The organism is Pseudomonas extremaustralis, assembly GCF_900102035.1.
Taxonomy (GTDB): Bacteria; Pseudomonadota; Gammaproteobacteria; order Pseudomonadales; family Pseudomonadaceae; genus Aquipseudomonas; species Aquipseudomonas extremaustralis.
The window spans coordinates 1,124,525-1,234,744 of record NZ_LT629689.1; the positions used below are offsets into that span (position 1 = coordinate 1,124,525).

The window sequence follows — 110,220 nt, forward strand, 5'->3', positions numbered from 1 at the left end:
AGGTGCTGTTGCTGGACGAACCGCTGGCGGCCCTGGATGCGCAATTGCGCGAGCGCCTGCGCAGTGAGTTGGATCAACTGCTGCGCGGCCTGGGGATCACCGCGGTGTTCGTCACCCACGACCAGGGCGAAGCCATGGCCCTGGGCGATCGCATCCTGGTGATGGAAAAGGGCCGTGTCGCGCAACTGGCCAGCCCCCGGGAAATCTACCAGCAGCCGGCCAATGCGTTTGTCGCTGGGTTCGTCGGCAACCTCAACGCCTTCCCGGTGATCGAACACTCGGTGCAGGGCTTGAAAGTCTGCGGCGGCGAACTGCCGTGGCATCAGGCCAACCGGCCGGACACCGTGTACTGCCGCCCCGAACACTTGCGGGTGATGGACGGCGAAGGGCACCTGCACGGCCATCTGCTGGCGCAGTTTTTCCAGGGCGCGCAAAGCCGTTTGCTGGTGGACGTGGGCGGCTCGCAACCGTTGCTGGTCGACAGCAGCGATAACCCGCTGTACGCCGTCGGCGCACCGATCGCCCTGGCCATCGCGCCGCACATGTTGTTTACCCTGAATGTGTGAGAGTTGCCTTGTGAACCGTCCGTTTCTTGTTGCGCAGATCAGCGATCTGCACCTTAAAGCCGGCCAGCGCCTGACCTACGGCGTGGTCGACACATTGGGCGCGCTGCGCCGTGCGGTGGAGCAGTTGAACGCCAGCCATCCACGCCCCGATATCGTGGTGATCAGCGGCGACCTGGTGGACTTCGGCCGCGCCGATGAATACGCCGTGCTGCGCCCCGAACTCGCGCGCCTGCACATGCCGGTCTACCTGGTGCCGGGCAATCACGACAGGCGTGGGCCGTTGCTCGACGCATTTGGCGATCACGCCTATTTGCCGGGGTCGGCCGACGCCCCGTTGGACTGGGTGGTGGACGAACATCCGCTGCGCTTGATCGGCCTCGACACGACCATCCCCGGCGACCACGGCGGCCAGTTGCTGGACAGCCAACTGCAATGGCTCGATGAGCAATTGGCACTACGCCCGGATGCACCGACCTTGCTGATCCTGCATCACCCGCCGTTCATCAGTGGCATCGGTCATATGGACCGCGAACCCTTCATCAACGCAGCGGCCCTGGAGCGTGTGGTCGCGCGCCACCCGCAAGTCGAGCGCCTGCTGTGCGGCCACCTGCACCGTCCGATGCAGCGGCGTTTCGGTGGCAGCATAAGTTGTGTATGCCCCGGCACCTCTCACCAGATCGTGCTGGACCTGCAAGACGCCGCGCCCGCGCATTTCAACCTGGAGCCGGCGGGTTATCTGTTGCATCGCTGGGATGCGCAACACGGTTTGATCAGCCACAACGGCGTATTCGGAAAATACCCGGGGCCTTACCCGTTCTATGACGCTCAAGGATTGATTGACTGAAGCTTCCCGGAGGTCCACTTCGTCCGACTGACCACCTGAATCACCGTTAACGCCCCGGCCAACATCCCTTGTGGCCGACGGCATCCTACTGCCCTTTTTTTGCGCCCGGAACTTGGATTCCGCGCTGGAGTTCGTCCTGATGAAAGCGACTTTGAATGTATTGAGCGTCGTGACCGGTGGCCTGGGAATCGCCCTGAGCCCCTTGGCGTCGGCCGATTTCTTGAGTGACAGCAAGGCCAACTTGGGCCTGCGTAACTTCTACTTCAACAACGACAACCGCGACGGCAGCGCCGCACCGTCGAAGACCGAAGAGTGGGGCCAGGCATTCATGCTCAACTATCAATCGGGCTTTACCGACAGCACCGTGGGCTTTGGCCTGGACGCGGTGGGCATGCTTGGCATCATCCTCGACAGCAGCGCCGCCCGCCATGTCGGCAGCTCGATGATCCCCACCGACGACGGCAAGGCCTTGGACAACTGGGCGCGCGGCGGCGCCACGGCCAAGGCGCGTTTCGCCAAGAGCGAGGCGCGTTACGGCTACCTGCGTCCGAACCTGCCGATCCTGGTGAGCAACGACGGTCGCCTGTTGCCGCAATCGTTCGAAGGCGGGCAAGTCACCAGCAAAGACATCGACAACCTGACACTCACCGGCGGCCAGCTCCAGCACACCACCGGCCGTGGTTCCAGCGACCGCAGTGGCCTGGCGGCGGCGGGCGGCACCCGGGAAAGCAATAAATTCAACTACGCCGGTGCCGACTACCAGGTGACCAAGGACCTGATGGTCCAGTACTACTACGCCAACCTCGAAGACTATTACCAACAACACTTCGCCGGCCTGATGCACGTATTGCCGCTGGGCGACTTCGGTTCGTTGAAAACCGACCTGCGTTATTTCAAGACCACCTCCGACGGCAAAAACAGCAGTGTCGCTGGCCGCGCCGAAGGCTACAAGATCGGCGGTTACACCAAGAACGGCAGCGGTGAAATCGACAACAACACCTGGAGTGCGGCGTTCATCTACTCCCTGGGGGGCCACGCGATTACCGCCGGATACCAGCAAGTCTCGGACGACAGCAACTTCGCGCAGTTGAACCAAGGTGGCCTGGCGAACAAAGGCGAGGGCGGTTCCAGCCTGTACCTCTACACCGACCGCACCGTACAGACCTTCATCCAGGCCGGCGAACGCACCGCGTTCGCACAGTACGCCTACGACTTCGCGGCGTTGGGTGTACCGGGCCTGAAGGCCTCGGTGATGTACCTCAAGGGCGAGCACATCCTCACCGCCAGCGGCAACGACGCCAGCGAGTGGGAACGGGATATCTCGCTGGACTACGTGGTGCAGAGCGGCACGTTCAAGAACGTCGGGTTTGGCTGGCGTAACGGCGTGTCCCGCAGTGAAGTCGCACGGGACCAGGACCAGAATCGCGTGTTCGTGAGCTACTCAATCCCATTGATGTAAGCCCCCCTTGTAGGAGCGAGCTTGCTCGCGAAGAACGCCAACGATAACGCGGACTGTCTGGAGGAACGCGGTGTTCTCGGGTTCTTCGCGAGCAAGCTCGCTCCTACAGGGGGCTGGTGTGCAGGGGTTTTAACATGAGTAAATCTTGTGATGATCTGGAATAAAATGAGTTTGTCTCACTATCGTCATCTGCCGACAATGGCCGCCATTGATACCTACAGTGGAGTTGTAAGTCATGGCAGTCGCTCATTCCCTTGGATTTCCGCGCATTGGACGCGATCGTGAACTGAAAAAAGCGCAGGAAGCGTTCTGGAAGGGTGAGCTCGACGAAGCCGGCCTGCGCGCTGTGGGCCGTGATCTGCGCAAGAGTCATTGGGACCTGCAGAAACAGGCAGGCATCGAGTTGCTGCCGGTGGGGGATTTCGCCTGGTACGACCAGGTGCTGAGCCACTCGCTGATGTTTGGCGTGATCCCCGAGCGTTTCCGCCCAGCCGATGGCCAGGCCACGCTGCACACGCTGTTTGGCATGGCACGGGGTGTCAGCGACAGTTGCTGCGGCGGCGCCCACGCCCAGGAAATGACCAAGTGGTTCGATACCAACTACCACTACCTGGTGCCTGAATTCAGCGCCGACCAGCACTTCCACCTCGGTTGGGACCAGCTCTTCGAAGAAGTGCAGGAAGCCCTCGACCTGGGGCACACCGTCAAGCCGGTGGTGATCGGCCCGCTGACCTACCTGTGGCTGGGCAAGGCCAAGGGCGGCGACTTCGACAAACTCGAGCTGCTCGAACGCCTGTTGCCGTTGTACGGCCAGATCTTCCAGCGCCTGGCCGATATGGGCGTGGAGTGGGTGCAGATCGACGAGCCGATCCTGGTACTCGACCTGCCCCAAGCCTGGAAAAACGCGTTCGAACGCGCCTACAACCTGATCCAGCGCGACCCACTGAAAAAACTCGTGGCGACCTACTTCGGTGGCCTGGAAGAAAACCTCGGCCTGGCCGCCAACCTGCCGGTGGACGGTCTGCACATCGACCTGGTGCGCGCGCCGGAGCAGTACCCGACCATTCTCGACCGCCTGCCGGCGTATAAAGTGCTGTCCCTGGGCGTGGTCAACGGTCGTAACGTCTGGCGTTGCGACTTGGAAAAAGCCCTGGCCACCTTGCAGCATGCCCATGAAAAGCTCGGCGATCGCCTGTGGGTGGCGCCGTCCTGCTCGCTGCTGCACAGTCCGGTGGACCTTGGGCGTGAAGACCAATTGGATGCCGAGCTGAAAAGCTGGCTGGCGTTCGCCGTGCAGAAGTGCGCCGAAGTCGCGGTGTTGACGCAAGCGGTCAACCAGCCCGACGCGCCACAGGTGCTGGCGGCCCTGGCGCAAAGCCGCGCCGTGCAAGCCGGTCGTGCCGCGTCGCCGCGTATCCACAAGCCGGCGGTGCAAGCGCGTGTCGCGGCCATTACTGCCAAGGACAGCCAGCGCCAATCGCCGTTCACCCAACGCATCGAGACGCAGCGTGCCGGCCTCAACCTGCCGCTGTTCCCGACCACCACCATCGGTTCGTTCCCGCAAACCGCCTCGATCCGCCTGGCGCGCCAGTCCTACAAGGCCGGCAAGTTGAGCGAAGCGGAGTACGTCGAAGCGATGCACAGTGAAATCAAACACGCCGTCGAAGTGCAGGAACACCTGGGCCTGGATGTGCTGGTCCACGGTGAGGCCGAGCGTAACGACATGGTCGAATACTTCGCCGAGCAACTGGACGGCTATGTGTTCACCCGCTTCGGCTGGGTGCAGAGCTATGGTTCGCGCTGCGTGAAACCGGCGGTGATCGTCGGCGACCTCAGCCGTCCGCAGGCGATGACGGTGGAGTGGATTCGCTATGCGCAAAGCCTGACCGGCAAAGTGATGAAGGGCATGCTGACGGGACCGGTAACCATGCTGATGTGGTCGTTCCCCCGCGAAGACGTGAGCCGCGAAGTGCAGGCCCGCCAACTGGCCCTGGCGATCCGTGACGAAGTGGTCGACCTGGAAGCCGCCGGCATCAAGATCGTGCAGATCGACGAAGCGGCGTTCCGTGAAGGCCTGCCGTTGCGCCAGGCGCAGTGGCAGCCCTACCTGGACTGGGCCACCGAAGTGTTCCGCCTGTGCGCCTCGGGCGTGCGCGATGAAACCCAGATCCACACCCACATGTGCTACAGCGAGTTCAACGATGTGATCGAGTCCATCGCGGCGATGGATGCCGACGTGATCACCATCGAGACGTCGCGTTCGGATATGGAATTGCTGGACGCGTTCGAAGCCTTTGCCTACCCCAACGACATCGGCCCTGGCGTCTACGACATCCACTCGCCACGGGTGCCCCAGGCCTCGGAGATGGCCAACCTGCTGCGCAAGGCGGCCAAGCGGATTCCGGCCGAGCGCTTGTGGGTGAACCCCGATTGCGGCTTGAAGACCCGTGGCTGGGCGGAGACGGAAGCGGCGTTGATTCACATGGTGACGGCCGCCCGCCAACTGCGCGCTGAACTGGCTTGATGGTATAAGCCACGCAGGGTGTCCATTGAGCGCAGTCGGGTCACGTCGCAATGGACTATTCCCCCCGGGAATGCCCCCATAAAAACCCTGCATTGTCTTTCTGGCTGAACATCTCGTAGCGTGGGGCTTCACACCCAAGGAGCTCCACCATGCACCAGCCCCCGTTGCGCCTCTATGTTGATTCGGTCTACACCAGCCCTTACGCGATGTCGGTGTTCGTCACCTTGCGGGAAAAGGGCCTGGCCTTCGATACCGTGACCCTGGACCTGGACGCCGGGCAAAACCAGGCGGCTGACTTTGCCCGGCTTTCCGTGACCCGGCGCGTGCCGACCCTGGTGGAAGGCGACTTTGCGCTGTCGGAGTCTTCGGCGATCACCGAATACCTGGAGCAGGTCTATCCCGCCACGCCGGTGTACCCGGCCGATCCCAAGCAGCGGGCGCGGGCGCGACAGGTCCAGGCGTGGCTGCGCAGCGACTTGCTGCCGATCCGTCAGGAGCGCTCGACGCTGGTGGTGTTCTGCGGGCAGAAGCGACCGCCGCTGTCGCCCGAGGCTGAGGCTGCGGCGAATAAGTTGATCAGTGCCGCCGAGGCGCTGCTGGTGGGCAATCCGGCGAACCTGTTCGGCGAGTGGTCGATTGCCGATGTGGACCTGGCGTTGATGCTCAATCGCCTGATCCTCAACGGCGACCGCGTGCCGGCTGCGTTGGTCGACTATGCCCAGCGCCAATGGCAGCGGCCATCGGTGCAGGCATGGGTCAATCTGCCAAGACCCGCGCTTTAGCCGGCCACTCTTGTTCCACGCGGCGGTCCAGTTCTTCCCAATCCGCCATGCCCAGCACTCGCACGGTGTTCAAACCGCGCAGGTAACCGCGTAACTGCTGGGCACTGGCGTAGACCTGTTCCGCGTCTGCCGTTTCGTCCAGCAACACGTTTTCATAGTCGGCCAGGTAATCGGCAACGCGGTCGCGAAACTCCGGTAGTACGGCTTCGCGGATGCGGTCGAAGGTCTTTTGGTGGGGTTTCATGGCGGGTCCTTATAAGTTTTATGTCGACACTGTGGGGTTCATGACTATCGGTTCAGATGATAGTGATCATCACGCAACGCAAGTTCTGTTTTTGCCGAAAAGGCGGAAAATCATCGCATCGAAACAGGGTTCAAGGAAATGCGCGATGAGGACATTGATTCTGCTGGGTTTAATGGTGCTGACACTCGGCACAGTGGCGTTGGACAACGCGGCGATTGCCGACGACTCGACTAATAGCCATTTGCTACCTATCGTCGGTAGCGTAGACTCCTTGCAGCGCGCGCAATCGGTAGGTGTATTACTCAGCGACAACACCCGCGATAACCTCAGCTACCTTGAACGCTACCACGACATGGCCTTGAATGGCGCCAAGGATGCACTCGACGAGCGTATCCGCCGGGCGTTCGTCAACAGTTCCGACCCGGAACTGGCCATTGATTGGTTGATGAGCTCGCTGCAAGGCGCCTTCCTGTCGGTCACTGTCTACGACAACCTGGACGCCCTGTTGCAGGCTCACCCCGATGTGGTGGTGATGCTCGACGCCCATAACCAACTGCTGACCCAGCGCAACGATCAGGTCGAGGCGCAGTTTGTCGCGCGGTTCTATGACGCGAACCTGCAATACATCGCCAAAGCCGAAGGCTCGGTGCACAAGCAGGTACCGTCGGTGTGGGTGCACGACCAGGCAGCACCGCAGATTGCCGCGCAGATCGAGCAGCAGCAGGACGTGCAACTCGATGCCTTGAAGCAGTTCGATGAGTCGCTCAAGGCGCTGATTCGTGCGGGTTGATATGACCCTTTATTTTTAAACTCAGGATTTTTTCATGCGTTCTTTTTTCGTACCGGCCATGGCTTTTGCTTCCTTGTTGCTGACCGGTTGTGCCACCGCGCCCAACGCGCCGACGTTGACCCTGCAAACCGGCAAGGACCCCGAGACCTATCTGAAATGCGTGCTGCCCAAGCTGGAGAAGCACGGAGTCACTTCGACCGTGACCCAGAACTCGCGTCACGCCAAAGTCGTCTTGAGCAGTAAAGTCGCCGCCGATGACGTGCTCGAAGCCTACAAATCCCAGGACGGCGCCAAGGTGTTTTTGTATGAGCGCAAGCCGCTGGCGTCGGCGATCACGCCGTCGCGATTGGAGCTGGCAGCGCAGGAATGCAAATAACCCGCGCTGGAGATGCTCTCAGGGTTTGGCTTCGTTGCTGAAGGCGTTGACGCTCTTGACCAGCCCTTGTGCCGCTAACGCCACCAATTCACCGCCTTTCTCCACCGTCGCCAACGCCGGGTCCGAGCCCATGCGGCCGTCCGGGAAGCGTGCGCGAAAGTCCAAGGCTTCGCGGATCGGCCCGGTGTTGGCGATCTGCGGTGCGTAGTCGGCTGACTTGATCGATTCCGGGTACGCCCACTGCGTCACCGCAATTTCCGACGGCGTGGCATGGCTGCCATGGCCTACCGGGAATTGCCGGTGCGCCAGCTCGGTGACGCCTTCCAGATCCCACCAGTTCACCAATTTCAGCGCGAACCCGGCCGGGCGACGGGCGAAGCTGGCCTCGGCGTACAGCTCGGAAAACGCCGCCTCGATCGTGGCGATATTGCCGCCATGGCCATTGAGGAACAGGATTTTCTCGAAACCGTGCCCGGCCAGGGAACGCACCCAGTCGCCAATCGCGGCAATGAAGGTGGACGGGCGCAGCGAGATGGTGCCGGGAAAGCCCAGGTGATGCTGGGCCATGCCGATATTGAAGGTCGGGCCGATCAGGATGTCGGCGTTTTTCTGTGCGTGGTGGGCGATGATTTCCGGGCACATCCAGTCGGTGCCGAGCAGCCCGGTGGGGCCATGCTGCTCATTGGAGCCGATGGGAATCACCACCGTGCGGCTGTGTTCCAGAAACTGGCCGATCTCGATCCAGGTGGACGTGTGTAGAAGCATGCGACGTTCTCTTTTATCTAGGGAGACAGGCTATCCGCCGCGGATTGTACGGCTACTCGCCACCTGTTGGGGTTTGCAATTGAGGTACGTCGAGGACTTCAGCCAGCGCTGGTCCGGGTACCACGAAAACATGAATTGGCCATCCTTGAGCTTGTCCACCACCTGGCGCGCCACCTGCGGGCGCACGGCCGGGCAACCCTGGCTGCGGCCGATGCGGCCTTCGCGCTTGCTCCACAACGGGTTGACGTAGTCGGCCGCGTGAATCACCAGGGCGCGGTCGCGGGCCTGGTCGTTGAAGCCCGGCTCCAGGCCGTCCATGCGCAGCGAGTAGCCGTGGGTGCCGAGGTAACTTTCCTGGGTACGGAACAGGCCCAGGCTGGATTGGTGGCTGCCTTCGCGGTTGGAGAACTGGGTGGCGAAGTTCTCCCCGGACTTGGCACCATGGGCCACCAGGTCGCGCAGCACCAGGGTCTTTTTGCGCAGATCGAAAATCCACAGCCGACGAGCGGTCGAAGGCTGGGTATAGTCAATCACCGCCAGGCGCTCGGAACGTTCCTCGCCATTATTGACCGCGCACTGCACCGCGTTCAGGGCGCTTTTGAGGACGGTGGGATTGAGTTCTGGAGCCTGGCGCGCCAGGCTGCTATACAAGGAAGGAGATTGGCCGTCGGCGGCGAGCGCAACAGGGCTCAGCGCAGCCAGGCTCACGGCGATCACGCCAAAGCGGCAGATAAAATTCAGCATCTACAGTACATCCCCCACTGTGGATTGGAGCAAAGTCATTGTTCAAAAAACACGCATGTTACTTGAGCATTTGCTTGCTCGTCGCACCACTGGTCGCCACAGCCGCTGCGCTGGCGGATGACGCGTTACCCGTAGCACCGCCCGCGCTGGTCGCCACGGCGCCGATACAGCAGGCCCTGGCGCAACTCTCCAGCGTTTGCCCCCGGCTCGCGCCGCAGATAGACCCCGCCGCCCAATCGCGCCTGCAAGCCTTTTACCAGCAGCAGGGCGATCTGCCGCTGTGGTCGGCCAATGAGCGTCGGCAAGCGTTGCACACGCAGTTGCTGATGCTCGCCGACGACGGCCTGGACCCCGGCCACTATAGCCTGCCGACGGCAGATACCTCGGCCAACGTGCTGTGCAGCGATATCGACACCAGCCGCCAGTACCTGCAAGCCCTGCAGGATCTGCATTACGGGCGCTTGCAGCAATCGCGCTTCGAACCGCTGTGGCACGCCCAGCCGCCGGCCCAAGACCCGAATTCAGAGGTGCTGGCCTTGGCCGCCGCCGGCCTGCAAGACATGGCCAGTGCCTTCGACCAGGCGCGCCCGAGCGCCGATCTCTATCGCAGCTTGCGCAACGCCTATTCCGCGGTGCGCCAGCAACCCTTGCCCCATTGGAACGCCGTCGCTGGCGGCCCGTTGCTGCGCCCCGGCATGGACGACCCGCGCGTACCGGAACTGGCGCGGCGCCTCTACCTCGGTGGCTACCTGGCCAGCGAACCCAAGGGCAGCGGCACGCAATACCGTGCGGAACTGGTGAGTGCGGTGAAGGCCTTCCAGCTCAGCCACTCCTTGCAGTCCGACGGGGTGATCGGTGCGGGGACAGTCGCCGAGCTCAATATCAGCCCGGCCATGCGCCGTGAACAATTGCGCATCAACCTTGAGCGTTTCCGCTGGCTGGCCCAGGACCTGGAGCCCGAAGGCGTGCTGGTCAACGTCGCTGCCGCGCAACTGAGCGTGTACCAGAGCGGTGTCCCGGTGTGGCAAACCCGCTTGCAAGTGGGGCGTGCCGAACGCCAGACGCCGTTGCTCAAGTCGCGCATTACCCGGCTGACCCTCAACCCCACCTGGACCATCCCGCCCACCATCATGCGCGAGGACAAACTCCCCGCCATCCGCCTCAACCCCGAATACCTGCGCCAGCAGAACCTGCAAGTGCTCGACGCCGAGGGGCGCGCGCTGACGCCCGAGCAGGTCGACTGGTCGCACCCCGGCAATATCCTGCTGCGCCAGGAAGCCGGCCCGCGCAACCCCCTGGGCAAGATCGTGCTGCGCTTTCCCAACCCGTATTCGGTGTACCTGCACGACACGCCGAGCCAGCCGCTGTTCACCAAGGGGCCACGGGCGTTCAGCTCGGGATGCGTGAGGGTCGAACAACCGTTGCGGCTGCGCGACCTGCTGGTCAGCCCGGCCGAACGTGCGCGTACCGACGAACTGCTGGCCACCGGCGTGACCCACGAATTCCGCCTGGCCAACCCGGTGCCGCTGTTGCTGGGATATTGGACGGTACAAGTCGATGGCCAGGGCGACCTGGTGTACGCCCCGGATATCTACGGACGCGATCCGATACTGATGAAAGCGATGGGCAGCGTTCTCTAACCGCCGCCCACCTCCCTTTAGGAGCGAGCTTGCTCGCGAAAAACGTCAACGATGACGCGGGCATCCTGAAGGCATGCGGCGCTCTCGGGTTTTTCGCGAGCAAGCTCGCTCCTACAGGTTCGACCACAGGACTGCCCATGCCCTTGCCGTTCGTAAAGATGCATGCCCATGGCGATGACTTCATCATCGTCGACCGCCGTGGCCTGGATGACCCTATTACCGCCGACATCGCCCGACGCCTGGGCAACCGGCATACCGGTATCGGCTTCAACCAGTTGGCCGTCGTGCTGGACTGCGAAGACGCCGCCGCACGGATCAAATTCTGGAACCCCAACGGCACACCGTTGGCCACCTGCGGCAGCGCCACCCGTGGCGTCGCTGATCGCCTGATGCATGAAACCGGCGCCGAGTCGATCGTGCTGCGCACCGATCGCGGTTTACTGACCTGCGTGCGCGAATCGGGGCAGCGGGTGTCGGTGAATATGGGCGAACCGTCCCTGGACTGGGCGGCAGTGCCGTTGGCCGAGGCCATGGATACGCGCACCTTGCCCCTCAACGGCAGCCCGGCGGCGTGCAGCATGGGCAACCCCCATTGCACTTTCTTCGTGGAAGACCTGGCAGTCATCGACGTCGCGGCGCTGGGCCCTGCGTTGGAGCGTCACCCGCTGTTCCCGGCCGGGACCAACGTGCATTTCGTGCAGGTGCTCGATCGCGGACACATCCGCCTGCGCATCTGGGAGCGCGGTGGCGGCGTGCCGCTGGGGTCCGGTTCGTGCTGCTGCGCGGCGGTGGTCAATGGCATCCGCCGCGGCTTGCTGGATGCCACGGTGCAGGTGCAATGCGACGGTGGCACGGTCGGCGTGCACTGGGCGGGCGAGGGCGGCGTGGTGTTGACCGGGAGCGTAGAGCCGGTGATGCAGGGCTGCGCTTACCTGTAGCCCAGCCAACCCCTGCTGCGGTGTCGCGTCACAACGGTTTGGTCAGAAACACACGGCTGCTGCCGGCTGGTGCGCAAGGAATTTCGCCAAACCGCACCCACCCGTGTTTTTGGTAAAACCCCGGCGCCTGGAAGCTGATGGTGTACAGCACCGCATTCAGGCAACCCCGGCGCCGGGCTTCGTCTTCGAAGGCTTGCAGCAACCGGCTGCCAAGGCCCGTGCCGCGCAGGGATTCGGGTAAGTGGAACAAATCGAGGAAGGCCATGCCGAAGGCCGTTCTACCGGTGATGCCGCCAAGGACTTGCTGAGTGTGCGGGTCTCTGACCAACACTGTCAGCGGGCATCGATCATGGTAGCCGGTGGCTTGGGCGTTAAACTCGGCCAGGCCGTTGCCGAGGATGCGCTCGGCTTCGGGGTTGGGTTGGTCGCTGATTTCAATAGGCATCACGGTCATCATCAAGTCCTTTTCGGCTCAGAGCGTCATCACCATCTCATGCCATGCCATGCCGCCATGTTCCGACGGCGAAGGCCGCACATAGGTGTAGCCTATGCGCGTGTACAGCGGCACATGCTGTTCCTTGCACATCAGGTGAAGGGTCTGCTTGCCCATCGCCTGCATGCGCTGCACGAACTCGCTCATCAGTCGCTTGGCATAGCCGTTGCCCTGATGCGCCGGGTCGACCACCACCGACATGATCACTACATTCGGCGCCTCGGGCGAATGGCCAACCAACTCCTTGAACGCCTCGTCCGACATCACCACTTCATGGGCGCAGCCACTGTTGATGAAGCCCACCACCTCGCCATCGGCTTCCAGGATCAGAAAACCTTGGGGGTACAACGCAATGCGCGTGGCGATCTTTTCCAGGGTGGCGGCTTCGTCGCCTTCGTAGGCGCTGATCTCGATCTCGTAGCAACGGGCGGCGTCGGCGGGGAGGGCGTTGCGCAAGGTGAGGGTGGGCATGGTGGGTCCTGGGCGTTGTGCGAAAGGCCACATGATAGAGAAAGATCAGCGTTGCTGACACCGAGCCCGCCTGTAGGAGCGAGCTTGCTCGCGAAAAACGCCAACGATGACGCGTGTCACCTGGATGAGCGCGGCGTTCTCGGGTTTTTCGCGAGCGAGCTCGCTCCTACAGGGGTGTGTGGCGCTTAGGCCTCGCCCATCAATGTTCCTTGCGCCATCCGGCGCTTGTACGCACTGTCCCGGCGCGCCAGCCAGAAATACAGCGGCGACGTCACCACCAGCCCCACCACCCAGGACAGGTCCGCACCGTTGATGTGTGCCGAAATCGGCCCCACGTACAGCGGCGTGTTCATGAACGGAATCTGCACCGCGATGCCCACCGCATAGGCCAGCAAGGCCTGTGGGTTGTAGCGCCCGTAGATACCGCCGTCCACGCGGAAGATCGAGGCAATGTCGTATTTGCCTTTGTGGATTGCATAGAAGTCGATCAGGTTGATCGCGGTCCACGGCACCAACACCACCAGCAGCACCAACACCATGTCGACGAAGTGGCCGATAAAGTCTTTCGAGGCGAATACCGCGGCCACCGAACAGGCTGCGAGCACGATGACCGAGATCACGGCGCGGCTTTTCGCGGTGGGAATCCAGCGGTAGGCGAAGGTCTGCACCAGGGTGATGATCGACAGCACCGCGCCATACAGATTGAGCGCGTTGTGGCTGATCACGCTGAGCAAAAACAGCACCAGCATCAACGGGCCGATGGCGCCGGTGGCGAGCTTGACCGCGTCCATGGTGTCCATGCCCACCGGAGTGGCGAGCACGGCGACGGCGCCGAAGATGAACGACAGGCTCGAACCCAGGGCCGAGCCCAGGTAGGTGGTCCAGAAGGTCGACGCGACGGGCACGTCGGCCGGCAGGTAGCGCGAGTAGTCGGAGACGTAGGGTGCGAACGCGATCTGCCACAGCGCCGCCAGGGACACGGTGGCCAGCCAGCCGGAGAGGTTGAAGCCGCCGCGGGTCAGAAAATCCGTGGTCTGCACGTGGGTGAAGATGTAGCCGAAGCCCAGCACGATCCCGGCGCCCAGCACCCAGGTGCCGATGCGGTTGAGCACATGGATGAAGCGGTAACCGATGATGCCGATGATCCCGGAGCCGATGGCACCGATCACGATGCCCACCGGCACGGGCACCGCATCGACCACGCCGTGCAGGGATTTACCGGCGAGCACGATGTTGGAGGCGAAGAAACCGACGTACATCACGCCGGCAATCACCACCACCAGCAGCGCGCCGAGGGAACCGAACTGCGCGCGGCTCTGGATCATTTGCGGGATGCCCATCTGCGGGCCCTGGGCCGAGTGCAACGCCATCAGCACGCCGCCGACCAGATGGCCGACAAGGATGGCGACGATGCCCCAGATCAGGTTGAGGTGGAACAGTTGCACCCCCAGCGCGCCGGTGACGATCGGCAACGGCGCGATATTGCCGCCGAACCACAGGGTGAACAGGTCTCTGACCTTTCCGTGGCGATCTTCCGGGGGCACGTATCCAATCGTGTGTTTTTCGATAAGCGGGGCGGAGGATGTTGCAGTGGTGACCATGACGAACTCCAAGGCAAGGTGAGTACGTGGACGTACTTCGCTGTGCGCCGCCGGGCGGCGCTTTGTTGTTGGAGCGATCATCGGCAATGGGGGCGGGGAGGTAAATTAGTAAGTTTGTTGCTATAGACCTTAAAAAATATCGCTCGCGCCGGGACGCGCTCCGGTATGTTGCCTACCTGTCTTTTGCGGGCGAAGTCCCACGTTTACGGAGGCCCGATGGCTGCCTACAACCTGCGTCAACTCAGGTATTTCGTCACCACCGCCGAATGCGGCAGCGTCGCCGAGGCGTCGCGCAAGCTGTATATCGCGCAGCCGTCGGTCTCCACCGCGATCAAGCAATTGGAAGACAGTTTTGGCGTGCAACTGTTTATCCGCCACCACGCCCAGGGCGTGTCGCTCACCCCCAGCGGCGCGCGGTTTTATCGCAAGGCGCTGGAGCTGTTGCGGGTGGCCCACGAGTTCGAGCAGAACGCCCTGGCCGACAACGATGTGGTGGCGGGGCAGATCGATATCGGTTGTTTCGAGACGGTGGCGCCGCTGTACCTGCCGCGATTGATCGCCGGCTTCAAGGCGCGCTGGCCGGGGGTGGAAATCCGCATTCGCGATGGCGAGCAACAGGAACTGGTGCAGGCGCTCACGGCGGGCAGTATCGACGTGGCGATGCTGTTCGAGCACGACCTGGGCGCCACCATCGAGACCACGCCGCTGATGCCGCCGCAACAGCCTTACGCGTTGCTGCCGGCGGATCACCGCTTTGCGCAGCAGGCCAAAGTGTCCCTGGCCGATCTGGTGCGGGAGCCGATGATCCTGCTGGATGTACTGCCGAGCCGTACGTACTTCGTGAGCATTTTTGAAGAGCGTGGGTTGACGCCGAATATCGTGTTCAGCTCGCCGTCGATCGAGATGGTGCGCGGGATGGTGGGCAGGGGGTTCGGGTTTTCGATTCTGGTGACCAAGCCGTTCACCGAGTACACCTATGACGGGCAGAAGGTCGTGTGCGTGCCGTTGGCGGAGACTGTCACCGGTTCAGGCTTGTCGGCGGTGTGGCTGCGGCGGGCGCCGTTGACCAAACCGGTGCAGTTGTTTGTCGACTATTGCCGCGAAGAACTCGCACGGTTACTCGCCTGAACCCAAATCGTGTGGAGCCGGCTTGCCGGCGAAAAACGCCCAGGCGCCGTGTTCAGTCTGGCGACGCGGGTCATCGTTAACGACCTTCGCTGGCAAGCCAGCTCCAGGGCTCGCTGTGCGGATTTGCGGCGTTATTTTGTCGGGCTCAGGTTGATGATGTTGGCTTGGCGCATTTTCGTTTCGATGTGCTCACCCGCACGGTTCACTCTTTCCAGCAGCGAGGGGCTGAATGTGTCGTTGGGCAGGTCCGGATAGAAACGCACGCTGACCGTCCATGCATAGCCCGGCGGGGTCGCATAGTCGGCGAAGTGACGATTGCCAAGCTTCACGCTGATGTCATCGATGCCTTGTTCCTCGGCCACCTTCTGGAAGAGTTCTGCCGTGGGAAACAGGTCTTTATCCGCCACGGTGGCGCGGATGGTTTCCCGGTCCGGGACGCCCGCCGCGCGGCGCATATGCGCTTCTTCCACATGCGCCCCGGAAGCCAGTGCGCTGTTCATGAGTGGGTAATGCTGAATGCCTGTCATGTCTGTTACTCATCGCTGATTGAAGTGTTGCGGTCTGTTGACCGCATCACTCAGTGGCCGGGCTGCCGGTGCAGTTCCGTAGGCCCGGTCGGCGATGGAGGCCGGAGATATCGCCAGGCCGGCCACCCAGGCTCAGCGACTGAGCGACAGGTACATCCGCCGCAGCATTTCATCGCAGCCGTCGAGTTGCTCCACGCTCACAAACTCATCCGGCTTGTGTCCCTGGTCCATGCTCCCCGGCCCGCACACCACGGTGGGGATGCCCGCCGCATCAAACAATCCACCTTCGGTGCCAAACGCCACCGTGCCGAATTCCTGCGAGCCGGAAAAGTCCGCGATCAGTTGCGCCGCCTGGCTGCACTCATCGGTGACCAAGCCGGGATACGCCGACAACTCGGTAAAGCGAATCGCACTCTGCGCGCTCACCGCCTGCATGCGCGGCAGCACCTGCTGTTCTGCATACGCCTTCAATTGATCCGCCACTTCGCCAGGGTCCTGGGACGGCAGGGCGCGGATCTCGAAGTCGAAGCGGCAATCGGCGGGGACGATATTCAGCGCCTTGCCGCCGCTCATCACCCCGGTCTGCACGGTACTGAACGGTGGATCGAAACGCGCATCCCGAGTGTCCCGCAAGCGCTGGCCGATGCGCCCCAACTCACCGATCAACTCGGCGGCGTGTTCGATTGCGTTCACCCCATACGGCGCATAGGCCGAATGGCAGGCCTCGCCATGTACATCGCAACGCATCGCCAGCTTGCCCTTGTGACCGAGCACCGGCTTGAGTCCGGTGGGTTCGCCGATGATGCACAGCATCGGTTTGAGCGGGCGCTGTTCCAGCACCTTGAGCAGCGAACGCACGCCCAGGCAGCCGACTTCTTCGTCATAGGACAGTGCAATATGCACCGGCCGGCGTAAGTCTGCCTTGACCAGTTCCGGCACCAGCGCCAGCACGCAGGCGATGTAGCCCTTCATGTCCGCCGTGCCCCGGCCGAACAACTTGCCATCGCGCTCGGTCAGTTCGAACGGCGGTACGCTCCAGGCTTGGCCGTCCACCGGCACCACATCGGTATGCCCGGACAGTACGATGCCCGCAAGCTCCAGCGGGCCGATGCTGGCAAACAGGTTGGCCTTGCTGCGTTCTTCGTTGTAGACCAACTCGCTGGTCACGCCGAACCCGGCCAGGTAATCGCGCACGAACTCGATCAGTTGCAGGTTGGATTCGCGGCTGGTGGTATCGAACCCCACCAGCGTCTGCAGCAATTGGCGACTGCGGCTCATCGGTCGTCTCCGGCCACGCCATAGCCGGGGGAACGGTCCGGGGCGAGGGCGCGGTCGATGTAGTCCTGCACTTGCGGGCGGTAGGCGTCCCAGAGTGTTTGCAGCGCATTGATGGGCGCTTCGTCGGCCCAATCCACCCGCAGGTCGATGATCGGCCAGGTCAGTTCGCCCACCACCACCAACGCGGCGGAATGCACCGGGCCGGCTTCGCCACCGGCAGCGATGGCGGCGTGCATGGCGGCCAGCAGACGATCCGCCAGTTGGCCTTCAGCCTGTTCGAAGGCGCTGACCATTGCCGCGATGACGGCGCGATCGGCGAGCATATTGCCGGCCGCCACGCATTGTTCGCCCGACACCGCGTGATGGGTGCCGAGGGTTTCACTGCCGCTGAAATGCATGCTGCGGCCCAGGTGATCGATGGCCGTGAGCTGCCGGTATTGGCTATAGCCGTTGCGCGTCAGGGCCCTGTCGACGGCGTCGGCCGGGGCGAGGCCTTGCTCCAGCAGATCGAGCACGTCTGGGCCGAGGGCCGGCAGGGTGATGTTCTGGGTCGACACCGCGCCCACGCCGGGGCGCAGCCACGGGCAACGGGCGCCCACGGCGATGCTCGATGAGCTGATGGCGATGCCCAGTTGGCCGGTGTCCGCGCAACGGGCGACGATGGAAAAGGTCATGGGCGGTTCCTTATTCGGGAATAACGGCGATCACGTCGATTTCCATCAACCATTGCGGCTGACCCAGGGCCGACACCACCAGCCCGGTGGAAATCGGGAACACGCCTTTGAGCCACTTGCCGACTTCCTGATACACCGGCTCGCGGTAGCGTGGGTCGATCAGGTAGGTGGTGGTCTTGACGATATGGGACAGGTCGGACCCTGCCTCCTCGAGCAGCTGTTTGACGTTGCGCATGGCCTGCTCGGCCTGGGCGCGTGGGTCGCCGAGGCCGACCAGGTTGCCGTCGAAATCGGTGCCCACCTGGCCGCGCACATACACGGTGTTGCCGGCGCGCACGGCCTGGCACAGGTCGTTGTCCAGGCTCTGGTTGGGGTAGGTTTCCTTGGTGTTGAACATGCGGATGCGAGTGTGGGTAGGCATCTGGAAAACTCCGGAAAAAGGGATCAGGCGTTGGCCGTTTTTTTGTGAGCGACCGGCGCGGCTTCGCGGTACTCAAGGTACTGGCGCTGGATAGCGATATGGTCGGCCACGTACTTGGCGTCGTGCCACACGCCCCAGATAAACGACGAGCCACGGCGCGACTGCCAGGGTAAACCGAGGAAGTAGATCCCGGCTTCGCTGGACACCCCGCGCTGGTGTTGTGGCTTGCCGGCGGCGTCGAACGCATCGACCTGCAGCCAGCTGTAGTCCACGGCAAACCCGGTGGCCCAGATGATCGAGGTGATGCCGGCTTCGGCCAGGTCCAGGGTCAGGATCGGCTGCGTGATGCAGTCTGCGTCGGGGAACACGCGACGGGCTTCGGGTTCCGGCGGCAGGTCCAGGCCGTTGCGTTCGACGTAGGCGTCGGCCGCGTCCAGCAGGGCCAGGTAGTTTTCATCGCCTCGGGCCAGGTTCTCCACCAGGTTGGGTTGGAACGTGGCGACGTGGCCATCGAAGGATTGAGTCAGGCCGACCAGGGTCATGCCTTGCTGGGCCAGCTCGCGGAAGTCGATGGTCTTGCCGCCATGGGCGCCACTGACCGCGATGGTCACATGCTCGCGACCGGGTTTCATCGCGGCCTGGTCCCACTCGCCCAGCACCCCCAGCCACCAGCAGAAATCGCGGTTGCGGTAGGCACGCGGCGGGCGGTCGTGGGCGCCGACCGAGAGGTACACCCGGCGACCGGCGCGCTGCAATTCATCGGCAATCTGCACGCCCGACGACCCGGCGCCTACCACCAGCACGGCGCCGGCCGGCAGTTGGGCCGGGTTGCGATAGTCGGCGGAGTGGATCTGATGCAGCGCGGTGTCCTCTGGCGCAATCGCCGGAATCACCGGGATCTGGAACGCCCCGGTCGCCGCCACCACGCGGTTGGCTTCGATCACGCCTTCGCTGGTGTGCACGGTGAAACCGGGGCGGCCCACATTGCGCACCACCGAGGTCACGTCGACGCCAGTGCGGATCGGTGCGTTGAACCGGCGTGCATAGGTCTCAAAGTAATCCGCCACCCGTTCCTTGGGCGCAAAGCCGTCCGGGTCGACGTCATCGAACGCCAGGCCCGGAAAGCGGTCGTGCCAGGCCGGCCCGTTGGCCACCAGCGAATCCCAACGCCCGGTGCGCCAGCGCTCGGCGATCCGGCTGCGCTCCAGCACCAGGTGCGGCACGCCTTGCAGGCTCAGGTGCTCGCTCATGGCCACGCCAGCTTGACCGGCGCCCACCACCAGGGTGTCTATTGTTGTTGTCGCTACAGTCATGTGTCTGTCCTTCTGTGATGCAGTTGGATTCAGGTCGGGCATGACGTGAAGGCTAGGGGGAGGGTGGTGATTAATAAAATATTATTAAGCTGGGAAGTGAGCATAAATATCGGATGCAGCGCGCGCCGGCCAATGTCCACCGAACGCCGCCGATCAAATGTGCGGGCTTGCTCGCGATTTCAATTGCCCAGGCGATAGCGTCATATCTGACTGGCGGTTATCGCGAACCAGCCCGCTCCCACAAGGTTTTGCACCATGCGCACAATCCGCACCATGACCCCCTGCGACTACGATGCCGTCCTCGCCCTGATGCAGGACACTCCCGGTATTTCCCTGCGCGATGCCGACTCCCGCGAGGCCACCGAACGCTATCTGGCGCGCAACCCCGGCCTGAGTTTTGTGGCTGAAGCCGAAGGCCGGTTGATCGGGTGTGTGATGTGCGGCCACGATGGGCGACGCGGTTATCTGCAACATCTGCTGGTGCTGCCGGAGTATCGCCGCCAGGGCATTGCGCGTGCGTTGACGCAACGCTGTCTCGTCGTGCTGGAGCAACTGGGCATCCACAAATGCCACCTCGATGTGTTCAAGACCAACAGCGGCGCCGCCCGCTATTGGCAGGGCCAGGGGTGGACGTTGCGCACGGATATCGACCGTTATTCATTCACCCGGCCGGGGCATGAAAACGCCTGATCAGGCCACTCCAAGGGTAGGAGCGAGCTTGCTCGCGAAAGTCGTCAACGATGACGCGTGTCTTCCGGATGATCGCGGCGTTATCGGGTTTTTCGCGAGCAAGCTCGCTCCTACAGCGGGGGCAACGCGGTTTTTTCGGGATTGAATCGCGAATTCCCGCAAAACAAAGGGGGGCTTTGTATCGAAGTGGCTACGTAATGGCTACACTCCGCGCCGGGGGCCACCCCCTGCTGGCGCTTAACGCAGCGTAAGTCGTTCAACTTTCACGCTGCCCAAGGCCCAATCCATGATCGACCGTTTCATGCTGTTGCTGGTGCCCGCCTCATTGGCGGTGTGCACCTCCTTCGCCGTGGCCGCTGACAGCGACCCGCTGTCGCCACGCTTTGATATCACCCGCTTTGAAGTACGCGGCAACACGCTGTTGCCCGCCAGTGCGCTGGCGCAGAGTGTGGCGCCGTTCGTGGGGCCCCAGCGCGATTTCAGCGATGTGGCCAAGGCCCAGGAGGCGCTCGAAGACGCCTTCCATCGGCACGGCTATCAATTGGTGCGCGTCGACCTGCCTGAGCAGGAACTGAATGGCGGCGTGGTGGTGCTGGACGTGGTGCAGGTACGGATTGGCCAGGTGGCGATCGTCGGCAACCAGCATTTCAGCGCGGCCAATGTGCGCCAGTCGTTGCCGGGCCTGCAAGAAGGCGCCTCGCCTGACCTGGCGGCAGTGTCCAAGAGCCTGAAGCTGGCCAACGAGAACCCGGCCAAGCAGACCGTGATGAAGCTCAAGAGCGGCACCGCCAGCGATACGGTGGACGCCGACCTGCAGGTGAGCGATGAGTCGCCGTGGAACGCCGCGCTCAACATCGATAACAGCGGGTCGAAGGAAACCGGACGGACCTACGTGGGCGCCGTGCTGCAAAACGCCAATATGTTCGGGCGCGACCAGGTGATGAGCCTGCAATACACCACCACCGTGGAAAAGCCCGAGCGGGTCAGCGTCTACGGCCTGGGCTATCACCTGCCGCTGTATGCCCTGGGAGACTCGCTGGACTTTTTCACCAGCTACTCGGACGTCGACAGCGGCACGGTGACGGCGGGTATCTTCGACGTGGCCGTCAGTGGGCGCGGCACGATCTTCGGCACGCGCTACAACCAGAACCTGGCGACGCTGGGCAACTACCAGTCCAAGCTGATCTATGGCGTCGACTACAAGGCCTACAAAAGCAGCCTGGAACTGTTCGATGTGCAACTGGGCAATGACATCACCGTGCACCCGGTCAGCCTGGGTTACCAGGGCACCTGGGTGCGGGTGGACGGCGATGCGAATATCGGCCTGTCGCTGTTGCACAACATTCCCGGCGGCGCCAAGGGTCAGCAGCGCGATTTCGACCTGGCGCGCACCCATGCCCGGGACGACTACACCGCGTTGCGGTTCGCCGCCAGCATCACCCAGAGCCTGCCGGCCGCCTGGCAGTTGCGCGCCGCCTTGAACGGCCAGTACACCAAGGATGCCCTGGTGCCGGGCGAGCAGTTCGGCGCTGGCGGTGCGGCGTCGGTGCGTGGCTTTCGTGAGCGCGAGGTGAGCAACGACTCAGGGGTGGTCGGCAACCTGGAAGCCTACACGCCGCCGCTGTGCCTGGGCGGCAGTTGGCAGTGCCGCGCCCTGGCGTTCTACGACGCCGGCTACCTGACCCGCAACGACGCGCTGCCCGGCGAGTTCGAGCACATCAGTTTGAGCAGCACCGGCCTGGGGGTGCGCCTGATCTACCGACGCAACCTCAACCTGCAAATGGACTACGGCCATGCCTTGCACGCCGAGGCCAGTGAAACCCAGCGCGGCGATGATCGCCTGCACGTCCGTCTCAGCCTGGCCTTTTGAGGGTGCCATGACAATCAAACCAACCTTGATGGCGCTGTCCCTGGCGATGGCCGCCAGTGCGACGGCGGCCCCGGTCAACCCGGTAATCGTCAACGGCCAGGTGACGTTCGCCAGGGATGGCAACGCCCTGACCGTCACCAACAGCCCCAATGCAATCATCAACTGGTCGAGCTTCTCCATCGCCCAGGGCGAGCTGGTGCGCTTTGTGCAACAGAGCGGCAACAGCAACGTGCTCAACCGCGTCACCGGCCAGGACCCCAGCGTGATTCTCGGCACGTTGCAGTCCAACGGCCGGGTGTTCCTGATCAACCCCAACGGCATCGTGTTCGGCGCCGGTTCCCAGATCAATGTCGGCGGCCTGGTGGCGTCGAGCCTGGCGATTTCCAACGCGGACTTTCTCTCGGGCAACCGGCGTTTCGCCGCTGACGGGCCGGCTGGACAGGTCAGCAACCAGGGGGCGATCACCACGCCGTCGGGGGGCCAGGTGTATCTGATCGCGCCGGATGTGAACAACACCGGCATCATCACCACGCCCCAGGGCGAAACGGTGCTGGCGGCGGGGCACTCGGTGCAGTTGGTGGACTCCAGCAACCCCGGCATGCACGTGGTGGTTTCGGCGCAAAAGGACCAGGCGCTGAACCTCGGTACCGTGATCGCCCAGGGCGGCAACATCGGTATCTACGGCGCGTTGGTCAACCAGCGCGGCACGCTGAACGCCAACAGTGCGGTGGTCGGTGCCAACGGCAAAGTGGTGCTCAAATCCAGCGCCACCACCTTGCTCGAAGCCGGCAGCGTCACCACTGCCACGGGCGTCGACTGTGGCGGCGATATCCAGGTGTTGGGCGAGCAGGTCGGCGTGATGGGCAATGCGCGCATCGATGCCAGCGGTCAGCGCGGCGGCGGTCGGGTGCTGGTGGGCGGTGATTACCAGGGCAAGAACCCGGCAGTGCTGAACGCCAGACAAAGCTATGTGAGCCAGGACGCGCGGATTGCCGCCGATGCCCTGGCCAGTGGCGACGGCGGCAAGATCGTCGTGTGGGGCAATGACACCACGCGGGTCTACGGCACGCTGTCGGCACGCGGCGGGGCGGCCTCGGGCAAGGGCGGCCTGGTCGAAACGTCCGGGCATTTCCTGGATGTGGCCGGCGCACGGGTCGACACGCGCGCGGCCAACGGCACGGCCGGTTTCTGGCAGTTGGACCCGGCGAATATCCTGGTCACCTCGTTCCTGTCCGGCCCTTCGGCCACCTTGGGGGATGTGTCGGCGTTCGCCAATGCACCGGGCACAGACAGTGAAATCGACGCCGACCTGCTGTCCAACGCGACCTCCAATGTGTTGCTGCAAGCGACCCACGACATCACGTTCTACACCGGCGTCAACAACACCCAAGCGGGTGTCGGCCTCACGGCCCAGGCGGGCAATGACATTCACGTCAACTCGCTGATCCAGTTCACTGGCGATATCACCCTGGCCGCCAACCATAACGGCGCGGGCACGGCCAGCGGCAGCGGACGGGTGTTTATCGAGGGCCAGCCCACCGCCGGCGGGCGCTTGACGATCACTGACATCGACCGGCCGCTCGTCGAACCCTTGACGCCGCCGGTGCGGATTGAACTGATCACATCAGTGCAAGTGGCATCGAATCAGATCTTTTCCGTGATAAATAACCGGCCCATCAGCCTCGTTCCGGACATCGCCTTCTTGCCAGGGGGCGTAAACGGCTATTTCAAAGACCTCACAAAAGTCGGTTCCAATACTTCAGTCGGTAAAGAAAATGCATCCGTTAAAAAAGCCTACTGCAACTAACGCGCTGCTGTTGATGACACTGTTGGGTGCGGCGACCTGGGTCCAGGCCGCGCCAGTGGCCGGTACCGTGATTCATCTGAGCGGGCCGTTGTTCGTCAAGAAGCTCGACGGCAGCATGCGCGTGCTGGGCGAGCAGTCGGGGGTGGAAGTCGGCGACACGTTATCGACCCAGGGCAAGGGCTATGCGCAAGTGCGCCTGCGCGACGACAGCCTGTTGACGTTGCAGCCGGGGACCGTGCTGAGCGTGGATACGTTTGCCTACGATGCGGCTTTGCCAGCTGCCGATGCGCTGGTGTTCACCCTGAAGCACGGCGGGTTGCGCTCCGACGGCGGGTTGCTGGGCAAGCGCAGCCAGGATCGCTCGACGTTGATCACGCCCAATGGCCGTATCGGCCTGCAATCGGCCAGCGTAGTGGTGTATTACCAGCCGGCGGCGGTCGTGGCGACGCGCGCGTCATCCCGGCTGAAAAGCCTGGCCGTGGGGTTGGCGTCATCGGCCGGACAGGCTGATGCCTCTTACACTGCATTCGTCGCCGCGGTTTCGGCGCGCTATGTCTATCGCCTGGGCAATGTCCTGGCCTCGGCGGAGTCATGGGCGGCGCAAGGCAGCGCTTCGCTTGTGCAGGTGGCGACGGAGTTTGCGTCGGTTTTGCCCGCTCCGCTCGCTCCGTCAAGTCCGCCGCCAGGTTTATTTGTGCAGGTTCTCGACGGTGTGATCAATTTGACTAACGGGGGCGGTACGCAGAGTTTCATGGCCGGCCAGTTCGGATTCACGCCAAGCAACATGACGCCTCCAGTGTTGGTACCGAAGAACCCCGGCATTTCGTTCACCCTGCCTACTACATTCTTGCTGCCTAGTGGGGCGCCGGACGCTACCAGACAGGTCAGCGTACCGGCCGCCGTCGATTGCCAGGTGCGCTGAGCCAGGCCCCGGCGGGCCTGTCAATGCATCTTGCCGTGGTCCATGCCATCCATTCCACGGGCAGGCGCCTTGACCTCGACGGTCTGCTTCTGGCCCTTGGCATTTTCCACGGTCAGGGTCAGCGGCACCTGGTCGCCTTCCTTGATCTGGCCGGTCAGGCCCATCAGCATCACGTGATAGCCGTTGGGGTCGAGCTTGACGGCCTGGCCTGCGGGCAGGGCCACCGAGTCCACCGGGCCCATGCGCATCACGTCGTCCTTCATGCTCATTTCATGGATCTGCACGTCCTTGGCCACAGGCGACACGACGCTGAGCAACTTGCTGTCGCTGTCGGCGGTCAGGGTCATGAATGCACCGCTGGACGGCTGGCCCGGCACGGTGGCGCGTACCCAGGGGTCGGTCACCAGCACCTGGGCGCTGGCGTGGGCGGCCAGGCCCAGCAGGGTGAGGCCGAAGGTGAGGCGTTTGAGGTGTTGAACGGCAGTCATTAGCAGACCTCCATGACGGTGAGCAGGTCTTCTGCGCACTCTTTAGCGGTAAGGGATGCCTGCAGGCCCAGGCGCAGGTTGCCGCGGGTGTCGAAGACGAAACTGGTGGCGGTGTGGGACAGGGTGTAGGTATCGCCGGCGGGGACCTTTTCATAAAAGATCCCGAACTCCTTGGCGGCCACGGCGATTTCTTCCGGGGTGCCATACAGCGCTTCGAAGCTGGGGTCGAAGGCTTTGACATACCTGTTGAGGATCTCCGGCGTGTCGCGTTCCGGGTCGAGGGTGATGAAGATCACCTGCATGATCTCGCCGTCGCGGCCCATCAGCTTCTTGGCTTGAGCGGCGCGGGCGAGGGTGGTCGGGCACACGGCCGGGCACTGGGTGAAGCCGAAGAACACCACCGGCATCAGGCCACGGTAGGAACTGAGGGTGACGGTGTCGCCCTCGGTGTTCTTGAGCTTGAAGGTACGGCCCATGATCTTGTCGCTCAGGTCCTTGCCGTACTTGAAGTTCAGCCTGGGGCTGTTGTCACAACCGGCCAGCAGGCCCAGACCCAGCAGGCCCATGCCCGTCAGGACCTTGCGGCGGGTGAATAACGTACTCATCGACTGTGCATCCTGTGAAGCGCCTGCCTTGCTCTGGATCTATACGTCAGGCTTTGAAAAGGAGTAAGTGCGGAGGGCGCCAAGTCTACCAACCCTGCCCAGTCGGCGTAATCTGTGACGTTCTGCCACAGGGGGCCTGCCGCATTTCATCGCGTGGCGCCGCTGACGCTGTGAAATCCAACCTTGCTGCCCGTTCGCCGCTCGCCCGCAGCCTGTGCCGCAGCTTGGCTCCCGTGGGGTGTGAGCCTCGGCCAGCGGCTCGATGGGTGGGCCGGCGCGGGCTGTCCGGTGGGCGACAAGCCGGCGCGATTTTCCGACAAAAGGATTGAATGGCCGCTGTTTTGGCAACATCTGGAACTACTTTGCTTGCCCGATGTGCAGCGCGTCGACCGTCGCCGGCGAGTTCCTGATCCAAGGTTCGACGCAGGGTGTCGATGCCCTGGAAACCCCGCGCTAGAGCTGGATTGTTACGTAAATTGAAAAGGTGATTGGCAATTTCGGTGGCTATATCTCGGCCGTCCAACGCTATACCGTGCGCGGTCCCGTCAAATACTGCAGCACCACCCCCGCGACAAATAAAAACTGAGCTGGGCTGTGACGGGATCGCCTCAATCACTTTTTGGAGCCTTCATGAATCACACCACTCGCCTGGCCCTGGCCGTTTCCCTGGGGGCTGCGCAGCAAGCTGTCGCCTCCGGTTTTATCGACGACAGCAAAGCCAGCCTCGACCTGCGAAATTTCTACTACAACCAGGACACCCGTAACGCCAAGGCACCCACCGACAAAGAGTGGGGCCAGGCGTTCATGTTCAACTACCAGTCCGGTTTCACCGAGGGCACGGTGGGCCTGGGCGTGGACGTGCAGCAATGGTACGGCCTGCGCCTGGATGCCTCGGGGCGCTCGGGCAAGAAAGGCGAAGACATTACTCCCGGCAGCGTCTTCCCGCTGGACGACGGCAAAGCCGCCCAGGACTTCAGCAAGACCGGCGTCACCGGCAAGATGCGCATCGCCCAGACCCAACTGAAAGTCGGCAGCATGATGCCCAAGCTGCCGGTGCTGACCACCGAAGACGGGCGCCTGCTGCCCCAGACCTTCCGCGGCTATCAAGTGGATTCCAAGGACTTCAAGGACTTCAACCTGGTCGCCGGCAAAATCGAACAGGTGCTGGATCGTAACTCCAGCAACGGCCAGGGCATGTCGATCGCCGGCGCCAATGACCCGATCAAGGGCAAGGACAGCAACCAGTTCTACTACGGCGGGGTGGATTACACCGTCAGCAAGCAACTGCAACTGCAGTACTACTACGCCAACCTGGAGAACTTCTACCAGCAGCACTTCCTGGGCCTGGTGCACAACTGGCAGTTGCCGGTGGGGCAGCTCAAAAGTGACCTGCGCTATTTCTACAGCACATCTGATGGCAAGAACGGCAGCGCTTCGGGGCGTCAAGAAGGCTATGTGAGCGCGGGCTACTATGCGCCGGGCGTCAACACCGGCAAGGTCGACAACCGCCTGTGGAGCGCCATGTTCACCTACAGCCTGAGCGGGCATTCGCTTGGTCTCGGCTACCAGAAGACCACCGGCGAAAGCGACTTTCCCCATATCAACCAGGGCCAGGGCCGTTCGCTGTACCTGATCACCAACTCCCAATCGCTGAAGTTCGTGAATGCCGGCGAACAGGCCACGGTCGGCACCTATGCCTATGACTTCGCCAGCCTGGGCATACCGGGCCTGCGCTCCAGCGTGACCTATATCCACGGCACCCATATCCAAACCGCAACCCGCGATAACAGCGAATGGGAACGCGACATCCGCCTGGACTACGTGATCCCCACCGGCACCTTAAAAGGCCTGGGCTTTACCTGGCGCGGTGCGGTGATGCGCGGTAACGACACGGCCGACAAGGATGAGACGCGCCTGATCGTCAGCTACAGCGTCCCGCTGATGTAAGTCGCGGGCGGGGCCGCAACGCTTGATCGGTATCAAGGCCACCTCCTGCGCCCACGCGCACACTGGGCGCCCCACGGCCGATCCCCCTGCGAGGCGATCATGCTCTACCTTCTGTTGCTCTTGACCCACCTGTTCGCCGCGCTGATTTTTATCGGCACGGTGTTTTTCGAGGTGCTGATCCTGGGCAGCCTGCACCGGCAATTGCCGGCGCGGGTGATGGTGCTGGTGGAGCAGGGGGTTGGCCTGCGGGCGCGAGCGTTGATGCCGTGGGTGTTGCTGGCGCTGTTCGGCGCCGGCCTCGGCATGGTCTGGCTGCGCTACCTGCCGGTGCTGGCGGCTCCCCTGGCGTCCTCGTTCGGCACATTGCTCAGCCTCAAGCTGGCCCTGGCCGCCAGTGTGCTCCTGCACTTTCTGGTGACCATGGCGCGGATGCGTTGGGGCAGCGTCAGCGCACGCTATATCCGTTGGGTTCACCTGAGCCTGTTCGCGCATATGGTCGCCATCGTGCTGCTGGCCAAGGGCATGTTTTATCTGAGCTGGTAGCAGTACGACCTCTGGGCCTTGATGCATATCAAGGTGAGTGGCCAGGTCGCACCGGACAATGGCGCACAGTCACCCGCTCCGGAGTCCGTCATGCGCAGCCCGATTCACCCCACCCGCTTTCGCCAGGACCAGGGCGTGTTGGACCTGGCCTGCCAGATGGACACCCGTCGCTTCCATGCCGGGGTCGGCAGCCTGGACCTGTTGCGTGCCTTGCGCGACAGTCGCCAGCGTCAACGCCCGCTGGCGTTGAACCTGCACTGGCCGGCGAGCGACCCCGAGGGCGACTACCTGCACAGCGTGACCCAGGAAATCCAACTGATCGGCTGCCAGCTCGGCGCCCGCCAGCCGGTCGATCACTTTCACCTGCGCGGCACGCCACCGGCATTGGCGCAGTTGCAGCCGTTGATGGCGCACCTGCGCGGGCGCTTCAATTTCCTCGACCGTGACCGGGGCGACTACTGCATCGACCTCGACCCTTGGCACATCGATTGGGCCACCATGGGTTCGCTGCGTGATCAGGGCTTCAACCACGCCAGCATCGGCGTTCCGGATACCGGCAGCGACGGTTCGTCGTCCCAGGCCCGCTATCAGGACCCGGCGCCCATCGAATCCCTGGTCGATGCCGCCCGCACTTTCGGGTTTCGCTCGGTGAGCATCGACCTCGGCTATGGCCATGCCTGGCAGACCCCGGCCAGCTTCGAACTGAAACTGGCCAGCCTGATCACCCTGGAACCCGACCGCCTGCACCTGTTCGATTACGCCCAGGCACCGGCCCGCTATCAAGGCCGGTCGTCCCAGGCCTTCAGCGGTGCAGCGGATAAAAACGCCATGCGCCGCTGCGGCTTCGAGTCCCTGACGGCGGCGGGTTACCACTACATCGGCCTCGGCCAGTTCGTGCGCGCCGACGATGACCTCAAACAGGCCCAGGAGCGTGGGCGCCTGAGCCGTAATTGCGAGGGTTTCACTCTGCATGGGCATTGCGACCACATCGGCCTGGGCCTGGGCGCCATCAGCCAGATCGACGCGCTGTGCACCCGCAACACCCAGGATGCGCGCCAGTACCGCGAACAGCTGGCCAGCGGTCAACTCGCCACCCATAGCGGCTGGTTTCGCCAGACCGCCGACCCGGTGCGCCTGCACGTGGCCGAGCGCCTGGCCTGCGATCTGGAGCTGGATATCCCGGCGGTGGAGCGTCGCTACGGCCTGGTGTTCAGGCGCTATTTCGCCAGCCTCTGGCCGCTGCTGGTCGCCTTGCACCGCGACGGTCTGATCGAGTTGTCGCCGAGCTTCATCTGGTTGCTGCCGGCCGGGCTACCGCACGTGGATGGCATCTGTGCGTTGTTCGAACGCGCGGTGCTCGCCACCCCGGTCAGTGCCAATGACGAGGTGATCGACCATGACGGCGTTTGAATTCGACCGCGCCCTGGTGCACAAATACGACCGCCCTGGGCCGCGCTATACCTCGTACCCCACGGCGCCGCAATTCCACAGCGAATTCGCCCTGGATGACTATCACCAGGCGGTCCGCGCCAGCCATCTGGAAACGGCGCCCAAGGCGTTGTCGGTGTACATCCATATCCCGTTTTGCCAGAGCCTTTGCTACTACTGCGGTTGCCACAAGATCATCACGCGCAAGACCCACCGCGCCGTGGAGTACATGGGCTACCTCAAGCGCGAGATCCAGATGCAGGGCGCATTGTTCGAGCGTTCCCGCTGCTTGACCCAGTTGCATCTGGGCGGCGGTACGCCGACCTACCTGGACGACGCGCAACTGGCCGAGCTGATGGCGTGCCTGGCACAGCACTTCACCCTCGACACCAGCGACAACCATGAGTTTTCCATCGAGGTGGACCCGCGCACTATCAGCGTCGAGCGGATCGAGACCCTGCGTCGCCTGGGCTTCAATCGCTTGAGCTTCGGCGTGCAGGACTTCGACCCCGACGTGCAGGCTGCGGTCAATCGCCTGCAAAGCGAAGCGCAGATCCTGCAACTGGTGGCGGCGGCCCGCGAGGCGCGGTTCAAGTCGATCAGTGTCGACCTGATCTACGGCCTGCCGCTGCAAACCGTGGCCAGTTTCGATGTGACCCTGGGCAAACTGATCGCCCTGCGCCCCGACCGGGTGGCAGCCTACAGCTATGCGCACCTGCCGAGCCAGATCCGCGCCCAGCGCATGATCCGTCCCGAAGACATGCCACCGCCGGCGCGCAAGCTGGAGCTGCTGGAACTGACCATCCGCCGTCTCACCGAGGCCGGTTATGTCTATATCGGCATGGACCATTTCGCCTTGCCCGACGATGAACTGGCCCTGGCCCGCGCCAATGGCAGCCTGCAACGTAACTTCCAGGGCTACTCCACCCATGCCGACTGCGACCTGATCGGCCTGGGCGTGTCGGCCATTGGCAAGGTGGGCGACAGCTACAGCCAGAGCGTCAAGGAACTGTCCCAGTACTACGCCCGACTTGACGCGGGGATGCTGCCGGTGCAGCGCGGTTATCGGCTCAATGCCGATGATGTGCTGCGTCGCGAGGTGATCAACGGCCTGATGTGCGAAGGACGGGTTGATTTCGCCCAGGTCGAGGCGGCCCATGGCATTCGCTTCAACGACTATTTCGCCGAGGCCTTGACGCAGTTGGATGAGCATGTGGCGGACGGGTTATTGCAGGTCCAGGACGATGGACTGCAACTGCTGCCCAAGGGGCAGTTGATGGTGCGCAGCGTGGCCATGGCCTTTGATGCCTACCTGGGTGGCGCGCAGAAAGGTCAGTTCTCGCGCACGGTGTGACCTGAGTGCTGTTGGGGTGAGCAGGGCTGCACCGCGTCGGACGGCGCAGCCTGGTGCTTATCTCTTCAAGGTCAGGACCCACTCGGCCAATACCTTGGCTTCGTCTTCTGTCACCTGGTTCGGCGGCATTGGTGTCGGCCCCCAGTTGCCCTGGGTGCCGTTCTTGATGTGGCTGGCCAAGGTGGTAGCGGCGTCTTTCACGCCGGCATTCTTCGCCGCGACGTCTTTCAGGGCCGGGCCCACCAGTTTGCTGTCGAGGGTGTGGCAACCGACGCAAGGCTTGCTGTTGAACAGCGCCGCGCCGTCTTGCGCCAGGGCCGGTTGCAGGGCGAGTGTGGCGCTGCAGGCCAACAGTGCGAGAAGCATATTTTTCATGGGGTACCTCTTAGGGATGGGGCTCGATAGCTGTCGTGCCACGGGTTCTCAGTGCCCGGCAAGCCTATGGTGTCGTGCGGCAATACGCGCTTGACGGCGATCAAGTTCACCGCAAAGCACGCTTGCCAGCCTGTCGCAGGGCGCCTTAGCGTGGGCGCCGAACCCGTTGTGAGGACGCATGATGAGCGAGCCCTTCTACCAACCGCTGGATAACGAACAGCCGCTGTTCGAACACGCCTGGCGCCACCGCATGCCGGTGCTGATCAAGGGCCCGACCGGCTGTGGCAAGACGCGCTTCGTGCAGCACATGGCGCACCGTTTGAACCTGCCGCTGTACACCGTGGCCTGCCACGACGATTTGAGCGCCGCAGACCTGCTTGGCCGGCACCTGATCGGCGCCGAAGGCACCTGGTGGCAGGACGGCCCGTTGACCCGCGCGGTGCGCGAAGGTGGAATCTGCTACCTCGACGAAGTGGTCGAAGCCCGCCAGGACACCGCCGTGGTGCTGCACCCGATTGCCGATGAACGCCGCGAGCTGTTTCTGGAGCGCACCGGCGAAGTGCTCAAGGCGCCGCCGTCGTTCATGCTGGTGGTGTCGTACAACCCCGGCTACCAGAACCTGCTCAAAGGCATGAAGCCCAGCACCCGCCAGCGCTTCGTGGCGATGCGTTTCGGTTACCCGCCGGTGGCCGACGAGGAGCGCATCGTGGCCCGCGAAGCCGGGGTCGACAGTGCCTTGGCCGCGCAGATCGTGCGCCTGGGTCACGCGCTGCGCCGGCTCGATCAGCACGATCTGGAGGAAGTCGCTTCCACGCGCCTGTTGATCTTTACCGCACGCCTGATCGGCGCCGGCATGAGCCCGCGCCAAGCCTGCCTGGCGTGCCTGGCCGAACCGCTGAGCGACGATCCGCACACCGTGTCCGCCTTGATGGACATCGTGGATGTGCACTTTGCCTGAAGCCCGGCGCCTGCCGGGCGACTTGGCGATGTGGTTTTTCATCCTCGCCGAACTGTCCGTGTTCGCCCTCCTGATCCTCGCATTTGCCGTGGCCCAGGTGCTCAAGCCTGAGGTGTTCGCCACGGGGCGCGCGCAACTGGATACCTCGACCGGGTTGGCGATGACCCTGAGCCTGTTGACAGCCGGCTGGCTGGCGGCGTGGGCCGTGCACCAGGTGCGCCAGGGGTTCTCGCGCCGGGGCGCGGTCTTGTTGTATGGCGCGTTGCTGGTGGCGCTGGTGTATGTGGCGATCAAACTCGGCGAGTACGCCCATCTGGCCGGTGCAGGACTTGGGTTGGAGCACGGCACCTTCTTCACCCTGTACTGGATTCTGACCGGGTTTCACTTTTTGCATGTGCTGCTGGGCATGCTGATCCTGGGGTGGGTGGCGGGGCGCTGCTGGCAGCGGGCTTACCGCGTGCCGCACTTGAGCGGGCTGGAATCCGGCGTGCTGTATTGGCACATGATCGACCTGGTGTGGGTGGTGCTGTTTCCGTTGGTCTATGTGATTGGCTGAGGTGGGTATGACGGTTTCCCGAGCGCTGCTGCTGTGTTGGGCGCTGCTGGTGGCGCTGAGCATCGGCACCGTCCTCACCGGCGCGGCCGGCCTTTGGCTGGTGGTGCTGTTGCTGGCGGTGGCCAAGGGCTGGGTGATTGCCGACGGGTTCATGGAACTGCGGCATGCGCCAAAGCTATGGCGTGCCGCGATGCTCGGCTGGACGGTCGTCATCGTCGGCTTGATCGCCATCCTGTAGGAGCTGGCTTGCCAGCGAAAAACCCCCAGGCGCCGCGTTCATCCTGATTTCCCACGTCATCGTTAACGACCTTCGCTGGCAAGCCAGTTCCTACAAATGAATGCGTAGGCCTGGGCGTCCTGTAGGCGGATGGAATACCCGACTAAAACCATCAACATTTCTTGATCGCCATCAAGCGGTTTTCACCCCCCACCTCCCTATCATCACCTGGTCAAGCCACGAGGAAGCGACCATGTCTGAGACCTTCACCAAGGGCATGGCCAGGAATATCTACTTCGGAGGAAGCGTGTTCTTCTTCCTGATTTTCCTGGCCCTGACCTATCACACCGAACAAACCTTTCCCGTCCGCAGCAACGCCGACCAACTCACTGAATCTGTCGTGCGCGGCAAAGGCGTCTGGGAGCGCAATAACTGTGTGGGCTGCCACACGTTGCTGGGCGAGGGGGCTTATTTTGCGCCGGAGCTGGGCAATGTGTTCAAACGCCGGGGCGGTGACGAAGGGTTCAAGCCGTTCCTGCATGCCTGGATGAAGATGCAACCGTTGGGCGTGCCCGGACGACGGGCCATGCCGCAATTCAACCTCAGCGACCAGGAGGTGGACGATATGGCCGAGTTTCTCAAATGGAGCTCGAAGATCGATACCAATAACTGGCCACCGAACAAGGAGGGCTGAGTCATGCGCAGTGCCAACCCCTATTTGAAATTCCAATCCCAGGCCGTGGCCAAACCCTACTTTGTGTTCGCCCTGATCCTGTTTCTCGGTCAGGTGCTGTTCGGGTTGATCATGGGCCTGCAATACGTGGTCGGTGACTTTCTGTTCCCGTTGATCCCCTTCAACGTGGCGCGGATGGTCCATACCAACCTGTTGATCGTCTGGCTGCTGTTCGGCTTTATGGGCGCCGCCTACTACCTGGTGCCCGAGGAGGCCGACCGCGAGCTGCACAGCCCCAAACTGGCGATTGTGCTGTTCTGGGTGTTCGCCGCCGCGGGGGTGTTGACCATCCTCGGCTACCTGCTGGTGCCGTATGCGGCGCTGGCCAGACTGACCCACAACGAATTGCTGCCGACCATGGGCCGCGAGTTCCTGGAGCAACCGACCATCACCAAAATGGGCATCGTCGTGGTGTGCCTGGGCTTTCTCTACAACATCGGCATGACCCTGCTCAAAGGCCGCAAGACCACGGTCAGCATGGTGATGATGACCGGGCTGATCGGTCTGGCGGTGTTCTTCCTGTTCTCCTTCTACAACCCCGGCAACCTCGCGCGCGACAAGTTCTACTGGTGGTGGGTGGTGCATCTTTGGGTGGAAGGCGTGTGGGAACTGATCATGGGGTCGATGCTGGCCTTCGTGCTGATCAAAGTCACCGGCGTCGACCGCGAAGTGGTGGAGAAATGGCTGTACGTGATCATCGCCATGGCATTGATCACCGGGATTATCGGCACCGGTCACCACTTCTTCTGGATCGGTGCGCCGCAGGTATGGCTGTGGGTCGGTTCGATCTTCTCGGCCCTGGAGCCGCTGCCGTTCCTGGCCATGGTGGTATTCGCCTTTACCATGGTCAAACAACGCCGCCGCCAGCACCCCAATCGGGCGGCCACGTTGTGGGCCAAGGGCACCACGGTCACGGCGTTTTTCGGCGCCGGGGTCTGGGGGTTCCTGCACACCCTGGCACCGGTCAACTTCTACACCCACGGCACCCAACTCACCGCGGCCCACGGCCACCTGGCCTTCTTCGGCGCCTACGCGATGATCGTGATGACCTTGATCAGCTACGCCATGCCCCGCTTGCGCGGTCTCGGTGAAGCGCCGGATGAGCGTTCGCAGACCCTGGAAATCTGGGGCTTCTGGATGATGGTGCTGTCCATGGTGATGATCACGCTGTTCCTCACCGCCGCAGGTGCCGTGCAGGTCTGGCTGCAACGCTGGCAGGTGGATGGCGTGGCGCTGCCGTTCATGGCCACGGTGGAGCATTTGCAGGGGCTGTTCTGGGCGCGCCTGGTCAGTGGCGTGGGTTTCCTGCTCGGGTTGCTCTGCTACCTGTACAGCTTCCGGCAACGGCGCGGCCGGGTCGGGGTCGGGGTGCCGATCGTTCACTAACGGTTGTGGGAGGGGTGTACCGGTCAAATACCGAATGTTTGGAGTCTGTCCATGGCCTTTACCCTGGAGCTGGAAGAGTGGGTCGGCAGTGCCTGGCACCGCTTTATCACCCGGCGTGCGAGCGCCGATTTCCCGGCTGCGCGGGTCGAGCTTGTCGACCGCCAGCGCAGCCTGGCCCTGTTGTTTCGCGCCCTGGGCGGGGCCAGCGGGATTTCGCTGGAAGCGGCCAGCGAGCGCGACCTGCTGCTGCGCCGCAACCTCTTGATGCGCATCGCCGGCACCTGCAAGCACGCGCCGCTGGCCTCCTGCGATGGCAACCGCCTGCGCCTGCCGTCGAGCCTGGCGGTGTACCCCACGGCCGCGCTGAACCTGGAGTTGTATCGGTGGCTGACCCTGCTGGCGGCCCACGCCGGCCCCATGACCCACTGGGCCCGCGACAACCAGCGCTGGACCTGGCTGCTGCTGCAACGCTACCCGGTGCTGCTGCCCAGCTACCGGCGCCTGGTGGACGCCCACCTGGCCTTGCGTCCCGACCCGGCCCGCCTCGAGCCCGGCGAAGCCGCCCTGGAAAAAGCCTTGTGCAAGGCCCTGCGCGAACCCGGTAGCGTGCGCCACTTGCCGCGCAGCGAAAGGGCCGCCTGGCCGTTGCCATTGTGGCTGTACCCGGCGCAGCACCTGGACGCGCCCCAGGCCCTGGACCTTGACGACGCGGAGGACGACGACCTGGCCACGCACCCTGGCGAGCAACACGGTGCGCCCAAACGCGCCAGCCGCGTGGACGACCCGACCCGCGACGGCGGCCTGTTGGTGGTGCGCCTGGAAAACCTGTTCAGTTGGACCGAACATGTCGACCTCGATCGCTGGACCGACGACAGCGAAGACCCGGACGCCGCCCGCGTTGCCGAAGACCTGGAGCAGTTGAGCCTGTCGCGCCAGCGCGTGCGCAAGAGCGGCGGCCTCAAGCTGCACCTGGACCTGCCGCCCGCCGACGTCGATGACATCCCCCTCGGCGCCGGTATCAAGTTGCCCGAATGGGATTACCGCCAGCAATGTCTGCAGGAAGGCTTCGTCAACCTGCAACTGATGCAGCCGCGCGCCGATGCGCCGCAACCCTTGCCGGACCGATTGCGCGGCCCGGCCCAGCGTCTGCGTCGGCAGTTCCAGCAGCTGCGCACCGACCGCCAATGGCAGCGCCAGCAACCCCAGGGCGCCGAACTCGACCTGCAAGCCTGGGTGGATTTCCAGGTCCAGCGCCAGGTCGGCGCCTGCACCGAACGCGGCTTGTATCAGGAGCAACGGCACACTCACCGCGACCTGGCGTGCCTGCTGCTGGCGGACGTGTCGATGTCCACCGACGCGCATTTGAACGACAACCAAAAGGTCATCGACGTGATCCGCGACAGCCTGTTGCTGTTCGCTGAAAGCCTGGCTGGGCTGGGGGATGGGTTTGCGTTGTACGGCTTCTCGTCCTTGCGCCGGCATGACGTACGCCTGCAACAGCTCAAGACCTTCGAGCAACCTTATGACGACCGTGCCCGTGGCTGCATCCAGGCGCTCAAACCGGGTTACTACACACGCATGGGCGCCGCGATTCGCCAGGCCACGCGCTTGCTGGGCGCGTGCAAACAGCGGCGCAAGTTGTTGTTGCTACTGACCGATGGCAAGCCCAATGACCTGGATTTGTATGAAGGCCGCTACGGCGTCGAGGACACCCGCCAGGCGGTGGTGGAGGCGCGGCGCCAGGGCCTGATCCCGTTCTGCATCACCATCGACAAACAGGCCGGGGACTACTTGCCGCACATGTTCGGTGCCCATGGCTACACCCTGATCCGCCAGCCGGAACACTTGCCGTTGCGCCTGCCGCAGTTGTATCGGCAGTTGACCGAACGTCAGTAGAAGTCGCGCGGCAACCAGAAGAACAGGGCGATGCAACCCAGCGCCAGGCTCAGGCAGAACCACTGGAAACGCTGCAAGCGCCGCGCTTGCACATTGACGTTGGAGGCGGGCAGGGCCATGCCACAGGCGGTGCACGCCTGGCGCGCATCGGCATGGCGCTGTTGGCAGTACAGGCAGGTCTTCACTCGAACTGCTCCAGGCGCAGGCGATCGAGAATGACAATCTGGCGACCGTCCTGGGTGATGATTTTTTCATCGATCAGGCGCCGGATAATCCGCGAGAACGTCTCCGGCTGGATCGACAAATGCCCGGCGATCAATTGCTTGGCCATGGGCAGCTCGAAACAACTGTCGGTGCTGGACAAGTGCATCAATTGGGTCAGCAGGTAGCGCACCACGCGGTGCGTGGCGTTTTTCAGCGACAGGGTTTCGATCTCGTTGACCCGCTGGTGCAGGCGCACGCACAACTTGCCGAGCAGGGCGAAGGTCAGGCGGCTGTTGCCGCGCAACAGGCGCATGTAGGTGGCGTTGGACACGCGGTACAACTGCGTGGGGCACACCGCTTCGGCGCAGGCCACATAGTTGGGGGTGTCCATCAGCATCATGGCTTCGGCGAAGGTCTGCCGCTCGCTGATCACCTCGAAGACCTTCTCCTGGCCATCGGGGGTCAGCCGGTAGATCTTCACCGCGCCAGCAATCACGAAGTAGAACGCATCGGCAGGTTCGCCCTGGCGGAACAGCGGCTCGCCCTTGTCGATGCTGAGCAACTGACTGCTGGCCATCAACTCGTCGAGTTCCTGCTCGTTCAGCGGCTCGAACAAGTGGTGGCCGCGCAGGATTTGATGGTGCACGCGATGCAAGACCTTGCCTGGTTCCCTGAGTATCAGCGGCGCGTTCACACCAGCACCAGGGACAGGCCGCTGGCGGCTGCCAGCATGGAGCCGAGGATCACAAACCAGGCGAGGGGGACACAGGCGTTTTTCATCATGGCTCCGGGGGACGGTGTGGATACAGGCGCGAGGGTAATCCTTTGGCTTGGATGGCGACTTGATTTAAGACAAGGGCAATCCACACGCATCGGCGCAAGATCGTCGCAGTCCTGAAGGGAGGCCGTGTTATGCAAGTGCTCGATCGACGCAAGGCGATGTCGATTCATCCGTTGTTCCGCCTGGCTTTCCGGCCATTCTTCCTCGGTGCCTGCCTGTTGGCGGCAGTGGCGATCCCCCTGTGGCTGCTGGCCCTTGGCGGTCACGTCGGCGCCTGGCAACCGGCTGGCGGCTGGCTGGCCTGGCACCGCCATGAACTGCTGTTCGGCTTTGGCCTGGCGATCATCGCCGGGTTCCTGCTCACGGCGGTGCAGACCTGGACCGGTCGTCCGGGCATCAGCGGCCACGCCTTGGCGCTGCTCGCCGGACTGTGGCTGGCGGCACGCCTGGGCTGGTTGTTCGACCTGCATTGGCCGCTGCTGGCGGTGCTGGAACTGGCTTTTCCCCTGGCCGTGGCCGGTGTGATGGGCTGGACCTTGTGGCAGGTGCGGCAGAAGCGCAACTACCCGATTGTGCTGGTGCTGGCGTTGCTGGCGGTGGCCGATGCGCTGTCGCTGTATGGCTTGCTGCGCAATGACCTGGGCTTGCAACGCCAGGCGGTGCTGACCGGCCTGTGGCTGGTGGCGGCGATGATGGGCCTGATCGGCGGCCGGGTGATTCCGTTTTTTACCCAGCGTGGTCTGGGCCGGGTCGAGGCGGTCAAGCCCTGGCCGTGGCTGGACCGCCTGTTGCTCGGCGCCTCGATGCTGGTCGCGCTGCTCTATGGGGCGGGGCCGGCGCTTTCGGCCAACCTGTGGATCGGCCTGCTGTTTGCCGGCCTGGGGCTCGGGCACCTGCTGCGCCTGGTGCGCTGGCATGACCTTGGCCTGTGGCGCGTGCCGCTGCTGTGGTCGTTGCACCTGGCGTATGCATGGCTGGCCGTGGCGTGCCTGGGCATGGCGCTGTGGCACTTCGGTGCGCCGCTCAACCCCAGCCTGGCCGTGCATGCGTTGACCATTGGCGCCATGGGCGGCTTGATCCTGGCGATGATCGCCCGCGTCAGCCTGGGTCATACCGGTCGTCCATTGCAGCCGCCGGCGGGGATGACCCTGGCGTTTGTCCTGCTCAACCTCGCGTGTATAAGCCGGGTCGCGCTGGTGCTGTGGTTGCCATTGGCCGCGCTGTGGCTGGCCGGATTGTGCTGGACGCTCGGGCTGGGTCTGTACCTGTGGCGTTATGGCCCGATGCTGTGGCAAGCGCGGGTCGATGGGCATCCGGGTTAGGAGAACGTCATGCTCTATTCATGGCTGTTGATCGTGCATCTGCTGGCGGCGATGGCCTTTATCGGCACGCTGTTTTTCGAAGTAGTGATCTGGCACAGCGCCCGTGAGGAACTGGCCTGGTCGGCGCAATTCACCTCTGACCACGCCATTGCCCGACGCTCGCGCCAAGTGCTGCATGGCGTCGTGGTGCTGCTGTACGGCGCCGGCATCGGCCTGGCCTGGCACTACCGCGCAGTGTTGAGCGTGCCGTGGGGCAGCCGTTTCGCGGCGCTGCTGAGCCTGAAAATCCTGTTGGCGCTGAGCATCATCGGCCACTACCTGTGGCTGGCCTACCTGCTGAGTCACCAGCGCCTGAGCCCCAGGCGAGCGACGTGGATTCGTCGCAGCATCCTGGGGCATATGGTGCTGATCGTGATCCTCGCCAAGTGGATGCTGCGCTGATCAGGCCGCCGGGTTGATCGCGCAGGCAAACAGCAGGTGGTTTTCCAGGTGGATGGGCTCGCGCAGGCCCTGGAGCATTGCACCGGCAACTGGGCTGGGGGTGGATTCGAGCAACCTGCACAAGCTGACGCGACGGTTGGGCCTCAAGTCATGGCGTGCGTCGCCATGCCGCGGGCGAATGTTGATCGTGGTCAAGGGCTAAACGCGTGGCGGTTCCCACACTGTGGCGAACTTTTTCGAGGATCGCGCCATGCCCCTGTCTCTTGCGCAATTGCGCCGTAACTACACCCTTTATGGTTTACGCGATGACGGGGTGCCGGCCGATCCCATGGAGTTATTCGACCAGTGGCTCAACCAGGCGCGCAAGACCGAAGTGCCGCCCGCCGAGGCCAACAGCATGGCCCTGGCCACGGTCGACCGTGACGGACACGCCCACTGCCGCATGCTGCTGCTCAAGGGGTTCAACGCCCAGGGGCTGTTCTTTTTTGGCCATTACCTGAGCGCCAAGGGCCAGGAATTGGCGAGCAATCCCCACGCCGCCATGACGTTTTTCTGGCCGGGCCTGGAGCGTCAGGTGCGCGTTGAAGGGCCGGTGGTGAAAGTCGATGAGCAACTGTCGGACGACTATTTCGACGTGCGCCCGGCCGCCAGCCAGTTGGGCACCTGGGCCTCGCCCCAGAGCCAGGCCCTGAGCCATCGCAGCGAGCTGGACACCCGCTTGCGCGAGGTCACCGAGCATTTCGCCGGCCGGCAACCGCCACGGCCCGAACACTGGGGCGGGTACTGCCTGCAACCGCGCCGCATCGAGTTCTGGCAAGGCCGCCCCAACCGCCTGCACGACCGCCTCGACTATCGCTTGCATGACGCGACCTGGCAGCGCACGCGCCTGGCTCCCTGAACGGGGTACCTCCTTCGAGGAATAGGCCCTGCGCCCGTTGCGGCGCAGGCTGACGATCACTTTCTTCACACCTGGAGCCTTGCTCATGGCCCATTTGAAACAACGCAATTTCGTGCCCCTGAACATCGCGGTCCTGACCATCAGCGACACCCGCACCCTCGACACCGACACCTCCGGCCAGACTCTGGTGGACCGCCTCCAGGGCGCCGGGCATGTGCTGGTCGACCGTGGCCTGGTGATCGACGATATCTACCAGATCCGCGCCCAGGTCTCCCTGTGGATCGCCGATCCCGACGTGCAAGTGGTGCTGATGACCGGCGGCACCGGCTTCACCGTCCGCGACAACACGCCCCAGGCGGTGCTGCCGTTGCTGGACAAACAAGTGGACGGTTTCGGGGAGCTGTTCCGCCAGGTGTCCCTGGCCGAAATCGGTACCTCGACCTTGCAGTCCCGCGCCTTGGCCGGCCTCAGCAATGGCGTGCTGGTGTGCTGCATGCCGGGTTCGCCGGGGGCGTGTCGAACCGCCTGGGATCAGATCCTCGTCGGGCAGTTGGACAGCCGCACCGGCCCGTGCAACTTCGTGCCGCACCTCAAGCCTCAGGTCGAGCAAATCCTGCAGGCCTGCGAGGCGCGGTCATGAGCACCTCGGTGTGTGACAGCGGGCACCTGATGCCGGTGGACGAGGCGATTGCCACGCTGCTGGCCCAGGCACCGCCGCCGCCCGCCACCCAGGTGATCGGGCTGGAGCAGGCGCTGGGGCGGGTCATCGCCGAAGAGCTGTTCTCGCCCCTGGACTTGCCCGGCTTCGACAACAGCGCCATGGACGGCTACGCCCTGCGCGCCGAGGACGTGCCGGCGGAGGGCGGCTACCTGATGCTCGCCGGGCGCATCGCCGCCGGGCAGCACAGCACCGCGAACGTGCAGGCCGGACAGGCGGTGCGCCTCTTCACCGGCGCACCATTGCCGCCCGGCGCGGACACGGTGGTGCCCCAGGAACGCTGTCGCAGCTATGGCCAGCGCATCTGGTGCCCGCCGGTACGTGCCGGCGAGCACGTGCGCAAGCAGGGTGAAGAATTGCGCCGCGGCCAGACCCTGATCGCCGTCGGCAAACGCCTGCGCGCCCAGGACATCGGCCTGCTTGCCTCGGCCGGCATCCCGCGCTTGAAAGTCTATCGCCCGCTGCGGGTGTGCCTGCTCAGCAGTGGCAACGAACTGCGCGAACCGGGCGAGGCGCTGGTGCCGGGGCAGATCTACAACAGCAACCGGCATGCCCTGGCCGCGTTGCTGCGCGGCTGGGGCGTGGAGGTCTATGACTACGGGGTGATGGCCGACGAACTTGCCGCCAGCCGCGATGCGTTGGCCCTGGCCGCGTCCGAATGCGACGTGCTGCTGACCTCCGCCGGTGTGTCGGTAGGGGAGGAGGACCATCTCAAACAAGCCATCGAAGAACTCGGCCGCGTCGACTTCTGGCGCCTGGCGATCCAGCCCGGCAAGCCCCTGGCGTTTGGCAACGTGGCCGGCAAACCGTGGCTGGGGTTGCCGGGCAACCCGTCGGCGGCGCTGATCACGGCGCTGGTGGTGGTGCGCCCGTTCCTGTTGCGTGCCCAGGGGATGGAACGGGTACTGCCGGTGCCAATCCCGGTGCCGGCCGGTTTTGAATGGCTCAAGCCCAACTGTCGTCGCCAGTACCTGCGTGCGCGCCTGGTGCCCGGCGAGGATGGGCAATTGCGCGCGATCCTGCACCCCCAGCAGAGTTCGGCCATGCTCACCGCGGCGTGCTGGGCCGACGGCCTGGTGATCGTCGAACGCGAGCAGTTGGTGGTCAGGGATGCGCCGGTGGCCTTTTTGTCTTTTGCCGACTTTCAGTGAGGAACCCCCATGCAACTGGTCTGCCCCGCAGGCAACCTGCCTGCGCTCAAAGCCGCGGTGCGCCAAGGCGCCGATGCGGTGTATGTCGGCTTTCGCGATGACACCAACGCCCGGCATTTCGCCGGGCTGAACATGGACGACAAACAGTTCGACGGTGCCGTCGCCTTTATTCGCCAGCACCAGCGCAAGCTGTACGTGGCGGTCAACACCTACCCGCAACCGAAGATCTGGGCACGTTGGCAGCGCGCTGTCGACCGCGCGGCGGACCACGGTGTGGACGCGCTGATCGCCGCCGACCCCGGCGTGCTCGACTACGCCGCCCGGCAGCATCCACACATGGCCTTGCACTTGTCGGTGCAGGGCTCGGCCACCCACGCGGCGGCGCTGAAGTTCTATGTCGAGCGCTACGGCATTCGGCGCGCGGTGTTGCCTCGCGTGCTGTCCCTGGCCCAGGTCAAGCAAGTGGCCGCCAGCAGCCCGGTGCCGATCGAAGTCTTCGGCTTCGGTAGCCTGTGCATCATGGCCGAGGGGCGTTGCCACTTGTCGTCCTACATCACTGGCGAGTCGCCCAACCTGTGCGGCGTGTGTTCGCCGGCCAAGGCAGTGCGCTGGAGCGAGGACGCCGCCGGGTTGAGCGCACGCTTGAGCGACGTGTTGATCGACCGCTACACCCCGGACGAGCCCGCCGGCTACCCGACCCTGTGCAAAGGCCGTTTCCTGGTCGGCGGCAAGCGCTTTCATGCGCTGGAGGAGCCCACCAGCCTCGACACCCTCGACCTGCTGCCGGAGCTCAGTGCCATCGGTGTCGCGGCGGTCAAGATCGAAGGTCGGCAACGCAGCCCGGCCTATGTGGAACAAGTCACCCGGGTCTGGCGCGCCGCGCTAGACGCCCACCGCAGCGCGCCGGCCGGTTTTGTAGTCAAGGACCAGTGGCGCCAGGTGCTGGCCGGGTTATCCGAAGGCAGCCAGACCACGCTCGGCGCCTACCATCGTGCGTGGCAGTGAGGAGACACAGATGAAACTCAGCCTGGGACCGGTGCTGTTTTATTGGGATAAGGAACACTTGGGGCGCTTCTATTCGGACATGGCCGGCTTGCCCCTGGACGTGATTTACCTGGGGGAAACCGTGTGCGCCAAACGCCGCGCGCTGTCCCTGGATCAATGGCTGGGGCTGGGCCGCGAATTGCAGGCGTGCAGCCAGGCGCAGATCGTGTTGTCGAGCCTGACCCTGATCGAAGCCGCCTCCGAACTGTCGAGCCTGCGCCGCCTGTGCGACAACGGCGAACTGTTGGTGGAAGCCAACGACATGGGCGCGGTGCAGATGCTGATCGAGCGCAAATTACCCTTCGTCGGCGGCCCGGCGCTCAACCTCTACAACGGCCATGCTCTGGTGCAATTGCTCGACGCGGGCATGGTGCGCTGGGTGCCGCCGGTGGAGTGTTCCCAGGGCTTGATCGCCGATGTCCTGGCGCAAGTGCGCGAACTTGGGCGGACGCTGCCCGAGGTGGAAATCTTCGCCTACGGCCATCTGCCCCTGGCGTATTCGGCGCGCTGCTTCACTGCCCGCGCCGAGAACCGGCCCAAGGACGATTGCCAGTTCTGCTGCCTCAATTACCCCGACGGCATGGCATTGACCAGCCAGGAAGGACAGGCGCTGTTCACCTTGAACGGCATCCAGACAATGTCGGCCGACGTCACCAACCTGCTGGCCGATTACCCTGGATTGGTCAACAGCGGCGCCGACCTGCTGCGCCTGAGCCCACGGGCCGAAGGCATGGTGGAAGTGGTCCAGGCGTTCGACCAGGTCCGCCAGGGCGCCGCGCCGCCGCTGTTCGTCGGCGGCTGCAACGGCTACTGGCATGGCCAGGCCGGCATGCTGCGGGTCGAGGAGGTGGGCCTGTGCTGAGTCGCAAACAATGGCTGCTCAAGGGCGCCGACCGCTTCCTCCCGTTGATCCGCCACGTGCCTTTCGGCGTACAGCGCCTGGCCTTGCAGCAGGCCCTCAACCGCAGCCTGGCGCAGCCGCTGCGCGACGGCGGCTTCGACCTGTTGCGCGGACGCTGGCTGTGCCTGCGCATCCCCGACCTGGGGTTGTGCTGGTACCTGACCCTGGCGCGGGAGGGGCTGCGGATCGCTGAAAAAGCCGAGGCCCAGGTGAGCATCAGCGGCAACTGGCGAGAGTTTTTGTTGCTGGCCAGCCGCCAGGAAGATCCGGATACGTTGTTCTTTCGGCGACGGTTAGTGATCGAGGGGGACACGGAGTTGGGATTGGGCTTGAAAAACCTGATCGACAGCCTCGACCCGGATGTATTGCCGCCCTGGTTGTGGCGCAACCTGGAACGCGCGGGGCGAGGGGTGGCGGTTTAGGTCACCGACGCCGACGGAAAATCCCCAGGCGCCGCGTTCATTCTGGCGACTCGCGTCATCGTGATGACAGGCCTATTGTCAGAAACTTCCTACAGGAGTACAAATGTACTCCATGACGACTCTGACCCCCCGCCGTACCGCCATCCTGACCTTTATCCGCGACCGTATCGCGCAGCAAGGCCAATCCCCCAGCCTCGCCGAGATCGCCGAGGCGTTTGGCTTTGCCTCGCGCAGTGTCGCGCGCAAACACGTGGTGGCGCTGACCGAAGCCGGTTTCATCGAGGTCAACCCCAACCAGGCCCGTGGCATTCGCCTGCTCAACCAGCCCGCGCGCGCCGAATGGCTGGATGTTCCCGTGCTCGGGCGCGTGGCCGCCGGCTTGCCCATCGGCGCCGATGCCGACGTGCACAGCCGCTTGCAACTCGATCCCGCCACCTTCACCAAAACCCCGGATTACCTGCTGCGAGTGCAGGGCGATTCGATGATCGAGGACGGTATTCTCGACGGCGACCTGGTGGGCGTGCGGCGCAGTGCCGAGGCCGTGAATGGGCAGATCGTGGTGGCGCGCCTGGACGGTGAAGTCACCATCAAGCGTTTCGAGCGTCACGGCGAGCAGGTGCGTCTGTTGCCGCGTAACCCTGCGTATCAACCCATCGTGGTCGGCCCCGACCAGGACCTGGCCATCGAAGGGGTGTTCTGCGGCCTGGTGAGGCAAGGCTGATGGGCGCCGTCGTTGCGTTGGATTCGCTGTTCAATGGCGGCCGCGTATGGAAGGGCCGGCCTGTCGCGCCGCCGGCCAGCGTGCACCCCACCGGGCTGGCGGCGTTGGATGCGGTGTTGCCCACGGGCGGTTGGCCGGAGTCGGCCTTGAGCGAAATCCTTGTGGCCAAGGACGGCGTGGGCGAACTGCAATTGGTGCTGCCGACCCTGGCGCGGTTGTCGGCGGCGGGGGAGCGCATTGTATTGGTGGCGCCGCCCTACACGCCGTATCCCCATGCCTGGCAGAACGCCGGGGTGGATTTGCGTCAGCTCTCGGTGGTCCGGGCCGAGGAGCGCGATGCGTTGTGGGCGGTGGAACAATGCCTGCGTTCCGGCAGTTGCGGCGCGGTGCTGTGCTGGCCGCGCAAGGCCGATGACCGCGCGCTGCGGCGTTTGCAGGTGGCGGCGGAAACCGGGCAGACCCTGGCGTTTGCCTGGCGCGCCTTGAGCGAAGCGATCAATGCCTCGCCCGCCGCCCTGCGCCTGGTCGTCGAGGCCAAACCGGCCCGTGTGCGGGTGCTCAAATGCCGGGGCGGCCTGGCCCATCCGACGCCGATTGCCCTGGCGGGGCACTGAGGTTGCCATGCGCTGGGTGTGTATTGTCTTTCCGCAATTGGCGCTGGACGGGGTGCAGCGCCTGCATCCCGACCCGGCCCAACCGCTCGCGCTGCTGGCCGGCACGCCGCAGCGGCGCGTGCTACAAACCGTCAATGACGCGGCCCGCGCCCTGGGCCTGCGTTCCGGCCAATCCCTGACGGCGGCCCATGCTCTGGTCAAAACCTTTACCTGCGCCGAATACGACCCGGTGGAGATCGAGCGCTGGCAGCAGTTTCTCGCCGCCTGGGCCTATCGCTTCAGCTCCCAGGTCAGCGTGTATTACCCGCGCGCGTTGCTGTTCGAGATCGAATCGAGCCTGGGGCTGTTCGGGCCCTGGCCGCAGTTCGAGGCGCGCTTGCGGCAGGAACTGACCGAGCTGGGGTTTCGTCACCGTATCGTCGCCGCGCCGAATCCGGCGGCGGCGCGGGTGTTGGCCAATCTCCACGATGGTCTGGCCGTCGGCGATGAGGCGTTGCCGCACGCCCTGGCGCCGCTGCCCATCGACCGCGCCGGCCTCGACCCGGCGGCCGCCACGGCCTTGTCGCGCATGGGCCTGCGCACCCTGGCCCAGGTGCAGGCGCTGCCCCGGCACACCCTGGCGCGGCGCTTTGATGCCAGCCTGCTCAAGCACCTGGATGCGCTGACCGGACAGCGGCCCTTGGCCCTGGCGTTCTATCAGCCGCCGGATCGCTTCGATGTGCGCATCGAGTTGAATTTCGACGTGCAATCCCATCAGGCTCTGCTGTTTCCCCTGCGTCGCTTGACCGCTGATCTGTCGGCGTTCCTCTGCGGCCGCGACAGTGGCGTGCAGCGTTTCGACCTGCACCTGGAACACGCCCAGGCGCCCGACAGTGTGATCAAGGTCGGCCTGCTCAGCGCCGAGCGCGAACCGGCGATGCTGTTCGAACTGGCCCGTGGGCGCCTGGAGCAAGTGCAAGTGAGCGCGCCGGTGCGCGGCTTTCGCCTGGTGGCCGAGGATTTGCCGGTGTTCGTGCCGCAGCGCCAGGACCTGTTCGACAACCGTCCGCAACAGACGCTGCCGTGGGAACAACTGCGCGAACGCCTGCGCGCCCGCCTGGGCGATGAGGCCGTGCAAGGCCTGCGTTTTCACGCCGACCACCGCCCCGAATGCGCCTGGCAAGCGGCGACCGATAAACACCCGTGCCCGACCTTGAACAAGGTGCAACGCCCTGGCTGGTTGCTCGATGAACCGACGTTGCTGGACGAGCAGGGCGTGCAGATCCTCATGGGCCCGGAACGCATCGAATCCGGCTGGTGGGACGGCGCGGATATCCGCCGCGATTACTACCTGATCCAGACCCGCGCCGGCCAGCAAGGCTGGGCCTTTCGCAGCGTGGGGCAAAGCGATGGACTGTGGCTGCAAGGCTGGTTCGCATGAACGCCCAAGCCCCCTGTAGGCGCGAGCTTGCTCGCGAAAAACCCCAGGGCACCGGGTTTATCCAGGTTTTGCCCGTCATCGTTGACGGTCTTCGCGAGCAAGCTCGCTCCTACGGGGGGGCGTGGTTGTGAGTTATGCCGAGTTGCATTGCTTGTCCAATTTCAGTTTCCAGCGCGGGGCCTCCAGTGCGCTGGAGTTGTTCGAGCGCGCCAAACGCCAAGGCTACAGCGCCCTGGCGATCACCGACGAATGCACCTTGGCCGGCATCGTGCGAGCCTGGCAGGCGGCGAAGGCGGTGGAGTTGCCGCTGATCATCGGCAGCGAGATGCGCATCGAAAACGGCCCGAAACTGGTGTTGCTGGTGCAGGACCTCAGCGGCTACCAGCACCTGTGCCGGCTGATCACCCTGGCTCGGCGCCGCGCCGAAAAAGGCAGTTATCGCCTGCTGCCAGAAGACTTCGAGCAACCGCTGCCCGGCCTGCTGGCGCTGTGGGTCGCCGCAGACAGCGACACCCAGGCCTCGATCGACTGGCTGCGCCGTACCTTCGCCGAGCGCCTGTGGCTGGCGGTGCACCTGCATTGCGGCCAGGACGATGGGCGTCATCTGGAGCAACGCCTGCAACTGGCCGCCAGCCTGCAAATCCCGGCGGTGGCCTGTGGCGATGTGCACATGCATGCGCGGGGTCGGCGTGCCCTGCAAGACACCATGACCGCCATCCGCCATCACGTGCCGGTGGCCGACGCCGGCACGCGCCTGCACCCCAATGGCGAGCGCCACCTGCGCAGCCTCGACGCCCTGGCCGCGCTGTACCCGCAGGCGCTGCGCGACGAAACCCTGGCCATCGCCCAGCGCTGCACCTTCGACCTCAGCCAGTTGCGCTATCACTACCCCCGCGAACTGGTGCCCGCCGGGCATGACGCCACTTCCTGGCTACGCAGCGTCACCGAAACCGGCATCGCCCAGCGCTGGCCCCACGGCGTCGATGCCAAGACCTTGCAGCAGATCCATCACGAACTGACGTTGATCGGCGAACTGGGCTACGAAAGCTATTTCCTCACCGTGCACGACATCGTGCGCTTCGCCCGCAGCCGCGGGATTCTGTGCCAGGGCCGGGGCTCGGCAGCCAACTCGGCGGTGTGTTTTGCCCTGGGGATCACCGAGATCGACCCGAGCCTGACCAACATGCTGTTCGAGCGCTTTTTGTCCAAGGAACGCAATGAGCCGCCGGACATCGACGTGGACTTTGAACATGACCGCCGCGAAGAAGTGCTGCAGTACGTGTTCCAGCGCTACGGCCGTCACCGTGCGGCGCTGACGGCGGTGGTCAGCAGTTATCACGCCTCTGGGGCGGTGCGCGACGTGGCCAAGGCCCTGGGCCTGCCGCCGGACCAGATCAACGCCCTGGCCGACTGTTGCGGGCGCTGGAGCGACGATGCGCCGCCGCTGGAGCGGCTGCGTGAAGCCGGCTTCGACCCGCACAGCCCGATCCTGCGCCGCGTGCTGAGCCTCACCCAGCAACTGATCGGTTTCCCCCGGCACCTGTCCCAGCACCCCGGCGGTTTCGTGATTTCCGAACACCCGCTCGACACCCTGGTGCCGGTGGAAAACGCCACCATGGCCGAGCGCACCATTATCCAGTGGGACAAGGACGACCTCGACGCCGTCGGCCTGCTCAAAGTGGACATCCTCGCCCTGGGCATGCTCAGCGCGATCCGCCGCTGTTTCGACCTGCTGCGCCGCCATCGTGGTCGCGACCTGGCCCTGGCGACGATCCCCAGGGAAGACCCGGCCACCTACGCGATGATCAGCAAGGCCGACACCATCGGCGTGTTCCAGATCGAGTCGCGGGCGCAGATGTCGATGTTGCCCCGGCTCAAGCCCAGGACCTTCTACGATCTGGTGATCGAGGTGGCCATCGTGCGCCCCGGGCCGATCCAGGGCGGCATGGTGCACCCGTACCTGCGCCGGCGGAACAAAGAGGAGCCCGCCACCTATCCGTCGCCGGAACTTGAAACGGTGCTCAAGCGCACCCTGGGTATTCCGTTGTTCCAGGAGCAAGTGATGCAGATCGCTATGGTCGCCGCCGACTACAGCCCCGGCGAGGCCGACCAGTTGCGCCGTTCCATGGCCGCCTGGAAACGCCACGGTGGCCTGGAGCCCCATCAGGCGCGCCTGCGCAACGGGATGTTGAAGAACGGCTACAGCGAGGCGTTTGCCGCGCAGATCTTCGAGCAGATCAAGGGCTTTGGCAGCTATGGCTTTCCCGAGTCCCACGCGGCCAGTTTCGCCTTGCTGACCTACGCCAGTTGCTGGCTCAAATGCCATGAACCGGCGGCCTTCGCCTGTGCGCTGATCAACAGCTGGCCCATGGGGTTCTACAGCCCGGACCAGATCCTGCAGGACGCGCGGCGCCATCGCTTGCAGGTGCGCCCGGTGGATGTGCTGGCCAGCGACTGGGATTGCAGCCTGGAACCCATCGACGGTGCGCAACCGGCGATTCGCCTGGGGTTGCGTATGATCGCGGGGTTTCGCGAAGAGGATGGGCGGCGTATCGAAGTGGCGCGCCAACGCCGTATGTTCAGCGACATCGCCGACCTGGACGCGCGCGCCGGGCTGGATGCCCGCGCCCAGGCGTTGCTGGCGGATTCGGGAGCCTTGCGGGCCCTGGCCGGTAACCGCCATCAGGCGCGCTGGGACGTGGCGGGGGTGCATAAGCAACTGGGCTTGTTTGCCGGTTTGCCCAGCCCCGACGAAGCGGCGGTGGAACTGCCCGCACCGACGGTGGGCGAGGACCTGCACGCCGATTACGCCACCGTCGGCACCACCCTCGGCCCCCATCCCTTGGCGCTGCTGCGGGCGGAACTGCGTAAACGCCGCTGCCGCAGCTCGAACGAACTGCTGGCGGTGGCGCATGGGCGGCCGGTCAGCGTCGCCGGGCTGGTCACTGGCCGGCAGCGTCCGGGCACGGCCAGCGGGGTGACGTTCGTGACCCTGGAAGACGAATTCGGCAACCTCAATGTGGTGGTCTGGCGCGATCTGGCAGAACGTCAGCGCGCCGTATTGGTGGGCTCGCGGCTGCTGAAAGTCGACGGGCGCTGGGAAGCGGTGGGCGAGGTGCGGCACCTGATCGCCGGACGGTTGACTGACCTGACGCCGTTGCTGGAGGGCATCAGCGTGCGCAGTCGGGATTTTCACTGAGGCCGGTGGCGTCTGCCGCGATTACCCCCTAACGTATGCCCCCTGAAACCCTCCATCCCCGCAGCCCTGGCGCAATGGGGGCGCAGCGTGCTTATCGCCACACAAGGCCGACCATGACTTCACAGCGCAACACTCCCCCGATCACTGCCCAGCGCCCAGGCTTTGTGCGTGTGCGCGGTGCCCGCGAACATAACTTGCGCAACGTCGATGTGGATATTCCGCGGGATGCCCTGGTGGTGTTCACCGGCGTATCGGGCTCGGGCAAATCGTCCCTGGCGTTTTCCACGGTGTATGCCGAGGCCCAGCGCCGTTATTTCGAGTCGGTGGCGCCCTATGCGCGGCGCTTGATCGACCAGGTCGGCGTGCCGGATGTGGATTCCATCGAAGGCCTGCCGCCGGCCGTGGCCCTGCAACAACAGCGCGGCACGCCGAGTGCGCGGTCGTCGGTGGGCAGTGTCACCACCTTGTCGAGTCTGATCCGCATGCTTTACTCCCGCGCCGGTAGCTATCCGCCGGGGCAGGCGATGCTGTATGCCGAGGATTTTTCGCCGAACCTGCCCCAGGGCGCGTGCCCGCAATGCCATGGCCTGGGCCGCGTGTATGAAGTGACCGAGGCGCTGATGGTGCCCGATCCGTCCCTGACCATCCGCCAGCGCGCGGTGGCGGCCTGGCCGTTGGCGTGGCAGGGGCAGAACCTGCGCGACATCCTCGTGACCCTGGGCTATGACGTCGATATCCCATGGCGCGAGTTGCCGAAAAAACAGCGCGACTGGATCCTGTTCACCGAAGAAACCCCCACCGTGCCGGTGTACGCAGGTTTCACCCCCGAGCAGACCCGCGAGGCGCTCAAGCGCAAGCTGGAGCCGAGTTACCAGGGCACCTTCAGCGGGGCGCGGCGCTACATCCTGCACACCTTCACCCACACCCAGAGCGCGCTGATGAAAAAGCGCGTGTCGCAGTTCATGCAGGGCAGCCCCTGCCCATTGTGCGAGGGTAAACGGTTGACCCGGGCGGCGTTGTCGGTGACGTTTGCCGGGCTGGATATTGGCGCGCTGTCGCAGCTGTCGCTGACCCAATTGGCCGAGGTGCTGCGCCCGGTGGCGGCGGGGCAGGACACGATGAAACTGTCGGTGGAAAAGCGCCTGGCGGCCCAACGCATCGCCGAGGATTTGCTCGAGCGGGTCAGTACCTTGACCGAACTGGGCCTGGGCTATCTGTCCCTGGAGCGCAGTACGCCGACCTTGTCGTCCGGCGAGTTGCAGCGTTTGCGGCTGGCCACGCAGTTGGGCTCGCAGCTGTTCGGCGTGATCTATGTGCTGGATGAACCTTCGGCGGGCCTGCACCCGGCCGATGGCGAAGCGCTGTTCGCCGCGCTCGAGCGTTTGAAGGCCGCGGGCAATTCGTTGTTTGTGGTGGAGCATGACCTGGAAACCATGCGCCGGGCCGACTGGCTGATCGACGTCGGCCCGGCGGCCGGTGAGCATGGCGGGCAAGTGCTGTACAGCGGGCCGCCGGCGGGGCTGGCCAAAATTGAGGCCTCGCAGACCCGCGAATACCTGTTTGCCGAACGGCGTGCGTCGAACCCGCCGCAACGCCAGCCCCAGGGCTGGTTGAAGCTTGAAGGCGTGACGCGCAACAACCTCAAGGGCCTGGACGTGGATTTCCCGCTGGGCTGCTTTACGGCGGTGACCGGGATTTCCGGTTCGGGTAAGTCCAGCCTGGTCAGCCAGGCGTTGCTGGAACTGGTGGGCAGCGGCCTCGGCAGTCGGCTGGACAGCGACGAAGAGCCGAGCCTGGAAGACGACGCTCCGCAGACCAGCGGCGGGTGCATCGGCGCCGGGCTGGAGCACATCCGCCGTCTGGTGCAGGTGGACCAGAAACCCATCGGCCGCACCCCGCGCTCCAATTTGGCGACCTACACCGGTTTGTTCGACAACGTGCGCAAACTGTTCGCCGCCACGGCGGCGGCGAAAAAACACGGTTACGACGCCGGGCAGTTCTCCTTCAACGTCGCCAAGGGCCGTTGCCCCCATTGCGAAGGCGAGGGCTTTGTCAGCGTCGAATTACTGTTCATGCCCAGCGTGTACGCGCCATGCCCGACCTGCCACGGCGCACGCTACAACCCCGAAACCCTGGCCATCGAGTGGCAAGGCCTGAGTATCGCCCAGGTGCTGGGGCTCACGGTGGAACAGGCGGTCGAGGTGTTTGCCGAGCAGCCTGGCGTGTTGCGTTCGTTGCAGGTGCTACGCGACATCGGCCTGGGCTATCTGCGCCTTGGCCAGCCCGCGACCGAACTCTCCGGCGGCGAAGCGCAACGCATCAAGCTCGCCACCGAGCTGCAACGCAATGCCCGTGGCGCCACCTTGTACGTGCTGGACGAACCCACCACCGGCTTGCATCCACGGGATGTCGACCGCTTGCTCAGCCAGCTCAATCACTTGGTGGACACGGGCCACACGGTGGTCGTGGTGGAACATGAAATGCGCGTGGTGGCCCAGAGCGATTGGGTGATCGACATCGGGCCGGGGGCAGGGGACCTCGGAGGCAAGGTGGTAGCCAGCGGCACGCCGCAGACGGTGGCCAAGAGCAAGAAAAGCCGCACCGCAGCGTTCCTGGCCCGAGAGCTGGCCTGACAACCGAAGAGGCTCAACAGTGTGGGAGGGGGATTGCTCCCGATAGCGGTATATCAGTCACAACATTCCTGACTGATCCATTGCAATCGGGAGCAAGCCCCTCCCACAGGTTTATTTGTGTTGGGGCAGTTGGATTTGTGCCTTGGCTTGTTTCACTAGATTCGCCACGGTAAAGCCGAACTTCTCCTGCAACTTGGCCAGCGGCGCCGATGCACCAAAGCTGTTCATCACCACTTTGGCGCCGGTCTGCCCGACATAACGGTCCCAGCCCAGGGGGCCGGCCTGTTCCACCACGACCCGGGCCTTTACCGTCGGTGGCAACACACTGTCGCGGTAGGCCTGGTCCTGCTCTTCGAACAGTTCCCAACTGGGCATCGACACGACCTGCGCGGCAATGCCTTCAGTCTCGAGCTGTTCATAGGCCGCCACCGCGAGGCTGACTTCGCTGCCCGTGGCGATCAGCAGCACTTCGGGCCTGTCCGCGCCCGCCAACACATAAGCGCCTTTGGCCGCGCCGGTAGCCGCCGCGTATCGGGTCCGGTCCAGCGTCGGCAGAGGCTGGCGTGACAACACCAGACAACTGGGGCGATGGGTCTGGGCCAGGGCGACGGTCCAGAGTTCCCGCGTTTCATTGGCATCGCCCGGGCGCAGGGTCAGCAACCCCGGTGTGGCGCGCAGTTGGGTCAAGTGCTCGATGGGCTGGTGGGTGGGGCCGTCCTCGCCGACGCCGATCGAGTCATGGGTAAACACGAAGACCACCGGCAATTCCATGATGGCCGCCAGGCGGATCGGCGGTTTCATGTAGTCGCTGAACACCAGGAACGTCGAGGTGTACGGACGCAGGTAAGACAGCGCCATGCCATTGGCGATCGCGCCCATGGCGTGTTCACGGATACCGAAGTGCAGGTTGCGTCCGCTGTAGTCGTCGGCACTGAAACGCCCGGCGCCGTCGAACGTAAGGTTGGTCTTGGTCGAGGGCGACAGGTCCGCCGAGCCGCCGAGCAACCACGGGATCTGCCGGGCGAAGGCATTCAGCACGTCGCCACCGGCCGCGCGGCTGGCCACGCCCTTGGCGTCGCTGGCGAAGCCGGGCAAGTCGGCCTGCCAATGCTCGGGCATTTCCCCCGCGCGCATGCGCCGCAGCTCGTCGGCCAGTTGTGGGGCGTCCTGCTCAAGCTGCGCCAGGCGCTGGTTCCATTGCTCATACAGCGGGCGGCTGCGCGCCAGCAAGGCATCGCGCAGCGCTGTGCGCGCCTGATCGGGCACCAGAAAGCTCGAGTCTTGCGGCCAGCCATACGCCGCTTTGGTCAGGCGGATTTCCTCAGCGCCCAAGGGCTCGCCATGGGCCGCGGCGGTGTTGTGTTTGTGCGGCGAGCCGTAGCCGATCACGCTGTCGACCACGATCAGGGTCGGCGCGCCGGTATTGCCCTGGAAGGTCGCCAGCGCATCGCTCAAGGCGCGCAGGTCGTTGGCATCGGTTACGTGCATGGTGTGCCAGCCATAGGCCTGGAAGCGCGCGATCACGTCCTCGCTGAAGGCCAGCTCGGTGTGGCCTTCGATGCTGATGGTGTTGTTGTCGTAGAGCCAGCACAGGTTATCCAGCTTCAAGTGCCCGGCCAGGGACGCGGCTTCGCTGCTGATGCCTTCCATCATGTCGCCGTCGCCGCACAGGGTGTAGACGTTGTAGTCGAACAGCACCTGGCCGTCGCGGTTGAAGCGCTCGCCCAGCCAGCGTCCGGCCTTGGCCATGCCGACGCTGTTGGCACAGCCTTGGCCGAGGGGGCCGGTGGTGGTTTCGACGCCAGTGGTCATGCGGTACTCGGGATGGCCCGGAGTCTTGGAGCCCATCTGCCGGAATTGCTTGATATCGTCCAGGCTGATCGCCGGTTGCCCCGAGCGTCTGCCCTGGGCATCGATCTCGACCACGCCGGCCAGGTGCAGCAGCGAATACAGCAGCATCGACGCATGCCCCACCGACAACACGAAGCGGTCACGGTTGGGCCAATCGGGATGTTCCGGGTGGTAGCGCAGGAAGCGGCTCCACAGCGTATAGCCCACCGGAGCCAGGCCCATGGGCGTGCCCGGATGGCCGGAATTGGCCTTCTGCACGGCGTCCATCGCCAGGGTGCGAAGGGTGTTGATGCATTGCGTGTCGACAGCGGTGGCGGCATGGGTCATGAAACCGGTCTCCCTCGAGTGGCGATCTACAGTGGAGGGCGGGACGCGGCAAAGGTTTGATTCGCGCGCTGGCGTTGCGACGAACGGAGATGTATTGACCTCGAGCATGACAAGGGCCCTTGGAATGGGCTAGCTTCAAGGGTGTACACATTGATCAACTTGCGGAGGTACGCCATGCCAGTGAAACACGACCTGTATCAGGATTTGGGATTGAGCAAGGAAGAGGTCGATGGCCACCGGGCGAAAAGCCCTCATCTGAACGCGTTGTTTGATAAATACGCAGAGGCTGACCGTTCGGTCGTGAGCGCTGAAGAGGCGAACGGCAGCGATGAGGAGGTGAAGAAATTGAAGGAAAAACGTTTGCTGGTCAAAGACCAGATCAAGGATCTGCTGCAGTAACAAGGGCGATCTATTCGATGGGGGAGCGAGTCAATCGCTCCCTTGCACATTTCTTCAGATTTGCCTGAAAGACACCCCACCCGTGGCTGTTTATGCTCCCCGCCGCCCCCCGGCCCTGGGGACTTCTGCGGCGTAAGGACTACGCTGGCGAGCCGGGCGGGCACCTCTCTATGCCAACAGCGCCTGAGTGCATTCATCGATCGAGCGCTGCTGCGTCTGCTCGTACAGCTTCAATTCGTCCAGGGTCTGGCGCCCCAGCGCCTGCTCGAATTCCGCCTGATTGGCATTGGCCACATAGTGACTCTGGGCGGCATCCCCAAGGTTCGACTGAAAAATCCCCGCCGCACTGACCGGCAGAAAATCTTCATACACCAATGGCTCCACATCCACATGGCCGGCTGCGATCAGCGCGTCCAGGGTGCGTGGTCGATCGGCTTGACCGCGTGCCGCCAGGCCTTTTTCCGTCGCGAAATAACGAAAATACGCCAGGCCTTGTTCACGCATCTGCGCGTGGTTGTCCGGGAAAGCCTGGAAGTGCTGCGTCATCAATGCCATGTAACGCGCGGCGTTGCCTTCGTTGGGAAACGCGCCCAGTTCATCGCGGGCGGCGTTGAGCAACTGGTCGTAGAGCGCACGGCCCTTGGGCGTTAGCGCTACGCCACGCTGTTCGATCTCGCCGAAGCGCGCGCTGTGGCTGCCCTGGGCGTCGGTGAAGGCGATGGATTCGTCGAGGGCCTTGAAGCTGGTCTGGCGCAACAGGATCGGGCAATTGCGGCGCGGTGGGCCTTCGATCACGGCTTTAGGGGTGATGCCTTTGCCGGGCATGGCTGCCTGGACCTGGTCGATGTCCAGGGTGCGCGGGGTCAGATGGTTGATGTGCGGGCCCTTGAAGGCCACCACGTCGGCGATCAGGCGGTGCTGGTCGCTGAGTTGCTGGTACTGGGCGGCGGTGACCGTGGCGGTGTGGTGCCAGCGGAAGGTTTCCAGGGCTTGGCGGATAAATTCGTCGGCATCCGCTGCACCGAGGCCGCCGTGTTTTTCCGCTTGTTCGATCAGCGCGAGGGCGCGCGGGGTGAAGATCGAGCGCTTGGCCAGGGCGGCTTCGGCGAAGGCGCGCAGGTCGGGGTTTTCGATCAGTTCCAGGCGCAGCAACGAGGTGAATACGCGAAACGGGCTGGTTTGCAGCGCGCTTTCGTGCACGGCGCGAAACGCGGTGGAGTGCACCGGCACGCCGGCGGGGGTCAGGTCGTAATAGCCCACCGGCTGCATGCCCATCACCGCGAACAGCCGGCCAATGGTGGCCAGTTCCGCGGCAGTCCCCAGGCGGATGGCGCCATGGCGTTCCATGTCCAGGCGCTGGAGCTCGCCGGTGCGTTGCAGGTGCTGCGCCAGGCGCGGGTCGGCATCGAGCACGCCACGGTTGATTTCGGCGACCAGCTCCATCAGCGCGCCGTACAGGGGCACTTCAGCGCGGTACATGTCGGACATGGCCTTGGAAAAGCCTTTGCGGATGTCGTCGGGGCTGATGAACGAAACGGTGGGCATAGAAAAATTCCTGGCTGCGGTAAGAGTAATGAATGCCGTTGTGCCGATTCTGTTGGGCGCCGTGGGGCTGCGCAAACGAAGATTCCTCTGGACTTCATTCTGCAAATGAATGACTGGGGTAGAGCCGTCTTCATGTGCGCAGGCGAGGGATGGGCTCTACACTGGCCTTCACGCGACGGCCGAGGGAGGCTTGGATGACTGCCACGATTCTGCAAACGACTGAAGGCCAGCGTCTGGCCGGCGAGGCGGCCGCCAGCTGGCGCGAGTGGGGGCCCTACCTGAGCGAACGCCAGTGGGGCACGGTGCGCGAGGATTACAGCGCCGATGGCGACGCCTGGGCCTACTTCCCCCACGAACATGCGCGCAGCCGTGCTTACCGTTGGGGTGAGGATGGCCTGGCCGGTTTCAGCGACAAGGCGCAACGCTGGTGCCTGGGCCTGGCCCTGTGGAACGAGCGCGACGCGATCCTCAAGGAGCGTCTGTTCGGCCTGAACAACGCGGAGGGCAACCACGGTGAGGACGTCAAGGAACTGTACTTTTTCGTCGACGGTGTACCGAGCCATGCCTACATGCGCATGCTTTACAAGTATCCCCATGGGGCGTTTCCCTACGCCGACCTGATCGCCGAAAACGCACGGCGCGGGCTTGAGGATGCCGAATATGAAATCCTCGACACCGGCGTGTTCGAGGACAACCGCTACTGCGACGTCAGCGTCGAATATGCCAAGCATCGGCCCGACGACCTCTTTATGCGCGTCACCGTGCATAACCGTTCCGGTCAACCGACCCGCCTGCAGGTGCTGCCGCAATTGTGGGCGCGCAATGACTGGAGCTGGACCTTCGACGCGCCCAAGCCGCAGTTGCGCCTGGACGGCGCCCAGGTACTGGCCCGCCATCATGCCCTCAGTGATCGTCATCTCAGCGCCTGGGGCCAGGACGGCGTGGAGTGGCTGTTCTGCGAAAACGAAAGCAACGCGCCCCGGCTGGACGGGCAACCGGCGCCGGGGCCGTTCAAGGATGGCATCAACGATTACGTGGTCGACGGCGTTCAATCGGCGATTCGCCACGACGCAGGCACCAAGGTCGCCGCGCGTTTCATCCTTGACCTGGCGGGGCTGGAGCATAAAACCCTCTACTTGCGTTTTGCGCCCACCGATGCGCCCACCGTCAACGCCCGCAAGCTCTTCGAGTTGCGCCGTCAGGAGGCCGATGACTTCTATGCCGCCTTGCAACACGGCATCGCCGACGCCGATGCGCGCAATGTGCAGCGCCAGGCATTGGCCGGGTTGCTGTGGTCCAAGCAGCTCTACTATTTCGACGTGAACCAGTGGCTCGACGGCGACCCGGCCCAGCCCGCACCGCCGCCCGAGCGCCTGCACATCCGCAATACCCATTGGCGGCACTTGTCCAACTTCGACATCCTGTCCATGCCCGACACCTGGGAATACCCGTGGTATGCCTCCTGGGACCAGGGTTTCCAGGCGGTGGCGTTGGCGCTGATTGACCCTGGGTTCGCCAAACAACAATTGTTGCTGCTGGTGAAGGACCGTTTCATGCACCCCAATGGTCAGTTGCCGGCCTATGAATGGCGCTTCGACGACGCCAACCCACCGGTGCATGCCTGGGCCAGCTGGCGGGTTTACCAGCAGGATAAGGCGCTGACCGGCGTAGGCGATCTGGATTTTCTGGAGCGGATCTTCCACAAGCTGCTGCTGAATTTTTCCTGGTGGGTCAACCGCAAGGATGCTGAGGGGCGCAACCTGTTCCAGGGCGGCTTCCTGGGCCTGGACAATATTGCCTTGTTCGACCGCTCGGCCGCGTTGCCGCCGGGTTACCTGCTCGACCAGGCCGATGGCACTGCGTGGGTCGCCGCCTATGCGCTGGACCTGATGCGCATGGGGCTGGAGCTGGCCAAGCGCAATGGCGTGTACGTCGACATTTCGGTGAAGTTTTTCGAGCACTTCTTGTATATCGCTGGTGCGATCAACCGTGTCGATGACAGCGTCGAAGGCCTGTGGGATGAGCAGGACCTGTTTTTCTACGACGTGCTGCACCGTCCCGATGGCCAGAACGAACCGGTGCGCCTGCGCTCCATCGTCGGTCTGATGCCGTTGTTCGCCGTGCTGGTGCTCGAACAGCGCGAGCATGAAGGGTTGGAGGGTTTGCGCGAGAGTCTGTTGGGGTTCATGAAGCATCGGCCGGACCTGGCCAAATTGGTCTCGCGCTGGAACGAGCCGGGGCAGGGCAATCGCCTGTTACTGGCGCTGTTGCGCGGCGAGCGTACCAAGGACTTGCTGCGGCGCATGCTCGATGAAAACGAGTTTCTGTCGGCGTTTGGCGTGCGCTCCTTGTCCAAGGCGTTTGCCGAACAACCCCTGGCCTTGAAGATGAATGGCAACACCCTGTGCGCCCGCTACCAGCCCGGCGAATCCGATTCACGCTTGTACGGCGGCAACTCCAACTGGCGCGGGCCGTTGTGGATGCCGGTGAACTATATGCTGATCGAGTCGCTGCGCGAGTTTCACCGTTACTACGCGGACGATTTCTCGGTGGAGTACCCGACGGGCAGCGGGTACCTGTCGTCCCTGGAGGAAGTGGCCGACAGCCTCAGCCAGCGGCTGACGCGCCTGGTGCTCAGGGATGAAAACGGTTCACGACCGTCGATGGTGGGGTATGCGCAACTGGAGGCGGACCCGGCCAGTCGCGACCTGGTGTTGTTTCATGAGTATTTTCATGGCGAGACCGGGCGTGGCCTGGGGGCTTCGCACCAGACTGGTTGGAGCGCGTTGGTGGCGTTGTTGCTGCATGTACCATGACAGGCTGAACGCGACCGGTGATCGCGGCCAATGGCGCAATGACGTTCAGTCAAGGCCGGACACTGCACCTGTGGCGAGGGAGCAAGCTCCCTCGCCACAGGTTTGGATTTGCCGTTTTGAAACAGGCTTTACAGCCAGGTTCTCAGGAAGGGAACAGCTCGCTCAGTTTCATCGACAACATCATGTCGCCTTCCACCTTCAGCTTGCCGCCCATGAACGCCTGCATGCCGTCGGTTTCGCCGCTGACGATGCCGGCCATTGTGTCGCTGTCGGTGACCAGGGTCACGTTGGCATCCGGGTTTTCACCCTCTTGCAGCGCGCAGGCACCGTCCTTGACGATCAGATTGAAGTGTTTGCTTTCGTCGATACGGAAACCAAAGATAACGTCCAGGCCGGCAGCGGCAGCTGGGTTGAACTTGGCTTTCATCGTTTCTACAACATTGGCTACATCAGTCATGGTTTCGATCCTTAAGGGTAGAGTCCAGTGACCTTGGGGTCACGGTTGGCCGCAGTTCACCGGAAGGTGATGAGCTGCGGCGCCTTCAACAGTTGCAAGTGGGTATGGCTGTTGAAGGAAGCCAGTGCCACCTCGCGCCCGCGGAATTTCAGCTGGTTGAGCGAGGTGTTAACAATTTGCCAGTTCAGTTCGAAGGCCTGGGCGGCCGGTATTCGGGTGATCAGGTGGAGCAGGGCGGTGATGGTGCCGCCGGAGGTGAACACGGCGATCTTCTGCGAGTTATCCGCCGCTTCGAGAATGCGCTGCAGGCCGCCCTGGACACGCTCCACGAACCCCAGCCAGCTTTCCAGCCCGGGCGGATCGTAGGTGCCGGTCAACCAGCGCTCGATGATCAGGGCGAAGATACGCTGGAATTCGCTGCGGTTCTGCGCGGCGTTGCGCAGGATGTCCAGGGCTTCGGGTTCGGTGGTCAGCAGGTCGGGAAGCAGGGCGCGAATGATCGCTTCGCCGTCGAATTCGTTGAAGGCACTGTCGATTTCCAGGGTCGGCACCGGCAGGCCGAGGGCGCCGTATTGCTCGAAAGCGGCCGTGGCCGTGTGCTGTTGGCGACGCAGGTCGCCGGACACGCAGCGGTCGAACGTGAGGCCGATGTCTGCCAGGTGGCGACCGAGCACTTGCGCTTGTTCCACACCGACGGGCGACAGCACGTCGTAGTCGTCTGCACCGAAGGAGGCCTGGCCATGTCGAATCAGATAAATGCTGCCCACGTCCGTTTTCCCGGTACGTTGAAGTCTGGCGAGGTTATGAGGATGCCGAAGTGCTGTCAATGAAAAAACATACGCTTGTTTTAAAAGCGCGTTGGAGCGCCGCGCTGGTGGCGGTTTGAGCACTGGCCCCATGGCGATCCCGTCGGTATGCTTGGGCCATTCGCGCCTGGCGCCGTGCATTGTTAAGGAGACACATGGATTTTTTGGCTGAATACGCGAGCTTTCTGGCGAAGACCGTCACCCTGGTGGTCGCTATTCTGGTGGTACTGATCAGCTTCGCGGCACTGCGCAGCAAAGGTCGTCGCAAAGCTGCCGGTCAACTGCACGTCAGCAAACTCAATGATTTCTATAAAGACCTGCGTGAGCGCCTTGAGTCGACCCTGCTCGACAAGGACCAGCTCAAGGCCCTGCGCAAGTCCGAAAGCAAAGCCGAAAAGAAAAAAGGCAAGCACAAGCCCGAGGCCAAGCCACGGGTGTTCGTGCTCGACTTCGACGGCGACATCAAGGCTTCGGCCACCGAGAGCCTGCGCCATGAAATCACCGCCCTGTTAAGCCTGGCCACGCCCAAGGACGAAGTGGTGCTGCGCCTGGAAAGCGGCGGCGGCATGGTGCACAGCTACGGTTTGGCCTCGTCGCAACTGGCGCGTATCCGCCAGGCGGGCGTGCCGTTGACCGTGTGCATCGACAAGGTCGCGGCCAGTGGCGGCTACATGATGGCGTGCATCGGCGAGAAGATCATCAGCGCCCCGTTCGCGATCCTTGGCTCCATCGGCGTGGTGGCGCAGTTGCCCAACGTCAACCGCCTGTTGAAGAAGCACGACATCGACTTTGAAGTGCTGACCGCCGGCGAGTACAAACGCACCCTTACGGTGTTTGGCGAAAACACCGAGAAGGGCCGGGAGAAGTTCCAGCAAGACCTGGACATCACCCATCAACTGTTCAAGAACTTCGTGTCGCGCTATCGCCCGCAGCTGGCAATCGACGAAGTGGCGACCGGAGAAGTGTGGCTGGGTGTTGCAGCCCTCGACAAATTATTGGTCGATGAACTGCAGACCAGCGACGAATACCTGGCCACCAAGGCCAAGACCGCCGAGGTGTTCCACTTGCACTATGCCGAGCGCAAAAGTCTGCAAGAGCGCGTGGGCCTGGCGGCCAGCGGTTCGGTGGACCGGGTGCTGCTGACCTGGTGGAGCCGGTTGACCCAGCAGCGGTTCTGGTAAGGGCGGGGCTTGTGGTGGTTGGGGAGGCTCGCTGTGGCAAGCCCGCCACCACAAGTCATAACAAACTGAGTCTATCGGGAGGCTTTTACAGATCTTGTAATAGTTTTGCGTTGTAGGAAATCTGCGCCTCGACTGTAGGGTTCAAGCCCTTTCGTTATTGCAGGACTTGCATGAACACCCTTTCGGAGCCCCCCTGTCGTCTTTCCCCAAGACCGCCGCTGTTCCCACTGAAGCACCCCTTATTCCCATTGCCAACCTGGTGTTTATCGCGATCCTGGCGGACACGTTGCCGCCGGAGCAGCGCGACCGTGCGCGGTTGATCGGTTTGTCCCTGGCCTTGCCGATGCGCCTGGGCTTCCATTGACACAACTGGCGTTGCGCCCTAGTGCGGGGCGTAGCGCTTGAAGAGGCCCTCGACGAACTGTGCCTGCTCAGGCTCGGGGCCGAACCCCCTGGCTTTCTCCGCCATCAGGCCGTTGAGATAGACCAGCAGGGTCGGAGTGCCTGTGACTTCCGGGTGCTTGGGCGTCTCTGCGCAATCCAGTACCAGGCTGACCGCCTCCGGGTGCTCCCCGGCAATGCGCTTGAACAGCGGCACCGCGTTGGAGCAGGCGGCGCAGTGGCTTGAGACGAACAACAGGAACACCGGGCGGGGTGTACTCAGCACCCGTTGATAGTCCTCGGCATTGGCAATAGTCGCGTTGGCATACCCCATGATGGCTTTCCTCCTGGACAGCACGGTTGTCTGCCAACGCTAAGCGCGCTGTCCGCCGTCGTCTACTGTCAACCTTCACAGGTCTGTGCCTGCGCCTGCCCCGCAATGGGGCGTGGTAACGCTGGAGTGGTGCGCTCCCATGAGCCTGTCACCGCCGTATGGGGCCTTGGGTAGCAGCGTGGTTGTAACTGCTGGCACAGCGCCTTGTCGCTCCTCAAGATTTATCCATCTGATTTAAAACGCGTTTATTTCCTGCATAGGTCTGTGTTGCTGCGTGTGGCACACTTTCTGCTGTCTATTCCGTTGTTACATACTAAGTTCCGGTATAGCGGAATACACAACTTCTGGAGTGCTTGTCATGCATCACCGACCTTCCGTGTTCAAAGCGTGTGTTTTTCTCTTCGCCGCATCGGCTTCCCTCGCAGGCATCGTGCAGGCGGCGGACAGCAAGCTCGATAACGTGCTCAAGCGTGGGCATTTGATCGTGGGTACAGGCAGTACCAATGCGCCGTGGCACTTCCAGGGAGCGGATGGCAAGTTGCAGGGGTTTGATATCGACATCGGCCGCATCGTGGCCAAGGGCTTGTTCAATGACCCGAGCAAGGTCGAGTTCGTGGTGCAGTCCTCCGACGCGCGGATTCCCAACCTGCTGACCGACAAGGTCGACATGAGCTGCCAGTTCATCACCGTCACCGCCAGCCGTGCCCAGCAGGTGGCGTTCACCCTGCCGTACTACCGCGAAGGCGTCGGCCTGCTGCTGCCGAACAACAGCAAATACAAAGAGATCGAAGACCTGCAAGCCGCCGGCGATGGCGTGACCGTGGCCGTGCTGCAAAACGTGTATGCCGAAGAGCTGGTGCACCAGGCGCTGCCCAAGGCCAAGGTCGACCAGTACGACAGCGTCGACCTGATGTACCAGGCCGTGAACTCCGGCCGCGCCGACGCCGCCGCCACCGACCAGTCCTCGGTCAAGTACCTGATGGTGCAGAACCCCGGCCGCTACCGCAGCCCGGCCTACGCCTGGAGCCCACAGACCTATGCGTGCGCGGTCAAGCGTGGCGACCAGGACTGGCTGAACTTCGTCAATACCGCGCTGCATGAAGCCATGACCGGTGTGGAGTTCCCCACCTACAAAGCCTCGTTCAAGCAGTGGTTCGGCGTCGATCTGCCCGAGCCGGCGATTGGTTTCCCCGTCGAGTTCAAGTGATTCGTGAAAACCGGGGCGCCGGCAATGGCGCCCCCATCAGGTACTGTCGACCATGAACTATCAGTTGAACTTTGCCGCCGTGTGGCGCGATTTCGACACCTTGCTGGCGGGGCTGTGGCTGGGCCTCGAACTGGCGCTGCTGTCGATCGCCATCGGCTGCGTGATCGGCCTGTTGATGGCGTTCGCCATGCTGTCCAGGCACCGGGCACTGCGCATCCTGGCCTCGGTGTATGTGACGGTGGTGCGCAATACGCCGATCCTGGTGCTGATCCTGTTGATCTACTTCGCCTTGCCCAGCCTGGGCATCCGCCTGGACAAGATCCCCTCGTTCATCATCACCCTGTCGTTGTACGCCGGGGCCTACCTGACCGAAGTGTTCCGCGCCGGGCTGTTGAATATTCCCAAGGGCTTGCGCGAAGCCGGGTTGGCTATCGGCCTCGGCGAGTGGCGCATCCGTGCGTACATCACCGTGCCGGTGATGCTGCGCAACGTGCTGCCGGCACTGTCGAACAACTTCATTTCGTTGTTCAAGGACACCTCCCTGGCCGCGGCGATCGCAGTGCCCGAGCTGACCTATTACGCCCGCAAGATCAACGTCGAAAGCTACCGGGTGATTGAAACCTGGCTGGTCACGACCGCGCTCTACGTGGCCGCCTGTTACCTGATCGCCATGCTGCTCCGCTACCTGGAACAGCGTCTGGCGATCCGTCGTTAGAAGAGGCTCCCATGTACCAATCCCCCAGCTGGCTGCATGAGTTGTGGATCGCCCGGGACACCCTGTGGGCCGGCTTCCAGACCAGTGTGTATGTGTCGGCGCTGGCGATTATCTTCGGCACCCTGATCGGCATCGTCGCCGGGCTGATCCTGACCTACGGCAGATTCTGGATGCGCGCGCCGTTCCGGCTGTATGTCGACCTGATCCGTGGTACGCCGGTGTTTGTGCTGGTGCTGGCGTGTTTCTACATGCTGCCGGCGCTCGGTTGGCAGATCAGCGCGTTCCAGGCCGGTGCCGTCGGGCTGACGCTGTTCTGCGGCTCCCATGTCTCGGAGATCGTGCGCGGCGCGCTGCAAGCCATTCCCCGTGGGCAACTGGAAGCGGGCAAGGCGATCGGCCTGACGTTCCCACAGTCCCTGGCCTACGTGCTGCTGCCCCAGGCGCTGCGGCAGATCCTGCCGACCTGGGTCAATTCCTCCACGGAAATCGTCAAGGCCTCGACCCTGCTGTCGGTGATCGGCGTCGCCGAGTTGCTGCTCAGTACCCAGCAGGTGATCGCGCGCACCTTCATGACCCTGGAGTTCTACCTGTTCGCAGGCTTTATGTTCTTTGTCATCAACTACGCCATCGAGTTATTCGGGCGCTACATTGAAAAGCGGGTGGCCTTGCCATGAACCAACCTCAAACGACCCAACCGCTGCTGGATATCCGCGGCCTGCGCAAACAATACGGCGCGGTGGAAGTGCTCAAGGGTGTCGACCTGTCCATGCAGCGCGGCAACGTGGTGACGTTGATCGGCTCCAGCGGCTCGGGCAAGACCACGCTGCTGCGCTGCGTCAACCTGCTCGAAGAGTTCCAGGGCGGGCAGATCACCCTGGACGGCGAGTCCATCGGCTACCGCGAAGTCGCCGGCAAACGCATTCGCCACCCCGAGCGTGTGATCGCCCAGCACCGTGCGCTGACCGGCATGGCGTTCCAGCAGTTCAACCTGTTCCCGCATTTGACCGCGTTGCAGAACGTCACCTTAGGCTTGTTGAAAGTTAAGAAGATGCCTAAGGACGAAGCCGTGGCCTTGGCGGAAAAATGGTTGGATCGTGTAGGACTCCTAGAACGTCGCAATCATTTCCCCGGTCAGTTGTCCGGCGGCCAGCAACAGCGCGTGGCGATTGCCCGTGCGATTGCGATGAACCCCAGCCTGATGCTGTTCGACGAAGTCACCTCGGCCCTCGACCCCGAACTGGTGGGCGAAGTGCTCAGCGTGATCAAGGGGTTGGCGGAGGAGGGCATGACCATGTTGCTGGTCACCCACGAAATGCGCTTTGCCTATGAAGTGTCGGACAAGATCGTCTTCATGAACCAGGGGCGCATCGAGGAACAGGGTTCGTCGAAGGACATCTTCGAACGGCCGCAGTCGCCGCGCCTGGCGGAATTTTTGAAGAATATTCGTTTTTAATCAGGAGCATATTTATGAGCATTACTCGTTACGGCACCGGCAGCACCGCCGGCGGCGGCCAGCCCCGTCCTTTCGCCCGCGCGGTGGAGGCGGACGGCTGGCTCTATGTCTCGGGCCAGGTGCCGGCGATGGACGGCGAAATCATCAATGGCGGGATCGTCGAGCAAACCCGGCAGACCATGCGCAACGTGGTGGCGATCCTCGAAGAGGCCGGTTACGAACTCAAGGACGTGGTGCGCGTCGGCGTGTGGCTGGAAGACCCGCGGGACTTCTGGAGTTTCAACAAGGTGTTCGGCGAATACTTCACCCCCGAACACGCCCCGGCGCGTGCCTGTGTGCAGGCGAACATGATGGTCGACTGCAAGGTGGAGATCGATTGCGTGGCCTACAAGAAAAAGGGCTAAATGCCCCAATCTCAAGACCACATCCGATCAAAGTGTGGGAGGGGGCTTGCCCTCTCCCACAAGGGATCACCGTGCAGCACATCTCTTTCAGCGGACCGAAACTTCCATGACCGAAGACACCATCAAACGCCGCGCCAAAGGCCTGGACCGTGCATTCGATATTCTCGATTTTCTCAAGGAGGTCGGCCAACCCCTGCGCCCGAATGATATTGCCAGTGGCATCGGCAGCCCCAAGTCCACGGTCTACGAGTTGGTCGCTTCCCTGCTGGAGCGCCGCATCCTGGAGACCGTGGGCAAGGACGGGCACGTCTACCTCGGCCGCCAGTTGTACTTTCTCGGCCAGGCGCACCTGCGCCACTTCGACCTCTCCCGCGAGGCCGATCATGCCCTGCAGGAAATCGTCAGCCAGACCCACGAAACCGCGCAGATGTGCCTGCTCAACGGGCGCAAATACACGGTGGCGCTGATGCGCGAAGGCGAGCGGCATTTCCGCATTTCCTCGGACATCGGCGAAAACGCACCGATTCCGTGGACCGCTTCCGGGCGCCTGTTGCTGGGGCATTTGAGCGACCAGCAGATCGTCGACCTGATCGACCCTGACGACTTCATCCTGCCGGATGGCGAGCGCCTGGCGCTGGACACCTTCCTCGCACAGATCCGCCAGGCCAGCCTCGATGGGTTCTTTTCCTTCGACAGCGTGGCCGACACCTTCACCCATTGCTTCGCCGCCCCGGTACGGGACGCGCAGGGCGTCAGCATTGCGACGTTGTGCATCGTCGCCCCACGGGCCGATGCGCTGAAAAACTACAACGACTATCGCCGGGTGTTGATCGAAAGCGCCAACAACCTGGCCCGTCGCATCAACGAATAGGAGCTATTGCATGTCTGCCATCAATGCCGTTGAAAAGGGCGCCGCTGCCGTCGGCGCCCACTTGGTCCGTGACGTCAGCCTGCCGGCCCTGGTGCTGCACCGCGACGCCCTGGAACACAACATTCGCTGGATGCAGGATTTTGTCCGCCGCAGCGGCGCGGAACTGGCGCCCCACGGCAAAACCAGCATGATGCCGGCGCTGTTCCAGCGCCAGATCGCCGCCGGCGCCTGGGGCATCACCCTGGCCAATGCCGTGCAGACCCGCGCCGCCTATGCCGGTGGCGTGCGCCGTGTGCTGATGGCCAACCAACTGGTGGGCGCGCCGAACATGGCGTTGATCGCCGAGTTGCTGGCCGACGCGGATTTCGACTTCCACTGCCTGGTCGACCACCCGGACAACGTCGCCGAGCTGGGCCTGTTCTTCGCCGCCCGTGGTTTGCGCCTGAACGTGATGATCGAATACGGCGTGGTCGGCGGTCGTTGCGGCTGCCGCAGCGAGCAGGACGTGCGCGAGCTGGCCAAGGCGATCAAGGCCCAGCCGGCCCTGGCCCTGACCGGTATCGAAGGCTACGAAGGCGTGATCCACGGCGAACACGCCATCAGCGGCATCCGCGACTTCGCCGCCAGCCTGGTGCGCCTGGCCGTCGACCTGCAAAACAACGGCTCGTTCGATCTGCCCAAGCCGATCATCACCGCGTCGGGTTCGGCCTGGTACGACCTGATCGCTGAATCCTTCGCCGCGCAAAACGCCGCCGGCCGTTTCCTCAGCGTATTGCGCCCCGGCAGCTACGTGGCCCATGACCATGGCATCTACAAGGACGCACAGTGCTGCGTGCTCGAGCGTCGCAACGATCTGCATGAGGGGTTGCGTCCGGCCCTGGAAGTCTGGGCCCATGTGCAATCGCTGCCGGAGCCGGGGTTTGCGGTGATCGCCCTGGGCAAGCGCGACGTCGCCTACGATGCCGGATTGCCGGTGCCGCTCAAGCGCTACCGGGCCGGGATTGTGCCGGCGCAAGGCGATGATGTCACCGCGTGCACCGTCACCGCCGTGATGGACCAGCACGCGTTCATGACCGTCGCGCCCGGCGTCGAGTTGCGCATCGGCGACATCATTGCCTTCGGCACATCGCACCCTTGCCTGACCTTCGACAAGTGGCGGATCGGTTGCCTGGTGGACGAGCAGTTGCAGGTGATCGAGTCGCTGCCTACCTGCTTCTAGATCGCGCCGGCTCTATCGCGAGCAAGCCCCCTGTGTGAACACATTCAAAGGTGGGAGCGGGCTTGCTCGCGATGGGGCCATCAGCCTCACCGGAGACAACAGGTATGAACACCAAACCCCGCATCGCCCTCATCGGCGAATGCATGATCGAACTGCAACACCGCGCCGACGGCAGCCTGCAACAAAGCTTCGGCGGCGACACCTTGAACGCGGCGGTGTACCTGCGCCGCGAATTGGGCGATGTCGGTACGGTCGACTATGTCACGGCCCTGGGCGATGACAGCTTCAGCGATGCCATGTGCCAACAGTGGCGCGCCGAGGGCCTGGGGCTGGGCATGGTCCAGCGCCTGCCCGGACGTTTGCCTGGCCTGTATTGCATCCAGACCGACGCCAACGGCGAACGCAAATTCCTCTACTGGCGCAACGAAGCCGCGGTGCGCGACTGCTTCACCACGCCGGCGGCGGTGCCGATCCTGGCGGCGCTGGCGGGTTACGACGTGGTGTATTTCAGCGGCATTACCCTGGCGGTGCTGGGGGAAATGGGCCGCGAGCGCTTACTGCACGCCCTGATCGAAACCCGTCGACGCGGCGGCACAGTGGTGTTCGACAACAACTACCGTCCGCGCCTGTGGGCCAGTCTGGATGTGGCGCGCGCGGCCTATCACCAGGTGTTGGCCGAGGTGGATATGGCCTTGCTGACCGAGGACGACGAGTGCGCGTTGTTTGGTTATACCGACAGCGAGCAGGTGTTCGCCGCGTACCCGGCGATTGCCGAGGTGGTGCTCAAGCGCGGCGCGGATGCCTGTCTGATCCGCTGCGACGGCGAACGCTTTGCCGTGCCGGCGCTGAAGGTCGAGACGGTGGTGGACACCACGGCGGCGGGGGATTCGTTCAGTGCGGCGTACCTGGCCGCTCGGCTCAAAGGCGCTTCGCCGCAGGAGGCTGCGAAGGCTGGGCATCGGTTGGCCAGTCGGGTGATTCAGGTGCCGGGGGCGTTGATTCCTCGAGGGTGAATGGCCGCCTGTGGCGGATCGGGAGCAAGCCCCCTCCCACAATGAACCGCATTTCACCTGGAGGAACGTGGTTCATTGTGGGGGCTTGCTCCCGATAACGGCCTCAAGCCAAACACTCAATCGCGATAAAACACCTGCACCAAGTGATACCCGAACTTGCTCTTGATCGGCCCGTGAACCACTTTCACCGGCTTCTTGAAGATCACCGCGTCGATCACCCCCACCATCTGCCCAGGCCGCACTTCACCCAGATCGCCCCCACGCTTGCCCGACGGGCAGGTGGAGTATTTCTTGGCGAGCACATCGAAGGCTTCGCCCTTGGCGATGCGCTGCTTGAGTTGTTCGGCTTCTTCGCTGGTTTTCACCAGGATATGGCGGGCTTGGGCTTTCATAACGTTCTACCAGGTGTGCGACGGCGCGCGATTATGCCTGAACTGATCCTTAAACGCTGATCATGCTGCGGATTTTGGTGGCCAGCAGGTCGATGGAAAACGGCTTGGCCACCATGTCCATGCCGTCCTCCAGGAAGCCCTGGCGCTCGGCGGCTTTCTGCGCATAACCGGTCATGAACAGCACCTTGAGGCCCGGGCGGTACTGGCGGGCGATTTCCGCCAGTTGCCGGCCGTTCATACCGGGCAGGCCGACGTCGGTGACCAGCAAGTCCACGCGCAGGTCCGATTCCAGCAGCGGCAGCGCCGTGCGAGCATCGGCGGCCTGGTGGGCGGTATAGCCGAGTTCGTCGAGGACATTGACCACCAGCATGCGCACCGCCGGGTCGTCCTCGACCACCACCACCGCCTCGCCGGCCATTGCCATGGGCGCTTCGCCCAGATGGGACGGGGCGTGGCTTTGCAGCGCGGTGCCGTGCAGGCGCGGCAGGTACAGGCGCACGCAGGTGCCCTGGCCCGGTTCGCTTTGAATGGTCACATGCCCGCCGGATTGCTGGGCAAACCCGTAGATCATCGACAACCCCAGGCCGGTGCCCTGGCCGATGGGTTTGGTGGTGAAGAACGGGTCGAAGGCCTTGGCCAGAATCTTCGGCGCCATGCCGCTGCCGTTGTCGCGCACGCCCAGCATCACGTAGTCGCCGGCCTTGACCGGTTCGAGGGTGGTGATGTCGGTGCCATCGAGGTAGCTGTTGGCGGTTTCGATCAGCAGTTGGCCGCCGTCGGGCATGGCGTCGCGGGCATTGATCACCAGGTTGAGCAGGGCGTTCTCCAGTTGGCTGGCGTCGGTGTTCACCGGCCAGATGTCGCGGCCCAGTTGGACCTTGAGCTCGATGTGCGCGCCTTTGGTGCGCCGGAACAGGTCCTCCAGGGACACCACCAGTTGATTGGGGTCCAGCGGGCGGCGGTCCAGCGACTGGCGCCGTGAGAACGCCAGCAGGCGATGGGTGAGGGCGGCCGCGCGATGGGCGGAGGACACAGCGGCGTCGGTAAAGCGGCCGATCTCCTCGCTGCGCCCGGCGGCGATGTAGCGCTGCATCAGGTCCAGGCTGCCGATGATGCCGGTGAGCATATTGTTGAAGTCATGGGCGATGCCGCCGGTCAACTGGCCCACCGCTTCCATCTTCTGTGCATGACGCAGGGCGTCCTCGGCGCGCTCGCGTTCGAACATCTCGTTTTGCAGGCGCAGGTTGGCCTCGGCCAGCGCCTGGGTGCGCTGGGCTACTCGCTCTTCGAGGTTCTCATTGAGGTGGCGCAGGGCCTGTTCGGTGTTCTTGCGTTCGGTCAGATCCAGCGCCGCGCCCAGGAAGCGCGTCGGGCGGCCGTGCTGATCGTTGTAGCAGCGGCCACGGGCGAAGACCCAGCGCACCTGGCCGTCGGCGTGCTGCAGGCGATATTCCTCGGCGTATTCGCTGCCGTGGGTGATGCAGTGCTTGATGCTGCGCGCCACCATGCCCCGGTCTTCGGGGTGCACGCCGTTCAGGTAGTCGCTGATGGGCAGGCGCCCGGCGTCACTGGGATCGACGCCGTGCAGGGCGGCGAAGTGGGCGTCGGCGATAAAGCGATCTTCGCCGATGTTCCAATCCCAGGTGCCCACCGCGTCGGTGGCGGCCAGGGCCAGTTGCAGGCGTTGTTCGGAATTGTGCTGGGCCTTGAGGCTGTCTTCGGAACGCTGTTGCAGTTCCTGGGTTTTGCTGCGGCGTTCGTTGGTTTCGATGGCGGTGACCAGAATGCCGGCCACCTGGCCGCCCTCGTCGCGGATCGGGCTGTAGGTGAGGTCGAGCCAGATCTCGGTGTCGCGGTTATTGCGCTGCAGCACGAAGGGCTGCTCGGTGAAGGTGCGCACCTGGCCGCCGAGGACGGCGTCATAGACCGGCGCGGTAAAGCTTTCCAGCTCCGGCCAGGTGGCATGCGCCGGCTGGCCCAGTGCGCCGGGGTGCTTGTTGCCTGCCAGTCGGGCGAAGCCGTCGTTGTAGAGTTGGATGAGTTCGCGGCCCCACAGCAACAGCATCGGCATCGGCGAGTTGACGACGATATCTACGGCTGTGCGCAAGCTTTGCGGCCAGTCATTGGCCTCACCGAGCGGGCTTTGTGCCCAGTCCAGCCGCGCAATCAATGCAGCGGCTTCGCTACCGGTGGATGTTCCATTCATGAAAAAAGCCCTGAGCGTGACGCTTTGAAAATGACAACAGCGGATTATCCCGGGACCCGGGAACGGCTGACTACCCCTCGAAAAATAGCACGCATTGGGGTTTTGTCTTCAAATGAGCGGCTCAAGGCTGAAACCTTTCACCTCTCGGCAAGCTCAGGTCGATCGCGAAATTGCGCCAGGGCCTGCGGGTTTGCCAGCGCGTCGGTGTTTTTCACCGGTTCGCCATGGACCACATTGCGCACGGCCAGTTCGACGATCTTGCCGCTGATGGTGCGCGGGATATCGCTCACGGCGAGGATCTTCGCCGGCACATGGCGTGGCGTGGTGTTGGCGCGGATCACCTGGCGGATCTGGTGTTCCAGGGCATCGTCCAGCGTGATGCCGTCCTCCAGCCGCACGAACAGCACCACGCGCACGTCGTCCTGCCAGCGCTGGCCGATGGCAAGGCTTTCCAGGACCTGGGGGACTTTCTCCACCTGGCGATAAATCTCGGCGGTGCCGATGCGCACACCGCCGGGGTTGAGTACCGCATCGGAGCGCCCGTGAATCAACAGGCTGCCGTTGGGCCGCTGTTCGGCGTAGTCGCCCTGGGCCCACACGCCGGGGAACTGGCTGAAATACGAGGCGCGCAGCTTGGCCTGGTCTGCGTCGTTCCACAAACCGATGGGCATGGCCGGGAAGTGCCGGGTGCACACCAGTTCGCCTTTTTCCCCGACCAACGGGTGACCCTGGTCGTCCCACACCTCGATGGCCATCGCCAGGCTCTTGCACTGCATTTCACCGCGACGCACCGGCAACACCGGGTTGCCGATCACAAAGCAGGAGACGATGTCAGTGCCGCCGGACATCGACGACAGGCACAGTTCGCCCTTGATCTCGCGGTACACGTAATCGTAGCTCTGGGGCGACAGCGGCGATCCCGTGGAAATCAGGCCCTTGAGGCTGCCCAGGTCATGGCTCAGGCGCGGTTGCAGCCCGGCCTTTTCCAGGGTGGCGAGGTACTTGGGGCTGGTGCCGAACACGTTGATCCGCTCCGCGTCGATCAGGTCGATCAAGCGCTCCGGCCCGGGATGAAACGGCGAACCGTCATACAGCACCGCTGTGGCGCCGAGAGCCAGCACCGACACCAGCCAGTTCCACATCATCCAGCCGCAGGTGGTGTAGTAGAACAGGCAGTCCTTGTCGGACAGATCGGCGTGCAGGCCGTGCTCCTTGAGGTGGGTGAGCAGCACGCCGCCAGTGCCGTGGACAATGCATTTGGGCACGCCGGTGGTGCCGCTGGAATAGAGGATGTACAGCGGATGGTCGAACGGCACAGCGACGAAGTCCGGTGCGCCGCCGGGGGTGTAAAAATCGTTCCACAACGCGACGCGGGCCTGGGTGCGGTAGTCGTCGATGCGCGCCTGGGGCCGGGTATACGGCACGATGATCAGCTGTTGCAGGGACGGCAGGCGTTCGAGGATTTCATTCAGTTTGGCGCTCTGGTCGATGTCCTTGCCGGCATAGCGATAGCCGGCGCAGGTGATTAGCACCTTGGGTTCGATCTGGCCGAAACGGTCGATCACGCCCTGGGTGCCGAAGTCCGGCGAGGAACATGACCAGATTGCGCCCAGGCTGGTGGTGGCCAGCATGCCCACCAGGGTCTGCCAAGTGTTGGGCATGCATGCGGCGACCCGGTCGCCCACCCCTACACCCGCGGCCCGCAGGCTGTTTTGCAGGCCGGCGACATGGGCGGCGAGTTCGGCATAGGTCAGTTGTTCGCGCTGGCCGTCTTCCGCGATGGCGACCACGGCGGGGTGGTCGTCGCGACGGCGCAACAGGTGTTCAGCGAAGTTCAGGGTCGCGCCGGGAAACCACTGGGCGCTGGGCATCTCGGCGCCTTCGATCAACGCGGTGGTGGGCGGGCTGCGAAACTGCACGTCGAAGAACGCCACAATCGCCTGCCAGAAGTCGCCACGCTGGTCGATGCTCCACTGGTGCAGGGCCGGGTAGTCGTTCAGTTGCACGCCGTGGCGATCATTGATAAAGCGCCGGAACCGGTCCATCCGTGTCGCGCGGATGCGTTCGGGGGAGGGTTGCCAGAGAATCTCGGACATCAGCAAAGTCTCTTGTTCTTATGACCTGTAGGAGCCCGGCTTGCCGGCTCCTACAGGTTTGGGTTTATTGGGCCAGCCAGCCGCCGTCGATGTTCCATGCCGCGCCGCGCACTTGGGCGCCGGCTTCGCTGCATAAAAACAGCACCAGCTCGCCCAGTTGCGGCGGTGTGACGAACTCCAGCGACGGTTGCTTTTCCGCCAGTAGATCATGTTGTGCCTGCTGCGGGTCGACGCCGTTGGCCGCGCGATCGTCGATCTGCTTCTGCACCAGCGGCGTCAGCACCCAGCCGGGGCAGATCGCGTTGCAGGTCACGTTGCTGGTGGCGGTCTCCAGGCCCACCACCTTAGTCAAGCCGATCACGCCATGCTTGGCCGCCACATACGCCGCCTTGCCCACCGAACCGACCAGGCCGTGCACCGAGGCGATATTGACGATGCGTCCCCAGCCCTTGGCCTTCATGCGCGGCAAGCTCAGGCGCGTGCTGTGGAACACCGAGGACAGGTTGATCGCGATGATCGCGTCCCAGCGCTCCACCGGGAACTCTTCCACCGCCGCCACATGCTGGATGCCGGCGTTGTTCACCAGAATGTCCACGCCGCCGAACTCGCGCTCGGCATAGGCGAACATGTCGGCGATCTGCGCCGGGTCGCTGACGTCCGCCGGGTGATGCCCGACCTTGCCGCCGAACGCCTGCACTTGGGCGATCACCGCGCTGGCGTCGCCAAAGCCGTTGAGGATCAGGTTGGCGCCGGCTTTTGCCAGGCTCAGCGCTATCCCCAGGCCGATGCCGCTGGTGGAGCCGGTGACCAGGGCGGTCTTGCCATTCAAGTTCGTCATGAAAACCTCACACAATGCCAGTGGCGTAGAAAGTACCGATCACCACGAACACCGCGAGGGTCTTGATGATCGTGATGCCGAAAATGTCCTTGTAGGCTTCGCGGTGGGTCAGCCCGGTGACCGCCAGCAGGGTGATCACCGCGCCGTTATGGGGCAGGGTGTCCATGCCGCCGCTGGCCATGGCCGCGACCCGGTGCAGCACTTCAAGGGGGATATTGGCCGCATGGGCCGCTGCAATGAAACTCTCGGACATCGCCGCCAGGGCGATGCTCATGCCGCCGGACGCCGAGCCGGTGATGCCCGCCAGCAGGGTCACGGTGATCGCTTCGTTGACCAGTGGGTTGGGGATGCCCTTGAGCCAGTCCGCTAGCACCAAAAAGCCTGGCAGCGAGGCGATCACCGCACCGAAGCCGTATTCCGATGCGGTGTTCATCGCCGCCAGCAGCGCACCGCTGACCGCACTTTTACTGCCTTCGGCGAGCTTGCTTTTGATCGCCGACCAGCCGAACACCAGCACCATGATGATGCCCACCAGCAACGCCGCCTGCACCGCCCAGATCGCGGTGAGCTTGGCGATGTCGGTGGTCACCGGCGCGCTCATGCCCGGCAGGCTGAGGCTGTGGGTCTTGCCGTACCACTGTGGAATCCAGTGGGTGAACAACAGGTTCATCACCCCCACCAGAATCAGCGGCGACAGCGCGATCCAGGGGTTGGGCAAGGTCAGGTTCTCGGCGGTTTCCGGCTCGTTGCGCAGCTCGGTGCCGTAGCCTTCACCGGCCCGTTGCGCCTTGTTGCGCTGGCGCGCCAGGTAAAGCATGCCGGTGCAGAACACGAAGAGCGTGCCTATCAGCCCCAGCCACGGCGCGGCCCAGGCGGTGGTGTTGAAGAACGTGCTGGGGATGATGTTCTGGATCTGCGGCGTGCCGGGCAGGGCGTCCATGGTGAACGAGAACGCACCGAGGGCGATGGTCGCCGGGATCAGGCGCTTGGGGATATCGCTCTGGCGGAACATCTCCGCCGCGAACGGGTACACCGCGAACACCACCACGAACAGCGATACGCCGCCGTAGGTGAGCAGGGCGCACACCAGCACAATCACCAGCATCGCCTGGCGCGTGCCGAGCAGGCGGATCGCCGCCGCCACGATCGAGCGCGAAAAGCCCGACAGCTCGATCAGCTTGCCGAACACTGCACCGAGCAAGAACACTGGGAAATACAGCTTGATGAAACCGACCATTTTCTCCATGAACACCCCGGTAAACGCAGGGGCGACCGCAGAAGGATCGGTGAGCAGCACAGCGCCGAGGGCGGCGATGGGGGCAAACAGGATAACGCTATAGCCACGGTAGGCAGCCAGCATCAGCAGCGCGAGGGCTGCCAGGGCAATGATCACACTCATGGTGTGTCTCCATCGGATTGTTATTTTTGTGGGGTGAAGCGGTGGGGAAGGGCCATAGCGAGATGCGTGCCATGTTTGCAATTTATTGATTTATATAGATATTTCTTAGTATTCGGAACAGGGTTGCCGGGTGTGTCTCGATATCGAGACAAGCCGGGAACCCATGTGGGAGGGGGCTTGCTTCCGATAGCGGTGTGTCAGTCGGCAAATGCGTTGACTGGAACACTGCTATCGGGAGCAAGCCCCCTCCCACAAGGAATGTCTCTGTCTGGAGAATGGTGTCTCTGTTTGGAGATCAGGCGATGCCCAAGGCGACCATCTTCTTGTACAAGGTCGACCGGCCAAGCCCCAACTGCCTGGCGGCGTGAACCACATTCCCACCGCCGGCCTCGAGCGCCGCCGCGATCACCTGCCGGTCGAAGCGCTCCCGCGCGGCGGCGAAGGTCTCGCCCTCGACGGTCTGCACGTCGCTGCGCGTCACCGGGCTGAACGTGCCGATGGCCGCGCGAATCTCGGCGGCGTTCAGCACCAGGTCATCGCTCAACAACGCCGCGCGTTCCAGCACGTTACGCAATTCACGGATATTCCCCGGCCACGCATGTTGGGCCAGCAACGCCAGGGCCTCGCGGTCCAGCTCGTGGTGGCTGTGCAGGTCCTCGAGGATCGCCTCGCTCAGCGCCGGAATATCCTCCAGTCGTTCACGCAACGGCGGCACCTGGATCGGCAGCACATTGAGCCGGTAATACAGGTCGGCGCGAAACTCGCCGCGCTTGATCGCCGCTTCCAGGTCCATGGACGTGGCGGCAATCACGCGCACATCGCTGTGCAGCATCTCGTTGGAACCCACCGGCTCGAATTCCTTCTCCTGCAACACCCGCAGCAGTTTGCTTTGCAGCGGCAGGGGCATGTCGCCGATTTCGTCGAGGAACAACGTACCGCCCTGGGCGATCTGGAATTTGCCCGGACGGCCCTTGCGGTCGGCGCCGGTGAACGCACCTGGCGCTGTGCCAAAGAACTCGGCTTCGAGCAGGTCATGGGGGATCGCGGCGCTGTTGATGCTGACGAATGCCTTGTTCGCGCGGGGCGATGCGCCGTGAATCGCCTGGGCCAGCAACTCCTTGCCGGTGCCGGTTTCCCCCAGCAGCAACACCGGCGACTCGGCACTCGCACTGCGCCGTGCGCGGCGTTTGACTTCCAGGCTGGCGGCGCTGGTGCCGATAAAGTGCGCGAAGTTGTACTTGCTCTGGCGCTTGCGCAGCAGCGAACGGGTGGACGCCAGTTCCTGCTGCATGCTCAGGTAACGCTCGATCAGCGGCGACAGGTTGCGCAGTTCATCGAACAGCGCAAAGCCGATGGCGCCGATCACCGCGCCCGCGTCGTTGTGGATCGGCAGGCGCATCACCACCAGCGGGCCTTTGGGCGTGTCCTGGATATCCAGCAGGATCGGCTGGTCGGTGCGCACCACCTGGCGCAACAGGCTGTTGGAAATCACCTGTTCGCAGGGCTGGCCGATGGCCTCATCGGCGCTTTTGAGACCGAAGCGTTTGGCGTAGCGCTCGTTCATCCAGACGATATTCGCGTCGCGGTCGACAATCACCGTGCCTTCGCTGGACTGCTCGATGATCTCGAACAGAGACCGGATCGCCAGGCCGCGAACCTGTTCGTAATCCTTGAGGCTATCGGTGATGTTCATGTTCTCGCTCCTACAACGGCATGCGTGCGGCGGCCAGCAGTTCCTTGGTGTACGGGTGTTGCGGCGCTTCGAACACGTCGTGGCTGGCGCCGCGCTCCACCACCTTGCCGTCCTTGATCACAATCATGTCGTGGGCCATGGCGCGCACCACGGCCAGGTCATGGCTGATGAACAGGTAGGTCAGGCCGTATTTTTCCTGCAGCTCGCGCAACAGCGCCACCACTTGTTTCTGCACCGTGCGGTCGAGGGCCGAGGTGGGTTCGTCCAGCAACATCAGCGCCGGCTTGAGCACCAGGGCGCGGGCGATGGCGATGCGCTGACGCTGGCCGCCGGAAAACTCGTGGGGGTAGCGATGCCGGCTGGCGGGGTCGAGGCCGACGTCCTTGAGCACCTGGATCACTTGCGCATCACACTCGGCCAGGCTGCACGGCGCATGCACTTCCAGGCCTTCGCTGATGATCTGCTGCACCGACATGCGCGGGCTGAGGCTGCCATAAGGGTCCTGGAACACTACCTGCATCTGCTTGCGCCACGGGCGCATCTGATGGTGGTTGAGCGACTCGAGCGCCACGCCCTGGAAGCGGATGCTGCCAGTGGAATCCAGCAGGCGCAGGATCGCCTGGCCCAGGGTCGACTTGCCCGAGCCGGACTCGCCGACGATCCCCAGCGTCTTGCCGCGCTGCACGCTCAGGCTGATGCCGTCCACCGCGCGCAGGTAGGTCTTGCGTTGGAACAGCCCGCCGCCGAGGGGGAATTGCACGGTCAGGTCATGCACCTCCAGCACCGTTTCGCGCGCTTCGCTGCACACCGGTTCACCCGACGGTTCCGCGTCCAGCAGCAGTTGGCTGTAGGGGTGTTGCGGCGCGGTGAACAAGGTCTCGCAGTCGGCTTGCTCGACGATCTCGCCGGCATGCATCACGCACACCCGCTGGGCCATGCTGCGCACCAGGTTGAGGTCGTGGCTGATCAGCAACAGCGACATGCCCAGGCGTTGCTGCAGGGATTTGAGCAGCAGCAGGATCTTGCGCTGCACGGTCACGTCCAGCGCCGTGGTGGGTTCGTCGGCGATCAGCAGTTGCGGCTCGCAGGCCAGGGCCATGGCGATCATTACCCGCTGGCGCTGGCCGCCGGAGAGTTGGTGCGGATAAGCCTTGAGGCGTTCCTCGGGTTTCTGGATGCCCACCAGCTCCAGCAGTTCGAGGATGCGCGCCTGCGCCGCCTTGCCGCCCAGGCCCTTGTGCAACAGCAGGGTTTCGCCGATCTGCTTTTCGATGCTGTGCAGCGGGTTGAGGGAGGTCATCGGCTCCTGGAAGATGATGGCGATGCGGTCGCCGCGCAGCTTTTGCAGGGTGCTCGCCGATGCGCCGATCAGCTCCTGGCCACGGTACTTCACCGAACCACGGGTTTCGGTACCGGCTTCGGGCAGCAGTTGCAGGATCGAAAGGGCCGTTACCGACTTGCCCGAGCCCGACTCGCCAACCAGCGCCAGGCACTCGCCAGGGCGCACGTCCAGGCTCAGGTTGCGTACCACGGACTGGCCGCCGAAGGCGACGCACAGGTCGCGGATCTCGATCAGGTTGTCGCTCATACGCACTCACTCATGAACGGGGGTCGAAGGCGTCACGCAACGCCTCGCCGATAAATACCAGCAGCGACAGGATCAGCGCCAAGGTGAAAAAGGCCGTCAGCCCCAGCCACGGCGCTTGCAGGTTTTGCTTGCCCTGGGCGATCAACTCGCCAAGGGACGCGCTGCCCGCCGGCATGCCGAAGCCGAGGAAATCCAGGGCGCTCAAGGTGGAAATCGCTCCGGTCAGGATGAACGGCAGGTAGCTCAGGGTGGCGGTCATGGCGTTGGGCAGGATGTGCCGGCGAATGATCTTGCCATCGCCCAGGCCCAGGGCCCGCGCGGCCTTGACGTATTCCAGGTTGCGCCCGCGCAGGAACTCGGCGCGCACCACGTCCACCAGGGCCAGCCAGGAAAACAGCGCCATGATCCCCAGCAGCCACCAGAAATTCGGCTCGACAAAGCCCGACAGGATGATCAGCAGGTACAGCACCGGCAGCCCCGACCACACCTCCAGCACGCGCTGGCCGATCAGGTCGACCCAGCCGCCGTAGTAACCCTGCAAGGCGCCGGCGGCAATGCCGATGGACGCGCTGATCGCGGTGAGCGCCAGGGCGAACAGGATCGACACCCGCGCCCCGAAGATCACCCGCGCCAGCACGTCCCGCGACTGGTCATCGGTACCCAGCCAGTTCACCGCCGACGGCGGGCTCGGGGCCGGGCGGGTCAGTTCGTAGTTGGGCGTGTCGTCGCTGAACGGGACCGGCGGGAACAGCATCCAGCCGCCGTCCTGCTTGATCAGCTTTTGCACATAGTCGCTGCGGTAATCGGCCTGGAACGGCAACTGGCCGCCGAATTGCTGCTCGGTGTAGCGCTTGAACACGGGGAAATACAGCTCGTTCTTGAAGCTCAGCACCAAGGGCTTGTCGTTGGCGATCAACTCGCCGCCCAGGGTCAGGATGAACAGGCCGATGAACAGCCACAGCGACCACCAGCCACGGCGGTTCTTCTTGAACCGCTCGAAACGTCGACGGGCCACGGGAGACAAATTGAGCATCAGGCGTTCCTCGCGGCGAAGTCGATACGCGGGTCCACCAGGGTGTAGCAGAGGTCGCCGATCAGTTTTATCAAGAGGCCGAACAGGGTGAAGATAAACAGCGAACCGAACACCACCGGGTAATCGCGGGACACGGCGGCCTCGTAGCTCATGCGCCCCAGGCCGTCGAGGGAGAAGATCACTTCGATCAGCAGGGAGCCGGCAAAGAACACGCTGATGAACGCCTGGGGAATCCCCGAGATCACCAGCAGCATGGCATTGCGGAACACATGGCCGTACAGCACCTGCCGTTCGCTCAAGCCTTTGGCGCGGGCGGTGACCACGTACTGACGCGTGATTTCGTTGAGGAACGAGTTTTTGGTGAGGATGGTCAGGGTGGCGAACCCACCGATCACCAGGGACGTGACCGGCAATACCAGGTGCCAGAAATAGTCGGCGATCTTGCCCACCGTGCTCAGCTCATCGAAGTTTTCCGAGACCAGGCCGCGCACCGGGAACCAGTTCAGCGAGGTGCCGCCGGCGAACACCACGATCAGGAACATCGCGAACAGAAACGCCGGCATTGCATAACCGATGACGATCGCGGTGCTGCTCCACACATCGAAGCTGCTGCCGTTGCGCACCGCCTTGCGTATCCCCAGGGGGATCGACACCAGGTAGGTGATCAGCGTGGCCCACAGGCCGAGGGAAATGGTGACCGGCATTTTTTCCAGGATCAGGTCGGTCACGGTCGAGCCGCGAAAGAAGCTATTGCCGAAATCCAGCCGCGCGTAGCTCTTGAGCATCAGCCACAGGCGTTCCGGTGCGGGCTTGTCGAAGCCGTATTGTTTTTCGATGTCTTTGATCAGTTTCGGGTCCAGGCCACGGCTGGCGCGGGAGCCGCTGCTGAGACCTTCGCTGGCGGAACCGCCGATGGCACCGCCGCCGATGCCTTGCAGGTGGGCGATGGCCTGTTCCACCGGGCCGCCCGGCGCGGCTTGGACGATCACGAAATTGACCAGCAGGATGATCACCAGCGTCGGGATGATCAGCAGCAGGCGCCGCACGATATAGGCAAACATCAGCGGGCTCCCGGGTGGTTTTTCAGCGCGGTTTTCATTTGTTCGTTCGTCAGTGGCGTGGGGCTGACTTCCCACCAGGTTTCCAGGGCTTCGTCATTCTTCGCCTCGATGGCCGGGCGACCGAAGCGGTTCCACCACGCCGCCGAGGTGCCGGGCGGGTAGTAATTGGGAATCCACAGGTAATTCCATTGCAGCACCCGGTCGAGGGCGTGGGCATAGGTGAGCATCTGCGCCTGGGTGTCGGCTTTGACCAGGCCCTTGATCAGGCTGTCGACCGCCGGGTCCTTGAGCACGATGTAGTTGTTGGCGCCGGGGTCGAACGCGGCGGCGGAGCCGAAGTAGTTATACAGCTCCATGCCCGGCGAGGTGGTGACCGGGAAACCGGTGACGATCATGTCGTAGTCCCGGGTCATCAGGCGGTTGACGTACTGCGAGGAGTCGATGCGGCGGATGTTCAGGGTTATTCCGATCTGCGCCAGGTTGCGCTTGTACGGCAGCAACAGGCGCTCCAGGCCGGCCTGGGCATTGAGGAAGGTGAACTCCAGCGGCTCGCCTTCGGCGTTGACCAGCTTGTCGCCGTCGGGTTTCCAGCCTGCTTCCTCGAGCAGCGCCAGGGCTTGCAGTTGCTTGTCGCGGATCATGCCGCTGCCATCGGTGACCGGCGCCTTGAACACCTGGGTGAACACCTCGTCGGGCACCTGGCCGCGCAGGGGTTCCAGGATCGCCAGTTCTTCCGGGCTGGGCAGTTGGGTGGCGGCCAGTGGACTGTTGGAGAAAAAGCTCTGCTGGCGGATGTACATGGAGCGCATCATCTGCCGGTTGGCCCATTCGAAATCCCACAGCATCGCCAGGGCCTGGCGTACGCGGCGGTCCTTGAACACCGGGTTTTGCACGTTGAACACATAGCCCTGGGCCGGTTGCGGCATCTCTTTGGCCAAGTGCGCGCGTTGCAAGCGTCCGTCGTCCAGGGCCGGGCCGTTGTAGCCGATGGAGTAGCCGGTGGCGGAGAACTCACGGTTGAAATCGTAGGCGCCACCGCGCAGCACCTGGCGCGCCACCTCGGTGTCGCCGAAGAACTCCAGGCTCAGGTGATCGAAGTTGTACAGGCCACGGCTGACGGGCAAGTCCTTGCCCCACCAGTTCGGGTCGCGGGTGAAGGTGATGGTGCTGCCGGCGTCGATTTTGCTGATCTTGTACGGGCCGCTGCCCAGCGGGGCTTCGTAGCCGCCGCCGTTGGCGAAGTCGCGGGTTTTCCACCAGTGTTCGGGGAATACCGGCAGGACGGCGATATCCAGGGGCAGGGTGCGGTTTTCGTTGCTGGAAAAATCGAAGCGCACCTGGCGCGGGCCTTCGACCTCGACGTGCTTGACGTCGGCGAACACCGTGCGAAAGCGCAGGCTGCCCTGGGTCATCAGCAGGTCGAAGCTGTAGCGCACGTCTTCGGCGGTGATCGGCGTGCCATCGGCGAAACGTGCCTTGGGGTTGAGGTAGAAGCGCAGCGACAGGCCGTCGTCGGCGCGGTCCATCTTCTCGGCCACCAGGCCGTAGACCGTGTAGGGCTCATCCAGGGAGCGCTGGGCCAGGGGCGAATACAGCCAGCCGTCGACCTGGGACACGCCGATGCCTTTGTCGATATAGGGCAGTACGTGGTCGAAACGCCCGATCTCGATGGCCGAACGCCGCAGGCTGCCGCCCTTGGGGGCGTTGGGGTTGGTGTAGTCGAAATGGCTGAAGCCGGCGGGGTATTTGGCCGGTTCGCCGTACACGGTCAGATAGGTTTGCGGGGCCGCGATCACAGCGGTGCTGGCCAGCAGCAGGGCCAGGGTGGAGCTAAATAGAGTCGAAAAAGCCAGTCGCATTATCAGCCTTGAGCGCCGGGAGGAGAAGAATAGGGCTTTGTACGCTAACGGCCAGAGCATCGCCAGTCATCCCATGCACAACGGCCCACCAAAAGGCGGGCCGTTGTATGAAGCCTCAGCGCGGACTGGATCAGTCCTGGCGGCTGGTGACTTCCAGCAGGTGATAACCGAACTGGGTTTTCACCGGGCCTTGCACGGTGTTGACCGGGGCGCTGAATACGACGGTGTCGAATTCTTTGACCATTTGGCCTGGACCGAACGAACCCAGGTCACCGCCTTGGCGGCTGGACGGGCAGCTGGAGTTGGCTTTGGCGACTTCTGCGAAATCGGCGCCGCCTTCGATCTGGGCTTTGAGTTCGTTGCACTTTTCTTCAGTGGAAACGAGGATGTGGCGGGCGGTGGCTTTGGCCATGGGGATTAACTCCTTGAGTGAAAAGGGTGAGCCTACCGGATTCAGGCGGTTATTTCCTGGCAAAGTTCCGCGAGGGGGGGGTGAGGGCGATGTGCGGAGCTTTTGTGGCGAGTGAGCTTGCTCCTGTGGCGGTCTGACAGGTTGCTGGGGACCGAGTACATATCCGTTATTGAGGTCACGGCGGCTTAGGGTTCCGCTCTTACAGCGGGTCACTTTGGAAAAGCCCCAAAGTAACCAAAGGGCTCTTGCCCCACCACTCGGCACCTCGCTAGTGCTCGGTGTGCCCGAACGCAGGCTTGAATCCGTGGGCCGCCGTCATGGGCCATCCATGGCCCAGGACGGCTAACCCGGCGTCCTGCCGGGTTACCCACGGATTCAAACCTGCGTTCGGCCAGCGTGGTTGATGGGGCGTCTGAGATCAAAGTCAAAAGCAGAGCAAAAGCAGAGCAAGAGCTGGAGCTGTAAGCGCGCGCCGGATTTGGCACCGCTTAGCGAGACACTTGGCATAGTGCATCTAAGGCAGTTTTGACGCGTTTTAGCGGAACAATTGGCACCGCGCCCCTGCCGCGGATTTGCACATAAGCTTCAGACAGAGTCATCAGGGGAGACGGGCCAGCTTATATCTACCGGGAATGCCTCTTGGCCTTCGATTCGATTCAGCTCAATCCGGTAAGCCTTCCATAGCGCCAGACGACTCACCTCTTCGTCAGTAGCCCCGCCGACCTCTACCGCGTCTTGCAAAGGCCCCATCCGGTTTGCAGCAACTGCCAGAAATTGGTCGCGCTTGACTTTAGCTTTAACTGCAAGCTCTTCCACGCTGGGCGGTGAAAGCACTAATGCTGGGGGTTCGACCTTAGAATAAACCTCATTAGAGAATAGGTCCGCAGGCCCACCAACCGAACGCCATCCGAACTCACCATCGTTACGCACTGCAAAACCACTCATACATCATCCTCCCAGCCGCCTAGCACCAAACCAGAAGCTCCTGCGTTTGACGCATAAAAGATATATCCCCGTTCGGGCACCATTTCTCCGCTGGCGGCAACATGCGTGGCGCCAGCAGAAGCCCCCTGACTAAGATGCAAAGGAGATGCACCAATAGGTGTATAAATCACGCCGTAATGTCCGGGATTTGGCGCCGCAATCAACGAAGAGTTCGAAAGGTAGCCATATAGCGTGAGCGAGATTTTTAAGGCTGTAGGCGGGACAAACGCTCCCAGCGCTACCGGCACAAAGGTCGGAGGATGAGATGGATTCCCCTGCACACCGCTTACCATACCTGGCAGCGTAACGACGTTGGTTGCAGCAGCAGGACGAATACGAACAAAACGATTCCACTGCGTGTATGACAAAGGAAACTTATTTGCACTGCTGTCAGTAAAAAACGAGCTAAACCGGCTTGCGATATAACCAGCGGGCAGCACCGGCTCGTATGCAAAACGCAGGTTGTCCGAAGCCGCCGTCGCTAATGCCGAATGGCTTGCAGTTATTTGGCTGGCCGAGTCAATCGACTTGATCGTCACACCCCAGGGGAACAACGCGCTGCTGAACTGCATGCCAACACGCATAGAGGCAGTACTGGGTAGGCCAGTGATAACCGGGGAACCTAGCGTGGTGGATCCCAATAGCACTGGCATCAATGCTGCCGTGGCTGCAACCGACTCTCCGTTTGTTGCAACCCATGCACCGTAACAGCTTGAAGGAGCCACGACCCCAACATCCAGCCCGCCCAACCCACTACTCTGCATATTGAGGCTTTGTTCAACTCGACCCACAGCCTGAACGGCACTCCCACTACCTATAACGAGCTTCTCAGCTTTCAAAGAGATAACTGAATTGGTTCCAGTAGCCCAAACTGATAGCTTTTGATGGCGGCTAAAGATAGGAATCGCTTTTAGTCTTCCAACCTCCAGGGCTAGCAGATCCTCAACCTCTGCCCTGGAATACGTAACCCCTTTAGAATAAGCATCAATGATGCCGTACCCTGCCAGGCTCGTCGCTTTTGCAGCCTTGCTAGCAAGTGCGTTAGTTACGGTAGTGGCGAAGTTAGGGTCATTGCCCAAGGCTTCAGCCAGTTCTTTCAAGGTGTCGAGTGCGGCAGGCGACGAGTCAACGAGGTCAGAAACCGCCTTTTGGATTGCAGTTGCTGTCTCTGTTTTGGTGAACGCATCGGTGATGCCAAAGCCGCTAACGGTAGTCGGCTTGCCCCCGAGCTTTGCCCAGGTAACTGCGGCGAGCTGGATAGCCTGAATCGCCTTAAGTACCTGAGAATCATCACCAGGCACGATGGTCAGACCACCACCTAACACAAGATTCACCAACTCCCGCTGAATGGCGTTCAGCCACTCGGCAGTGATGACCGTGGCATCTACACCAGTGCCTGGCTGCCCCTTTGTGAACTCCTTCGCACCATTCGCAGTGCTGGTGCTATCTCCGATTTTCTGCATCAGTTGTCTCCATAGCCAAATAGCAAAATGGACTCAGCCGGTTTCATCTGGCTAAGTCGGCACTCAAGTGATTTGTTGCCCCAGGCAGCTAGCGGATCACCAGCAGCGGACATTCCCGCAACGGCATAGCTGACGGTCACTGCGGGGGCATTGACCCGCCACGCGTAGTTCCAGTCGCCGCCATAGATGGCGTCGCCCGCTCGCGCAATGCCCGCACGGGCGGGCCGAAAGGTAGTGATGGTAATGTCGTAGCCGAGAGACTTAGCCAGGGCGATGAAAAAGGATTTGCTCTGACCGCCACGGGCTTGCAGCTTGCTGACAACAGCCTGGACGCGCTGGCGGACGGACTGCGCCACGCCGAAAAGGCACGGGTCCGGCAAAGCCAGCACACGCTCCCAGTCAGCCAGTCCCATGCCTGAGTCAGCAAAAATTGCGCTGTAAACCGCCTCGGCCTGCACGTCCGATTGGGTCAGAGCATTAGCCTCAGCCTCAATGGCGGCAGACAGCAGCGGCGCCGTGCCGTCGTAAGAGACGGGAGGCAACAGCAGCCGTAGCTGATCTGCTAGAGCAGTCATTCCAGCAGGCCCAGAGTGATGGTGCCTGGCCGAATCCAACCGACCAGAAGCGGATCGTCAGAAGCTTTGACGTTGCCCACGGGCTCTGTAACAGATCTGTCAATGACACCTGCCAGGTTGTTGATCATGGCTTCTATCTGCGAGCGCTTGAGTGTCTCGCGTGGCTTCATTGCACCCAGCAGCGCGTTGTAACCGGCCTGTGCAGCTACCTGCACATCTGCCAAGGTGTAGCCGTCGGCCACTTCAACCAGTGCAATGGAGTCGACGCTCCGTATGGTTGGGGCAAAGACCCATACGTCCGCAATGACTGAACACAGGCTCAGCACGTGTTCCTTACATAGAGCGATGACCTCGGCAGAAGGGTTGCCGGTGCTGGCGGTGATGACCAGGTCAACGGTGCCGCCGCCTCGACGGCCAGGCAGGACCAGGGCGTCAGCCACGCCATCGACCTCTTTAGCCCAGCGCTTGAAGTCGTAAACGGTGCCGCCCGCAGGTGGCGACTGAATGATGTCGAGCAGTCGGGCGAGCAGCGACTCGGGCTTCTCCTGATCCTCGCCACCGGTAGTTTCTCCGATGAAACTAGCGGTGGCGTCCATGCCCAACGGCGGGCTGGTGAGGACCAAGTCGCCGGTCAAACCGTTGAGTGAGGCACCCACGGTTTGAGCCCTAACTTGGACTGTCGCGGTGCCGTCAGTGCCAAGTATCGCGCTAACCAGACTATCGAACTGTTGCCCTGTCGTGCGATGGGTCAAGGTCGAGCCTTGTAGCAGCTCAACACCTTGAGTGCCCTTCAAATCCACGGTGCCAGTGGCCGCGACCGGTGCCTTGAGCGGAACACCACGAATGGCAGCGGCATGCACCAGCTCTTCCTCATCGGCAGTGTCCGGGAATATCTGGCGATAGGTCCAGGCCAGCTTCTGATATAGGCCTTCGATAGTAGCGGCAATGGCCGCAGACCGGATGTAGTGGTCGCTGTCGGTACCGATGTCGGCTTCATCGTTGAGCGCTTTAATGTCCCGCAGAATGCCTGCCAGGATGGTCTCAAGATTGGGAGCGGAAAAGGCCATGTCAAATCACCCTTACAGGTTGGCGAAACACCTGCGGATTGCCGGTGGCGTCGATGATGTCGATTTGCAGCGTGAGCCAGCCGTTATGGGGCTGCTCGGCAGTTATGGTGATCGCCTTTGCGCGGCCGTCGTCCAGCAGAGGCTTGAGCGCTTGCTCGGCGTATTGCTTGGCAAGGATGCCCACCCGAGGGAGGTCTTTTTCGCGGCGGAGTTCGTGCAGGCGGGAGCCCAGGTTGGGATCTTTCCACCAGGTTCCGAGGGGGGTCATAAGGCGTACGTAGACGGCGTTTGCCAGCGTTTTTATACGCTGGCCCGTCAAGTCGCCTGTAGTTGGGTTTATGCCTGCGTCCATAGGCTGGCATGTTGTCGCGCAGGCGCGATCAGCTGAGTATCAGCGGGGTTTAAGAATGTCAGGCGCGTTTAAGTGTTACTGGAGTGGTTTGGGTGGTGGACCCGATGGGTGCGCATGCTGGTTATACAGATCGCGATCTGCCTGCATAGTCCGTGTATGGTCGGCGATCTCGGCATCAGCCTTGATACTGCCCTCTACATGCTGATCGCCTGACATCTCCACCATGGGCGTCTCAAACCGCACCTTGTTCTTGACCTTAAACACCAGGTCATCAGTCACGACCTCAATCAGCCGACCACGCTTCATATGCACGTAGTCGCCCTCGTCGGTATAGAGCGATACCTCACCGTCCTTAAGCTGGAGCCGATACCGGCCGTCCTCACTGGCGACCACGACACAATGACTACTGTTACCTCCGATGGGGATCACCACGTACTCGGCACCAGGCAGTGGTGCAGAGCTGAAGCCATAGTGCTGGGCCAACTCTCCCGACACGGACTCATCCGCCAGGCCCTGCATTTCGACGCCAATCAGCGCCCCATGGGTGTTGCTGACTGCCGTAGCACGGAATGCCTGGCGAACCCTGCTCATCACCTTCCACACCTGGTCGCGCACCAGTTGCGCCATAACGCTCATCAGGCGCCCCTAATAATTTGAATTATGGCTGCATCCGGGTTGGTCTTGCCTTTGTGTTTTTTCACCTTGTTACCGTCCAGCACCCACATTTTGTCTTCACGCAAGCGCAACTCAGTGATAGCCCCTTCGCCACGGGCCAGGCGCAAGGTGCGAGACATCAGAAAGTAAATGTCATTCAGTCCATGGGGCTCACTGCGTACGATGACGCGCTGCCCTGGCGTCCACACCTGCCCGTTGTCAGCCCTATGGCCTTTGACTACGGCGCGGATCTCGAAGCCCTCCAAGCGACTATCAGACAAGAGCTTACGAGCGCGAGTTGTTGCCATGTCCTGGTTTTCGCTGGAGCTGTCTACCACCACCCTGGGGCGGAATATTCCACGACGGGCCAGCGTTTCGTCCTGGACCTGGGAGCGAAGGTGCGAACGCTTGGTGTCCAGCCCATCATTGGCGTATTGACCATGCTGGCCCAGGACGGTGATCTGGCTGTATCGGTTGGCAATGGACCGGCGCACGCTTAGGCGCTGCACGTTGTTGCCCACACCGTCTTCGCGCATCACAAGCGCACCCACGGGCGCAGTAGTGTAGTCCGGCCCGCCGATGATCAATCGGCCGTCCGGTTCCACCCAGGGCCACAGGCCATTGGCCTCGGCGACCTGGAGCAAAGCCTCCCAGGCGGTTTGTCCTGGTTCAATTTGGACACGGCGGCGGGTCTTGGCCTGTTCAGCGCGAATCTCGACCTGGTACGCCCCCAGAGGCTTCACCACTTGATCGAGAATCTGCGCCAGAGTCGCCTCACGCATGGACACGAAAGGCGACGAGCAGTCCACCAGCGGCGCCGCCCGATCACGGCCGTTGATACGCATCGAGATGCCCTGACGCGAAACGTCATGTTCAAACTCGTCAATCTGGCCGGTGAGCACCCGATCACCATCCAACGTCAGCGAGCAGGTAGCGCCTTCCTTAATCACATCTGGCAAGCGAGTGGCGTTCTTGGTGTGAAGCTCTAGTTCAAAAGCATCGGCCGGGGTCAGCAGGTCGGACTCGACTGACCAGCCGTCCCAGGTGTCGTGCGCCAGGCCTCCAATGGAGAGCCGGATGGACGGAACAGGATCATTCAGCGTAAGCACGCAGCACCCTCCCGGCAGGAATGTTGTGAGGCGTTTTAAGGTCGGGATTGAGTCGGATCAACTCGATAGCGCGCTCGTGATCACCATACCAACGGTGAGCCAACAGACGCAGGCTGGCCGGTGATTCGACCTCGCGCTCAGTCATCGGCGGACTCAACAGGATGACTTGGCGGGCACGGGCCTGGATCAGTGCGGCGGTATTGCGCAAGGCCTCAATCACCGGCAAGGACGTTTCCACGTCGAACAAACGGCGATGCAACAGGATGGCGCCCTGCACCAACGAGCGTACCAGGTTAACCAGGCCCTCCAGCTCAACCGGGCTCAACGTTGGTTTTTTGCTTTCGTCCTCGATCACGATGGCAACCGCCTGAGCATGGGCTGCGGCCAGTTCAGTGATGACCAGGACGACCAGGGAAAACCCGCTGGCTTCGACCGGATCGTCGGGCATGCGGTCAGGCATAAGGCTCGCGTCCGGTGCAACACCCTGCCTGGCACTGATCAAAAAGGCGTTGGCCGCCCGCGCCGGGTCAGTGGTCAAGCTATCGCCGCCCGGCATCGTTGCTGGAACTCCAGCACGGGACAGCAGCGCCGCCGAGGTACTGGGCGTGTTGTCCTGGATAGAGCTGCGGATCTGCATCGGCGTACGGAACAGGTCAACCAGGGGATCGAATGCGGCCGAAGGATTTCTCGCCATGGAGATGACGCCGGACACGACGCCCAGGATCTGGGAGCGCAGCTGCTGCACGCGCAGGAATATACCCGGCAAGCCCAGGGCCTTTTCGATCAGGCCCACCCAGCCGCCACCAATCCACGACTGAATCTCGCTGACCAGGGAGTCGATGCGACCAAACAGGTCAAAGACGCCATCCTGCCAGCGGTACGCATCTTCTTGATCCAAGACGCCGATGTCGACCAACTCAAACTGCCGAGCGAAAAATGGCAGGTCAGGCGTGTCCTCGACAAACATCAGGGTGACCTGGGCGGAGTCTGGATTGTCCGCGTCATGCTTCACATCGACGTTGTGCGAGACGACGCTCAGGCTTCCATAAATCGGGTGGATCAGTTCACCAGGGCCACGCTGACCAAGAGCAACCAAAAGATTCTGTAGCTCAATCTCGTAGTTAACGCCATAGACGATGATTTGCATGGGAAAGCGACGAGCGCCCCGGCCCAGGTCGACCACGCTGTCACCGTCCTTAAAGGGCGTGCCATGTTCCGACAGTGCTCGTTGCCATTGAAGGTTTTCCCCAACGACCTGGAGCGGCACCCCTCGAAAGGATGCGTCCAGTAAGGTTTCTGCCCAGCTCATCGGCCGCGCCTCATTTGGATATCGGTTCGTCGTTCGACCTCGGCCTGGATCATGTTTGAATCCATGCGCAGTTCGATGACCAAGGGTTGATCAAGCAAGCGTTGTAGGCGAGCTGCCGCCGCTGGGGTTTCTGCCCCTGCGTTGATGGCACGATTAGCGATACCTGACGCCCACTGATTGGCGCCGTCGATTGGGAGGCCTGCGGCTGTCATGCCGGTTTGCTGGTGCGCCAGGCGTTGGGCTTGAGACGACAACCAGTCCGAAGTCTGGTTTGGGTTCTGCCCGGCCAGGTCCATGCGGTTCTGGTAGAAGGCTGTCTGATAGGTGCGCTCGCCATCGTTCAATAGTTTGCTGCGCATGGCGGCATCTAAACGGCCTTCGTCTGTGCCTGTCGTACTCGCGCCCGCGATTTGAGTGGCGGTCGCCCCAACCGCGATAGGTCCCAGCCAAGGAGCAATGAAACCACCGGTCTTCCCTTTGCCTGCCGTTGTACTGTTGGGCAGATCAGGTAATCCACCACCGAGAGGCACGCCGCCCGGCCAGTTTGTGACGAACACCGATGTAACGCCCGTCGCTTCTTCCAGGACCTTGCCCACAGCGATGTTTTTCAATGTCTCAGGCCCACCCATGAACTTATTCAGCAATGCACCTGCGCCAGATTTGGCACCGCGAGCGGCATAGTAACCACCGACACCAAGAGCAGCGCCACCAGCCAGCATTTGCGCGCCAGACAAGTTCAGATCGTCCAGCAGGTAGGAGCCCATATCGGCAAGGCCCTTATTCAAAGGCGTTGCCATACGGTCCATGGCTTCGGCCAGTGTCGCCTTCATGCGTGCGGCAGCACCACTGCTACTTTCCGTGTTCTCTTTCAGGTCTTTGCTGTAAATAGGCTCAGCGTTACCCAGCGTTTTAGCACCTGACTTTAAGTCATCCAATCGGTCGCCAGTTAACATACTGCGCCAGCCACGCACAGTGTCCTGATCCATACCCTTGAAAACAACGCCCATGAACTTGGCGCGCTGCTCATCGTTTTTCATCGCTTCATACTTACGCTTTATTTCGCCGAAAACCTCTTCCGGATTACGTGAGCTTTTATCTTTGTTATAAAAATTAACGCCCGTTACTTTAGCAACTTGATCTCTATATTGCTTATTGCTGAATACGCGCAAAGTGGACTCGGCTAACGTTCCAAGCCTATCGGGTTGTAGTTCAACCTTGGAAAGCGATTCCGTGAATGCCAAAGCTTGCTCGATTGACATGCCAGCTGCCGCTGCGGCCCCACCGATTTTTGGAAACAAGTCAGACAAGTTTTCAAGCTCAGCATTACCAAGCCTTCCGGCGACTGTCATCTTTTGAAGCAGATCAAGCGCGGCACCGTCTTTATTCAGATTAATGTTGAATGCGCCAGATGCAGCAACAACTGCTTTACCTAAGATTGCTGGGTTTGCACCTGTAATAGCATTAGCCTGACCGATGGCATCGCCAGTTATCTTTGCCGCATCGTAGTTCACACCAGACGCAATAAGCGTATTGAATCCAGTATCTACATCTGAACGACTAGCGCCGTAAGTTTTAGCGATTCGCCATCCTTCCTTATGCCACTCATCTTTTTCTTCATTGGTCATGCCCGCTGTCTGCTTGGTACGGATTAACACGCGCTCCAGGTCGGAGTTGGCTTTCAATCCAGCAACTACGCCGACTCCCACACCGAGCCCGGCAAGTTTTCCTTGCATGCTGCCGCCCAGGCCCTTGATGCGGTCGAACTCTTGACGCACGCCCATCGCGATAGTTTTCAAGGTGCGCAGACTACGACCGCTGTTCTGCGCCATGCGCCGGAAAGACGCCTCTGTCTTGTCAACGCTCTGACGCAAAGGCTGCACGCCTTGCCGGTCGGTACTCTGCAACTCGGTTTTCGCATCGCGGGCGGCCTTGCGAGCAGCGTTGGCCATATCCTTTAGTTCGGCGGTGGTCTTGCTGACCTCGATGCGCGTACCAGATCCAGCCGTGGCTGTTTCGCGCATTGCTGCACGGATGACTTTATAACTGTTGGCCCCGACCTGGCCGACCTTACTGATGGCCGAGGAAGCCTTCCAGCTTTCATCGGCCAAGGACTTGGCGCCTTCCTTACCCGCTTTGCGTAGGTCGCGGTTGATCTGCTCGATCTCCCGTCGACTGTTGCCTGCATGGGCTTGGAAACGAAGCGCGACGCGCAGATCGGACATGAACAACTCCCAGTAACGGTCTTACAGGAACAGGAAAGGCCCGGTACCGAGCCTATCTTTTGGGTTTTGGCAGTGGCTTGCGCTGACGCTGACTGACATAGCGGGTGCCTTTGACCTTGCCTATGATCAGATCAATACGAGCATCGATCTCGGCCCTGGTCATCTGGCGCAGCTCTTCTAGCCGGTAGCCGTGGCGGACGAAGGCGTGTTCGATTCGTCGCCAGTCGGCGTTGCCGCGCTCGGCGGCGCGAGCTTTTTTTCCAGTTCGGCATCGGCGTCAGCAATGATGGCCAAGTCACTTTCGGTCAAGTCGCCCAAGAGCAACTCAGTAGTTATCGCTTCGGTGGGAATCTCGCCTAGGGACAACAACTGGCGGCGATAAACTTCCAGCATGATCATTTGAAACGGTGCGCCTGGGTGCAGCTCCTGCGCGGCGACCAAATCACCGGCAACAGGCACACGCAAGGTGAAGGTCTTGTGACGCAGGCCGGAGTAATACACGCCCATCTGGAGTTCGCCGGTGATGCTCAGGCCTTCCCAGCGCTTGCTTGAATGCTCAGTCATTGCATTACTCCGGGTAATAGTTCAGCGCGGCGATGGTCAGATCGCGGGTAGCTTCACCTTCGACCTGGTACTTGCTACCCATTTCCATCAGGGAGCAGCCGGTCCATGTCTGGCGCTTGCTGCCGCCGTCCTGCGGATAGATGGTCAGCTTGGCATCCATCAGAGCGCGCCAATCCGGCTCGCCGGTTTTCGGGATGGGTACCGAGATTTTCAGCTCGTGTTCCTCAATACCCTTTGCCGTGCCCGAAGGTCGGCCAGTGCGGTTCATGGTCTTGACCACCTTGCGCCCGGTTTTGAGGCTCGGCTCAATGCTGGTCACCTCATAGTCGGTGCCGTTGATCTCCAGAACGATCTGCCCTACATAGTTATCAGCCATCTAAAATCACCTCTTACAAGAGCAGGTCAATACGACCGGCGAATACGTGCAGGCCGTTAACAACATCGGCGGGAATGGAGCTGTTAAGGCGATTCGCGTCCTGGGTCGAACGCTCGACCACCAGCCCAGCCGCGTTGGCTTCAACCTCTTCGACGATCTCCAGCTCTTCCAACTTGAGCAGCACGTCCATCAGTTCGCCACGCACTGCTTCCGGGGTTTTCTTGGAGAGTTTGGAGCGTGGGAAGCGCAGGCGAATACGGTCGCGGCAGGCCATGCGCACGTAGTACAGAGTGCGGATGGTGGTCAGATCCAACAGCGACACGTCGGTGGCACCGGCCGCAGACTTGGTATAGGTGGTCACTGCACGGACAATCTGAATGACATCGCCAGCGGCGACCTCCAGTGGCGTGACGCCATTGGCCAGGGCGGTCTCTTGCTCCGTGCGGCCAAGGCGCTGAGTGACCGGCGGAACTTTGATGCCAGTCAGTACCAGGGTATTAAGCGGCCGCGCTGGATCTTCTTCAGAGGCGATCATCGCGGCATAAGCGGCGGCGACCTGGCGCGCAGTCGATGGAGTACCTGGTAGCACTGCCAAGCTGATCGCGCCGGAGTTGATCGACGTGGCCAACGTGGTCGCAGCCGACAAGGTTCCGGTTAGCGCCGCCACACCGATGATGCCTTGTTGCTCCATAGAGCTGGTGTAGGTCTGGATATGCGTGCGCAGTGCAGTGAGCGCGACCTGGCTGAACCAGGCAGGCACCAGAATGGTGAAACCGCCCATGGCCGTCGAGTCCAACGCGGTCTTGATGTCGGGCTCGGCGTCACCAACCACCACCACACCCACAGCCGAGACCGAGGCATACCGATAAGCTGTGATAAACGCATCAGCCATTTCCTCTGCGACGGTCCCGCCGAACAGGGCTTTGGCTTCTGCGGCGCTGTAGAACTGCGTCGGCAAGTTTGCCGCAACGGTAGCGCCTTCGCCCAAGGGCACGATCAAGCAGACGCTCTGCTTGTTGGTCGGCAGTGTCCGTACCGCCAGGCTGGTGTTGAACTCCATGTAAACGCCCGGCTTGCGGATCGAAGCCGGGATGGTGTCAAAGGAAATGCTCATTCGGCGGATTCCTGTGCGGGTTGTTTGGCACCGCCGCGTGTATTTTCAGCGGTCAGCAGTTCACCCGTCGCCACCCGGCGCCGGTAGTAAGAGGTATCCGGCACGTCGACCGTCTTGGCATCTTCGATGTACTTGTACGGATCTTCTTCCGTGGGCACCCGATGACCAGGTGCGGCTTTAACGCGCATTACACGTCCCTCAATTCGATTTTGTCGGTGGCCACCGGCTCGGGGTTATCCGATGGGGTGTGGTACTGCATGTCGATGCCAAGCAGATCTGGCAGATCAAGCGCAGGCTTTTTCCAGTCCAGCTCGATGGCGAATGACTGCCCCAGGACAGACATGTGGTCACTCTCAAACTTGCCGTTGACCAGGTTGGAAAGCTCGGTCGGACGGATAGCCGCACGATCTGTCCAGGGCTGCCATTCCACCAGTTGGTGCATGCAGGCCTCCCACAGGTCGTAGCTACCTATGTCCTTCGGGCCACTGCCGCGCCGGGTTTCCCGCTCGCCACGGGGATGCCGTGTGACGATTACCAGGCGGAAGGTAATCGGCACTGTGTAGCGATCATGACTACGCCGCTGAAAAGTTACTTTTGGCACCATGACCAGAACGGCCGGGCAGCGCTTGAGCAAGCCTGACAACAGGTCCGGGTCGCTCAGTTCACCGCCGTAGCTTTCCACGGCCAAGCGCGGGATCTTGGCGACCAGTTCTTTCAAGCGCGCCTCGATCAAGTCCTCCAGTTCGCCCAACATCAGAGCGACCTCAAGGTGGTGCGAGACATGAGGCGTGGCTGACTGGTGAGCTGCATGCCCGACCGGCCCGCCTCGGCGGCACCACGCTCCTTGTCTTCCTTGGCCAAGGTCTCAAGGCGCTTGAGTACGTCCTTGTAAAGCACGCGCACCGTCGACTCTTCCTTACCTGCGTCGTCATACAGGTGGTAACGGGCGATCTCGGCGAGATCATCGGCCACCCACTCCGGGGCTTCCTCGCCAACTGGCCGGAAGCGCAGGTAAAACGAAATCTCACTGCGCGCCCGAGCCACTGCATCGGCAATCCGTGCGAGGGTCACAACTGCAATAGCCACATCTTCCGCGTCCCAACTATCCAGCGGCTCGCCAGCAGCGGCAGCTACCAACAGTTCGGGCTCAATGGTCCGCTTGTCATCAGGAACAGCTACCTGAGTGATATCACGGGCGCCGAAGCGAATCAGAAGCTGGGTGGCGGACGGCAGTGAGAGGTTCACTTAGCTTCGCCCTCGATCTTGGTCGCCTTGGGTTTTCCGGGTTTAGCTGGCGGTTTCGATGCCTGCGCCTTGGCGTCTTCACGCGCCTGATCTTCCTGGAGCGCGTCGCCCCAGAGGGAGTCAAGTGCTGCGTCAGTCGCTGCTGGCTCAATGGCCACTGCACGCGCCCGGTCTTCCAGGAGGGCATCGTCCCAAAGGGAATCAAGGTTGCCCGCCACCGAGGCTACGGGCAAAACCACTCCATCACCCAGCGCTGTAGCGCTTGTTTCAAGCGTCTGCGACTGATGGTTTTGTGTGGTGCCGGGCGCTTTCGATACATCGACTTCCTGGAAGTTTTCATCGCGGCGGTCCTGTACCTGGTCGAATTCATCCTCCTCATAAGCGAGGATCAACTGAGGCTCTTTTGACAGAGCCCGCAACTGCGCTTCCGAAAAGAAGTCATCCGGGTAACGCGCTGCTGTGCTGGAGTGGGCGATGCCACAACGGCGGAAACCGTCATGTTTCGAGGTGATCACGATGGTCATGACGCCTCCTTATCCCAGCCAGGCCGGTGCGAGTACTTCGGCGGTGCCAGCCCATTCATTACCGTTGTCCGCATCCTTGACCAGGATTTTGCGAGCAGCGCCTTCCAGTTGTGATGGAACGACCAGCAGGCCGGGGTTAATGCCCAGAGGGCGACCGCCATCGGCCCGGAAGTTCTTCATGGCAGCACGAGCCAAGCCGTAGTTTTCAGCCGTCAGCGGGGCTTTAGAGCAGTAAGCAAACTGCCAGAAGCCGAAGCCGACGTTCACACGGGCATCTACGCCATAGCGGTATTCGTCGCGCATGAAGACACTTTCATCGTCCATGGCGGTCATGGCCTTCAGGTCGTAATTGCGACGGTTCTGAAAGATGATGGGCTTGAGTGCACGGCTGACATCGAGCAGATACCAGGCTGGACCCGTTCCGTCTTGGTAATTGCTGACGGACACGGCGGTGCCGCTCGCGTCGGTGGATGGGTAGACCGGGTGATCGGTATCGAAGAAGTACTGGCCGTCGTAACAGGTGGTGGTCAAGCCCGCTTTGAGCAGCGCAAATACCAGCTCGTCCGGGTGCGCACTTGAGGCACGGCCCATTTCGGCAAACAGCGGTTTGTAAACGCCGATCTCGTCGTCTTCGATGGCATCACGTGGGACACCTACCGAGGACTCAAACTTTTTGTTGGTGATCGAGTAGCCATGCGCCGCCATGTTCTTGAGAACGCGGTCGCCGATCCACTCACGGAACGTCGGGAACTGACCCAGCCAGCCATAGGTATTGCTGGCGGATGAGGACGGGACAGGCGTGGCGATACGCTTCCAGTCGGTCGGTGTCGCCGCCTGGGCGTTTTGGAACTCGGCCTTGTACGCAACAAACAGCGCGCTCAAGACACTGGCGTTAATGATCATGAATCTCTTCCTTTATATATAGGGGGAGTTACGCCTTGCCCTTGATGAATTCCGCTTCGCTCATACCCAGCAACGATGCGACCTTTTGCTCTTCGGCATTGAGGGCAGTGCCCGTATTCGCCGGGTTCTTGTTGCTCAGGTCAGAGGCCGCAGCAACGACAGGGGCCGCTGTCACAAATTCCTTGAAACGCGCCAGGCCCGCTTCGTCGTGGCACATGGCGCGGTGATATTCGACCGTGGACGGGGTGATCTTTCCGGCTTGGGTAGCCGAGGTGATAACCGCCTCGACTTCCTTGTCGTGTACGGCTTTCTTCTGGCTGGCAAGCGCCTGTTCGGCATTGGTGGCACGGCCGACCAGGGCGTCGTAGTCCGCACGCGGAACGAACTGCGCCAGATTAGGTTGTTCGGCGTTGGCAGCCTGAGCGGTAGTTTTGAGTTGGCTTGCGGCCGACATGGCCTGTTCTTCGGTGGCGGTGTCGGGCAGGCCGAGCAGTGCCAAAAACGCAGCTGAAAGTTTCACTGGTGTGATCTCCGGGGCTTCTTGATTGAGGGCGGTCATGATGAAGTTGGGGATGTTGGTGAGCGCCGCGCTGACCATGCGCACGATGCGTCTGTTGTCGAGGTCGTAGTCGAACACCGGGGACAGGAAGCGATATTCTCGGGCCTCGACCTGAGCAGCACCGCGAGGCGTCCATTCAACTCGGCCCCACAGGGCGCCATTGCGGACTTCAAATTGCTTGACCCAAGCACCGGCTGGGGCTTCCTGGCCAACGGATGCTCGCAGCTGTGTGGCGTGCTCCCGGTCGATCACCAGATCGATAGCTCGGCCGATGAAATTGGACTGCACCAGTTCGGTGGCCATGTCATCGAACAGCCAGGCACGGCCATCGCGGCCGGTGACGGTCGGACCTGCGGGGATAAGTTCAACCCAGTCGGGAGCCTTCCCATCGGAAAGCACGACGGAGCTGTAGATTTCTGAGTTAGCGGCGAGTTGAGTTTTCATGCCACCAGTCTGTGCGGCCAGGCGGAGTTGGTGAGTATCAGCGGGGTTTAAGAATTTGCGTCTTGGGGAGGGGCGTGAGGGGATGCAACGTCAACCCATTCTATACGTAGAGAATGGGGCAGCAGTCTCGCGCAGACGTAATAAATACCGCTAGAACGGAATCTAACGCAGGTCTAACGCTGCCCAACCACTCCATGAGCGGCGGATGTACCCGAAGGCGACAATCAGCGCGCCTGCGGGATTCTGCGCAGTTACTCTGTTAACGGCTCCAGAAGGTAGTCTTGGATGATCGCGAGGATTTCAATATCGTCGTCTGATGACAGGCCCAAGTAGGGTCTCGCCTTGATCTCGGAATCGTGCGCACCACGGGTAACCCACTGCGCAAAGTTGGACTTGCTCTTCTTCACAAAGCGGTTGCCCACCGATCCATCTTTACCCTGACGGAAGTAGACCTGCTGTGATCTGGCTGCATGCTGGACCTTGCCACCGAGCTGGTGGATGGCGCCGTACACGCGGTCTGTACCGAACGACAGTTCATTGCGGCTGACGTTATGACGCAATGTATCCTGGAGCGTGCCCTTGTCGCGCAGGATGCGGCCTCCCTTCTTACGCGCCAGTGTCGAGGGGGCAAGTGGCGCCCAGGGCGAACCGTCTGGAGCGACCTGCTGACGAAAGCGATCATCAGTCGATTGGTGCAGGTATTCCGCGATGTCATTGAGCGGCGTTGTCAGGTCGCCCAGTCGCTCGACCAGATCGTCCAGAGCCTTGCCTACTGGGCTTGTATCGACGGATACCTCAAGCATTGAACCAGCCATGTCTGCCCTCTATTCAGTACGTCGGTAAAGTAGGACACCTAGGCGCAGTGCCTCAAGGTACTGCTCACTGTCATCCACAAACCCTGTAACGCCGGTCCAGCCATCTGCGCCTTGGTCGAATACGGCAACAGCTGGATCAGCCTTCCCCTTGACCTGGACGTGCGCCAGGTAACGACGGCGCAACACCGCTTTGCCTTGGTCAGGCTGCCATTCCAAGCGTGCCCAGATCTCATCAGGTGCCTTAATGGCTTCAGCCAACAACGGCAACTCGCGAGCTTTGACTTGTTGGGCCAACGCTATTGCGCCGGTTTTGGCATCGCCGAACATCTCCCGCCCGATGACCAGGGCATCACCGGTCACGTCACGGAACACTGCCGGTACGGCGTCAGTGGCGCCGAACTCGCCCAGGAACTGGGTCACCGCTTGAGGGGCCGATACTTTGGCGGGGAGCAGACGTTTTGCCGGTACAGGTCGAGGCTGCGGCAAAGGTCCGCTTGGCTGCCGGTTGGGCAAGCCGGTTGTAGGTGCCGGAGCTGCTGAAGGTGCTGGAATCAGATCATGGGGGCGCAGCTGGGGCACGGAGTTGGCCAAGCGTGATTGACCAGGTGCATATTCAAAGCCTGGATCAATCCCCTTGGGCACTCGCACGGTGCGTGGACCACCAGGGCTGTTCTTGCCGATGACCCGATCTTCCCACTCAGTGGCCGGTGCGGGACTAATCGTCAGCCCTTGGCGCTCAACGTCCCTAGCCGAGAGCATGAACTTTTTGCACTTACAGCCCCAACCATTTTGCGGTGTATGAGTTGCCCACCAGGGGTCATCAAGCGGTAACGTGATGCCGTTCCAGGAAAGGTGCATTGGCCGTGGGTGCGCGCTGTCGCCATGACGATAGACCGCATAGGGACGGCGTTTGCGCAACTCCGGGTCGGCCATCTGGGCTTCGCGGCCAGCGTTGTACGACTGGCGCAGGTTGGTCTCCCAGATGACATTGGTGCGCCAACCGCGCTCGCCCTGGTACTGCCAGCCATGTTTGCCTACGACCTGGTCAAAGTCTTTGCGGAACTGCTCCAGGGTGGTGCCGCTGGCGATGGACTTCTCTACGGCACCCCGCAGGTCGGCCAGCAGATCCCGCTTCGCAGCTCCCGCAACGACGAAGGCATAGTCGTGTTCAGCGGCGTAAGCGTCAGTCCATGCGCGGGTCGGTAGATCGACCTTGCCACGGAAATAGTCGATCTGTTCGTTGAATGGCAGAGAGCCGTGTGAGACCGCCATGGTTACAGACCTCTCAGAATGTCATCGCGGCCAGCCAGGCTGGCAGCCGTCAGGCCATCGGCAATGGCATCCGCCAATTGGCTGGTGGTCATCGCTGGATAGGCTTCGATCAGACGATCTCGGAACTCCTCCAAGCTGCTGACAGTATCGAGCAGTTCCTTGATCTGCTCGACCATGTCATCCATATAAACCCCAACAGTCCGCTCCAGCGTCCGCACCTGGTTATCGACGATGTCTGGCATTACCACCGGTTTGGCTGGCAATTGCTCGCTGTTGATCGCCTGGGCAAGCACCGGAGTGGCAACGGGCGGCGGGATGCCCAGTAGCTCGGCACCCTCGGCCGGAGCGGGGATATTGAGCTTGTCGCGGATTACGGATTGCTCGACCTTCAACCCTAGCGGAACGAGTGCCTTGAGCGCATCGATCAGGATCTTGGTGTTTTCAGGCTTTGGTACATCAATGATCAGCCGCGGATACGGACGACCAGGTGCAAAATTCAGATCGCACCAGGGCCGCACAAAGTAGCGGTTTATCGTGTTGGACTCGGCCTTGGCATCGGCCTGCAGCAGGTCGATACGAACTTCGTTATGAATCGTTGCCTGGGCTTGGCTGGAGCCGTCATCAGTGGACATGGTCTGTCCGACCACGGCCTTACTGACTTGTTTATCCCACCATTCGGCCAGCCCTTTGAAGAAGTCACCAGCACCGGCCACGTTGGCGGCCTGGGTAAAATCAATGCGCATGCTGTCCGGGATCACCGCTGCTGCATCGCTGCCCAGGTTGGCTACCGCTGACATCAAGGTGCTGATGTCTTCCTTGCTCGCACCTGCGCCGTACCGGCCGACACGCATAGGCATACCGAAGATGTCAGCAAAACCCATCCAGTCTTTCCAAGTCCAGGCCTTGCACATGTAGCCAACAGCCGCAAGACGTGCCAGGCCACCCCGGATCGGCAGGCCAGAACGGATACGGGGCAGATGCACAATGAACTTGTACGGAGCCAGGGCGACGCCATTGATCGGGTCAGCCTCATCGAGCAGGCGCAGCTCCCGTCCAGTGTCACGGTCAAATTGGAAGAAACGCTGGTCGCGGGGTTCGAAACGCTCAGGGTTCCAGGTTTTACCGCTGCGGTCCCACATGATTTCCGAGACGGCATAGCCTTTGCCCATGGCGTCGGTCAGGTCCGCTTGCAGTTCTCCGAACTCGGGAGAGTCAACCAGCTCTTTGAGCTGATCGGCACGGCGTACGTCCTCGGGATCATCGCTGGCTGCCTCGACACGAACGGACAAGCCGGCCACTGCCAGCTTGCGTGTGCCTAACACCGAGGCGTAATGCAGGTCGCGCTCTTCCATTTCCTCGGCAAGGGTAAGGTAGTCGTTGGCCGATCCCTCGGCAGCGGCCCGCAAAATACTCGCCAAGCGCTGGGGCGTTAGGCCGTTGGCCACCGACTGGTGCCAGATCTGGCGAATGCCAGTGGTGCGGGCAGCGGCCAGCTCTTCCGTGAGTTTGTCGTACTGGATCGGGCGACCGTACTGGTCGACGATTTTGGATTCAGCCATTACCAAATGCCTTTCTGAGAGCGCCACCCAGCCCCGAGTTTGATCTCGCGATCATGCTGGGTGGCTGGCTGGACGCGGTGATATTCGAAGATCTCGACATCTTGACGGGACGCGTAGTCGGCCAATACGGCCGCGATACCGGCGTCACCGTGGCGCTTTGGCCCGGACTTTTCGCCTTTTTCGTTGGTGCGCTTTTCAGGGATGCGAGCCACGCCCTTGACCATCCGAAAGGCACGCACGTCGCTAACCACATCCTTGTCGGCCGGAATGTCGTAGAAGGTGTCATCTTCCAGGGCGGCCTTGAACGGCGGCATGTTGTCGCGATACCAGCCCTCGGTGAGCATGACTCGCTCAATGCGGTTGAAGCCGTACTCAATGGCGGTCTCTTCCGATAGCTGCGAGCCGTTACCCCTGGCGTCGTCTGCACCTTTGAGGAAATTAGGCAGGCGGTCGATGATGTAGAACTTGATCTGCCGTTGTTGCTTGAACGGGACGTTGCGCAACTCGACTACAAAGGGCGTGCGTTTGCGCAGGTTCTGCTCTTTGAGCAGCGGCCAGATGACCGAGAGGTCGCCGGAGCGGGCGAAGTCCATGCCGTAGTAGCTTTGGACGTCCAATGGAATAGCTGCCAGTAATGGCTTGAGGTGTTCCTCGCACCATTCAAGGGACTCGGCCAATCGCAGGGGTTCGGGTAGGGTCTCGTAACCCTGCGGGTAGGCCAGGCGTAACACGGGTACATCTCGGCTGCTGCGCTGTTCGACCAGGGCCATGCTGAGGAATGCACCGCCGCCCTGGGAGGGCACGCAGTCCAGCTCTTCGTCGGCTGCATCGCCGTAGAAACCGTAAACGCCATTCACCCAGGCGATTTCATCCTCAAGTCTGTACTCAATACCTTTACGAAGGCAGACACGCTTGTACAGACCATCGGCAACGGCTTCACCGAAAGTGCAGCGGAACACTTCGCCATTGCGCTTGCCAGCCCGGATTTCGTTGACCAGGTCGTTAAAGGCGTTCTCCGTGCCGTCGTGGGTGCTGATCACATGGACTTCACCGCCCCAGATCAACAGAGCCATGGCTGCTTTCAGCAGCTCGGCCAAGTCCGCATGGAACGCGGCTTCGTCGATCACGACAACGCCCTGACGGCCCCGCAGGTTGGACGGTCGGCTGGTCAGCGCGACGATGCGGTGGCCGCTGGGAAACACGATGGTGTAGGTCTTGATGTGTTTGTCGGGGTCGCTATCGGGCCAAATGCCTTCTTCTATTTGCTCGGCCGCGTAGTTGTAGGCCCGCGCCCACATGGCGCAGGCCTGGATATATTCCACGGTCATGTCCTGGTTGTAGCCCAGGTAATAGACAGTTTGACCGCCCGCCGATTTTTCGGACGCGGCTACCAGAACGTTGTCTGCCGCCTCGGCCCATGTGAGACCGATACGCCGGGATTTCTCGCCAACCTTGAGTGGGGCGCGTATACCGATCCACTCTTTCTGATAGTCGAGTAAGACTGCTGGGGCAAGCAACGTGGCGGTGCTGTCCAGGACGAGGGGCAGGCTCACGATGCCATCCCCAGGATCTCGCGCCGGATTTCATCGGAGGTCGCCTGTGTCAGGCCTCCTTTCTTGGCGATCTTATCAACGCGCGCCGCCGCCGTTTCGACCTTCTCCTTCCACTCCGCCTGCCATTTCTTCTGCACAACCGAGGCCTTACCCAACTCGGCCACAGCTTTGGCGACCTTCGGCAAGTCCATCTGGTCGCCATCGCTCATCAGCAGTTTGAACAGGTGTTCCTGGACAAGACGCATCAGCGCTTCGTTGACCGCGCCTTCTTCATCCGGCGCAGCAGCCACTACGGCACGGGCCTGCTCGCTGGCCATCTTCAAGGCCGAGAGTTTGGACTCAAAGTCCTGGCCATAGCGATGTAGCGCCGACTTGCTGATTGAAAAACCCTGGCTCGACAGTTCGTTGGCCAGGGCTTCGTAATCGCTGAAGTTGTTTTCGGCCAGGGCCTTGTCGAGCCAGGTCTTGACCGACTTGGGCAGACTGGCAACCTTGCTGCGTGGGGGCATGGGATCACCAGTACTTTTCTGGTCGGGCAACGCCTGGTTTACAGGCGATGGTGTATTCCGCAATGTCGACCCCGTAGTGGGTCAGGCCGCAAATCCACACGCCGTTGGGCTTTTTGTCCAGCGTCACCAGGCTACGGTCGGCCAGGTAGTCGAGTTCGCGGCGTAGCTCCATGGTGGTGGCGTCGGGATAGATGCCCTGTATGGTGGCCAACACGATAGCCTCATGAGGATCGACGGGGCGCGAGGTGTCCAGGGTCTTGATGATGTACCAGCGCAGGGATTCCCGGCGCGTTTTGGCGGCGTCGATGTTCATTACTTCAGTCCTTTTAATTGAACGGTTTCTAGCTTGAGGGCCAACGCATCAAGCTTGGCCTCGATCACGGTTTGGCCGCGCACGTAGTCTTCCCGGCGCACGTAGTGCACGGGCATGTCGCCCCGCAGCCGTTCAAAGGATATTTCCAGCGTGCGCAGGCGTTCGCTGTCCTTGTCTGTTATTGCAAAGCGCTGATCCAGTCGGCGTTCCATTTGCATGACCATGACCTTCACAAGCCCAGCGAAAGCGCCGAGGATGGTCACGGCAATACTCACCAGTTGCCACGCAGGCATTTCAATCGTCGTCATCGACGCCCCCTCTTTTCGCGATGCGTTTGGCACTGCGCGCAAAGCTGCACACCTGGTATGGCCACACGGCGTTGTTCCGGGATTGGCATATCGCAATCCTCTCCTGTGCAGAACTCGGCCGAAGGGCCGGTCAATACTTCACGTTGTGCCAAATGTGCCGCCAAGGAGGATTCGTTATGGATCGCCTCCAGGTGACTGGCAAAGTCAGTTACTTCCATTGAGTGTCCAGTCGATCAGGCGGTTGAGTGAAGCCCGGCAGGAACTGTGCAGCTCGCCGTTGCGAATCTGGTTGGCGAGGACAAGCGACTGGGTGACGCCTGAGTCGAGGCTGTCAGCGGCTCCGGCTCCGCCGGGCGACGTAGCAATTCCGCTGGCGGCTTGTCGGGCTTGTTGGGCGGGCACTGTTGTGCCGATGCCGTTGGCGTTGTTCCACACGCGGACAAAGCCAACAGTGAACACGCCAGCAGGCAAAGGCTCAGGCGCCGATTCGAGGGTGCGGCGATACAGGGTCGTGACACGGGCAATCTCTCCCTTGAGTTGGTCGGTATTCTTGCGAAAGGTTTCTTTTGCGTCGGCGAGCTGGGTGGCGAGCAGGTCGCCCCGATCCCGCTGAACGCGCAGATCTTTAACCGCCTGATTGGCGGCTGTGGCTGTTGCCTCGGCGGTATGTAGCTGTTCCTGGGAGTGCTCCAGGCGCAGCTTGGCGATAGCTGTTTCCCCTTCACCCACGCCCTTGGCGTAACCCTCGTCGAAGCCGTCCTGCCTGTTGAGGTGCAAGCCGAAGACCACTACAGCGATAACGCCGACGTACCAGGCGGCGGGCTTGAGTAGGCCGAACAAGCCATTCATTGGCACACCCCTTGGCCCCAGCCATCAGCAACGTACAGGGCTTCCCAGCGCAACAGGATCAGGCGCGGGTACTGACGGTTTTCCCTGAAGGCTGCGGCCGAGCGGCCGTTGTTAAACCGCTCGACTGAGTTGAACCAGGTCAGCGGATCGGCGCCCTTAGCCGATGCCAACTTGCGGTCTTTGATCACCCAGCCCAATCCGCCGTTGTAAGCAGAAAGGATCAGCGCCCCTTGTTCGCAGGGGCCACGCGCCTGGATGCGGCTCGCCAGCCAGCGGTCATAGCTGACGAGCGCCTGCATGGACCAAACCGGGTTGTACGGTTCAACCTTGCCAAGGGCCTTCGGGAACAGTTCGGCGAGCCAGGTGGCGGTCGAGGGCATCACCTGGCCCAAGCCTTGCGCACCGACGGGCGACTTCGCATCGAACTTCCAGCGGCTTTCCTGGTGGATCTGGGCGGCGAAGGTCGACACCGGGGCATCAAGGCCCCATTCGGCCTGGGCGATACGGGTCAGGTCACGGCGATAGCGCTCGGCCTGGTCCGGAATCTCGGCCTTGGCCGGAGGGCTTGCTACCGCCGCAACCAGGACGCCCATGCATGCCGCAGCTATATATAGAAGAGAACGAGAGCGGCGCATGTCAGAGCCCCAGCGTCAGGCCGAGGACGCAGCCCAGCACGACCAGGGCGCGGCGGATGCCTGCCATGGAGCGCTCGCAGTTCGGAACCATGTCCGGCCGAGCGTATGGAAACAACGCTCTATCCAGCCAGTAGCCCAGCACGCAGCCCAGCGTGACCAGGCCACATTTATAGAGGACGACGGGCAGCTTGGTCGGAGCGACGATGGCCAGGCAGAAAAGCAAGGCGATGGTGATCAACGCCCAGAAGGTCATACGGGGCGTGCGGGGACGCCGCTTCGGTGCGGTGGGAGTCATTGGGATACTCGCGGTGAGTGGATGGTGGCCCGCAATGCGGCCAGGTGCTGAGCGGCGACCACAGCGTTGCCGGGTACATGGACGGGTGGCCGGTACTCGGCAAAGGTCGGAGTGACTGTTCTTACAGCGGGACGCAATCTCTCCTGTTGGCGCACGTGCTGCTCGGTACGGCCGTCAGCCTGCGCGATATGCAGTTGCACCAATTCCCGCCAGTCGGCCGGAACCTTGGCCCATAGCACCGCCCGCGCAGCATCGTCACCAGCGGCGAGAATAAGCTGGGCAAACTGGCGTGGCCATCGAGGTCGGACGACTTTGGAGGGAGCGGGAGCGGAATGCATGGTGCGAACCTGCCGTTGGGGGAACGGTGCCAGCTTCGCGTATGGGGAGGATTGGTTGAGTATCAGCGGGGTTTAAGAAAAACCCCGCTCGGGGCGGGGCTGGAGACTTACAAGCTGCGAATATGTTTCATGAAAGCAATATCTTCATCGGATACTCCTTCCTTCTTTCGCTCCACCTCCCATTCTGCCTCTGTCTGCTCCTTAGCTGGCTCAGCTCGCGTCAGATCTGGGTTGGCAATCTCGGCATCGCAACTCAGTGAATCCTCTGCCCAGGTTTTTTTTGAGTAATCGATTTCATGCTTTGTTGGTGGGTTACTAAAGCAAGCGCCATTAATAAAAGACACATCAAGAAGCATCTGTCGGCAACTTGAATGAACAAAACGAGCACTGTACTTCAGGTTATTTGTTGGCTGCTCTTTAAGTCGGTCGTTGATCACTTGCATGATGGAAGACTGTTTTGGCCAGTCTTTTACCGAACAGGCCTGATGGGCTTGGACCAATAAGGCGTTCGCGAACTCACGATTTTCTAACGCTTCTGTAGTCGCTTGCTCAATTGATACGTCTCCCGGATCAGCGGCAAAGCAGCATCCGGTAAAACCAATCAGTAATGCCAAAGTGCTGATTGCTGCTAGTCCTTTCATCAATGCATCGTCCCTTCATCATAACCAAATAGATCGGGCTCATTCTTGCGGTGCAGCGCCCGTTGTCGGCGAATGATGTCATATACGGTTTGGTTGGCAAGCTTGTACTTACCTACCAGCTCATGGATTGGAACGTTGTTTACGCTCCAATCTTTGTAAATGACAGCATCGCGCAAGGCTCGCTTTAGTGCGTCCCCGCGAGGAAAGTAGATTAGACCGCCGCCCATCGTGCTGCAAATGGCAAAGACCACATGTCGTGCCAGCTCTGCAACGCTCGTATCAGGTTTCATT

112 protein-coding genes and 1 pseudogene (2 of these 113 only partly in view) are annotated in these 110,220 nt (G+C 62.5%); 49 read left to right on the forward strand and 64 right to left on the reverse strand.

What is annotated here, in order from left to right; translation table 11 throughout:
* From BLR63_RS05525 to yfcF, 5 genes are all read left to right on the forward strand, one after another.
* On the forward strand, nucleotides 1-566 hold the 3' portion of the coding sequence (locus BLR63_RS05525) for an ABC transporter ATP-binding protein (RefSeq protein WP_010564555.1). The gene continues 466 nt to the left of window position 1, outside the view; only the last 566 of its 1,032 coding nucleotides appear in the window; its start codon lies beyond the left edge, outside the window; its stop codon occupies nucleotides 564-566.
* Between the two features lie 10 nt (nucleotides 567-576).
* Complete coding sequence (locus BLR63_RS05530) at nucleotides 577-1,410, forward strand: phosphodiesterase (protein ID WP_010564556.1); 834 nt, start codon at nucleotides 577-579, stop codon at nucleotides 1,408-1,410.
* Between the two features lie 139 nt (nucleotides 1,411-1,549).
* Nucleotides 1,550-2,869, forward strand: a complete 1,320-nt coding sequence (locus tag BLR63_RS05535) for an OprD family porin (protein WP_010564557.1) — start codon at nucleotides 1,550-1,552, stop codon at nucleotides 2,867-2,869.
* A gap of 235 nt (nucleotides 2,870-3,104) precedes the next feature.
* Complete coding sequence (gene metE, locus BLR63_RS05540) at nucleotides 3,105-5,393, forward strand: 5-methyltetrahydropteroyltriglutamate--homocysteine S-methyltransferase (protein WP_010564558.1); 2,289 nt, start codon at nucleotides 3,105-3,107, stop codon at nucleotides 5,391-5,393.
* 149 nt (nucleotides 5,394-5,542) lie between these two features.
* Nucleotides 5,543-6,175 (forward strand): glutathione transferase, encoded by a 633-nt coding sequence (yfcF, locus tag BLR63_RS05545; protein WP_010564559.1) that lies wholly within the window; start codon nucleotides 5,543-5,545, stop codon nucleotides 6,173-6,175.
* On the opposite strand, the gene BLR63_RS05550 is transcribed toward yfcF, so the two are convergent.
* On the reverse strand, nucleotides 6,150-6,419 hold the full coding sequence (locus BLR63_RS05550; RefSeq protein WP_010564560.1) for a hypothetical protein: 270 nt from the start codon (nucleotides 6,417-6,419) through the stop codon (nucleotides 6,150-6,152). The two genes, yfcF and BLR63_RS05550, sit on opposite strands and share 26 nt — an antisense overlap.
* 145 nt (nucleotides 6,420-6,564) lie before the next feature.
* Between BLR63_RS05550 and BLR63_RS05555 the strand changes: the two genes are divergently transcribed.
* Together BLR63_RS05555 and BLR63_RS05560 are read left to right on the forward strand one after the other, a co-directional pair.
* Nucleotides 6,565-7,209: a hypothetical protein gene (locus BLR63_RS05555; RefSeq protein WP_010564561.1), complete on the forward strand. Its 645-nt coding sequence runs from the start codon at nucleotides 6,565-6,567 to the stop codon at nucleotides 7,207-7,209.
* 34 nt (nucleotides 7,210-7,243) lie between these two features.
* Nucleotides 7,244-7,585 (forward strand): hypothetical protein, encoded by a 342-nt coding sequence (locus BLR63_RS05560; RefSeq protein WP_010564562.1) that lies wholly within the window; start codon nucleotides 7,244-7,246, stop codon nucleotides 7,583-7,585.
* A gap of 18 nt (nucleotides 7,586-7,603) precedes the next feature.
* Here BLR63_RS05560 and BLR63_RS05565 read toward each other — a convergent pair whose 3' ends face one another.
* Nucleotides 7,604-8,350, reverse strand: coding sequence for a creatininase family protein (locus BLR63_RS05565; protein WP_010564563.1), 747 nt, complete (start codon nucleotides 8,348-8,350; stop codon nucleotides 7,604-7,606).
* 30 nt (nucleotides 8,351-8,380) lie between these two features.
* Entirely contained in the window at nucleotides 8,381-9,094 is a 714-nt protein-coding gene (locus tag BLR63_RS05570) for a murein L,D-transpeptidase catalytic domain family protein (RefSeq protein ID WP_010564564.1), read from the reverse strand.
* Between the two features lie 38 nt (nucleotides 9,095-9,132).
* Here BLR63_RS05570 and BLR63_RS05575 point away from each other — a divergent pair, with 38 nt between their 5' ends.
* Both BLR63_RS05575 and dapF read left to right on the forward strand, forming a co-directional pair.
* Nucleotides 9,133-10,734: a L,D-transpeptidase family protein gene (locus BLR63_RS05575; RefSeq protein ID WP_010564565.1), complete on the forward strand. Its 1,602-nt coding sequence runs from the start codon at nucleotides 9,133-9,135 to the stop codon at nucleotides 10,732-10,734.
* Between the two features lie 137 nt (nucleotides 10,735-10,871).
* Complete coding sequence (gene dapF / locus BLR63_RS05580) at nucleotides 10,872-11,672, forward strand: diaminopimelate epimerase (protein ID WP_010564566.1); 801 nt, start codon at nucleotides 10,872-10,874, stop codon at nucleotides 11,670-11,672.
* A gap of 28 nt (nucleotides 11,673-11,700) precedes the next feature.
* On the opposite strand, the gene BLR63_RS05585 is transcribed toward dapF, so the two are convergent.
* From BLR63_RS05585 to BLR63_RS05595, 3 genes are all read right to left on the reverse strand, one after another.
* The gene (locus BLR63_RS05585; protein WP_010564567.1) at nucleotides 11,701-12,126 is read right to left on the reverse strand and encodes a GNAT family N-acetyltransferase; all 426 of its coding nucleotides are present in this window, start codon (nucleotides 12,124-12,126) and stop codon (nucleotides 11,701-11,703) included.
* 18 nt (nucleotides 12,127-12,144) lie between these two features.
* Complete coding sequence (locus tag BLR63_RS05590) at nucleotides 12,145-12,636, reverse strand: GNAT family N-acetyltransferase (protein WP_010564568.1); 492 nt, start codon at nucleotides 12,634-12,636, stop codon at nucleotides 12,145-12,147.
* Nucleotides 12,637-12,821: 185 nt separating this feature from the next.
* Entirely contained in the window at nucleotides 12,822-14,237 is a 1,416-nt protein-coding gene (locus tag BLR63_RS05595; protein WP_010564569.1) for a purine-cytosine permease family protein, read from the reverse strand.
* A 216-nt stretch (nucleotides 14,238-14,453) separates the two neighbouring features.
* Between BLR63_RS05595 and BLR63_RS05600 the strand changes: the two genes are divergently transcribed.
* The gene (locus BLR63_RS05600; RefSeq protein WP_010564570.1) at nucleotides 14,454-15,365 is read left to right on the forward strand and encodes a LysR substrate-binding domain-containing protein; all 912 of its coding nucleotides are present in this window, start codon (nucleotides 14,454-14,456) and stop codon (nucleotides 15,363-15,365) included.
* Nucleotides 15,366-15,496: 131 nt separating this feature from the next.
* Here BLR63_RS05600 and BLR63_RS05605 read toward each other — a convergent pair whose 3' ends face one another.
* From BLR63_RS05605 to BLR63_RS05625, 5 genes are all read right to left on the reverse strand, one after another.
* Nucleotides 15,497-15,892: a hypothetical protein gene (locus BLR63_RS05605; protein ID WP_010564571.1), complete on the reverse strand. Its 396-nt coding sequence runs from the start codon at nucleotides 15,890-15,892 to the stop codon at nucleotides 15,497-15,499.
* Nucleotides 15,893-16,024: 132 nt separating this feature from the next.
* Nucleotides 16,025-17,170: an acetylornithine deacetylase gene (gene argE / locus BLR63_RS05610; RefSeq protein ID WP_010564572.1), complete on the reverse strand. Its 1,146-nt coding sequence runs from the start codon at nucleotides 17,168-17,170 to the stop codon at nucleotides 16,025-16,027.
* On the reverse strand, nucleotides 17,167-17,844 hold the full coding sequence (locus tag BLR63_RS05615; RefSeq protein ID WP_010564573.1) for a DUF1028 domain-containing protein: 678 nt from the start codon (nucleotides 17,842-17,844) through the stop codon (nucleotides 17,167-17,169). The genes argE and BLR63_RS05615 overlap by 4 nt, the downstream gene beginning before the upstream one ends.
* Nucleotides 17,845-17,854: 10 nt before the next feature.
* Nucleotides 17,855-18,265, reverse strand: a complete 411-nt coding sequence (locus BLR63_RS05620; protein ID WP_010171793.1) for a RidA family protein — start codon at nucleotides 18,263-18,265, stop codon at nucleotides 17,855-17,857.
* 23 nt (nucleotides 18,266-18,288) lie between these two features.
* Nucleotides 18,289-19,620 (reverse strand): flavin-containing monooxygenase, encoded by a 1,332-nt coding sequence (locus tag BLR63_RS05625; RefSeq protein WP_373419531.1) that lies wholly within the window; start codon nucleotides 19,618-19,620, stop codon nucleotides 18,289-18,291.
* A gap of 213 nt (nucleotides 19,621-19,833) precedes the next feature.
* Between BLR63_RS05625 and BLR63_RS05630 the strand changes: the two genes are divergently transcribed.
* The 4 genes from BLR63_RS05630 (at nucleotide 19,834) to BLR63_RS05645 (ending at nucleotide 24,867) form a co-directional block, all read left to right on the forward strand.
* Nucleotides 19,834-20,268, forward strand: a complete 435-nt coding sequence (locus tag BLR63_RS05630; protein ID WP_010564575.1) for a GNAT family N-acetyltransferase — start codon at nucleotides 19,834-19,836, stop codon at nucleotides 20,266-20,268.
* Nucleotides 20,269-20,554: 286 nt separating this feature from the next.
* Complete coding sequence (locus BLR63_RS05635) at nucleotides 20,555-22,138, forward strand: ShlB/FhaC/HecB family hemolysin secretion/activation protein (protein ID WP_010564576.1); 1,584 nt, start codon at nucleotides 20,555-20,557, stop codon at nucleotides 22,136-22,138.
* 7 nt (nucleotides 22,139-22,145) lie between these two features.
* The gene (locus tag BLR63_RS05640; protein ID WP_010564577.1) at nucleotides 22,146-23,945 is read left to right on the forward strand and encodes a two-partner secretion domain-containing protein; all 1,800 of its coding nucleotides are present in this window, start codon (nucleotides 22,146-22,148) and stop codon (nucleotides 23,943-23,945) included.
* Nucleotides 23,946-23,955: 10 nt separating this feature from the next.
* Nucleotides 23,956-24,867 carry a FecR domain-containing protein gene (locus BLR63_RS05645; RefSeq protein WP_167359820.1) on the forward strand — a complete coding sequence of 304 codons (912 nt, stop codon included), beginning with the start codon at nucleotides 23,956-23,958 and terminating at the stop codon, nucleotides 24,865-24,867.
* Nucleotides 24,868-24,887: 20 nt separating this feature from the next.
* Here BLR63_RS05645 and BLR63_RS05650 read toward each other — a convergent pair whose 3' ends face one another.
* Together BLR63_RS05650 and BLR63_RS05655 are read right to left on the reverse strand one after the other, a co-directional pair.
* The gene (locus tag BLR63_RS05650; RefSeq protein WP_010564579.1) at nucleotides 24,888-25,355 is read right to left on the reverse strand and encodes a copper chaperone PCu(A)C; all 468 of its coding nucleotides are present in this window, start codon (nucleotides 25,353-25,355) and stop codon (nucleotides 24,888-24,890) included.
* On the reverse strand, nucleotides 25,355-25,960 hold the full coding sequence (locus tag BLR63_RS05655) for an SCO family protein (protein ID WP_010564580.1): 606 nt from the start codon (nucleotides 25,958-25,960) through the stop codon (nucleotides 25,355-25,357). Before BLR63_RS05655 ends, BLR63_RS05650 begins: the two co-directional genes overlap by 1 nt.
* A 630-nt stretch (nucleotides 25,961-26,590) precedes the next feature.
* Here BLR63_RS05655 and BLR63_RS05660 point away from each other — a divergent pair.
* The 4 genes from BLR63_RS05660 to hemN all read left to right on the forward strand — a co-directional run bounded on the left by BLR63_RS05660 (nucleotide 26,591) and on the right by hemN (nucleotide 31,232).
* Nucleotides 26,591-27,907 carry an OprD family porin gene (locus BLR63_RS05660; protein WP_010564581.1) on the forward strand — a complete coding sequence of 439 codons (1,317 nt, stop codon included), beginning with the start codon at nucleotides 26,591-26,593 and terminating at the stop codon, nucleotides 27,905-27,907.
* Nucleotides 27,908-28,006: 99 nt separating this feature from the next.
* The gene (locus BLR63_RS05665; protein WP_010564582.1) at nucleotides 28,007-28,450 is read left to right on the forward strand and encodes a membrane protein; all 444 of its coding nucleotides are present in this window, start codon (nucleotides 28,007-28,009) and stop codon (nucleotides 28,448-28,450) included.
* Between the two features lie 90 nt (nucleotides 28,451-28,540).
* Nucleotides 28,541-29,860 (forward strand): oxygen-independent coproporphyrinogen III oxidase, encoded by a 1,320-nt coding sequence (locus tag BLR63_RS05670; RefSeq protein WP_010564583.1) that lies wholly within the window; start codon nucleotides 28,541-28,543, stop codon nucleotides 29,858-29,860.
* Entirely contained in the window at nucleotides 29,847-31,232 is a 1,386-nt protein-coding gene (gene hemN / locus BLR63_RS05675) for an oxygen-independent coproporphyrinogen III oxidase (protein ID WP_010564584.1), read from the forward strand. Before BLR63_RS05670 ends, hemN begins: the two co-directional genes overlap by 14 nt.
* A gap of 57 nt (nucleotides 31,233-31,289) precedes the next feature.
* On the opposite strand, the gene BLR63_RS05680 is transcribed toward hemN, so the two are convergent.
* On the reverse strand, nucleotides 31,290-31,607 hold the full coding sequence (locus BLR63_RS05680) for a c-type cytochrome (protein WP_010564585.1): 318 nt from the start codon (nucleotides 31,605-31,607) through the stop codon (nucleotides 31,290-31,292).
* A gap of 178 nt (nucleotides 31,608-31,785) precedes the next feature.
* On the opposite strand from BLR63_RS05680, the gene BLR63_RS05685 reads away from it, so the two are divergent.
* The 6 genes from BLR63_RS05685 (at nucleotide 31,786) to BLR63_RS05710 (ending at nucleotide 37,353) form a co-directional block, all read left to right on the forward strand.
* Nucleotides 31,786-32,565: a CbbQ/NirQ/NorQ/GpvN family protein gene (locus BLR63_RS05685; protein ID WP_010564586.1), complete on the forward strand. Its 780-nt coding sequence runs from the start codon at nucleotides 31,786-31,788 to the stop codon at nucleotides 32,563-32,565.
* The gene (locus tag BLR63_RS05690) at nucleotides 32,549-33,121 is read left to right on the forward strand and encodes a cytochrome c oxidase subunit 3 family protein (RefSeq protein WP_042946725.1); all 573 of its coding nucleotides are present in this window, start codon (nucleotides 32,549-32,551) and stop codon (nucleotides 33,119-33,121) included. The genes BLR63_RS05685 and BLR63_RS05690 overlap by 17 nt, the downstream gene beginning before the upstream one ends.
* A gap of 7 nt (nucleotides 33,122-33,128) precedes the next feature.
* On the forward strand, nucleotides 33,129-33,359 hold the full coding sequence (locus BLR63_RS05695) for a cytochrome C oxidase subunit IV family protein (protein WP_010564588.1): 231 nt from the start codon (nucleotides 33,129-33,131) through the stop codon (nucleotides 33,357-33,359).
* A 232-nt stretch (nucleotides 33,360-33,591) separates the two neighbouring features.
* A complete protein-coding gene (locus tag BLR63_RS05700; protein ID WP_010564589.1) occupies nucleotides 33,592-34,032 on the forward strand; it encodes a c-type cytochrome in 441 nt (146 codons plus the stop codon).
* A gap of 3 nt (nucleotides 34,033-34,035) precedes the next feature.
* Nucleotides 34,036-35,457 carry a cbb3-type cytochrome c oxidase subunit I gene (locus BLR63_RS05705; protein ID WP_010564590.1) on the forward strand — a complete coding sequence of 474 codons (1,422 nt, stop codon included), beginning with the start codon at nucleotides 34,036-34,038 and terminating at the stop codon, nucleotides 35,455-35,457.
* 51 nt (nucleotides 35,458-35,508) lie between these two features.
* The gene (locus BLR63_RS05710; protein WP_010564591.1) at nucleotides 35,509-37,353 is read left to right on the forward strand and encodes a nitric oxide reductase activation protein NorD; all 1,845 of its coding nucleotides are present in this window, start codon (nucleotides 35,509-35,511) and stop codon (nucleotides 37,351-37,353) included.
* Here BLR63_RS05710 and BLR63_RS05715 read toward each other — a convergent pair.
* Nucleotides 37,347-37,538, reverse strand: coding sequence for a hypothetical protein (locus BLR63_RS05715; RefSeq protein ID WP_010564592.1), 192 nt, complete (start codon nucleotides 37,536-37,538; stop codon nucleotides 37,347-37,349). The two genes, BLR63_RS05710 and BLR63_RS05715, sit on opposite strands and share 7 nt — an antisense overlap.
* The gene (locus tag BLR63_RS05720; protein WP_010564593.1) at nucleotides 37,535-38,251 is read right to left on the reverse strand and encodes a Crp/Fnr family transcriptional regulator; all 717 of its coding nucleotides are present in this window, start codon (nucleotides 38,249-38,251) and stop codon (nucleotides 37,535-37,537) included. Before BLR63_RS05720 ends, BLR63_RS05715 begins: the two co-directional genes overlap by 4 nt.
* Before the next feature lie 218 nt (nucleotides 38,252-38,469).
* Here BLR63_RS05720 and BLR63_RS05725 point away from each other — a divergent pair, with 218 nt between their 5' ends.
* Both BLR63_RS05725 and BLR63_RS05730 read left to right on the forward strand, forming a co-directional pair.
* Nucleotides 38,470-39,660 (forward strand): NnrS family protein, encoded by a 1,191-nt coding sequence (locus BLR63_RS05725; protein ID WP_010564594.1) that lies wholly within the window; start codon nucleotides 38,470-38,472, stop codon nucleotides 39,658-39,660.
* A gap of 9 nt (nucleotides 39,661-39,669) precedes the next feature.
* Nucleotides 39,670-40,101 (forward strand): membrane protein, encoded by a 432-nt coding sequence (locus BLR63_RS05730; protein WP_010564595.1) that lies wholly within the window; start codon nucleotides 39,670-39,672, stop codon nucleotides 40,099-40,101.
* Here the strand turns inward: BLR63_RS05730 and BLR63_RS31080 are convergent, their stop codons facing one another.
* On the reverse strand, nucleotides 40,102-40,296 hold the full coding sequence (locus BLR63_RS31080; RefSeq protein WP_130926097.1) for a hypothetical protein: 195 nt from the start codon (nucleotides 40,294-40,296) through the stop codon (nucleotides 40,102-40,104).
* A 55-nt stretch (nucleotides 40,297-40,351) separates the two neighbouring features.
* On the opposite strand from BLR63_RS31080, the gene pdxH reads away from it, so the two are divergent.
* The 11 genes from pdxH (at nucleotide 40,352) to uvrA (ending at nucleotide 53,822) form a co-directional block, all read left to right on the forward strand.
* Entirely contained in the window at nucleotides 40,352-40,999 is a 648-nt protein-coding gene (pdxH, locus tag BLR63_RS05735) for a pyridoxamine 5'-phosphate oxidase (protein WP_010564596.1), read from the forward strand.
* Nucleotides 41,000-41,084: 85 nt separating this feature from the next.
* On the forward strand, nucleotides 41,085-41,639 hold the full coding sequence (moaB, locus tag BLR63_RS05740; RefSeq protein ID WP_010564597.1) for a molybdenum cofactor biosynthesis protein B: 555 nt from the start codon (nucleotides 41,085-41,087) through the stop codon (nucleotides 41,637-41,639).
* On the forward strand, nucleotides 41,636-42,868 hold the full coding sequence (locus BLR63_RS05745; RefSeq protein ID WP_010564598.1) for a molybdopterin molybdotransferase MoeA: 1,233 nt from the start codon (nucleotides 41,636-41,638) through the stop codon (nucleotides 42,866-42,868). The genes moaB and BLR63_RS05745 overlap by 4 nt, the downstream gene beginning before the upstream one ends.
* A 9-nt stretch (nucleotides 42,869-42,877) precedes the next feature.
* Nucleotides 42,878-43,873, forward strand: coding sequence for a ubiquinone anaerobic biosynthesis protein UbiU (gene ubiU, locus BLR63_RS05750; protein WP_010564599.1), 996 nt, complete (start codon nucleotides 42,878-42,880; stop codon nucleotides 43,871-43,873).
* A gap of 10 nt (nucleotides 43,874-43,883) precedes the next feature.
* On the forward strand, nucleotides 43,884-44,774 hold the full coding sequence (locus tag BLR63_RS05755; RefSeq protein WP_010564600.1) for a U32 family peptidase: 891 nt from the start codon (nucleotides 43,884-43,886) through the stop codon (nucleotides 44,772-44,774).
* Nucleotides 44,768-45,235 (forward strand): ubiquinone anaerobic biosynthesis accessory factor UbiT, encoded by a 468-nt coding sequence (gene ubiT / locus BLR63_RS05760; protein ID WP_010564601.1) that lies wholly within the window; start codon nucleotides 44,768-44,770, stop codon nucleotides 45,233-45,235. Before BLR63_RS05755 ends, ubiT begins: the two co-directional genes overlap by 7 nt.
* A 103-nt stretch (nucleotides 45,236-45,338) precedes the next feature.
* A complete protein-coding gene (gene lexA, locus BLR63_RS05765) occupies nucleotides 45,339-45,956 on the forward strand; it encodes a transcriptional repressor LexA (RefSeq protein WP_042946726.1) in 618 nt (205 codons plus the stop codon).
* A complete protein-coding gene (gene imuA, locus BLR63_RS05770) occupies nucleotides 45,956-46,570 on the forward strand; it encodes a translesion DNA synthesis-associated protein ImuA (protein ID WP_010564603.1) in 615 nt (204 codons plus the stop codon). Before lexA ends, imuA begins: the two co-directional genes overlap by 1 nt.
* A 7-nt stretch (nucleotides 46,571-46,577) precedes the next feature.
* The gene (locus tag BLR63_RS05775; RefSeq protein ID WP_010564604.1) at nucleotides 46,578-47,990 is read left to right on the forward strand and encodes a Y-family DNA polymerase; all 1,413 of its coding nucleotides are present in this window, start codon (nucleotides 46,578-46,580) and stop codon (nucleotides 47,988-47,990) included.
* 127 nt (nucleotides 47,991-48,117) lie between these two features.
* The gene (locus BLR63_RS05785) at nucleotides 48,118-51,189 is read left to right on the forward strand and encodes an error-prone DNA polymerase (protein WP_010564605.1); all 3,072 of its coding nucleotides are present in this window, start codon (nucleotides 48,118-48,120) and stop codon (nucleotides 51,187-51,189) included.
* Nucleotides 51,190-51,302: 113 nt separating this feature from the next.
* Complete coding sequence (gene uvrA / locus BLR63_RS05790; protein ID WP_010564606.1) at nucleotides 51,303-53,822, forward strand: excinuclease ABC subunit UvrA; 2,520 nt, start codon at nucleotides 51,303-51,305, stop codon at nucleotides 53,820-53,822.
* A gap of 111 nt (nucleotides 53,823-53,933) precedes the next feature.
* On the opposite strand, the gene tkt is transcribed toward uvrA, so the two are convergent.
* A complete protein-coding gene (tkt, locus tag BLR63_RS05795) occupies nucleotides 53,934-56,000 on the reverse strand; it encodes a transketolase (RefSeq protein WP_010564607.1) in 2,067 nt (688 codons plus the stop codon).
* Between the two features lie 174 nt (nucleotides 56,001-56,174).
* On the opposite strand from tkt, the gene BLR63_RS05800 reads away from it, so the two are divergent.
* Nucleotides 56,175-56,399, forward strand: coding sequence for a DUF465 domain-containing protein (locus BLR63_RS05800; protein WP_010564608.1), 225 nt, complete (start codon nucleotides 56,175-56,177; stop codon nucleotides 56,397-56,399).
* Nucleotides 56,400-56,567: 168 nt separating this feature from the next.
* Here BLR63_RS05800 and hglS read toward each other — a convergent pair whose 3' ends face one another.
* Nucleotides 56,568-57,944, reverse strand: a complete 1,377-nt coding sequence (hglS, locus tag BLR63_RS05805) for a 2-oxoadipate dioxygenase/decarboxylase HglS (protein WP_010564609.1) — start codon at nucleotides 57,942-57,944, stop codon at nucleotides 56,568-56,570.
* Between the two features lie 194 nt (nucleotides 57,945-58,138).
* Between hglS and BLR63_RS05810 the strand changes: the two genes are divergently transcribed.
* Nucleotides 58,139-60,760 (forward strand): MGH1-like glycoside hydrolase domain-containing protein, encoded by a 2,622-nt coding sequence (locus tag BLR63_RS05810; protein WP_010564610.1) that lies wholly within the window; start codon nucleotides 58,139-58,141, stop codon nucleotides 60,758-60,760.
* A 142-nt stretch (nucleotides 60,761-60,902) separates the two neighbouring features.
* Here BLR63_RS05810 and BLR63_RS05815 read toward each other — a convergent pair whose 3' ends face one another.
* Nucleotides 60,903-61,217 carry an SCP2 sterol-binding domain-containing protein gene (locus tag BLR63_RS05815; protein ID WP_010564611.1) on the reverse strand — a complete coding sequence of 105 codons (315 nt, stop codon included), beginning with the start codon at nucleotides 61,215-61,217 and terminating at the stop codon, nucleotides 60,903-60,905.
* A gap of 56 nt (nucleotides 61,218-61,273) precedes the next feature.
* The gene (locus BLR63_RS05820) at nucleotides 61,274-61,984 is read right to left on the reverse strand and encodes a histidine phosphatase family protein (RefSeq protein WP_010564612.1); all 711 of its coding nucleotides are present in this window, start codon (nucleotides 61,982-61,984) and stop codon (nucleotides 61,274-61,276) included.
* Nucleotides 61,985-62,178: 194 nt separating this feature from the next.
* Between BLR63_RS05820 and sohB the strand changes: the two genes are divergently transcribed.
* Together sohB and BLR63_RS32285 are read left to right on the forward strand one after the other, a co-directional pair.
* A complete protein-coding gene (gene sohB / locus BLR63_RS05825) occupies nucleotides 62,179-63,204 on the forward strand; it encodes a protease SohB (protein WP_010564613.1) in 1,026 nt (341 codons plus the stop codon).
* Nucleotides 63,205-63,442: 238 nt separating this feature from the next.
* Nucleotides 63,443-63,556, forward strand: a pseudogene (locus BLR63_RS32285) (TerC family protein); the annotation flags it as partial.
* A gap of 30 nt (nucleotides 63,557-63,586) precedes the next feature.
* On the opposite strand, the gene BLR63_RS05835 reads toward BLR63_RS32285, so the two are convergent.
* Entirely contained in the window at nucleotides 63,587-63,919 is a 333-nt protein-coding gene (locus BLR63_RS05835) for a thioredoxin family protein (protein ID WP_010564615.1), read from the reverse strand.
* Nucleotides 63,920-64,277: 358 nt separating this feature from the next.
* Here BLR63_RS05835 and BLR63_RS05840 point away from each other — a divergent pair, with 358 nt between their 5' ends.
* The 8 genes from BLR63_RS05840 to BLR63_RS05875 all read left to right on the forward strand — a co-directional run bounded on the left by BLR63_RS05840 (nucleotide 64,278) and on the right by BLR63_RS05875 (nucleotide 70,801).
* Nucleotides 64,278-65,126 carry a transporter substrate-binding domain-containing protein gene (locus BLR63_RS05840; protein WP_010564616.1) on the forward strand — a complete coding sequence of 283 codons (849 nt, stop codon included), beginning with the start codon at nucleotides 64,278-64,280 and terminating at the stop codon, nucleotides 65,124-65,126.
* Between the two features lie 52 nt (nucleotides 65,127-65,178).
* The gene (locus BLR63_RS05845) at nucleotides 65,179-65,841 is read left to right on the forward strand and encodes an amino acid ABC transporter permease (RefSeq protein WP_010564617.1); all 663 of its coding nucleotides are present in this window, start codon (nucleotides 65,179-65,181) and stop codon (nucleotides 65,839-65,841) included.
* 11 nt (nucleotides 65,842-65,852) lie between these two features.
* Nucleotides 65,853-66,515 carry an amino acid ABC transporter permease gene (locus tag BLR63_RS05850; RefSeq protein WP_010564618.1) on the forward strand — a complete coding sequence of 221 codons (663 nt, stop codon included), beginning with the start codon at nucleotides 65,853-65,855 and terminating at the stop codon, nucleotides 66,513-66,515.
* Nucleotides 66,512-67,294 (forward strand): amino acid ABC transporter ATP-binding protein, encoded by a 783-nt coding sequence (locus BLR63_RS05855; RefSeq protein WP_010564619.1) that lies wholly within the window; start codon nucleotides 66,512-66,514, stop codon nucleotides 67,292-67,294. Before BLR63_RS05850 ends, BLR63_RS05855 begins: the two co-directional genes overlap by 4 nt.
* 14 nt (nucleotides 67,295-67,308) lie before the next feature.
* Nucleotides 67,309-67,698: a RidA family protein gene (locus BLR63_RS05860; RefSeq protein WP_010564620.1), complete on the forward strand. Its 390-nt coding sequence runs from the start codon at nucleotides 67,309-67,311 to the stop codon at nucleotides 67,696-67,698.
* Nucleotides 67,699-67,804: 106 nt separating this feature from the next.
* Nucleotides 67,805-68,569 carry an IclR family transcriptional regulator gene (locus BLR63_RS05865; protein ID WP_010564621.1) on the forward strand — a complete coding sequence of 255 codons (765 nt, stop codon included), beginning with the start codon at nucleotides 67,805-67,807 and terminating at the stop codon, nucleotides 68,567-68,569.
* 10 nt (nucleotides 68,570-68,579) lie between these two features.
* Nucleotides 68,580-69,788 carry an amino acid deaminase gene (locus BLR63_RS05870; protein WP_010564622.1) on the forward strand — a complete coding sequence of 403 codons (1,209 nt, stop codon included), beginning with the start codon at nucleotides 68,580-68,582 and terminating at the stop codon, nucleotides 69,786-69,788.
* Nucleotides 69,789-69,892: 104 nt separating this feature from the next.
* Nucleotides 69,893-70,801 (forward strand): sugar kinase, encoded by a 909-nt coding sequence (locus BLR63_RS05875; RefSeq protein ID WP_010564623.1) that lies wholly within the window; start codon nucleotides 69,893-69,895, stop codon nucleotides 70,799-70,801.
* 116 nt (nucleotides 70,802-70,917) lie between these two features.
* Here BLR63_RS05875 and BLR63_RS05880 read toward each other — a convergent pair whose 3' ends face one another.
* The 42 genes from BLR63_RS05880 to BLR63_RS06085 all read right to left on the reverse strand — a co-directional run.
* Nucleotides 70,918-71,193 carry a peptidylprolyl isomerase gene (locus BLR63_RS05880; RefSeq protein WP_010564624.1) on the reverse strand — a complete coding sequence of 92 codons (276 nt, stop codon included), beginning with the start codon at nucleotides 71,191-71,193 and terminating at the stop codon, nucleotides 70,918-70,920.
* 49 nt (nucleotides 71,194-71,242) lie between these two features.
* On the reverse strand, nucleotides 71,243-73,399 hold the full coding sequence (locus tag BLR63_RS05885) for a PAS domain-containing protein (protein ID WP_010564625.1): 2,157 nt from the start codon (nucleotides 73,397-73,399) through the stop codon (nucleotides 71,243-71,245).
* Between the two features lie 137 nt (nucleotides 73,400-73,536).
* Entirely contained in the window at nucleotides 73,537-75,495 is a 1,959-nt protein-coding gene (locus BLR63_RS05890; RefSeq protein ID WP_010564626.1) for an acetoacetate--CoA ligase, read from the reverse strand.
* A gap of 64 nt (nucleotides 75,496-75,559) precedes the next feature.
* Entirely contained in the window at nucleotides 75,560-76,333 is a 774-nt protein-coding gene (locus BLR63_RS05895) for a 3-hydroxybutyrate dehydrogenase (RefSeq protein WP_010564627.1), read from the reverse strand.
* A 7-nt stretch (nucleotides 76,334-76,340) separates the two neighbouring features.
* Nucleotides 76,341-77,732: a GntP family permease gene (locus BLR63_RS05900; RefSeq protein ID WP_010564628.1), complete on the reverse strand. Its 1,392-nt coding sequence runs from the start codon at nucleotides 77,730-77,732 to the stop codon at nucleotides 76,341-76,343.
* A 295-nt stretch (nucleotides 77,733-78,027) separates the two neighbouring features.
* The gene (locus BLR63_RS05905) at nucleotides 78,028-79,425 is read right to left on the reverse strand and encodes a sigma-54 interaction domain-containing protein (RefSeq protein WP_010564629.1); all 1,398 of its coding nucleotides are present in this window, start codon (nucleotides 79,423-79,425) and stop codon (nucleotides 78,028-78,030) included.
* 10 nt (nucleotides 79,426-79,435) lie between these two features.
* Nucleotides 79,436-81,013 carry an ABC transporter ATP-binding protein gene (locus BLR63_RS05910; RefSeq protein WP_010564630.1) on the reverse strand — a complete coding sequence of 526 codons (1,578 nt, stop codon included), beginning with the start codon at nucleotides 81,011-81,013 and terminating at the stop codon, nucleotides 79,436-79,438.
* A 10-nt stretch (nucleotides 81,014-81,023) separates the two neighbouring features.
* Nucleotides 81,024-82,046: an ABC transporter permease gene (locus BLR63_RS05915; protein WP_010564631.1), complete on the reverse strand. Its 1,023-nt coding sequence runs from the start codon at nucleotides 82,044-82,046 to the stop codon at nucleotides 81,024-81,026.
* Nucleotides 82,046-83,107 carry a microcin C ABC transporter permease YejB gene (locus tag BLR63_RS05920; RefSeq protein ID WP_010564632.1) on the reverse strand — a complete coding sequence of 354 codons (1,062 nt, stop codon included), beginning with the start codon at nucleotides 83,105-83,107 and terminating at the stop codon, nucleotides 82,046-82,048. Before BLR63_RS05920 ends, BLR63_RS05915 begins: the two co-directional genes overlap by 1 nt.
* Entirely contained in the window at nucleotides 83,107-84,966 is a 1,860-nt protein-coding gene (locus BLR63_RS05925) for an extracellular solute-binding protein (protein ID WP_010564633.1), read from the reverse strand. The genes BLR63_RS05920 and BLR63_RS05925 overlap by 1 nt, the downstream gene beginning before the upstream one ends.
* 130 nt (nucleotides 84,967-85,096) lie before the next feature.
* The gene (locus BLR63_RS05930; RefSeq protein ID WP_010564634.1) at nucleotides 85,097-85,378 is read right to left on the reverse strand and encodes a peptidylprolyl isomerase; all 282 of its coding nucleotides are present in this window, start codon (nucleotides 85,376-85,378) and stop codon (nucleotides 85,097-85,099) included.
* A gap of 585 nt (nucleotides 85,379-85,963) precedes the next feature.
* On the reverse strand, nucleotides 85,964-86,323 hold the full coding sequence (locus BLR63_RS05935; protein WP_010564635.1) for a tail fiber assembly protein: 360 nt from the start codon (nucleotides 86,321-86,323) through the stop codon (nucleotides 85,964-85,966).
* Nucleotides 86,320-87,825, reverse strand: a complete 1,506-nt coding sequence (locus BLR63_RS31775) for a hypothetical protein (protein ID WP_010564636.1) — start codon at nucleotides 87,823-87,825, stop codon at nucleotides 86,320-86,322. Before BLR63_RS31775 ends, BLR63_RS05935 begins: the two co-directional genes overlap by 4 nt.
* Entirely contained in the window at nucleotides 87,825-88,400 is a 576-nt protein-coding gene (locus BLR63_RS05945) for a YmfQ family protein (protein ID WP_010564637.1), read from the reverse strand. Before BLR63_RS05945 ends, BLR63_RS31775 begins: the two co-directional genes overlap by 1 nt.
* Entirely contained in the window at nucleotides 88,397-89,467 is a 1,071-nt protein-coding gene (locus tag BLR63_RS05950) for a baseplate J/gp47 family protein (protein ID WP_010564638.1), read from the reverse strand. The genes BLR63_RS05945 and BLR63_RS05950 overlap by 4 nt, the downstream gene beginning before the upstream one ends.
* 1 nt (nucleotide 89,468) lies before the next feature.
* Entirely contained in the window at nucleotides 89,469-89,735 is a 267-nt protein-coding gene (locus BLR63_RS05955) for a phage GP46 family protein (RefSeq protein ID WP_231998138.1), read from the reverse strand.
* 159 nt (nucleotides 89,736-89,894) lie between these two features.
* The gene (locus BLR63_RS05960; RefSeq protein ID WP_010564640.1) at nucleotides 89,895-90,455 is read right to left on the reverse strand and encodes a phage baseplate assembly protein domain-containing protein; all 561 of its coding nucleotides are present in this window, start codon (nucleotides 90,453-90,455) and stop codon (nucleotides 89,895-89,897) included.
* Entirely contained in the window at nucleotides 90,455-91,582 is a 1,128-nt protein-coding gene (locus BLR63_RS05965) for a phage baseplate assembly protein (protein WP_010564641.1), read from the reverse strand. The genes BLR63_RS05960 and BLR63_RS05965 overlap by 1 nt, the downstream gene beginning before the upstream one ends.
* Nucleotides 91,566-92,891 (reverse strand): DNA circularization protein, encoded by a 1,326-nt coding sequence (locus BLR63_RS05970; RefSeq protein WP_010564642.1) that lies wholly within the window; start codon nucleotides 92,889-92,891, stop codon nucleotides 91,566-91,568. Before BLR63_RS05970 ends, BLR63_RS05965 begins: the two co-directional genes overlap by 17 nt.
* Entirely contained in the window at nucleotides 92,888-95,113 is a 2,226-nt protein-coding gene (locus BLR63_RS05975; RefSeq protein ID WP_010564643.1) for a phage tail tape measure protein, read from the reverse strand. The genes BLR63_RS05970 and BLR63_RS05975 overlap by 4 nt, the downstream gene beginning before the upstream one ends.
* A 177-nt stretch (nucleotides 95,114-95,290) precedes the next feature.
* Nucleotides 95,291-95,677: a hypothetical protein gene (locus tag BLR63_RS05980; protein WP_010564644.1), complete on the reverse strand. Its 387-nt coding sequence runs from the start codon at nucleotides 95,675-95,677 to the stop codon at nucleotides 95,291-95,293.
* 4 nt (nucleotides 95,678-95,681) lie between these two features.
* Nucleotides 95,682-96,053: a hypothetical protein gene (locus tag BLR63_RS05985; protein WP_010564645.1), complete on the reverse strand. Its 372-nt coding sequence runs from the start codon at nucleotides 96,051-96,053 to the stop codon at nucleotides 95,682-95,684.
* Nucleotides 96,054-96,066: 13 nt separating this feature from the next.
* Nucleotides 96,067-97,167 carry a phage tail sheath subtilisin-like domain-containing protein gene (locus BLR63_RS05990; RefSeq protein ID WP_010564646.1) on the reverse strand — a complete coding sequence of 367 codons (1,101 nt, stop codon included), beginning with the start codon at nucleotides 97,165-97,167 and terminating at the stop codon, nucleotides 96,067-96,069.
* Nucleotides 97,164-97,355 (reverse strand): hypothetical protein, encoded by a 192-nt coding sequence (locus BLR63_RS05995; RefSeq protein ID WP_010564647.1) that lies wholly within the window; start codon nucleotides 97,353-97,355, stop codon nucleotides 97,164-97,166. Before BLR63_RS05995 ends, BLR63_RS05990 begins: the two co-directional genes overlap by 4 nt.
* Complete coding sequence (locus BLR63_RS06000; RefSeq protein ID WP_010564648.1) at nucleotides 97,355-97,921, reverse strand: phage protein Gp37; 567 nt, start codon at nucleotides 97,919-97,921, stop codon at nucleotides 97,355-97,357. Before BLR63_RS06000 ends, BLR63_RS05995 begins: the two co-directional genes overlap by 1 nt.
* Nucleotides 97,921-98,412: a phage protein Gp36 family protein gene (locus BLR63_RS06005; protein ID WP_010564649.1), complete on the reverse strand. Its 492-nt coding sequence runs from the start codon at nucleotides 98,410-98,412 to the stop codon at nucleotides 97,921-97,923. The genes BLR63_RS06000 and BLR63_RS06005 overlap by 1 nt, the downstream gene beginning before the upstream one ends.
* The gene (locus BLR63_RS06010; protein WP_010564650.1) at nucleotides 98,409-98,936 is read right to left on the reverse strand and encodes an HI1506-related protein; all 528 of its coding nucleotides are present in this window, start codon (nucleotides 98,934-98,936) and stop codon (nucleotides 98,409-98,411) included. Before BLR63_RS06010 ends, BLR63_RS06005 begins: the two co-directional genes overlap by 4 nt.
* 9 nt (nucleotides 98,937-98,945) lie before the next feature.
* Nucleotides 98,946-99,839: a Mu-like prophage major head subunit gpT family protein gene (locus BLR63_RS06015; protein WP_010564651.1), complete on the reverse strand. Its 894-nt coding sequence runs from the start codon at nucleotides 99,837-99,839 to the stop codon at nucleotides 98,946-98,948.
* A 28-nt stretch (nucleotides 99,840-99,867) separates the two neighbouring features.
* A complete protein-coding gene (locus tag BLR63_RS06020; protein ID WP_010564652.1) occupies nucleotides 99,868-100,842 on the reverse strand; it encodes a phage protease in 975 nt (324 codons plus the stop codon).
* Between the two features lie 251 nt (nucleotides 100,843-101,093).
* A complete protein-coding gene (locus tag BLR63_RS06025) occupies nucleotides 101,094-101,657 on the reverse strand; it encodes a phage virion morphogenesis protein (protein WP_010564653.1) in 564 nt (187 codons plus the stop codon).
* A gap of 9 nt (nucleotides 101,658-101,666) precedes the next feature.
* Entirely contained in the window at nucleotides 101,667-102,929 is a 1,263-nt protein-coding gene (locus tag BLR63_RS06030) for a PBECR2 nuclease fold domain-containing protein (RefSeq protein ID WP_010564654.1), read from the reverse strand.
* A gap of 2 nt (nucleotides 102,930-102,931) precedes the next feature.
* Nucleotides 102,932-104,488: a DUF935 domain-containing protein gene (locus tag BLR63_RS06035; protein WP_010564655.1), complete on the reverse strand. Its 1,557-nt coding sequence runs from the start codon at nucleotides 104,486-104,488 to the stop codon at nucleotides 102,932-102,934.
* Entirely contained in the window at nucleotides 104,488-106,041 is a 1,554-nt protein-coding gene (locus BLR63_RS06040) for a hypothetical protein (RefSeq protein WP_010564656.1), read from the reverse strand. Before BLR63_RS06040 ends, BLR63_RS06035 begins: the two co-directional genes overlap by 1 nt.
* The gene (locus BLR63_RS06045; protein WP_010564657.1) at nucleotides 106,038-106,550 is read right to left on the reverse strand and encodes a DUF3486 family protein; all 513 of its coding nucleotides are present in this window, start codon (nucleotides 106,548-106,550) and stop codon (nucleotides 106,038-106,040) included. The genes BLR63_RS06040 and BLR63_RS06045 overlap by 4 nt, the downstream gene beginning before the upstream one ends.
* A 4-nt stretch (nucleotides 106,551-106,554) precedes the next feature.
* Nucleotides 106,555-106,863, reverse strand: coding sequence for a hypothetical protein (locus BLR63_RS06050; protein ID WP_010564658.1), 309 nt, complete (start codon nucleotides 106,861-106,863; stop codon nucleotides 106,555-106,557).
* Nucleotides 106,863-107,171: a hypothetical protein gene (locus BLR63_RS06055; protein WP_010564659.1), complete on the reverse strand. Its 309-nt coding sequence runs from the start codon at nucleotides 107,169-107,171 to the stop codon at nucleotides 106,863-106,865. Before BLR63_RS06055 ends, BLR63_RS06050 begins: the two co-directional genes overlap by 1 nt.
* Nucleotides 107,168-107,389: a TraR/DksA C4-type zinc finger protein gene (locus BLR63_RS32290; RefSeq protein ID WP_010564660.1), complete on the reverse strand. Its 222-nt coding sequence runs from the start codon at nucleotides 107,387-107,389 to the stop codon at nucleotides 107,168-107,170. Before BLR63_RS32290 ends, BLR63_RS06055 begins: the two co-directional genes overlap by 4 nt.
* Nucleotides 107,376-108,020, reverse strand: a complete 645-nt coding sequence (locus BLR63_RS06065; protein WP_010564661.1) for a hypothetical protein — start codon at nucleotides 108,018-108,020, stop codon at nucleotides 107,376-107,378. The genes BLR63_RS32290 and BLR63_RS06065 overlap by 14 nt, the downstream gene beginning before the upstream one ends.
* Nucleotides 108,017-108,613: a transglycosylase SLT domain-containing protein gene (locus BLR63_RS06070; RefSeq protein WP_010564662.1), complete on the reverse strand. Its 597-nt coding sequence runs from the start codon at nucleotides 108,611-108,613 to the stop codon at nucleotides 108,017-108,019. The genes BLR63_RS06065 and BLR63_RS06070 overlap by 4 nt, the downstream gene beginning before the upstream one ends.
* A gap of 43 nt (nucleotides 108,614-108,656) precedes the next feature.
* Nucleotides 108,657-108,908, reverse strand: a complete 252-nt coding sequence (locus BLR63_RS06075) for a putative holin (protein WP_010564663.1) — start codon at nucleotides 108,906-108,908, stop codon at nucleotides 108,657-108,659.
* Nucleotides 108,909-109,395: 487 nt separating this feature from the next.
* Nucleotides 109,396-109,929 (reverse strand): hypothetical protein, encoded by a 534-nt coding sequence (locus BLR63_RS06080; protein ID WP_010564664.1) that lies wholly within the window; start codon nucleotides 109,927-109,929, stop codon nucleotides 109,396-109,398.
* Nucleotides 109,929-110,220: the 3' portion of a Mor transcription activator family protein gene (locus BLR63_RS06085; protein ID WP_010564665.1), read on the reverse strand. Its footprint extends 146 nt past the window's final position; the window shows 292 of its 438 coding nt (coding positions 147-438); its start codon lies off the right edge, out of view; the stop codon is at nucleotides 109,929-109,931. The genes BLR63_RS06080 and BLR63_RS06085 overlap by 1 nt, the downstream gene beginning before the upstream one ends.

What these genes read in the sequence shown, in the direction of transcription:
- BLR63_RS05535 (WP_010564557.1), top strand. Translation starts at nt 1,550, where the DNA reads ATGAAAGCGACTTTGAATGTATTGAGCGTCGTGACCGGTGGCCTGGGA.
- BLR63_RS05895 (WP_010564627.1), bottom strand. Translation starts at nt 76,333, where the DNA reads ATGACGAACTTGAATGGCAAGACCGCCCTGGTCACCGGCTCCACCAGC.
- BLR63_RS06070 (WP_010564662.1), bottom strand. Translation starts at nt 108,613, where the DNA reads ATGGGCGTCCTGGTTGCGGCGGTAGCAAGCCCTCCGGCCAAGGCCGAG.
- BLR63_RS05935 (WP_010564635.1), bottom strand. Translation starts at nt 86,323, where the DNA reads ATGAGTGGTTTTGCAGTGCGTAACGATGGTGAGTTCGGATGGCGTTCG.
- BLR63_RS06015 (WP_010564651.1), bottom strand. Translation starts at nt 99,839, where the DNA reads ATGATCATTAACGCCAGTGTCTTGAGCGCGCTGTTTGTTGCGTACAAG.
- BLR63_RS05590 (WP_010564568.1), bottom strand. Translation starts at nt 12,636, where the DNA reads ATGCCCACCCTCACCTTGCGCAACGCCCTCCCCGCCGACGCCGCCCGT.
- BLR63_RS05560 (WP_010564562.1), top strand. Translation starts at nt 7,244, where the DNA reads ATGCGTTCTTTTTTCGTACCGGCCATGGCTTTTGCTTCCTTGTTGCTG.
- BLR63_RS05900 (WP_010564628.1), bottom strand. Translation starts at nt 77,732, where the DNA reads ATGAGTGTGATCATTGCCCTGGCAGCCCTCGCGCTGCTGATGCTGGCT.
- BLR63_RS05775 (WP_010564604.1), top strand. Translation starts at nt 46,578, where the DNA reads ATGCGCTGGGTGTGTATTGTCTTTCCGCAATTGGCGCTGGACGGGGTG.
- BLR63_RS05655 (WP_010564580.1), bottom strand. Translation starts at nt 25,960, where the DNA reads ATGAGTACGTTATTCACCCGCCGCAAGGTCCTGACGGGCATGGGCCTG.
- BLR63_RS32290 (WP_010564660.1), bottom strand. Translation starts at nt 107,389, where the DNA reads ATGGAAGTAACTGACTTTGCCAGTCACCTGGAGGCGATCCATAACGAA.
- BLR63_RS05635 (WP_010564576.1), top strand. Translation starts at nt 20,555, where the DNA reads ATGATCGACCGTTTCATGCTGTTGCTGGTGCCCGCCTCATTGGCGGTG.
- BLR63_RS05570 (WP_010564564.1), bottom strand. Translation starts at nt 9,094, where the DNA reads ATGCTGAATTTTATCTGCCGCTTTGGCGTGATCGCCGTGAGCCTGGCT.
- sohB (WP_010564613.1), top strand. Translation starts at nt 62,179, where the DNA reads ATGGATTTTTTGGCTGAATACGCGAGCTTTCTGGCGAAGACCGTCACC.
- BLR63_RS05700 (WP_010564589.1), top strand. Translation starts at nt 33,592, where the DNA reads ATGTCTGAGACCTTCACCAAGGGCATGGCCAGGAATATCTACTTCGGA.
- BLR63_RS05695 (WP_010564588.1), top strand. Translation starts at nt 33,129, where the DNA reads ATGACGGTTTCCCGAGCGCTGCTGCTGTGTTGGGCGCTGCTGGTGGCG.
- BLR63_RS05930 (WP_010564634.1), bottom strand. Translation starts at nt 85,378, where the DNA reads ATGGCCAAAGCCACCGCCCGCCACATCCTCGTTTCCACTGAAGAAAAG.
- BLR63_RS06050 (WP_010564658.1), bottom strand. Translation starts at nt 106,863, where the DNA reads ATGAACATCGACGCCGCCAAAACGCGCCGGGAATCCCTGCGCTGGTAC.
- BLR63_RS05630 (WP_010564575.1), top strand. Translation starts at nt 19,834, where the DNA reads ATGCGCACAATCCGCACCATGACCCCCTGCGACTACGATGCCGTCCTC.
- uvrA (WP_010564606.1), top strand. Translation starts at nt 51,303, where the DNA reads ATGACTTCACAGCGCAACACTCCCCCGATCACTGCCCAGCGCCCAGGC.
- BLR63_RS05925 (WP_010564633.1), bottom strand. Translation starts at nt 84,966, where the DNA reads ATGCGACTGGCTTTTTCGACTCTATTTAGCTCCACCCTGGCCCTGCTG.
- BLR63_RS05880 (WP_010564624.1), bottom strand. Translation starts at nt 71,193, where the DNA reads ATGAAAGCCCAAGCCCGCCATATCCTGGTGAAAACCAGCGAAGAAGCC.
- BLR63_RS05660 (WP_010564581.1), top strand. Translation starts at nt 26,591, where the DNA reads ATGAATCACACCACTCGCCTGGCCCTGGCCGTTTCCCTGGGGGCTGCG.
- BLR63_RS05600 (WP_010564570.1), top strand. Translation starts at nt 14,454, where the DNA reads ATGGCTGCCTACAACCTGCGTCAACTCAGGTATTTCGTCACCACCGCC.
- lexA (WP_042946726.1), top strand. Translation starts at nt 45,339, where the DNA reads ATGTACTCCATGACGACTCTGACCCCCCGCCGTACCGCCATCCTGACC.
- BLR63_RS05975 (WP_010564643.1), bottom strand. Translation starts at nt 95,113, where the DNA reads ATGTCCGATCTGCGCGTCGCGCTTCGTTTCCAAGCCCATGCAGGCAAC.
- BLR63_RS05710 (WP_010564591.1), top strand. Translation starts at nt 35,509, where the DNA reads ATGGCCTTTACCCTGGAGCTGGAAGAGTGGGTCGGCAGTGCCTGGCAC.
- imuA (WP_010564603.1), top strand. Translation starts at nt 45,956, where the DNA reads ATGGGCGCCGTCGTTGCGTTGGATTCGCTGTTCAATGGCGGCCGCGTA.
- hemN (WP_010564584.1), top strand. Translation starts at nt 29,847, where the DNA reads ATGACGGCGTTTGAATTCGACCGCGCCCTGGTGCACAAATACGACCGC.
- BLR63_RS06010 (WP_010564650.1), bottom strand. Translation starts at nt 98,936, where the DNA reads ATGACCATCGTGATCACCTCGAAACATGACGGTTTCCGCCGTTGTGGC.
- BLR63_RS05885 (WP_010564625.1), bottom strand. Translation starts at nt 73,399, where the DNA reads ATGAATGGAACATCCACCGGTAGCGAAGCCGCTGCATTGATTGCGCGG.
- argE (WP_010564572.1), bottom strand. Translation starts at nt 17,170, where the DNA reads ATGAGCCGCAGTCGCCAATTGCTGCAGACGCTGGTGGGGTTCGATACC.
- BLR63_RS05680 (WP_010564585.1), bottom strand. Translation starts at nt 31,607, where the DNA reads ATGAAAAATATGCTTCTCGCACTGTTGGCCTGCAGCGCCACACTCGCC.
- BLR63_RS05960 (WP_010564640.1), bottom strand. Translation starts at nt 90,455, where the DNA reads ATGAGCGTTATGGCGCAACTGGTGCGCGACCAGGTGTGGAAGGTGATG.
- BLR63_RS05755 (WP_010564600.1), top strand. Translation starts at nt 43,884, where the DNA reads ATGAAACTCAGCCTGGGACCGGTGCTGTTTTATTGGGATAAGGAACAC.
- BLR63_RS05810 (WP_010564610.1), top strand. Translation starts at nt 58,139, where the DNA reads ATGACTGCCACGATTCTGCAAACGACTGAAGGCCAGCGTCTGGCCGGC.
- BLR63_RS05995 (WP_010564647.1), bottom strand. Translation starts at nt 97,355, where the DNA reads ATGCGCGTTAAAGCCGCACCTGGTCATCGGGTGCCCACGGAAGAAGAT.
- dapF (WP_010564566.1), top strand. Translation starts at nt 10,872, where the DNA reads ATGCCCTTGCCGTTCGTAAAGATGCATGCCCATGGCGATGACTTCATC.
- metE (WP_010564558.1), top strand. Translation starts at nt 3,105, where the DNA reads ATGGCAGTCGCTCATTCCCTTGGATTTCCGCGCATTGGACGCGATCGT.
- BLR63_RS06065 (WP_010564661.1), bottom strand. Translation starts at nt 108,020, where the DNA reads ATGAATGGCTTGTTCGGCCTACTCAAGCCCGCCGCCTGGTACGTCGGC.
- BLR63_RS06045 (WP_010564657.1), bottom strand. Translation starts at nt 106,550, where the DNA reads ATGCCCCCACGCAGCAAGGTTGCCAGTCTGCCCAAGTCGGTCAAGACC.
- BLR63_RS05800 (WP_010564608.1), top strand. Translation starts at nt 56,175, where the DNA reads ATGCCAGTGAAACACGACCTGTATCAGGATTTGGGATTGAGCAAGGAA.
- BLR63_RS06080 (WP_010564664.1), bottom strand. Translation starts at nt 109,929, where the DNA reads ATGAAAGGACTAGCAGCAATCAGCACTTTGGCATTACTGATTGGTTTT.
- BLR63_RS05910 (WP_010564630.1), bottom strand. Translation starts at nt 81,013, where the DNA reads ATGAGCGACAACCTGATCGAGATCCGCGACCTGTGCGTCGCCTTCGGC.
- BLR63_RS05745 (WP_010564598.1), top strand. Translation starts at nt 41,636, where the DNA reads ATGAGCACCTCGGTGTGTGACAGCGGGCACCTGATGCCGGTGGACGAG.
- BLR63_RS05550 (WP_010564560.1), bottom strand. Translation starts at nt 6,419, where the DNA reads ATGAAACCCCACCAAAAGACCTTCGACCGCATCCGCGAAGCCGTACTA.
- BLR63_RS05985 (WP_010564645.1), bottom strand. Translation starts at nt 96,053, where the DNA reads ATGGCTGATAACTATGTAGGGCAGATCGTTCTGGAGATCAACGGCACC.
- BLR63_RS05855 (WP_010564619.1), top strand. Translation starts at nt 66,512, where the DNA reads ATGAACCAACCTCAAACGACCCAACCGCTGCTGGATATCCGCGGCCTG.
- BLR63_RS05840 (WP_010564616.1), top strand. Translation starts at nt 64,278, where the DNA reads ATGCATCACCGACCTTCCGTGTTCAAAGCGTGTGTTTTTCTCTTCGCC.
- ubiU (WP_010564599.1), top strand. Translation starts at nt 42,878, where the DNA reads ATGCAACTGGTCTGCCCCGCAGGCAACCTGCCTGCGCTCAAAGCCGCG.
- BLR63_RS05615 (WP_010564573.1), bottom strand. Translation starts at nt 17,844, where the DNA reads ATGACCTTTTCCATCGTCGCCCGTTGCGCGGACACCGGCCAACTGGGC.
- tkt (WP_010564607.1), bottom strand. Translation starts at nt 56,000, where the DNA reads ATGACCCATGCCGCCACCGCTGTCGACACGCAATGCATCAACACCCTT.
- BLR63_RS06075 (WP_010564663.1), bottom strand. Translation starts at nt 108,908, where the DNA reads ATGACCTTCTGGGCGTTGATCACCATCGCCTTGCTTTTCTGCCTGGCC.
- moaB (WP_010564597.1), top strand. Translation starts at nt 41,085, where the DNA reads ATGGCCCATTTGAAACAACGCAATTTCGTGCCCCTGAACATCGCGGTC.
- BLR63_RS05990 (WP_010564646.1), bottom strand. Translation starts at nt 97,167, where the DNA reads ATGAGCATTTCCTTTGACACCATCCCGGCTTCGATCCGCAAGCCGGGC.
- BLR63_RS05950 (WP_010564638.1), bottom strand. Translation starts at nt 89,467, where the DNA reads ATGGCCTTTTCCGCTCCCAATCTTGAGACCATCCTGGCAGGCATTCTG.
- BLR63_RS05815 (WP_010564611.1), bottom strand. Translation starts at nt 61,217, where the DNA reads ATGACTGATGTAGCCAATGTTGTAGAAACGATGAAAGCCAAGTTCAAC.
- BLR63_RS05605 (WP_010564571.1), bottom strand. Translation starts at nt 15,892, where the DNA reads ATGACAGGCATTCAGCATTACCCACTCATGAACAGCGCACTGGCTTCC.
- BLR63_RS05620 (WP_010171793.1), bottom strand. Translation starts at nt 18,265, where the DNA reads ATGCCTACCCACACTCGCATCCGCATGTTCAACACCAAGGAAACCTAC.
- BLR63_RS06055 (WP_010564659.1), bottom strand. Translation starts at nt 107,171, where the DNA reads ATGACGACGATTGAAATGCCTGCGTGGCAACTGGTGAGTATTGCCGTG.
- BLR63_RS05905 (WP_010564629.1), bottom strand. Translation starts at nt 79,425, where the DNA reads ATGAACATCACCGATAGCCTCAAGGATTACGAACAGGTTCGCGGCCTG.
- BLR63_RS05705 (WP_010564590.1), top strand. Translation starts at nt 34,036, where the DNA reads ATGCGCAGTGCCAACCCCTATTTGAAATTCCAATCCCAGGCCGTGGCC.
- BLR63_RS05920 (WP_010564632.1), bottom strand. Translation starts at nt 83,107, where the DNA reads ATGTTTGCCTATATCGTGCGGCGCCTGCTGCTGATCATCCCGACGCTG.
- hglS (WP_010564609.1), bottom strand. Translation starts at nt 57,944, where the DNA reads ATGCCCACCGTTTCGTTCATCAGCCCCGACGACATCCGCAAAGGCTTT.
- BLR63_RS05970 (WP_010564642.1), bottom strand. Translation starts at nt 92,891, where the DNA reads ATGAGCTGGGCAGAAACCTTACTGGACGCATCCTTTCGAGGGGTGCCG.
- BLR63_RS05685 (WP_010564586.1), top strand. Translation starts at nt 31,786, where the DNA reads ATGATGAGCGAGCCCTTCTACCAACCGCTGGATAACGAACAGCCGCTG.
- BLR63_RS06035 (WP_010564655.1), bottom strand. Translation starts at nt 104,488, where the DNA reads ATGGCTGAATCCAAAATCGTCGACCAGTACGGTCGCCCGATCCAGTAC.
- BLR63_RS05595 (WP_010564569.1), bottom strand. Translation starts at nt 14,237, where the DNA reads ATGGTCACCACTGCAACATCCTCCGCCCCGCTTATCGAAAAACACACG.
- BLR63_RS05690 (WP_042946725.1), top strand. Translation starts at nt 32,549, where the DNA reads ATGTGCACTTTGCCTGAAGCCCGGCGCCTGCCGGGCGACTTGGCGATG.
- BLR63_RS05650 (WP_010564579.1), bottom strand. Translation starts at nt 25,355, where the DNA reads ATGACTGCCGTTCAACACCTCAAACGCCTCACCTTCGGCCTCACCCTG.
- BLR63_RS31775 (WP_010564636.1), bottom strand. Translation starts at nt 87,825, where the DNA reads ATGCAGAAAATCGGAGATAGCACCAGCACTGCGAATGGTGCGAAGGAG.
- BLR63_RS05955 (WP_231998138.1), bottom strand. Translation starts at nt 89,735, where the DNA reads ATGACCCCCCTCGGAACCTGGTGGAAAGATCCCAACCTGGGCTCCCGC.
- BLR63_RS05860 (WP_010564620.1), top strand. Translation starts at nt 67,309, where the DNA reads ATGAGCATTACTCGTTACGGCACCGGCAGCACCGCCGGCGGCGGCCAG.
- BLR63_RS05915 (WP_010564631.1), bottom strand. Translation starts at nt 82,046, where the DNA reads ATGCTCAATTTGTCTCCCGTGGCCCGTCGACGTTTCGAGCGGTTCAAG.
- BLR63_RS05565 (WP_010564563.1), bottom strand. Translation starts at nt 8,350, where the DNA reads ATGCTTCTACACACGTCCACCTGGATCGAGATCGGCCAGTTTCTGGAA.
- BLR63_RS05875 (WP_010564623.1), top strand. Translation starts at nt 69,893, where the DNA reads ATGAACACCAAACCCCGCATCGCCCTCATCGGCGAATGCATGATCGAA.
- BLR63_RS05730 (WP_010564595.1), top strand. Translation starts at nt 39,670, where the DNA reads ATGCTCTATTCATGGCTGTTGATCGTGCATCTGCTGGCGGCGATGGCC.
- yfcF (WP_010564559.1), top strand. Translation starts at nt 5,543, where the DNA reads ATGCACCAGCCCCCGTTGCGCCTCTATGTTGATTCGGTCTACACCAGC.
- BLR63_RS05850 (WP_010564618.1), top strand. Translation starts at nt 65,853, where the DNA reads ATGTACCAATCCCCCAGCTGGCTGCATGAGTTGTGGATCGCCCGGGAC.
- BLR63_RS05870 (WP_010564622.1), top strand. Translation starts at nt 68,580, where the DNA reads ATGTCTGCCATCAATGCCGTTGAAAAGGGCGCCGCTGCCGTCGGCGCC.
- BLR63_RS06025 (WP_010564653.1), bottom strand. Translation starts at nt 101,657, where the DNA reads ATGGCTGGTTCAATGCTTGAGGTATCCGTCGATACAAGCCCAGTAGGC.
- BLR63_RS05890 (WP_010564626.1), bottom strand. Translation starts at nt 75,495, where the DNA reads ATGTCCGAGATTCTCTGGCAACCCTCCCCCGAACGCATCCGCGCGACA.
- BLR63_RS05640 (WP_010564577.1), top strand. Translation starts at nt 22,146, where the DNA reads ATGACAATCAAACCAACCTTGATGGCGCTGTCCCTGGCGATGGCCGCC.
- BLR63_RS05555 (WP_010564561.1), top strand. Translation starts at nt 6,565, where the DNA reads ATGAGGACATTGATTCTGCTGGGTTTAATGGTGCTGACACTCGGCACA.
- BLR63_RS05670 (WP_010564583.1), top strand. Translation starts at nt 28,541, where the DNA reads ATGCGCAGCCCGATTCACCCCACCCGCTTTCGCCAGGACCAGGGCGTG.
- BLR63_RS05945 (WP_010564637.1), bottom strand. Translation starts at nt 88,400, where the DNA reads ATGACTGCTCTAGCAGATCAGCTACGGCTGCTGTTGCCTCCCGTCTCT.
- pdxH (WP_010564596.1), top strand. Translation starts at nt 40,352, where the DNA reads ATGCCCCTGTCTCTTGCGCAATTGCGCCGTAACTACACCCTTTATGGT.
- BLR63_RS05625 (WP_373419531.1), bottom strand. Translation starts at nt 19,620, where the DNA reads ATGCCCGACCTGAATCCAACTGCATCACAGAAGGACAGACACATGACT.
- BLR63_RS05585 (WP_010564567.1), bottom strand. Translation starts at nt 12,126, where the DNA reads ATGACCGTGATGCCTATTGAAATCAGCGACCAACCCAACCCCGAAGCC.
- BLR63_RS05980 (WP_010564644.1), bottom strand. Translation starts at nt 95,677, where the DNA reads ATGACTGAGCATTCAAGCAAGCGCTGGGAAGGCCTGAGCATCACCGGC.
- BLR63_RS05845 (WP_010564617.1), top strand. Translation starts at nt 65,179, where the DNA reads ATGAACTATCAGTTGAACTTTGCCGCCGTGTGGCGCGATTTCGACACC.
- BLR63_RS05865 (WP_010564621.1), top strand. Translation starts at nt 67,805, where the DNA reads ATGACCGAAGACACCATCAAACGCCGCGCCAAAGGCCTGGACCGTGCA.
- BLR63_RS06020 (WP_010564652.1), bottom strand. Translation starts at nt 100,842, where the DNA reads ATGAAAACTCAACTCGCCGCTAACTCAGAAATCTACAGCTCCGTCGTG.
- BLR63_RS05835 (WP_010564615.1), bottom strand. Translation starts at nt 63,919, where the DNA reads ATGGGGTATGCCAACGCGACTATTGCCAATGCCGAGGACTATCAACGG.
- BLR63_RS05665 (WP_010564582.1), top strand. Translation starts at nt 28,007, where the DNA reads ATGCTCTACCTTCTGTTGCTCTTGACCCACCTGTTCGCCGCGCTGATT.
- BLR63_RS05725 (WP_010564594.1), top strand. Translation starts at nt 38,470, where the DNA reads ATGCAAGTGCTCGATCGACGCAAGGCGATGTCGATTCATCCGTTGTTC.
- BLR63_RS06000 (WP_010564648.1), bottom strand. Translation starts at nt 97,921, where the DNA reads ATGTTGGGCGAACTGGAGGACTTGATCGAGGCGCGCTTGAAAGAACTG.
- BLR63_RS06030 (WP_010564654.1), bottom strand. Translation starts at nt 102,929, where the DNA reads ATGGCGGTCTCACACGGCTCTCTGCCATTCAACGAACAGATCGACTAT.